Origin of the sequence: Kitasatospora sp. NPDC057015 (assembly GCF_042673745.1) — a bacterium.
Taxonomy (GTDB): domain Bacteria; phylum Actinomycetota; class Actinomycetes; order Streptomycetales; family Streptomycetaceae; genus Kitasatospora.
Genome location: NZ_JBHUSG010000003.1, coordinates 285,526 through 371,892, shown reverse-complemented (window position 1 = coordinate 371,892; position 86,367 = coordinate 285,526). Strand labels below are relative to the sequence as shown.

Annotated in this window: 65 protein-coding genes, 3 pseudogenes and 1 riboswitch (1 of these 69 only partly in view); of the genes and pseudogenes, 42 read left to right on the top strand and 26 right to left on the bottom strand. The window is 72.8% G+C overall.

Annotated features, from left to right (window positions below; genetic code table 11):
* The 3 genes and pseudogenes from ACFTWP_RS04855 to ACFTWP_RS04845 all read right to left on the bottom strand — a co-directional run.
* Positions 1-188, bottom strand: a pseudogene (locus ACFTWP_RS04855) (ABC transporter permease); the annotation flags it as partial.
* The gene (locus ACFTWP_RS04850; RefSeq protein ID WP_380262713.1) at positions 185-1,696 is read right to left on the bottom strand and encodes a sugar ABC transporter ATP-binding protein; all 1,512 of its coding nucleotides are present in this window, start codon (positions 1,694-1,696) and stop codon (positions 185-187) included. The gene ACFTWP_RS04850 and the pseudogene ACFTWP_RS04855, both read right to left, overlap by 4 nt.
* A 204-nt stretch (positions 1,697-1,900) precedes the next feature.
* Entirely contained in the window at positions 1,901-2,953 is a 1,053-nt protein-coding gene (locus ACFTWP_RS04845; protein WP_380262711.1) for a substrate-binding domain-containing protein, read from the bottom strand.
* A 621-nt stretch (positions 2,954-3,574) separates the two neighbouring features.
* Here ACFTWP_RS04845 and ACFTWP_RS04840 point away from each other — a divergent pair.
* Both ACFTWP_RS04840 and ACFTWP_RS04835 read left to right on the top strand, forming a co-directional pair.
* Positions 3,575-3,907: a hypothetical protein gene (locus ACFTWP_RS04840; RefSeq protein WP_380262709.1), complete on the top strand. Its 333-nt coding sequence runs from the start codon at positions 3,575-3,577 to the stop codon at positions 3,905-3,907.
* A gap of 125 nt (positions 3,908-4,032) precedes the next feature.
* Positions 4,033-4,698 (top strand): GntR family transcriptional regulator, encoded by a 666-nt coding sequence (locus ACFTWP_RS04835; RefSeq protein WP_380262707.1) that lies wholly within the window; start codon positions 4,033-4,035, stop codon positions 4,696-4,698.
* A 29-nt stretch (positions 4,699-4,727) separates the two neighbouring features.
* Here the strand turns inward: ACFTWP_RS04835 and ACFTWP_RS04830 are convergent, their stop codons facing one another.
* Positions 4,728-5,447, bottom strand: coding sequence for a FadR/GntR family transcriptional regulator (locus ACFTWP_RS04830; protein ID WP_380262704.1), 720 nt, complete (start codon positions 5,445-5,447; stop codon positions 4,728-4,730).
* A gap of 374 nt (positions 5,448-5,821) precedes the next feature.
* Here ACFTWP_RS04830 and ACFTWP_RS04825 point away from each other — a divergent pair, with 374 nt between their 5' ends.
* The 9 genes from ACFTWP_RS04825 to ACFTWP_RS04785 all read left to right on the top strand — a co-directional run bounded on the left by ACFTWP_RS04825 (position 5,822) and on the right by ACFTWP_RS04785 (position 16,538).
* Entirely contained in the window at positions 5,822-7,129 is a 1,308-nt protein-coding gene (locus ACFTWP_RS04825; protein ID WP_380262702.1) for an enolase C-terminal domain-like protein, read from the top strand.
* Between the two features lie 49 nt (positions 7,130-7,178).
* Complete coding sequence (locus tag ACFTWP_RS04820; protein ID WP_380262700.1) at positions 7,179-8,126, top strand: aldo/keto reductase; 948 nt, start codon at positions 7,179-7,181, stop codon at positions 8,124-8,126.
* The gene (locus ACFTWP_RS04815) at positions 8,123-8,977 is read left to right on the top strand and encodes an amidohydrolase family protein (protein WP_380262698.1); all 855 of its coding nucleotides are present in this window, start codon (positions 8,123-8,125) and stop codon (positions 8,975-8,977) included. Before ACFTWP_RS04820 ends, ACFTWP_RS04815 begins: the two co-directional genes overlap by 4 nt.
* A gap of 111 nt (positions 8,978-9,088) precedes the next feature.
* Positions 9,089-10,129, top strand: coding sequence for a zinc-binding dehydrogenase (locus ACFTWP_RS04810; protein WP_380262697.1), 1,041 nt, complete (start codon positions 9,089-9,091; stop codon positions 10,127-10,129).
* A 38-nt stretch (positions 10,130-10,167) separates the two neighbouring features.
* Complete coding sequence (locus ACFTWP_RS04805; protein WP_380262695.1) at positions 10,168-10,947, top strand: SDR family oxidoreductase; 780 nt, start codon at positions 10,168-10,170, stop codon at positions 10,945-10,947.
* 53 nt (positions 10,948-11,000) lie between these two features.
* The gene (locus ACFTWP_RS04800; RefSeq protein ID WP_380262693.1) at positions 11,001-13,265 is read left to right on the top strand and encodes a glycoside hydrolase family 95-like protein; all 2,265 of its coding nucleotides are present in this window, start codon (positions 11,001-11,003) and stop codon (positions 13,263-13,265) included.
* 167 nt (positions 13,266-13,432) lie between these two features.
* Positions 13,433-14,716, top strand: coding sequence for an ABC transporter substrate-binding protein (locus ACFTWP_RS04795; RefSeq protein ID WP_380262691.1), 1,284 nt, complete (start codon positions 13,433-13,435; stop codon positions 14,714-14,716).
* Positions 14,713-15,618 (top strand): carbohydrate ABC transporter permease, encoded by a 906-nt coding sequence (locus ACFTWP_RS04790; RefSeq protein WP_380262689.1) that lies wholly within the window; start codon positions 14,713-14,715, stop codon positions 15,616-15,618. Before ACFTWP_RS04795 ends, ACFTWP_RS04790 begins: the two co-directional genes overlap by 4 nt.
* 23 nt (positions 15,619-15,641) lie before the next feature.
* Entirely contained in the window at positions 15,642-16,538 is an 897-nt protein-coding gene (locus ACFTWP_RS04785; protein WP_380262688.1) for a carbohydrate ABC transporter permease, read from the top strand.
* 74 nt (positions 16,539-16,612) lie between these two features.
* Here ACFTWP_RS04785 and tatA read toward each other — a convergent pair whose 3' ends face one another.
* The 3 genes from tatA to ACFTWP_RS04770 all read right to left on the bottom strand — a co-directional run bounded on the left by tatA (position 16,613) and on the right by ACFTWP_RS04770 (position 21,764).
* Positions 16,613-16,876, bottom strand: coding sequence for a Sec-independent protein translocase subunit TatA (gene tatA, locus ACFTWP_RS04780; protein WP_380262685.1), 264 nt, complete (start codon positions 16,874-16,876; stop codon positions 16,613-16,615).
* A gap of 100 nt (positions 16,877-16,976) precedes the next feature.
* A complete protein-coding gene (locus ACFTWP_RS04775) occupies positions 16,977-18,497 on the bottom strand; it encodes a hypothetical protein (RefSeq protein WP_380262683.1) in 1,521 nt (506 codons plus the stop codon).
* Positions 18,498-18,884: 387 nt separating this feature from the next.
* A complete protein-coding gene (locus ACFTWP_RS04770; RefSeq protein ID WP_380262681.1) occupies positions 18,885-21,764 on the bottom strand; it encodes a glycoside hydrolase family 2 TIM barrel-domain containing protein in 2,880 nt (959 codons plus the stop codon).
* Between the two features lie 406 nt (positions 21,765-22,170).
* On the opposite strand from ACFTWP_RS04770, the gene ACFTWP_RS04765 reads away from it, so the two are divergent.
* Positions 22,171-24,636: an RICIN domain-containing protein gene (locus tag ACFTWP_RS04765; protein ID WP_380262679.1), complete on the top strand. Its 2,466-nt coding sequence runs from the start codon at positions 22,171-22,173 to the stop codon at positions 24,634-24,636.
* 123 nt (positions 24,637-24,759) lie between these two features.
* On the opposite strand, the gene ACFTWP_RS04760 is transcribed toward ACFTWP_RS04765, so the two are convergent.
* Positions 24,760-25,164 carry a nuclear transport factor 2 family protein gene (locus tag ACFTWP_RS04760; RefSeq protein WP_380262677.1) on the bottom strand — a complete coding sequence of 135 codons (405 nt, stop codon included), beginning with the start codon at positions 25,162-25,164 and terminating at the stop codon, positions 24,760-24,762.
* Between the two features lie 191 nt (positions 25,165-25,355).
* Positions 25,356-25,507: riboswitch (cobalamin riboswitch) on the top strand.
* A gap of 315 nt (positions 25,508-25,822) precedes the next feature.
* Here ACFTWP_RS04760 and ACFTWP_RS04755 point away from each other — a divergent pair.
* The 3 genes and pseudogenes from ACFTWP_RS04755 to ACFTWP_RS04745 all read left to right on the top strand — a co-directional run.
* Entirely contained in the window at positions 25,823-26,308 is a 486-nt protein-coding gene (locus ACFTWP_RS04755) for an acyl-CoA thioesterase (protein ID WP_380262675.1), read from the top strand.
* Between the two features lie 387 nt (positions 26,309-26,695).
* Positions 26,696-27,400, top strand: a pseudogene (locus tag ACFTWP_RS04750) (carbohydrate binding domain-containing protein); the annotation flags it as partial.
* A gap of 189 nt (positions 27,401-27,589) precedes the next feature.
* Positions 27,590-28,555: pseudogene (locus ACFTWP_RS04745) on the top strand (chitinase); the annotation flags it as partial.
* Positions 28,556-28,842: 287 nt separating this feature from the next.
* Here ACFTWP_RS04745 and ACFTWP_RS04740 read toward each other — a convergent pair.
* Positions 28,843-29,676: a PIG-L family deacetylase gene (locus ACFTWP_RS04740; protein ID WP_380262673.1), complete on the bottom strand. Its 834-nt coding sequence runs from the start codon at positions 29,674-29,676 to the stop codon at positions 28,843-28,845.
* 341 nt (positions 29,677-30,017) lie between these two features.
* Here ACFTWP_RS04740 and ACFTWP_RS04735 point away from each other — a divergent pair, with 341 nt between their 5' ends.
* A complete protein-coding gene (locus tag ACFTWP_RS04735; RefSeq protein ID WP_191293363.1) occupies positions 30,018-30,170 on the top strand; it encodes a hypothetical protein in 153 nt (50 codons plus the stop codon).
* A gap of 112 nt (positions 30,171-30,282) precedes the next feature.
* Here ACFTWP_RS04735 and ACFTWP_RS04730 read toward each other — a convergent pair whose 3' ends face one another.
* Both ACFTWP_RS04730 and ACFTWP_RS04725 read right to left on the bottom strand, forming a co-directional pair.
* Entirely contained in the window at positions 30,283-31,068 is a 786-nt protein-coding gene (locus tag ACFTWP_RS04730; protein ID WP_380262671.1) for a DUF1775 domain-containing protein, read from the bottom strand.
* A gap of 210 nt (positions 31,069-31,278) precedes the next feature.
* On the bottom strand, positions 31,279-32,181 hold the full coding sequence (locus tag ACFTWP_RS04725) for a LysR family transcriptional regulator (protein WP_380262669.1): 903 nt from the start codon (positions 32,179-32,181) through the stop codon (positions 31,279-31,281).
* Between the two features lie 798 nt (positions 32,182-32,979).
* Here ACFTWP_RS04725 and ACFTWP_RS04720 point away from each other — a divergent pair.
* From ACFTWP_RS04720 to dacB, 8 genes are all read left to right on the top strand, one after another.
* A complete protein-coding gene (locus tag ACFTWP_RS04720; protein ID WP_380262667.1) occupies positions 32,980-33,696 on the top strand; it encodes a DUF4142 domain-containing protein in 717 nt (238 codons plus the stop codon).
* Positions 33,697-33,764: 68 nt separating this feature from the next.
* Positions 33,765-35,156, top strand: coding sequence for a DUF1996 domain-containing protein (locus ACFTWP_RS04715; RefSeq protein ID WP_380262665.1), 1,392 nt, complete (start codon positions 33,765-33,767; stop codon positions 35,154-35,156).
* A gap of 296 nt (positions 35,157-35,452) precedes the next feature.
* Positions 35,453-36,103 (top strand): hypothetical protein, encoded by a 651-nt coding sequence (locus tag ACFTWP_RS04710; RefSeq protein ID WP_380262663.1) that lies wholly within the window; start codon positions 35,453-35,455, stop codon positions 36,101-36,103.
* The gene (locus ACFTWP_RS04705; RefSeq protein WP_380262661.1) at positions 36,100-37,536 is read left to right on the top strand and encodes an NADH-ubiquinone oxidoreductase-F iron-sulfur binding region domain-containing protein; all 1,437 of its coding nucleotides are present in this window, start codon (positions 36,100-36,102) and stop codon (positions 37,534-37,536) included. Before ACFTWP_RS04710 ends, ACFTWP_RS04705 begins: the two co-directional genes overlap by 4 nt.
* A 99-nt stretch (positions 37,537-37,635) precedes the next feature.
* Positions 37,636-38,658, top strand: coding sequence for an SCO0930 family lipoprotein (locus tag ACFTWP_RS04700; protein WP_380262659.1), 1,023 nt, complete (start codon positions 37,636-37,638; stop codon positions 38,656-38,658).
* Positions 38,655-39,122, top strand: coding sequence for a hypothetical protein (locus ACFTWP_RS04695; protein WP_380262657.1), 468 nt, complete (start codon positions 38,655-38,657; stop codon positions 39,120-39,122). Before ACFTWP_RS04700 ends, ACFTWP_RS04695 begins: the two co-directional genes overlap by 4 nt.
* Before the next feature lie 638 nt (positions 39,123-39,760).
* Positions 39,761-40,693: an RNA polymerase sigma factor gene (locus tag ACFTWP_RS04690; RefSeq protein ID WP_380262655.1), complete on the top strand. Its 933-nt coding sequence runs from the start codon at positions 39,761-39,763 to the stop codon at positions 40,691-40,693.
* Positions 40,694-40,905: 212 nt separating this feature from the next.
* Complete coding sequence (gene dacB / locus ACFTWP_RS04685) at positions 40,906-42,495, top strand: D-alanyl-D-alanine carboxypeptidase/D-alanyl-D-alanine-endopeptidase (protein ID WP_380262653.1); 1,590 nt, start codon at positions 40,906-40,908, stop codon at positions 42,493-42,495.
* Between the two features lie 244 nt (positions 42,496-42,739).
* On the opposite strand, the gene ACFTWP_RS04680 is transcribed toward dacB, so the two are convergent.
* Positions 42,740-43,738, bottom strand: coding sequence for a LacI family DNA-binding transcriptional regulator (locus tag ACFTWP_RS04680; protein WP_380262651.1), 999 nt, complete (start codon positions 43,736-43,738; stop codon positions 42,740-42,742).
* 172 nt (positions 43,739-43,910) lie between these two features.
* On the opposite strand from ACFTWP_RS04680, the gene ACFTWP_RS04675 reads away from it, so the two are divergent.
* The 10 genes from ACFTWP_RS04675 to ACFTWP_RS04630 all read left to right on the top strand — a co-directional run bounded on the left by ACFTWP_RS04675 (position 43,911) and on the right by ACFTWP_RS04630 (position 62,274).
* Positions 43,911-45,941 carry a discoidin domain-containing protein gene (locus ACFTWP_RS04675; protein WP_380262649.1) on the top strand — a complete coding sequence of 677 codons (2,031 nt, stop codon included), beginning with the start codon at positions 43,911-43,913 and terminating at the stop codon, positions 45,939-45,941.
* A 116-nt stretch (positions 45,942-46,057) separates the two neighbouring features.
* A complete protein-coding gene (locus tag ACFTWP_RS04670) occupies positions 46,058-48,004 on the top strand; it encodes an RICIN domain-containing protein (protein ID WP_380262647.1) in 1,947 nt (648 codons plus the stop codon).
* A gap of 177 nt (positions 48,005-48,181) precedes the next feature.
* Positions 48,182-49,918, top strand: coding sequence for a SulP family inorganic anion transporter (locus ACFTWP_RS04665; RefSeq protein ID WP_380262645.1), 1,737 nt, complete (start codon positions 48,182-48,184; stop codon positions 49,916-49,918).
* A gap of 221 nt (positions 49,919-50,139) precedes the next feature.
* Positions 50,140-51,081, top strand: coding sequence for a polyphosphate kinase 2 family protein (locus ACFTWP_RS04660; protein ID WP_380262643.1), 942 nt, complete (start codon positions 50,140-50,142; stop codon positions 51,079-51,081).
* A gap of 118 nt (positions 51,082-51,199) precedes the next feature.
* Positions 51,200-53,917, top strand: a complete 2,718-nt coding sequence (locus tag ACFTWP_RS04655; RefSeq protein ID WP_380262641.1) for a cation-translocating P-type ATPase — start codon at positions 51,200-51,202, stop codon at positions 53,915-53,917.
* 153 nt (positions 53,918-54,070) lie between these two features.
* On the top strand, positions 54,071-55,516 hold the full coding sequence (locus tag ACFTWP_RS04650) for a glyceraldehyde-3-phosphate dehydrogenase (protein ID WP_380262639.1): 1,446 nt from the start codon (positions 54,071-54,073) through the stop codon (positions 55,514-55,516).
* A 218-nt stretch (positions 55,517-55,734) separates the two neighbouring features.
* Positions 55,735-57,552 (top strand): glycoside hydrolase family 15 protein, encoded by a 1,818-nt coding sequence (locus tag ACFTWP_RS04645; protein ID WP_380262637.1) that lies wholly within the window; start codon positions 55,735-55,737, stop codon positions 57,550-57,552.
* Complete coding sequence (locus tag ACFTWP_RS04640) at positions 57,533-58,495, top strand: cyclase family protein (protein WP_380262636.1); 963 nt, start codon at positions 57,533-57,535, stop codon at positions 58,493-58,495. The genes ACFTWP_RS04645 and ACFTWP_RS04640 overlap by 20 nt, the downstream gene beginning before the upstream one ends.
* Before the next feature lie 131 nt (positions 58,496-58,626).
* A complete protein-coding gene (locus ACFTWP_RS04635) occupies positions 58,627-60,207 on the top strand; it encodes a GMC oxidoreductase (RefSeq protein WP_380262634.1) in 1,581 nt (526 codons plus the stop codon).
* 552 nt (positions 60,208-60,759) lie between these two features.
* Positions 60,760-62,274: an alkaline phosphatase family protein gene (locus ACFTWP_RS04630; protein ID WP_380262632.1), complete on the top strand. Its 1,515-nt coding sequence runs from the start codon at positions 60,760-60,762 to the stop codon at positions 62,272-62,274.
* 97 nt (positions 62,275-62,371) lie between these two features.
* Here ACFTWP_RS04630 and ACFTWP_RS04625 read toward each other — a convergent pair whose 3' ends face one another.
* From ACFTWP_RS04625 to ACFTWP_RS04580, 10 genes are all read right to left on the bottom strand, one after another.
* The gene (locus tag ACFTWP_RS04625; RefSeq protein ID WP_380262630.1) at positions 62,372-63,391 is read right to left on the bottom strand and encodes a cytochrome d ubiquinol oxidase subunit II; all 1,020 of its coding nucleotides are present in this window, start codon (positions 63,389-63,391) and stop codon (positions 62,372-62,374) included.
* Entirely contained in the window at positions 63,388-64,803 is a 1,416-nt protein-coding gene (locus tag ACFTWP_RS04620) for a cytochrome ubiquinol oxidase subunit I (protein ID WP_380262738.1), read from the bottom strand. Before ACFTWP_RS04620 ends, ACFTWP_RS04625 begins: the two co-directional genes overlap by 4 nt.
* Before the next feature lie 85 nt (positions 64,804-64,888).
* Positions 64,889-65,725: an SDR family oxidoreductase gene (locus ACFTWP_RS04615; RefSeq protein ID WP_380262628.1), complete on the bottom strand. Its 837-nt coding sequence runs from the start codon at positions 65,723-65,725 to the stop codon at positions 64,889-64,891.
* A gap of 154 nt (positions 65,726-65,879) precedes the next feature.
* Positions 65,880-66,833, bottom strand: a complete 954-nt coding sequence (locus ACFTWP_RS04610; protein WP_380262626.1) for a 2-hydroxyacid dehydrogenase — start codon at positions 66,831-66,833, stop codon at positions 65,880-65,882.
* Positions 66,834-67,045: 212 nt separating this feature from the next.
* On the bottom strand, positions 67,046-68,356 hold the full coding sequence (locus ACFTWP_RS04605) for a DUF2254 domain-containing protein (protein ID WP_380262624.1): 1,311 nt from the start codon (positions 68,354-68,356) through the stop codon (positions 67,046-67,048).
* A gap of 276 nt (positions 68,357-68,632) precedes the next feature.
* Positions 68,633-69,496, bottom strand: coding sequence for a dimethylargininase (gene ddaH, locus ACFTWP_RS04600; RefSeq protein ID WP_380262622.1), 864 nt, complete (start codon positions 69,494-69,496; stop codon positions 68,633-68,635).
* A 286-nt stretch (positions 69,497-69,782) separates the two neighbouring features.
* Entirely contained in the window at positions 69,783-70,007 is a 225-nt protein-coding gene (locus ACFTWP_RS04595) for an MbtH family protein (RefSeq protein ID WP_380262620.1), read from the bottom strand.
* Positions 70,008-70,187: 180 nt separating this feature from the next.
* Entirely contained in the window at positions 70,188-71,342 is a 1,155-nt protein-coding gene (gene zapE, locus ACFTWP_RS04590; protein ID WP_380262618.1) for a cell division protein ZapE, read from the bottom strand.
* 171 nt (positions 71,343-71,513) lie between these two features.
* Positions 71,514-72,281, bottom strand: a complete 768-nt coding sequence (locus ACFTWP_RS04585; RefSeq protein WP_380262616.1) for a polysaccharide deacetylase family protein — start codon at positions 72,279-72,281, stop codon at positions 71,514-71,516.
* Positions 72,282-72,594: 313 nt separating this feature from the next.
* Positions 72,595-73,626: a LacI family DNA-binding transcriptional regulator gene (locus ACFTWP_RS04580; protein WP_380262614.1), complete on the bottom strand. Its 1,032-nt coding sequence runs from the start codon at positions 73,624-73,626 to the stop codon at positions 72,595-72,597.
* 130 nt (positions 73,627-73,756) lie between these two features.
* Here ACFTWP_RS04580 and ACFTWP_RS04575 point away from each other — a divergent pair, with 130 nt between their 5' ends.
* From ACFTWP_RS04575 to ACFTWP_RS04560, 4 genes are all read left to right on the top strand, one after another.
* On the top strand, positions 73,757-75,076 hold the full coding sequence (locus ACFTWP_RS04575) for an ABC transporter substrate-binding protein (RefSeq protein ID WP_380262612.1): 1,320 nt from the start codon (positions 73,757-73,759) through the stop codon (positions 75,074-75,076).
* 16 nt (positions 75,077-75,092) lie between these two features.
* On the top strand, positions 75,093-76,028 hold the full coding sequence (locus ACFTWP_RS04570) for a carbohydrate ABC transporter permease (RefSeq protein ID WP_380262610.1): 936 nt from the start codon (positions 75,093-75,095) through the stop codon (positions 76,026-76,028).
* Positions 76,028-76,846 (top strand): carbohydrate ABC transporter permease, encoded by an 819-nt coding sequence (locus ACFTWP_RS04565; protein WP_380262608.1) that lies wholly within the window; start codon positions 76,028-76,030, stop codon positions 76,844-76,846. The genes ACFTWP_RS04570 and ACFTWP_RS04565 overlap by 1 nt, the downstream gene beginning before the upstream one ends.
* 194 nt (positions 76,847-77,040) lie before the next feature.
* On the top strand, positions 77,041-79,308 hold the full coding sequence (locus ACFTWP_RS04560) for a beta-glucosidase (RefSeq protein ID WP_380262736.1): 2,268 nt from the start codon (positions 77,041-77,043) through the stop codon (positions 79,306-79,308).
* A gap of 130 nt (positions 79,309-79,438) precedes the next feature.
* On the opposite strand, the gene ACFTWP_RS04555 is transcribed toward ACFTWP_RS04560, so the two are convergent.
* Complete coding sequence (locus ACFTWP_RS04555; RefSeq protein ID WP_380262606.1) at positions 79,439-79,738, bottom strand: hypothetical protein; 300 nt, start codon at positions 79,736-79,738, stop codon at positions 79,439-79,441.
* 595 nt (positions 79,739-80,333) lie between these two features.
* On the opposite strand from ACFTWP_RS04555, the gene ACFTWP_RS04550 reads away from it, so the two are divergent.
* Positions 80,334-81,689: a glycoside hydrolase family 125 protein gene (locus ACFTWP_RS04550; RefSeq protein ID WP_380262604.1), complete on the top strand. Its 1,356-nt coding sequence runs from the start codon at positions 80,334-80,336 to the stop codon at positions 81,687-81,689.
* 168 nt (positions 81,690-81,857) lie between these two features.
* Here ACFTWP_RS04550 and ACFTWP_RS04545 read toward each other — a convergent pair whose 3' ends face one another.
* Complete coding sequence (locus ACFTWP_RS04545; RefSeq protein WP_380262602.1) at positions 81,858-83,300, bottom strand: MFS transporter; 1,443 nt, start codon at positions 83,298-83,300, stop codon at positions 81,858-81,860.
* Between the two features lie 302 nt (positions 83,301-83,602).
* On the opposite strand from ACFTWP_RS04545, the gene ACFTWP_RS04540 reads away from it, so the two are divergent.
* Complete coding sequence (locus tag ACFTWP_RS04540; protein ID WP_380262600.1) at positions 83,603-84,181, top strand: TetR/AcrR family transcriptional regulator; 579 nt, start codon at positions 83,603-83,605, stop codon at positions 84,179-84,181.
* A gap of 125 nt (positions 84,182-84,306) precedes the next feature.
* Here ACFTWP_RS04540 and ACFTWP_RS04535 read toward each other — a convergent pair whose 3' ends face one another.
* Positions 84,307-84,672, bottom strand: coding sequence for a PRC-barrel domain-containing protein (locus ACFTWP_RS04535; protein WP_380262598.1), 366 nt, complete (start codon positions 84,670-84,672; stop codon positions 84,307-84,309).
* Between the two features lie 242 nt (positions 84,673-84,914).
* Between ACFTWP_RS04535 and ACFTWP_RS04530 the strand changes: the two genes are divergently transcribed.
* Positions 84,915-85,163: a hypothetical protein gene (locus ACFTWP_RS04530; protein ID WP_380262596.1), complete on the top strand. Its 249-nt coding sequence runs from the start codon at positions 84,915-84,917 to the stop codon at positions 85,161-85,163.
* A gap of 65 nt (positions 85,164-85,228) precedes the next feature.
* Here the strand turns inward: ACFTWP_RS04530 and ACFTWP_RS04525 are convergent, their stop codons facing one another.
* Positions 85,229-85,765: a metallophosphoesterase family protein gene (locus tag ACFTWP_RS04525; RefSeq protein ID WP_380262594.1), complete on the bottom strand. Its 537-nt coding sequence runs from the start codon at positions 85,763-85,765 to the stop codon at positions 85,229-85,231.
* Positions 85,766-86,047: 282 nt separating this feature from the next.
* Between ACFTWP_RS04525 and ACFTWP_RS04520 the strand changes: the two genes are divergently transcribed.
* On the top strand, positions 86,048-86,367 hold the 5' portion of the coding sequence (locus tag ACFTWP_RS04520; RefSeq protein ID WP_380262592.1) for an ATP-binding protein. Its footprint extends 139 nt past the window's final position; 320 of the gene's 459 nt are visible here — the first part of the coding sequence; it begins with the start codon at positions 86,048-86,050; its stop codon lies off the right edge, out of view.

Sequence of the window (86,367 nt, the reverse complement as noted above, 5' to 3'; positions counted from 1 at the left end):
ATGACCTGGAGGTTGGTGAGGCTGAGGTAGTTGTCGTTGAGGGTGCCGAACAGGGTGAGGACGAGGGCGAGGGCGCCGATCAGGCTGAGGTTCTGACCGCCGACGGAGGCGAGGACTCGCGGCGCGCGGGGGGCCTTGGTGGGAGGCTGTTCGGTGTTCTGGGCGGGCGGCTGGGTGGTGGTGGTCATCGGGTTGCTCCTGGGGCGGGTGCGGCCTGGGTGGCGAGGTCGTCGGCCATGGCGAGGTGGAGGATGGCCTCCTCGGTGGCGTCGGCCCGGGGGAGTTCGCCGGTGATGCGGCCGTTCTGCATGACGACGACGCGGTCGGCGAGGCCGAGGACCTCGGGCAGTTCGGAGGAGATCACCAGGAGGGCGACGCCGTCCTTCGCGAGGTCGGCGATGATCCGGTAGATCTCCGCCTTGGCGCCGACGTCGATGCCGCGGGTCGGCTCGTCGAGGATCAGCAGTGCCGGTCTGCGGGCCAGCCAGCGGGCGAGGACGACCTTCTGCTGGTTGCCGCCGGAGAGTTTGCGGACCTCGTGCTCGATCGAGGGCGTGCGCACCCGCAGCCGGTCGGTGAACTCCTGCGCCAGCGCGCGTTCCTGGCGACGGTGGACGAACCTCAGGCGGCGCAGCCGGTCGAGGACGACCAGTGAGGTGTTGTCGCGGATCGAGCGGTGCAGGAAGAGGGCCTGGGCTTTGCGCTCCTCGGGCGCGAGGCCGATGCCGGCGGCGATGGCGGCGCCGGGTCGGCCGGGGCGCAGGGTTCGGCCGTCCAGGGTGATGGTTCCGCTGTGGACGGGGTGGTCGCCGGCGAGGGCGAGGGCGAGTTCGGAGCGTCCGGCGCCGATGAGCCCGGCCAGGCCCACGACTTCGCCGGCCCGGACGGTGAGGTCGATGTCGTGGACGTGGTCGGTGGTGAGGCCCTGGACGTCGAGGACGACGTGGTCGGTGGCGACGCGTTCGCGGGTGAAGAGGGTGGTGAGGTCGCGGCCGACCATGAGGCGTACGAGGTCGCCTTCGGTGGTGGTGGCGGTGTCCTGGACGCCGGCGAGTTCGCCGTCGCGCAGGACGGCGATGCGGTCGGCGAGTTGGAAGATCTCCTTCATCCGGTGGGAGACGTAGACGACGGCGATCTGCTGGTCGCGCAGCCGGCGGATGAGGGCGAACAGCGCGTCGACCTCGTGTTCGGACAGGGAGGAGGTGGGCTCGTCGAAGGCGATGACCTTCGCCTCGCCGGTGAGCGCCCGGAGGATCTCGACGAGTTGGCGTTGGGCGGGGGCGAGTTGGGAGCCGAGCAGGTCGGGCTCCAGGACGTCGGAGAAGCCGAGCCGCTGCAGGTCGGCGGTGATCCGGCGGTTCAGTTCGGCGCGGTCGAGGCGGCGGCCGGCCGTGCGGGGGAGGGCGCCGGCGTAGACGTTCTCGGCGACGGAGACGTGCGGGATGATCTCGGGTTCCTGCGGGATGATCCGGATTCCGGCGGCGCGGGCCTGGGCGGGGGTGGCGAGGTCGATCCGGTGGCCGTCGAGGACGACGTGGCCGTCGGTGGGTCGATGGTCGCCGGTCAGGATCTTCAGCAGGGTGGACTTGCCGGCGCCGTTCTCCCCCATCAGCGCGGTGACCTGGCCGGCGGGGAAGTCCAGGGTGACCCCGCCGAGGGCCTGTACCGCGCCGAAGCGCTTGGTGACCTGCCGCACCCCCGCACCACCGGCACCCCGCACCCCCGCACCACCGGCACCGGTCGGACGGTCGGTCGGTGGGCGGCCGTCCGGATTCGAGCTGCGCGCTCGGCTCATCGTGCTTCACCTCTGGAAGGGTCGTTCGGGTGAGGGCTGGTGGGTGCGCTGCTCCGGCCCGCCGGGAGGAGTGCGGGGCCGGAGCGGGCGGTCGTGCGGCCGGGGTCAGTGGCAGGTGACGCCGGCGCTCTTCCAGGTGGCGGCGTCGACCATGGTGGTGGGGGCGAAGGCTTCGGCGGGGAAGTCCTTGCCGTTCTTGAGCTTGTCGAACATGGTCTGGACGGCGAGGGCGCCGACGTCCTTGCCGTTGATGAACAGGGCGGCCTTCATGCCGGAGGGCTTGGTGCCGCTCCAGTCCTTGCAGGCGAGGTAGGCGCCGAGGCCGACGCCGATGACGTTGTCCGCGCCGACGCCGGCGTTCTCCAGTGCGGTGACGCCGCCCTGGACGTTCTCGTCGTTGCAGCCCCAGACGACCCAGTGCTTGACGCCGGCGTTCGCGGTGATCGTGGCGGCGATCTTGTCCTGGGCGCCGGTGGGGGTGTTGTCGGTGGCCACGTCGATGTTCTGCACCTGCGTGCCCGCGCCGGCCGTGAACGCCTCCTTCGCGGCCTTGACCCGGTCCCCGCAGACGGTGACGTCCTGCTTCCAGGCGGAGAGGGTGCGGGTCTCGGCCGGGTTCCAGCCGGCCTTCCCGAACTCCTCGGCGGCGCGCTTGCCGACCTCCCCGCCCATCTGGGCGCCCGAGAAGCCGATCCGGGCGACGAGGGTGTCCTTGGCGCAGGCCGACGGGTCCGGGCCGGTCGCGCAGATCTGGTCGTCGGAGGTGAGCAGGGCGATCTTGGCGTCCTTCGCGGTCTGCACGATCTGCGGCCCGACCGCCGGGTCCGGCACCACGATGATGACACCGTTGGTCTTCTGCGCGATCGCCGACTGCACCTCGCTGACGGTCTTGTTGGCGTCGTTGCCCAGGTTCACGACCTTCAGGTCCACCCCCAGCTCCGCCGCCTTCGCCTTCGCCCCGGCCGCCTCACCGACGAAGTACTCCTGGTCACCCTGCTTCTGCAGGTACGTCATCGAGATCCTGCCGTCGACCTTGGCGACGTCACCTCCGCCGGTGCTCTCACGTCCGGTGGAACAGGCGGTGAGCGCGAGGGGGAGGAGCACGCCGGCCGCGGCGGCGGCGGAGAGTCGGCGGGTACGGCTGGGGGCGCTGGGCATGGGGATCCCTCGGGTGGGAGAAGGGTGGGAGGTCCGGCGGTCGGGCCGAGATCAGGTACTCGAGGCCCCGCCGGTGTGAGCACATTCAAACGAGATCGAACGTGATGCGCCATAGAGAACTAGCCAATCGCTCAAATGTCAACACTTAAGAACATGCTGACGGATCGACATGTCGCCACGGCCGGGTGATCCGGCGGTCCGGTGGTGGTGGGCCGACGCGTTCCGTGCCTGACGGCAGCTTCCGTGCGGTGTGCGGTCGGGCGCGAGTGCCGATTCGAGCACGGTCGCGCACCGATGGGATCAACGCGTAGGGGAACAGTAGGTAGTCGGGTGCGGGTCGGTCGGCCCGTGTGTCGGGGTCACGGTGCAGTGCCAGGAGGCGAGTTCGGTCGTTCCCCTGGCGCTGATGTCGTATATCGAATACGTTTCTGAGGCGTTGGCGGACCCGAGGACCGCTCTCCTGTCGAGGTCGACCGCCGACGCCCGGCGCATCCGCCGGCACCACCCCGGACGCGAGCCCGACGAAGGTGCCCGTGTCGCGCCGGGACCCGCCTCCGACGACCGCCGCGCCACCCGACCCCACCCCCACCCGACCCCACCCCCCATCCGGGAGGACCAGCAATGCACCGACCCGAACCGAGTCGCATCAGCCGCCGGACCAAGCTGCGCGTCGCCGCCATGGCGGGCGCCCCACGGTGCAACCCGTCCGCCGCGCGGGCGGCGGGCCTCGACTCGGACAGCTACACGATCCGCTTCGACGACGGGGCCCGGCAGACCGACCGCTCCTCCAGCCGGTCGTTCACCTACCCCGTGGACACCCGGACCGCCGCCTCGTTCCCGGGGCACCGGTTGGGCCCCACCACCACCAACCAGACGCTCGGCAGTCGGGCCGGGCCGGTGGTCACCCTGACCGTGCCCCCGCTCTCGGTCGAGTTCTGGGCCCGCAGCTCCTGAGGCGCCCCCTCGACGACCGGTGCGCGGCGCACCGCGCACCACCCGGCGGTCGTCCCGCCGTCCCGCCGTCAGGTCCGTCGCGCCCCGCTCTTCGCCAACGGGGGCATATCGCATACGATGAAGGGGTGACACAGGCGAACTGGGCGCGGCTGCCCGTGGTGAAGAGCAAGGCCGACCTCGTCTACGACAGCCTGCGGGCTGCCATTGCCGAGGGTGACCTCAAGCCGGGCGAGCGCATCAACATGGACGAGCTCGCCCGCAACCTCGGCGTGAGCAAGATCCCCATCCGCGAAGCCGTGAAGCGGCTGGAGGCGGACGGTCTGGTGGTGTCCCGGGTCCACTCCGGGGTGGCCGTCGCGGAGGTGGACGCGGCCGAGATGCGCGGGGTCTTCCTGGCCCGCGAGGCGATCGAGGGGCTGGTCGCCGGGCTCGCCGCGCAACGTGTCACCGATGCGCAGCTGGCCGAGCTGGAGGCGGTCCAGCAGCAGATGCGGGGGAGGCTGGGCACCCGCTCGCTGCAGAAGCTGCCGGAACTGAACTCGGAGTTCCACCGGATCCTGGCCGAGGCCGCGGGTTACCGGATCCTGGCCGAACTCACCGACCAACTGCTCCTCACCGTCCGCCGGCACCGGATCGCGTCGCCGGCCGACCCGGACAACTGGGCGCAGGTCATCGCCGAGCACGACGAGATCGTCGCCGCCCTGCGGCGCCGCGACCCGGATGCGGCGGCGCAGGCGGCCAAGGCCCACATCAACGCGCAGGCGGACCACGAGGTCGCGGACAAGGAGTGAGCCCTCGGGGCGGCCGGTGGGCCGGCGGCTCACTCCGGGGGGAGCCCGGTTCGGCCGTCGCCGACCGGTTCGGCCGGCATCTGCGCGCGCAGCCAGTTCTCGGTGGTGGTGACGTGCATCAGGGCGGCGGCCTGGGCGAGCGGCGCCTCCCGGGCCGACAGGGCGCGGAAGATCGCCTCGTGTTCGGCGATGGCCTGGTCCGCGGCGTCGCTGTCGACGAGCCCGCGCCAGACGCGGGCCCGCAGGGTGCGGTTGGAGATGCCCTCCAGCAGGGTGGTCAGGGTCTCGTTGCCGGTGGCGGCGATGACCGCGCGGTGGAAGGCGGCGTCGTGCAGGTTGAGGCGCTCGGGGTCCTGCCTGGCCTCGCGCATGGCGTCGAGGTGGCGTGCGACCTCGGCGAGGTCGGCGTCGCTGATCCTGCTCGCCGCGAGGCCGGTGGCCGCGGGTTCGAGGAGCCGGCGTGCCTCGGTGAGTTCCAGCAGGGTGTTCCCGCTCAACAGCTCCACCGCGGAGGAGAGGCCCTCCAGTAGCAGGCCCGGCGCCAGGCTGGTCACGTAGGTGCCGTCGCCGCGCCGGATTTCGAGGACCCGCGACACCACCAGGGTCTTGACGGCCTCGCGTACGAGGTTGCGCGAGAGGCCCAGCTCCACCGCCAGCTGCTGCTCGGGCGGCAGCTTGGCTCCGGGGGGCAGCTCACCGGATCTGACGAGTTCGCGGATCCGGGCGATGGCCTTGTCGGTCAGTGACATCCGTGAGCCCCTCGGCGGTCGGTGTGCTGCGGTCGGCCGGCGGTCGTCGGCCCCGGGAACACAGTGCCAGTGCGCGCTCCACCACCGTGCTGCCGTCCCGGCGGCCGAGCGCGGCCCAGCATAGCCAGACATCCCATCTCAATGGAACAGCGAACTCGAATCCCATGGGGAAGCTGCGAGATGTTTCGGCCTCCACCTGCGGAATTCAAAAATCCCTCGACGCGGGTCTGGACAGAACGGGGCTGACTCCCCGACAGTCATCCCATGTCTCGGCTGCAGGACGACGCCGATCGACCACTGCTCCCCGCATGCCTCGTGCCTGCCTTCCGCCTGCCGTTCGCAGGCCACCTCCCGCCTCGAAAGGGCACCTCCTGATGAACCGCATCATCGCGGTCGAAGCGCTGGACGTTCGCTTCCCCACCTCCCGCGGACTCGACGGCTCCGACGCGCTCAACCCCGAACCGGACTACTCGGCCGCCTACGTGATCGTCCGTACGAGCACGGGTGAGGAGGGCCACGGCCTGGCGTTCACGGTGGGCCGGGGCAACGACGTCCAGGTGGCCGCCGTCCGGGCCCTCGCCCCGCTGGTGGCCGGCCTGCCGGTCGACGCGACCCTGGCCGACCTCGGCGCCTTCTCCCGCCGGCTCACCGGTGACGGCCAACTACGTTGGCTGGGACCGGAGAAGGGCGCCATCCACATGGCCGCCGGCGCGATCGTCAACGCCATGTGGGACCTGTACGGCCGGCGTACCGGAAAGCCCGTCTGGCGCCTGCTCGCCGAGATGAGCCCGGAGCAGCTCGTCGCCCTCGTCGACTTCCGCTACCTGCGCGACGCGCTGACCCCGGAGGAGGCCCTGGAGATCCTGCGCCGGGCCGAGCCCGGACGCGCCGAGCGGCGGCGCCACCTACTGGAGCACGGCTACCCGGCGTACACCACCACCCCCGGCTGGCTCGGCTACGACGACGAGAAGCTCGTCCGGCTGTGCGAGGAGGCGGTCGCGGACGGCTTCACCCAGATCAAGCTCAAGGTGGGCGCCGACCCGGAGCGGGACCTCCACCGGCTGAGGCTGGCCCGGGCGACGGTCGGGCCGGACGTCCGGATCGCGATCGACGCCAACCAGGCCTGGGGAGTGGAGCAGGCCATCGACCTGATGGAGCCGCTCAAGGCGTGCGACCCCTACTGGATCGAGGAGCCGACCTCACCGGACGACATCCTCGGCCACGCCCGGATCCGCGCCGCCGTCGCACCGGTCAAGGTCGCCACCGGGGAGCACTGCCACAACCAGGTCATGTTCAAGCAACTCCTCCAGGCCGGCGCGATCGACGTCCTCCAACTCGACGCCAGCCGCGTCGCCGGGGTCACCGAGAACGTCGCCGTCCTGCTGCTCGCCGCGAAGTTCGGCGTGCCGGTCTGCCCGCACGCCGGCGGCGTCGGCCTCTGCGAGATGGTCCAGCACCTGGCGATGTTCGACTACGTGGCCGTCAGCGGCAGCACCGAGAACCGCGTCATCGAGTACGTCGACCACCTCCACGAGCACTTCACCGTCCCCGTCCGCATCGCGCGCGGGCACTACGTCGCCCCGACCGTCCCCGGCCTCGGCGCCCAGCTGCACCCCGGATCGGCCGCCGACCACCTGTACCCCGAGGGCCCGGTCTGGGCACCGCAGCCGACCCCCGTCTGACCGCCCCGGCCGGGACCCGCCCCGCCGACCCCACGGACCTGGACACCAGATGCGATACCGCCGACTGGGCACCACCGACCTGACCGTCTCCGAACTGGCCTTCGGCGCCTCACCACTGGGCTCCGTGTTCGGCCCCTTCGCCGAACAGGACGGCATCGACGCCGTCCGCACCGCCCTCGACCTGGGCGTCAACCTCTTCGACGTCGCCCCCTACTACGGGGACACCGCCGCCGAGTCCGTGCTCGGGCGCGCCCTGCGCGGCGTCGCCCGTGACGGCTACCTGCTGGCCACCAAGGTCGGCAGGTACGGCGCCGCCGACTTCGACTTCAGCGCCCGCCGGGTCACGCGCAGCGTCACCGAGAGCCTGCGCCGGCTGGGCACCGACCACCTCGACCTGATCCAGTGCCACGACATCGAGTTCGGCTCACCGGACCAGATCGTCGAGGAGACCCTCCCCGCACTGCGGCGCCTGCAGGAGCAGGGTCTCGTCCGCCACGTCGGCATCACCGGATACCCGCTGCCGCTGCTCGGCCGGGTCGCCGCGCGCACCCGGGTCGACACCGTGCTCTCCTACTGCCAGTACACGCTGCACGACCGCCGCCTGGCCACCTGGACGGCCCACTTCGCGGCCTGCGGAGCCGGGGTCGTCAACGCCTCGCCACTGGCGATGGGCGCACTCACCCGGCTCGGCGCACCCGACTGGCACCCCGGCTCCGCCGAGCTGCGCACCCGCTGCGCCGAGGCCGCCGACCTCTGCGAGGCCGCCGGCAGCGACCTCGCGAAGCTCGCCCTGCAGTTCTCCGCCCGCGCCCCGGGCGCCGCCACCACCGTCGTCGGCACCAGCAGCCCCGAGAAGGTCCGCCGCAACGTCGGCTGGTTGGCCGAACCGATCGACGAGGAGCTGCTCGCACGCGTCGAGGCCTGCCTCGCGCCGGTCCGCGACCAGGGCTGGACCAGCGGGCCGGCCCTCGACCACAGCCCGCGGGAGCGGCCGTGACACCGGGCATCGTCGACGCGCACGCGCACCTGTGGGACCCGGCCCGCTTCGACTACCCGTGGCTCACCGAACCCGCGCTGCGCCGGGCCTTCGGACCCGAGGACCTGGCCGCCGCGGCCGGCGAGCCGATCCGGGCCGTCGTCGTCGAGGCCGGGCGCCGGCCCGAGCAGGCCGCGGCCGAGCTCGACTGGGTGCGCGCCCGGGCCGAGCACCGCCCGGAGCTGCTCGGCATGGTCGTCCACCTCTCGCTGGAGGAGACCGAGGACCTGCCCGCGCGGATCCGCCGGCTGGCCGCCGACCCCTTCGTCGTCGGCGTGCGCCGCCTGCTCCAGGACGAGCCCGCCGGCTTCACCACCCGGGCCGCTCTGCGCGCCGGAGTGGCCCTGCTCGGCGACGCCGGCCTGCCCTTCGACGCCTGCGTGCGCGAGCACCAGCTCGGCGAACTGGACGACCTCGCGGCCGCCTGCCCGCAGACCGTCGTCGTCCTGGACCACCTCGGCAAACCCCGGCCGGGAGCGCCGGACGACGGGAGCTGGCACCGGGCGCTGCGCCGGCTCGCCGCCCGCCCCAACGTGGTCTGCAAACTCTCCGGACTGACCACCGAGGCGCTCCCCGGCCGGGCCACCCCCGACCTGCTGCGCCCCTACCTGCGGACGGCCCTCGACCTCTTCGGCCCCGACCGCTGCCTCTACGCCGGCGACTGGCCGGTGATGACCCTCGCCGGCCGCTACCGCGACTGGCTGGACCTCGTCCGGGCGGAGCTCTCAGGACTCCCGGCCACCGACACGCAGGCCGTCCTCGGCGGCAACGCGCTGCGCGTCTACCGGCCCGTCGGCACGCCGACCCGCTGATCCGCCGGCCCACCGGCACGTTGACCCGCCGACCGGCCGACCGGCCGGCCGACCTGAGCGAACGTCACCCTCCGACCCTCACCCACCCTCACCCACCCCTGGGAGACCCCGGTGCACCAGGCCACCTACACCGGCGACCGGACCGTGCGCGTCCGACGCCGGGAATCCGTACCACCCGACACCGGACACGTCCGGATCGACGTCGCCTTCACCGGCATCTGCGGCACCGACCTGCACATCCTGCACGGCGCCATGGACGCCCGCGTCCGGCTGCCCGCCGTCCTCGGGCACGAGATGTCCGGCCGGATCGCCGAGGTCGGGGCCGGCGTCACCGGCTGGCAGGCCGGCGACCCGGTCACCGTGATGCCCACCGCCTCCTGCGGCGCCTGCCCCGCCTGCGAGGACGGCCACACCCACCTCTGCCACCGCCTCGACTTCCTCGGCATCGACTCGGCCGGCGCCATGCAGAACAGCTGGACCGTCCCGGCCGACCTGCTGGTCCGACTCCCGGACGGGCTGCGCCTGGCGCACGCCGCGCTCGTCGAACCCACCGCCGTCGCCGTCCACGACGTGCGCCGCTCCGGCCTGGCGCCCGGCGAACAGGCCGTGGTCGTGGGCGGCGGCCCGGTCGGCGTGCTGATCGCCCTCGTCGCCCGCCGTCTCGGCGCGGACGTGCTGCTCGTCGAGCCCGACCCCTACCGGCGCTCGGTCGCCGGGACGCTCGGCCTGGCCTGCCTCGACCCGTCGAGCACCGACGTCGTCGCCGAGGTCGAGTCCCGGACCGGCGGCGCCGGCGCCGCGGTGGTCTTCGAGGTCTCCGGCAGCGCCCCCGGCATGGCCACCGCCGTCGGCAGCCTGCGCGTCCGGGGGCGGCTGGTCCTGGTGGGCATCCACCCGGTTCCCCGCGAAGTCGACCTGCACCGCTTCTTCTGGCGCGAACTGACCCTGCTGGGCGCCCGGCTCTACCGGCGCGAGGACTTCGAGGAGGCCGCCCGGCTGCTCGCCGCCGGGGACGTGCCCGCCGACGCCCTCATCTCCCGGATCGAGCCGCTCGCCCACGCGGACGCCGCGTTCGCCGCCCTCGACTCCGGCGCGGGCGTCATGAAGGTCCTGGTCGACTGCCGGCACACCGACGACGCGAGGACGGCATGACGACTCCACTGCCGGCACACCGACGACCCGAGGACGGCATGACGACTCCACGACACCGGCGGCTCTTCGACCTGACCGGCCGACTCGCCGTCGTCACGGGCGCGCGCCGCGGCCTCGGTCTGGCCATCGCCGAGGCGCTGGCCGCCGCCGGCGCGGACATCGTCGCCGTCAGCGCCACCCTGGAGACCTCGGGCAGCGAGGTCGCCGAGCGCGTGAGCGCCCTCGGCCGACAGTGCCGCACGCTGCGCGCGGACTTCGCCGACCGGGCCGCCGTGACCGCCCTCGCCGCGGAACTCGCGGGCCTGGAAAGGCCGGTGGACATCCTGGTCAACAACGCCGGCACCATCGCCCGGGCCCCGGCCGCCGAGCACGGCGACGAGGACTGGGACCACGTCCTGGCCGTCGACCTGAGCAGCCAGTTCGTCCTCACCCGCGAGGTCGGCCGGCGGATGCTGGCGCGCGGCTCCGGGAAGATCGTGTTCACCGCCTCGCTGCTCAGCTACCAGGGCGGGGTCACCGTGCCCGGCTACGCCGCCGCCAAGTCCGGCATCGCCGGCCTCACCCGCGCCCTCGCCAACGAGTGGGCGGCGGGCGGCGTCAACGTCAACGCGATCGTCCCCGGCTACGTCGCCACCGACAACACCCGGGCCCTGCGCGAGGATCCGGTCCGCAGCGCGGCGATCCTCGACCGCATCCCGGCCGGCCGCTGGGCCGTGCCCGAGGACGTCGCCGGCGCGGCGGTCTTCCTCGCCTCGCCCGCCTCCGACTACGTCCACGGCACCCTGCTGCCCGTCGACGGCGGGTGGTTGGGCCGATGACCACCGCCGGCGCCCACCGCGGCGGCGCACCCTCGAACCGAAACGGAGCAGCCTTGACCGGCACGGAACCACCCGGCCACCCGGCTCTCGACGACCGCATGGCCACCGACACCGGCTGGCACGAGTTCCTGAGCGGGCTCGACCCCGTCTGGCGCAGCATCCCCGCGGACTTCTACGACGGCCCGTTCCTCGGCAACGGAGGCCTGGCCGCCTCCGTCCGGCGCCCGGCGGGCGGGAGCCGCATCCGGATCGTCCTCGGCGACAGCCGGGTCCGCGACCACCAGGACGTCGGCGGCCCGCTCTGGGGCGGCACCCGGCTGCCGATCGGTCACCTCACCCTCCGGACGACCGGCGAGGTGACCGACGTGGACCTGCGGCTCTCGCTCTGGGACGCCGAACTCACCGGCACCGTCCGCACGACGCACGGGACGGTCGCCCTCACCGCGTTCGTCCACGCCGAACGCGACCTGCTCGTCGTACGCTGCCGCCCGCTCGACGGCGGCGAGCAGGTGTCCTGGACCTTCACCCCCGCACCGGCCACCGCCCCGCGGGAGGCGTTCTACCCCGAGCAGCGGCCGGCCGGGCTCAAGGACAATCCGCCGCCCGTGCTCACCGCGACCGCGGACGGCGGCACCTGCGTCCAGGACCTCGCCTGCGGCGGTCGCACCGAGACCCGCTGGCGCACCACCGCCGACGGCGGCGGCAGCACCCTGCTCTGCACGGTGGCCCACAGCGCCACCGATCCCACCGCGAGCCGCACCGCCGCCGAGACCCTGGCCGAGGCCGCCCGGGCGACCACCGACCTACTCACCGGGACCCACCGGGCCTGGTGGCACGCCTACTACCCGAGGAGCTTCCTCTCCGTCCCCGACGCCAGGCTGCAGGGCTTCTACTGGATCCAGCTCTACAAACTGGCCTGCGCCACCCGCGCCGACCGGCCCGTCCTGGCCACCCACGGCCCCTGGCTGGAGCACACCCCCTGGCCCGCCGCCTGGTGGAACCTCAACGTCCAGCTGGAGTACTGGCCGATCAACGCCTCCGGGCACCCGGAACTCGACTCGCTGCGCACGGCACTGGAGAACGGCGGGCCCGGCCTGCTGGCCTCCACCCCCGAGGCCTACCGCGCCGACTCCCTGGTGCTCGGCCGCTCCAGCCAGGACGACCTGCGCAGCGAGCCGGCCGGCGTCCCGGGGCAGGCCGAGCCGCTCCCCGAGGTCGGCAACCTCACCTGGGCCCTGCACACCGCGTGGCTCGCCTACCGGCACACCATGGACGAGGCGTACCTGCGGGACACCGTCCTCCCGCTCCTGCGCAGGTCCGTCACCTACTACCTGCACTTCCTCACCCAGGACGACGAGTGCGTGCTGCACCTGCCGGCCACCTACTCCCCGGAGTACGGGACCACCGCCGACTGCAACTACGACCTCGCGCTGCTGCACTGGGGCTGCCGCACCCTGCTCGACGCCACCGCCCGGCTCGGCGTCGACGACCCGCTCGCCGCCACCTGGCAGCACGTGCTCGACCACCTCACCCCGCCGCCGCAGGACCAGGACGAGGGCCTGTGGATCGGCCGGGACCTGCGCCTCACCAGCTCCCACCGGCACTACTCCCACCTGCTCTGGTTCCACCCCCTGCACCAGCTCGACCTCACCCGCCCGGCCGAGCGCGCCCTGCTCCGGCGGAGCATGGCGCACTGGCTCGGCCTGACCGGCGAACTCCAGGGCTACAGCTTCACCGGCTCCGCCTCGATGTACGCGCTGCTCGGCGACGGCGAGGCGGCCCTGCGTCAACTGCACGAGCTGCTCGACGCCTACGTCCGGCCGAACACCATGTACGCGGAGACCGGCCCGGTCGTCGAGACGCCGCTGTCCGGGGCGCAGAGCCTGCACGACATGCTGCTGCAGAGCTGGGGCGGGGTGCTGCGGGTCCTCCCGGCCGTCCCGGACGGCTGGGCCGACGTCACGGTGCACGACCTGGTCGCCGAGGGCGCCTTCAGGGTCAGCGCCGGCCGTCGCGGCGGCGCCACCCGCTGGATCCGCGTCCGCAGCGGGGCCGGGGAGCCGTGCCTGGTCGCCCCGGGCCGGCTGACCGGGCCCGCGGATGTCCGGCCGCTGGCCGGCCGGCCCGGCCCGACGCGCTGGCGGCTGCGCCCCGACGGCCTGCTGGAGATCACCCTGCCCGCCGGCGCCGAGTGTCTGATCACCGCCGTCGGGGACACCCCGGACCTCACGGTCGAGCCCGTCACCGCTGCGGGAGAGGCCTTCCGCTGGGGCCTGCCCGGTCTGCCCGGCCCGCCCCCGGCCCGCGACCCGACCTGAGCCCCGCCCGCCCACTCACCACCCGCTCCGCCCGCTCCACCCACCCACCACCTGCTCCACCCACCCACCACCTGCTCCACCCACCCACCACCTGCTCCACCCACCCACCACCTGCTCCACCCACCCACCACCTGCTCCACCACCCTCCACCGAAACGGGACCTCGCCATGAGCACGCACTCCCGCACCAGACGTCTCCTCCTCGCCGCCGCGGCCGCCGCCCTCACCTCGGGCGCGCTCAGCGGCTGCGGCGGCGCCGACCACGACGGCGACTCCTTCACCTACTGGTCGATGTGGAACCAGAACGAGCCGCAGGCGAAGGTCATCCAGGCGGCGGCCGAGTCGTTCACCAAGGACACCGGCGTCAAGGTGACCATCCAGTGGCAGGGCCGCCAGGTCATCCAGAAGATCACCCCCACCCTGAAGAGCGGCGCCGCGGCCGACCTCGTCGACAACTCGGTCAACGCGCTCGGCGCCCTGGTCGCCGCCGAGCAGAGCGCGGACCTGACCCCGGTCTACGCCGCGCAGATCCCCGGCGAGACCAGGACCGTCGGCGAGGTGATCCCGGACAAGTACAAGGCGTACCTGAACGACCGGAACGGCAAGCCGTTCATGGTGCCGTACTCGGTGGCCACCGAGGGCGTCTGGTTCAACGCCGCCGCGTACCCGGACCTCGCCGCCAACCCGCCCAAGACCTGGGAGGACCTGGTCAGGACGCTCGACGCGATCAAGGCCACCGGCGTCGCGCCGATCGGCCTGCCCAGCAACGACCCCTACTGGACCCTGCTCACGCTGCAGCGCCGGCTCGGCACCGACGGCGTCCGGGCGCTCGCGGCCGACCGCAGCGGCGCCGCCTGGGACGACCCCAAGGTCCGCGACGCCGTGGGCAGGGTCGAGCAGTTGCGGCAGAACTACTTCATCAAGGGCTACGAGTCCACCCAGGGCACCCAGGCGCAGACCAGCTGGGCCCAGGGCAAGGTCGCGTTCTACCTCAACGGCACCTGGGTGCCCGGCGAGAGCCGGCCCAACGTCCCGGCCGGCTTCACGTACGGGAACTTCCAGCTGCCCGCGATCGACGGCGGCAACACGGCGGTCGGCGTGAACTTCTTCGGGTTCGCGGTGCCCAGGAGCGCCAAGCACGCGGCCGAGGCGCAGCGGTTCGTCGCCTACTTCATGAACAAGGACCGCCTCGCGGGGATCGCCACCCAGGCCCTGAACATCACCCCGCGCACCGACATCCCGGCGCCCCGGGAACTCGCCGCCGTGGCGAAGGCCATCGACGGCAACGACGTCTACGCCGACCAGGCCCGGCTGTTCGTGGACTACGCGGCCTGGGCCACCAAGGCGTACACGCCGAACGTGGTCCGCTTCATCCAGGGCGTCACGACGGCGGACGAGTTCGTCGCGCAGACGAAGCAGGCCTCCGTCGACTTCTGGAAGGCCAACCCGTGAGCGCCACCGCCCACTCACCGTTGGAACGGCGCCGCGGACGGATCTTCGGGCCGTTCGTGGCGCCGGCGGTGGCCCTCTACACGGCGCTGTTCATCGGGCCGACCCTGTACGCGATGTACACCAGCCTCACCGACTGGGACGGCATCAACTCGCCGCGCTGGGCCGGTGTCCGCAACTACACCCAGCTGCTGCACGATCCGGCGTTCGAATCCGCCTTCGGCAACACCCTGAAGATCGTCTTCGGGGTCGGCGCGGTCGTCTTCGCGCTCAGCTTCGGCTTCCTGCTGATGCTGCGCGAGATGCGGGGCCGCCGGCTGATCCGCGGGGTGATCTTCCTGCCGCACATCGTGTCCTCGGTCGTCCTGGCGATCTTCTGGGGCTCGCTGCTGAGTCTCGACGGCCTGCTCAACCAGGCCCTCGGGCACCTGGGGATCGACGCGGTCCAGTGGCTCCGGCCCGGTTGGACGATGGGCGCCGTGCTGCTCGCGCTGATCTGGATCAACACCGGCTACTACGTGACCATCCTGATGGCCGGCGTCGACCGGATCCCCGAGTCGTACTACGAGGCCGCCCGGCTCGACGGCGCCAACGCCTGGCAGCGCTTCCGGCACGTCACGCTGCCGCTGTCCTGGGACGTGACCGGCGCCGCCGCGGTGCTGTGGGCCATCACCTCGGTGAAGATCTTCGAGTTCATCCTCGCCTTCGGCGGCAACCAGGGCGCCCTGCCCCCCACCTACCAGTGGAACAACGCGATGTTCGTCTACGGCGAGACCGTCGGCGGCATCACCCCGCTCAACCAGTTCGGCTACGCCGCGGCCTCCGCCGTGACCACGCTGGCGTTCGTCGCCGTCCTGGTGGTCGTGCTGCGGCGGCTGATGCGCCGTGAGGCGCTGCAGTTCTGAACCCACCGACGAAAGGTGCCGCGATGACCACCCTTGTGACCGATCCGGTCAGGCCGCGGGCGCTGACCCGGAGCACCCGCCGAAGGCGCGCCGCCGCCGTGCTCGGACGGCTGCCCGGGACGGCCGCCGTCTGGCTGTTCACCGGCTTCTGCCTGTTCGCCTTCGGCTACCTGCTGATCAGCTCGCTCAAGAGCAGCCGTGACGTGCTGGAACACCCCTGGTCCCTGCCCACCTCCCTGCACTTCGAGAACTGGTCGACGGCGTGGAACGACGGCGGCTTCGGGCCCGGCTTCGCCAACTCGGCCCTCCTGGTGGTCGCGGCCTCGACGGTGACCGTGGTCGTCGCCGGCCCGGCCGCGTACGTGCTCGGACGGCGGCCCGGCCGGGTGTCGAGCGGTCTCAGCCTGTACTTCGTGCTCGGTCTCGGGATACCCGTCCAGGTGATGGTGCTGCCGCTGTACGCGCTGATGAACCGGCTCGGGCTGATCGACAGCCTGTTCGGCCTGTTCGTGCTCTACGTCGTGACCTCGCTGCCGTTCACGGTCTTCCTGCTGACCTCGTTCTTCGCCTCGCTGCCGGCCGAGTTGGAGGAGGCCGCGGCCCTCGACGGAGTGTCGGCGGCGATGACCTTCTGGCGGATCATGCTGCCGCTGGCAGGCGGCGGCCTGGTGACGGCGACCCTGCTGAACGCGATGGCGATCTGGAACGAGACCCTGCTGGCGCTGATGTTCATCCAGACCAACGACCGGTTCACGCTGCCGCTGGCCCTGCTGAACTACTTCCAGCAGCAGCAGTTCACCGGCGCCGACTTCGGCGCGCTCTTCGCCGGGGTGTCGATCGCGATCCTGCCGATGGTCGGGCTCTACGCCTGGCTCGGCCGGCGCCTCACCGAAGGGCTCACCATGGGCGCCGGCAAGTGACCGGCAGGCCGAGGCCGAGGCGGGCCCCCGGTGGTTCCGGGGACCCGCCTCGGCCGTGTGGCGCCTGTGCGCCTTCAGTCGTCGACTCCGGCAGCCGCTGTGCCGACCTTCGTCGGCTCGACCACGGGAGTCGGACCCGGCTCGACGGCCGGGACCGGACCGGGCGCGCCGTCCGGTCCGGGGTCGTCCTCGTGCAGGGCCCGGGTCTCGGCCTTCAGGATGCGCATCGAACGGCCGAGGCCGCGGGCGACCTCGGGCAGTCTCCTGGAGCCGAACAGCAGGGCGATCGCTGCCACGACGATGACGACGTGCCAGGGTTCGAGAGCGTTCCGGAGCACTTTCGGCCACCGGTCCCTTCGTGGGTCGTCGCGGGGGACGGGGATCGGGCCGGCCGGCGCGTCGGTGGTGCTCCGGCACGCCGGCCGGCCGTGGGTCAGGTCAGGGGGTGCGGACCCAGAACTCGATGGACAGGGGCGGGACGGTGATCTCCAGGGTCGGCCCGGTCTTGGCGGCGAGGGTCTGGTCGGTGGTGGCGGGGCCGTAGCGGTGGCCCTGGAAGGCGGCGGAGGTCTGGGTGTCGACGGTGTAGGTGTAGGACTCGGTGGCGGAGCGGTTGGTGAGGGCGAACACCGGCTTGCCGGCCGTGGTGCGCCAGGCCATGATGCGGTGCTCGGAGTAGTAGGAGCCGTCGGTGTGCAGCGGCTCCTCGACGTGGTAGCGGACCGAGTCCCAGGGCAGGTACTTCACGAACCCGGAGACGGCGTTCCAGTTGCGCGGGTTGAACTGCCAGTGGCCGGCCTGGAGGTCGGGGTAGTGGCCGGCGCTGAAGTCGGTGTCGCCCGGGGGCCGCCACAGGCCCAGCGAGTAGCCCTCGGACTCCGAGTTGCCGATGGGCTTGAGGGCGTGCAGCCAGAACCAGGTCGGCGAGTTCTGGAAGGTCATCCAGTTCATGATCGACTGGGCGGTGTTGATGCAGCGCCAGTCCGTCATCGCACCGTTGAGGTACTCGAACTCGTTGTTGAACACCGGCCGGCCGGCCGCACCGGACGTGTAGTCGGTGGTGATCTGCACGGTGCTGTCCGTGCCGATCTTGTGGAAGGTCCAGTTGTCGACGTAGCTCATGGCCTGCGAGTCGGCCAGCAGCGCCTGTCCGTAGGCGCCCTTCCAGCCGTACTGGCTCTCCGCGTTGATGATCGCGTTCGGGTACTTGGCCCGGATCTTCGGCGCGACGGCCTTGAAGGTGTCCCGGTACTGCGCCGCGGTGTAGACGCAGGAGGAGTAGTCCTCGCCGTTGTCGGGCTCGTTCTGCAGGCCCCAGTAGCTGATCTTCAGGCCCTTGGCCGTGAGGTAGTCGAGGTCGGCGACCATCGCGTCGCCCAGCGCGTCGAGGTCCGCGGGGGCGAAGGAGACGAGCCCGTAGTTGGTCTTCCCGTCCGCGCTCTGGCCGACCAGGCTGTTGTTGCTCTTCCAACCGGGGGCCGGGGACCAGTACTCGGCCATCAGGCCCTCGACGCCGGCCTGGCTGACCATCTCGGCCAGCAGGTCGGTCTGCCCGGGGTAGCGGTCGACGAGGTGCTTGCCGTCGGCGCTCACGCCCCGGTGGTAGAGGCCCAGGGCGAGCCGGCAGAAGCGGAAGCCGCGGTCGGAGCGGCCGGCCTTGAGCATCTGCTGGTAGAAGCGGGTGCGCTCGCTCGCGGTCAGGTCGTAGGGGACGCCGCTGACCGTGCTCGGCAGGCCGCCGTTGCCGGACGCGATGGAGTCGGACTGGATCTCGAAGCCGAGGCCGAGGATGGTCTGCTTGGCGGCCTGGTCGAAGCGGATCCGGTAGCTGCCGGTGGTGATGCCCGCGGCCTGCGCACTGGCCAGGTTGATCGCGGGGGAGAAGGCCGCGGCGGCACCGGCGGCGAGCATGCCGCGCAGCACGGATCTGCGGTCGACGGGGTGGGACATTCCGGTCACGGAGGCCTCCATGGGTGGGGGAGGAGGGGTGTGGGGATGCCGTGCAGGCGGGCTCGTCGCGGGGCCCGGCACCGGCAGTGAGGAGAACGTATTCGATATACGAAAAATTGGCCAGCGTTTGGCCGAAGGCTTTCCTCGCCGGCGCGCCGACCGGCGGGTGTGCGGGCGTGACGGCGTCGTCCGCTCGGCGGCAGGCCACAACGGGCCGCGGCGGGTCCCCGCGGGTTGGCGGGGTACGCCGCGGGCGGTCGGGGGCCCCCGCGCGCGCCCCCCGGGGGGGGGGGGGGGGGGGGCCCGGGGGCCGGCCCGCGGGCGCCGCCCCCCCGGGGCCGGGGCGCCCCCCCGTTGGGGCGGGGCCCCCCCCCGCGGCGCTTCGGTGCCCGCGCCTCAGCCGCCCGTGGCGGAGAGGACGAACGTGAACTCCGCCGGCGCGGCGGTCAGTCGGTGCTCGGGCAGGACACCGGGCCCGCAGGACGCCGAGCCGATGCCGTGCTGAGCGTGGTCCAGGTGCACCCAGACGGTGTCCCCCGGCACGAGCTCCGGGCGGTGCCGGGCCGCGTCGAGCTGCTCGGTGGTCCAGCGGCGGGCGGCGAACCAGAAGAGCGGCTCGCCCTCGATCCGTACCGCCGCCGCGCCGTCGGTCAGTTCGGCCCACCGGACGTCGGCCCGGGAGCCGTTCTCCTGCGGGCGCACGTACGGGGTCTGCATCGCGTCGACGCTCATCGCGTACCGGCCCGGCAGGGAGGCCGCGCGGGTGTCCGGGTACGCCTCGCCCGGCCCGCCGCCGTACCACTGCGCGCCGCCGAATCCGCCCGGCAGGCCCAGCCGGACGCCCAGCCGGGGCAGCGGCACCGTCCACTCGCCCTCGGGCGTGACGGTGACGGTCAGCCGCAGCCGGCTCGCGTCGGCGGTCCAGCGGTACGCGGTGCGCAACCCGAGGGAGGTGGCGGCGGGTGCCACCCGGGTGCGTACCGTCAGGGCGTCCTCCGTCGGCTCGACCGCGTCGAGCCGACGGCGCATCCGGTGCAGGCCGAGCCGGCGCCACTGCCGGTCGAGCTGCGCCTCGGGCTGCCACTGCGGCCCCTGGTCGTTGTCGGTCGGAGCGCGCCACACCTCCAGCCGCGGCCCGACGACGGGCACGGGCCCGATCCGGGTCAGGGCGCCGCTGCGGGCGTCGAACACGCCGGGGCCGAGCCGGATCAGGCCGTCCGTGCTCCGGGGCGCGTGACCGTGGGCGGGCGGCAGGGCGCGCCGGCGGCCGAGCGGGATCCGGCCCCAGGCGACGGTGTGGCCCTTCGGCGCCCACGGGGCGTCCTCGGCGAGCACCGCGCGCACCGTCCAGCCGGACTCGCCGCCGCGGGCCGGGCCCGGCGGCGCCGGCAGCGTCAGCTCGACGGACTCGCTGGGGCCGAGCGCGGGCACGGCGAGGTCCCGTTCCTCCACCGGAGCGCCCTCGACGTCGTAGGAGCAGGTGAAGGCGAGCCGCGACAGGTCGGCGAAGTCGTGCAGGTTGGTCACCCGGACGGTGCGGGCGGCGGGCCCGGCCTCGATGCGGACCGGTTCGACCACCTTCTTGAACTCGGCCAGCGCCGGTGAGGGCGTACGGTCGGGGAAGACGAGGCCGTCGCAGACGAAGTTGCCGTCGTGCACCTCCTCGCCGAAGTCGCCGCCGTAGCCGAAGCCGTGCTCGGGGTGGACCAGCCCGTGGTCGATCCACTCCCAGACGAAGCCGCCCTGGCAGCGCTCGTACCTCTCGAACAGTCGCTGGTACTCCGCCAGCCCGCCCGGCCCGTTGCCCATCGCATGGGCGTACTCGCAGAGCACGAACGGGAGTTCGCGCCGCCGTTCGGGCCCCTCGTCCTCCCGTCGGCCGATCCGCTCGACCTCGGCGTGGTCGGCGTACATCCGGGAGTAGAGGTCGGTGTCCGCGCAGGACGGGTCCCCCTCGTAGTGCAGCAGCCGGGAGGGGTCGCGGTCGCGGATCCACCGTGCCATGGCGGTGAGGCCCCGGCCGGTGCCGGCCTCGTTGCCGAGGGACCAGACGAGGACGCAGGGGTGGTTCTTGTCCCGCTCGACCATGCGGGCGGCCCGGTCGAGCAGGGCCGGGATCCAGCGCTCGTCGTCGACGGGGTTGCCGCGCCAGCCGAGCGGTTCGAAGCCGTGGGTCTCCAGGTCGCACTCGTCGACGACCCAGAGCCCGAGCTCGTCGCAGAGGTCCAGGAAGGCGGGGTGCGGCGGATAGTGGCTGGTGCGGACGGCGTTGACGTTGTGCCGCTTCATCAGCAGCAGGTCCGTGCGCATGGTGTCGAGGTCCACCGTCCGCCCGGTGGCCGGGTGGAACTCGTGCCGGTTGACGCCCCGGAACAGGATGCGCCGGCCGTTCACCTTCAGCACCCCGCCCTCGACGGCGACCGTGCGGAAGCCGATCCGCAGCGGGACCCGCTCGCCCGCCGTGGTCAGCTCGGCGGCGTACAGCCGCGGGATCTCGGCGGTCCACGCCTCCACGGCGAGGGTGGCGCTCTCGCCGGTGGCGAGGTCGAGGCCGAGCTCGGGCACGGCGACCCGGCCCGGCACCTCGCTGTCGACGCACAGCGTGCCCGTCCCCGAGCGGTGGTCGTAGGAGGCGTGGACGAAGAAGTCGCCGACCGCGCCCTCGGGCCGGTGCAGCAGCGTCACCTCGCGGAAGACGCCGGGCAGCCACCACTGGTCCTGGTCCTCCAGGTAGCTCCCGGAGGACCACTGGTGCACACGGACGGCGAGCACGTTCCCGGCCGGGCGCAGCAGGCCGTCCACCGGAAGTTCGTGCGGCAGCCGGCTGCCCTTGAACTCGCCGAGCTCGCGCCCGTTGAGCCAGACCCGGGCGCAGGACTCGACGCCCTCGAAGCGCAGCACCGCGCCGCCGTCGGACGGCCAGTCGGCGGGCAGGTCGAAGTACCGCAGGTGGTCGCCGGTCGGGTTCTCGGTCGGTACCCGGGGCGGGTCCACCGGGAAGGGGTACCGCACGTTGGTGTACGCGGGAGCGCCGTACCCCTGCAGTACCCAGTGGCCGGGGACCGCGAGGTCGCCCCAGTCGGCGGCGTCGTAGCCGGGCTGCGCGAAGGACTCGTCGTGGGTGTCGGCCTCGGGGGAGAGGCGGAAGCGCCACCTGCCGTCCAGCGGGAGCCGGAGGGCATCGGACCGCGCGTACCAGGCGCGGGGCGGCAGGGTGCCCGAGCCGGAGGACGGGCTCTCGTGACGGGCGGGGCCGGGGTCCGGAGGTCGGTTCATGGTTCCTCTCGCTGGGTCGGTGGCCGGTGGCCGCGCAGGTCGAGGTGACCGGGGAGGGACCGAAGGACCGGCGAGCGGCCCCGGTCACTGCGGCCGGGGTCGTCCGGCGCAGCCATCTTGGGTAGCTCGGCGGATCGAAGTCAAGGCACATTGATCGAATGAGCCAAAGCGGTCTCGGATTGATGGAATGGTCGTTCGGCATTGACTCGATCACATGACCGACCTATCGTCCTGGCGGGACGTCACTCCTGCCCGACTCCCTACCTCCTTGCGGGGCACGCCAGTTGCTCCGCCATCGGCATGCCTTGACGCTCCGCCCACCCGGTCACGCCGCCACCCGATCCGGGTGACGCCCCTGCCCGCTCCACCGGAACCGGCCACCCCCCGCCAGGTTGGAGAACCCACCATGCACACCGCACCAAGGGCGCGCCGCACGGCCCGCTGGACCCCGGGCCTCGCCGTGCCGGCCCTCTGCCTCGCGCTGCTCCTCGCCTGGAGCGCCCCGCCGGCGGCCACCGCGGCTCCCGCCGCCACGGCCGCCACCACCACGGCGATCACCGTCGACGGGCAGAGCGCCGGACGGACCTTCGACGGCGTCGGCGCGATCAGCGGAGGGGGCGGCAACACCCGCCTCCTCCTCGACTACCCCGAGCCGCAGCGCGCCCAGATCCTCGACTCCCTCTTCACCCCGGGCCGCGGCGCCGCCCTGCAGCTGCTCAAGGTGGAGATCGGCGGCGACACCAACTCCACCGACGGCGCCGAGAGCAGCCACGAACACACCCGAGGGGCAGTCGACTGCCAGTCAGGGTACGAGTGGTGGGTGATGGAACAGGCCAGGCAGCGCAACCCCGCGATCAAACTGTACGGCCTGGCCTGGGGCGCTCCCGGCTGGATCGGCGACGGCCACTTCTGGTCCCAGGACATGATCGACTACCTGATGGACTGGCTCGGCTGCGCCCGGCAGCACAACCTGAGCGTCGACTACCTCGGCGGCTGGAACGAGCGCTCGTTCGACGCGGCCTGGTACAAGAACCTGCGCGCCACCCTCAACGCCAAGGGCTACGCCGCCGTCAAGGTGGTGGGCGCGGACGACAACTGGGACATCGCGACCGCCATGCGCCAGGACAGCGCCCTCGCCGACGCCGTGGACATCGTCGGGGCCCACTACCCCTGCCAGTACCGCTCGCCGATGACCACCTGCGCCAGCAGCGCCGACGCGCGCGCCACCGGCAAGCAGCTCTGGGCCGCCGAGAACGGCTCCGACGACGCCAACGCCGGTGCGCCCGCCATCGCCCGCGGCATCAACCGCGGCTACCTGGACGCCAAGATGACCGGCTTCCTCAACTGGCCGCTGGTCGCCTCGATCTACCAGAACCTCCAGTACAACACCATGGGCCTGGTCGTCGCCGACCAGCCCTGGTCCGGCGCGTACACCGTCGGGCGCAGCACCTGGGCCACCGCCCACACCACCCAGTTCACCCAGCCCGGCTGGAAGTACCTCGACACCTCCTCGGGCTACCTCGGCGGGAACCGCGCGAACGGCAGCCACGTCAGCTACCGCTCGCCCGACAAGTCGGCCTGGTCCACCGTCCTGGAGACCATGGACGCCACCGCCGCACAGACCGTGACCCTCAAGGTCGCCGGCGGGCTTCCGGGCGGCGCGCTGCACGTGTGGTCCACCGACCTGTCCGGGCCGGGCGCCGCCGGCCGCATGGTGCGCGGCGCCGACCTGACCGCGAACGCGGGAGCGTACACACTGACGCTCAAGCCCGGCCACGTCTACACCGTCACCACCACCGGTGGCCAGGGCGCGGCCACGGCGTCCGGCCCGGCCCGGTCCCTGCTCCCGCTGCCCTTCACCAGCAGTCTCGCCGGTACCGCCACCGGTCAGGAGGTGCGGTACTTCTCCACCATGAACGGTGCCTTCGAGACCGCGCCCTGCGCCGGCGGGCGGCCCGGGAACTGCCTGCGCCAGCAGGCCCCGGTGTCCCCGATCCGCTGGACCGACGAGGCCTCCAACCATCCGTACACCCTGATGGGCGGCCTCGACTGGTCCGACTACACGGTCAGCGCCGACGCCCTGCTGGAGCAGCCCGGAACCGTGGAGATCCTCGGTCGGGCCGGCACCCAGCGACGCAACAACAAGGGGCTGAACGCCTACCACCTGCGGCTGTCCGATGCCGGCGCCTGGTCGCTGACCAGGACCGACAGCAACTGGGCCGTCACCACCCTCGCCGAAGGCACCGTGCCGGCGCCCGGGACCGGCAGCTGGCACCGGCTCGCGCTGAGCTTCGAGGGCACCGCGATCACCGCGAAGATCGACGGGAAGGTCGTCGGGACCGCCCGCAGCGGCGACTACGGCGCCGGCCAGATCGGACTCGGCACCGCCGGCTACTACGGTGCGCAGTTCGCCGACCTCACCGTCGAACCGGGCGCCAGGACCGCCCTGGACGGGACGTACACCCTGGTCAACGCCGACAGCGGCAAGCTGCTCGACGCCTCCGGCCTCGGCACCGCCGACGGCACCCCCGTCATCCAGTGGGGCGCCAACGGCGGCACCAACCAGCAGTGGCGCCTGAAGTCCTCCGGAGACGGCTACCACACCGTCGTCGGGGTCGGCAGCGGGAAGGCACTGGCCGTCGCCGACGGTTCGGTCGTGCCCGGCGCGCAGCTCGTCCTCCGGACCGGTGACGGCGGTACCGGCCAGCAGTGGCTGGTGGCTCCGTCCGACGCCGGCGGCGTCATCCTGGAGAGCCGCTCGGACGGTCAACTCGCGGACAGCGGTGGGTCCAAGAGCAACGGTGCCAAGATGTTCCAGCAGCCGGCCAACGGCAAGGCCCAGCAGCGCTGGAAGCTCCTCCCCGTCGGCTGACGGCGGCGCCGCGCGGCCCGGCATCCGTCGGGGCGCGCGGGGGTGAACGACACGGGTGAGGCGTCCGCCGAGGGCGCCTCACCCGCCGTCGGGGGCTCCGGCGGTGCCGCGGTCCCCGGGCGGTCAGGAGCGGAAGGCCGCCTCCGTCTGGGCGGTGTCCTCGGTGCCGCGGTAGTGGACGATCTTCCCGTCGCGGAACGTGAACCTGTGGTGAAGGTCCATCAGCAGGGGTCTTCCGCTGGCCCGGTGCCGGGCCCGCATGCGCACCACGGTCAGGACGTCGGTGTCGTTGGCGGCGTAGGAGATCGGCGTGAACTCCTCGACGGCCACGGTCGAACCGAACTGCTCGAAGAAGTCGGCGACCTCGGCCTTGCCATGGCGGACGCCGTACCACGGTGCAGCCGCGGACGTGGTCTCCGAGGCCCAGTCGACGTCGTCGCCGAGCCTGGCCAGGATTCCCGCCACGTCGCCGCTGCCGAACGCCGCGTAGACCGATCTGATGGTCTCGATCATGCTCTGCTGGTTCACCGGACACCTCTCCCCGGTCGACGCAACCACTGCGATCCATGCTAGGAGCGGGGCGCCCCCGCCGCCTTCCGGTGCCGGTCGGCTCCGGCCCCGGGTGGGTATCGCGGCCGGCCGGTGCTTCTGGTCTGCGGCGACGACCGTAGAGTGGCCTGCGCAGCTGGTTCGCCCTGTCCGCCAGGCAGGCGCGTCGCAAGAGGGAACCCGGTGGGAATCCGGGACTGCCCCGCAGCGGTGAGCGGGAACGACCGCCGTCATACGCACTGGGCCCGTCGGGCCCGGGAAGCGACGGCCAGTAGGGGTCCACCCTTCACGAGGGTGGGCGCGCCCGCGAGTCCGAAGACCTGCCGCTGCCCGCGGACCGCAGCGGTCCGCGGTCTCACCGGACCCCGCGGGCGGGTCGGCGGCGAGGAGGGGCGCATGCGCGCACCTCCTGCTCCTTCGCGCGTCCGGGGTCTCCTGAACTCGCGAAGGAGAGTTCCGTGAAGCATTCCGACCGACCGGGTGTCCCGGGGGCGGCAACCCGCCGAGGCGTGGGCAGCAGGGCGGCGGTCCGCCGATCCACCGGCTCCGGGCCGTCCACGTGCTCCGGCCCGTCCACCGGCTCCGGCCGGTCCGGGCTCCGGCCGGGCGCTCCGACCACCGGCGGGGTGACGGCCCCGTGACGACGACCCCTGCCGTCTCCAGGACCCCGACGGACTCCGCGGTCACCCTGGCCCACATCATGAGCGAGCACGACACCAACCTCTACGGGACGGTGCACGGCGGGGTCGTGATGAAGCTGATCGACGACGCCGCAGCCGCTGCCGCCGGCCGGCACGCCGGCGTACCTGCGGTCACCGTGTCGGTGGAGGAGATGTCCTTCCTCGCGCCGGTGCGGGCCGGTGACCTCCTGACGGTCCGCGCCCGCGTCGATCACGCCGGGCGCAGCTCGATGGACGTCTCGGTGGTGGTGACGGCGGAACGGTGGAACCTCACCGGGCCGGTGACGAGGGTGGCGACCGCGCAGCTGGTCTTCGTCGCCGTCGACGCGGACGGGCAACCGCACCGCGTGCCGGCCCTCGTCCCGCAGGGCGCCGCCGAACAGCGCCGCGAGCGCCTCGCCCGTGACCGCCGCGCCCGGCGGGCGAAGGGCTCCGCGGGCTGACCCTGCGCCGCTCGCGGTGGCCGGCCTCCTGCCGGGCCGCGGCGAGCGGGCTGTCCAGCTCCGGGTACCGGGGCCCGCAGGAGGTCGAACTCCGGCGGGCCCCGGCACCCGGGCACCGGTCGGAGCCGGAGTCGAGGTCCGTGACCGGGACGGCGGGCCCGGTCTGCCGACGGCGGTGTGGCGGCCGAGGCCGCCGCCGTCGGCGGGCTCGTCCGGGGAGGGGCGGGCGCTGGTGCCCGGTTCCGCCGGACAGGGGCTCACCAGTGCTTCCGTGCGCGGAAGTTCCGTGGATCACCCTCGTCCGACGGTGCCACACCTGGACAATTGGTCCAGACCTATTGACGCGCCTTGCCGCCCCTCCTACGATCCGGTTCGGCACAGCCCCACATGTCCCCCCCACTTCACCCAGAGCCGGGCGTCACGCCCCCACGCGTCGGTCATGTCCATGACGCTCGGCGGAATAGGGAGCACAGCATGTTCCGTCGAAGGTCGCGTACTCCGCGCCAGCCGGGCGAGGTCCGGCCCCGTCCGGATGCCGCCCGCACCGAAGGCGACCAGGCCGGTGGCGAGCCGATCCGGGCCCACCGCCCGCAGCAGTCGCCCGTGGAACGCGCATCGCAGGTGAACCGGGCCGCCCGCGCCGTGCACGGTCCGACCGCCCTGCGGAGCACCGTCGCCGCGGTCAGCGCCGCCGCCGTCATCGGCGCCGGCCTCGCCCTGACCGGCTCCGTCACGGCGGGGGCCGCCACCACCAACCTGGTGGCCAACTCCGGCTTCGAGAGCGGACTCGCCGGCTGGGCCTGTACCGGAGGCTCCGGCACGGCCGTCAGCAGCCCGGTCCACTCCGGCGCCTCCGCGCTGAAGGCCGTGCCGACCGGCTCGGACACCGCCGAGTGCACCCAGACCGTCAGCGTGCAGCCCAACTCCCAGTACACGCTGAGCGCCTACGTCCAGGGCAGCTACGTCTACCTGGGCGCCACCGGCACCGGCCTCACCGGCACCACGTCCACCTGGACGCCGAGCAGCGCGGCGTACAGCCAGCTCAGCGTGAACTTCACCACCGGGGCGAGCACCACCTCGGTGACCGTCTACCTGCACGGCTGGTACGGGCAGCCCACGTACTACGCGGACGACGTGTCGCTCGCCGGCCCCGGCGGCAGCAGCCCCTCGCCCACCGTCACGCCGACCGTGACGCCCACGGTGACCCCGACCGTCACCCCGACCGTGACGCCCACGGTCACCCCGACCGTCACCCCGACGGTCACGCCCACCGCCACGCCGACGGGTGGCGAGACCTGCGCCACCAAGCCCAAGCCCGCGGGCAAGGTCCTGCAGGGCTACTGGGAGAACTGGGACGGCGCCTCCAACGGTGTCCACCCCGGCCTGGGCTGGGTGCCCATCACGGACAGCCGGATCGCCGCGCACGGCTACAACGTCATCAACGCCGCCTTCCCGGTGATCCTCTCCGACGGCACCGTCCTGTGGCAGGACGGCATGGACGCCGGCGTCAAGGTCTCGACCCCCGCCGAGATGTGCCAGGCCAAGGCCGCCGGGGCGACGCTCCTGATGTCGATCGGCGGCGCCGCCGCGGGCATCGACCTGAGCTCCAGCACCGTCGCCGACAAGTTCGTGGCGACCGTCGTCCCGATCCTCAAGAAGTACAACTTCGACGGCATCGACATCGACATCGAGACCGGCCTGTCCGGCAGCGGCACCATCAGCACGCTGTCCGCCTCGCAGTCCAACCTGATCCGGATCATCGACGGCGTCCTCGCCCAGATGCCGGCCGGCTTCGGCCTCACCATGGCCCCCGAGACCGCGTACGTCACCGGCGGCAGCGTCACCTACGGCTCCATCTGGGGCTCCTACCTGCCGATCATCAAGAAGTACGTCGACAACGGCCGCCTGTGGTGGCTGAACATGCAGTACTACAACGGCAGCATGTACGGCTGCTCCGGCGACTCCTACTCGGCCGGCACCGTCCAGGGCTTCACCGCGCAGACCACCTGCCTGAACAACGGTCTGGTCATCCAGGGCACCACCATCAAGGTGCCCTACGACAAGCAGGTGCCCGGCCTGCCGGCGCAGTCCGGCGCGGGCGGCGGCTACATGGCGCCGAGCCTCGTCAGCCAGGCCTACAACTCCTTCAGCGGCCAGCTGAAGGGCCTCATGACCTGGTCGATCAACTGGGACGGCTCGAAGGGCTGGACCTTCGGCGACAACGTCAAGTCCCTCCAGGGCCGTTGATCCGCCGGTGATCCCCCCGGCGGTCTCCTGCTGACCTCCCGCGCCCCGGTGCACCGCTTCCAGCCGGAACCGGTCGTCGACCGGAGCCCCGCCCGGCCGCGGGCCCGGGGCGCGGGTCGTCGAGCAGCGCCGTGCGCGCCCCCGCCCCCCCCCCGCCCCCCCCCGGGGCGGGCGGCGGGCGGGCGGGGCCCGCCCCGCGGACCGCGCCGCCCGCCCCCCCCCCCCCGCGCGCCCCGCGCCGGGGGGGGCGGGCGGACGGCAGTCCGGCGCCCCGGTGCGCAGGCGGATCAGCGCAGTCCGGCGAAGAGGTCGTTCTCCGGGACGGCGGCGCCGGTGGAGTCCTGGACCCGTACGAAGGTCTCCACCCCCATGAGCTCGGTGAACCTCTCCTTGCCCATCCGCAGGAAGAAGATGTTCTCGCCCTGGCTGGCGTGCGCGGCCAGCGCGTCGAACTTCTGGCCGCCGAACTCGGTGGTGTCCACCCAGGTGGTGATCTCCTCGTCGGGCAGTCCGATCTCGGCCATCGCGGCCGCCTCCGCCGGATCCGGCTCCCGCTGCTCCGTGTCGAACTCGCGCATGACCTCGCCGAACCGCTGCATCATCGAGCGCGGGGCCGTCGTCCAGTACACCTTCGGTGTCAGCCCGGTCAGCGCCAGCGCCGCCGTCGTGATGCGGTTCGCCTGGATGTGGTCGGGGTGGCCGTAGAACCCGTTCTCGTCGTAGGTCACCACCACGTCGGGCCGGTACCGCCGCAGGAGCTCGGCCAGGCGGGCGGCGCCCTCCTCCACGGGCGTCCGCCAGAAGGACCCGGGGGCGTCGTTGGCCTCCCAGCCCATCATTCCGGAGTCGGCGTACTCCAGCAGCTCCAGATGGCTGATCTTCAGCACCTCGCAGCTCGCCTTGAGTTCCTGCCGGCGCATCGCGGCGACGGCCGCCGGGTCGTGCCCCGGCTCGCCCGGCTTGACGCCTCCGGGTCCGTCGCCGCAACCGCCGTCGGTACACGTGACGAGGACCGTGCGGATGCCCTCCGCCGCGTACTTGGCGAGGACACCCCCCGTTCCGGTCGCCTCGTCGTCGGGGTGTGCGTGTACCGCCATCAGCGTCAAGGGCCTGTCGGTCATGGACTCGTCCTCACGTGTGAAAGGTGTTCGGTCCGAGTCTGCGGTACGCGGCGGGCGGCCGGGCCGATTATCGGGGGGTGACGGGACCGCGGACGGGTCCGGGTGTCCCGGTGGAGTCGTACGGGCGGCCGGTGCCGGCCGCCCGCGAGGCGCGGTCGGCCGCAGGCGCCTCATCAGGGCCAAGCCGGCACAGGGCCTTCGAATAACAGGAGATCGCATGGGGTGAGCGATAAATGGAAGCCACTGGGCGCATCCTGGTGTAGAATTCTAAACAGAGGGGGCCTCCGGGGCCGGCATCACCGGGATGCCGCGGACCATCCGTCACCACGGGGGAGAACACCATGACCTACCAGATCGAAGAGCTGCGAGCGACGATGGACGAGCGCCTGCGGGAGGCCAGGGAATACCGCCTCGCGCGCGCGATCCGGCTCAAGAACCGCGCCGAGCGCGCCAGTCTGCGCGCCCGCCGGGCCCTGACCAGCCTCGCCGCATGACCATCCAGCTGAAACGGGCCGTCACCTGCACTCGGTGACGGCCCGTTCCGTTTCCCCGCGGTCTCGCGGACAGCGCCCTGCTCGGGCCGGGAGCGTCCCGGGCGCGAGTCGGTCAGCGTCCGGAGTTCTGGCCGCGGCGGCGCCACCACCAGGTGCCGGCGCCGGCGAGGACGGCGGTCGCACCGACCGCGATGGCGATGGCCGCGGCCGGGGAGGAGCTCTTGCCGCTGTTCGTCGAGGCCACCGGGCTCGGGCCGGATGCGGCGGCTGCCGTCACGCTCGGCGAGCCGGCCGGGCCGGAGGTCGTGGCCGTGGGGGAGGGGCTGGCCGCCGTCGTCGGCGTCGCACTCGGGCCGGTCGAGGTGGCCGGGGTGGCCGGGGCGGCGGCGGTGGCGCCGGGTGCGGCCGCCGCGAGCTTGAGGGTGGGTGCGGGGTGTTCGGGTTCGGTGGTGCCCTTCGGCAACTCGATCCAGCGGTCGACGCGGCCGTCGCTGTAGGTCTCCAGGGTCTTGAAGCTGAGTTCCTTCGCGTCGGGCAGCTGCCGGACCGAGATCTTGTAGACGGCGTCCGCGCCGGGGGCGAGTGCCGCACCGCCGACGGTGTAGCCGTCGGCGGTGGCCTCCAGGGTCCAGCCACCGGGGCCGCTCACGAGCTTGACGTCCGCCGGGGTGATGCCGGCGGGCAGGACGACCTGGAACCGGGCGAGGCCGGCACTGGTCGACTCGGCCTCCGCGGTGAAGGTGATCGTGGCGTCGGTGGCCAGGGCCCGGGCGTTCTCCGCTTCGACCTCGATGTGGGCGAACGCCGCGCCGGCGGCCAGCACGACGACCCCGGCGGCGATGCCGGTGGTCGTGGCGGCGCGGGCCAGGGTGCGGACACGGGTGCGTCGACTGCGCATGGCGGACTCCCAGAGCTTGCTGCCGGTACCGCGCTCGGCCCGGCGGCGGGGCTGATGACGGCGCCCATCATGCACGAGTGCGCCGCGGGATTGGTTCAGATGCCGGTAAAGGAAGTCCGGTGAGCGGCGGAGCGGCCGGTCGGCCGCGCCCGCTCCGCCTCGCCTCCGGTCCGCCGCGCCCTCCGGCGGCCGTCGCAGCGGCGCCGGCCGTCACGTCCCCGTGGCTGCCCGGGCGACCTCCCGCACGAGGGGGAGCAGCAGTTGCTCGGAGGGCGTCAGTGGGCGCGCCAGGGTCCAACTGACCCTCACCTCCCGGCGTTCGGGTGCGGGGTGGACCGCCAGCTCGGCCAGTACGCCGTGCCGGAGTTCGAGCCGGACGGACCGGCGCGGCAGCAGCCCCACCCCCAGGCCGATCCGTACCGCCTCCTTGACGCCCTCCGTGCCCCAGAGGTCGATGGTCTCGGCGCCGGTCAGCTCCCAGCCGTGCAGGAGGTCGGTCAGCTGCTGGCGCGTCCGCGATCCGCACTCGCGCAACAGGAAGGTCTCGCCCGCCAGTTCGGCGGGGGTGATCGCCCGGCCGGCCAGGGGATGCCCGGGCGGGCAGACCAGCAGCATGTCCTCGTCGGCGATCCGTTCGGAGCGGTGCCGGCCGGGAGGAAGGGGGCCTCCGCTCAGTGCCACGCCGGTGCGGCCGTCCTCCAGTGCCTCGGCGAGCTGGTCGGCGGTACCGGTGGAGATCCTGAACTGCGCAGCCGGGTCCCGGCGCCGCAGCTCCCGCAGGACCGTCGGCAGGAGGTGTCCGCTGATGGTGCCGGTGCTGCCGATCACCAGGGGCTCCTGGCGCAGCAGCGCCGCCGTCCTGACGGCCTCCACGGCCTGGTCGGCCAGCGCGAGCACCTCCTTGCTCTGGGCCAGCAGGACCTCGCCGGCCAGGGTGGGGCGGATCTTCGGGCCGGAGCGGTCGACCAGCTGGGTCCGGAGGGATATCTCCAGGTTCTGCACCTGTTTCGACACCGACGACTGGCTCAGGAAGAGGACCTGGCCCGCTGCCGAGAACCCTCCGCATTCGATGACCTGCGCGAAGATCGCCAGTTGATTGAGGTTCAGTCGCATCGTGGCCTCGCTCGCGTCCGGAGGGTGTGGGACACAGGGGCGGCGCGGTGCCTCGCGGCCGGCCGGTAGGGCAATGTACCGTGCGCCGACGCTCGGCGCCCCGGCGCGGATCCGCGTGCGGTATGGACTGCCCCGGTGGCGGTCCGACGGCCATCCCCACCTGCCCTTGGGCGCGATGACGGATCGTCAGATAAGGCTCGACTGCCGGGTGTGGTCGTGGGGCCGGAGTGGGCCGAACGGCAAAGGATTCGCAAAGTATCGGGACGAAACCTCGGATCGGGCCTCTTCCCTTGGTGACCGGCCCACCTGTGGCCGGCAGTTCCGAGGGAGGTGTTCCGGTGCAGCCCTGCCCCAGTGGTCGACCGGCAGCGCATTCTCCGTCCGACGCTCGCACGCGACGGACGCCCGCTCCATCCGACCGCGACGCCGCCGTGGCGGTCGTCGCCGCCGAGACCGTCACCGCCGTCGCCCCCGAGCCGGCCGCAGCCGCAGCCGCGAAGCCCGTCACCCCGCGCCGGCGGACCGGCCCCGGGTCCGGGGTCCGGGCTCCCGCCGGCCGTCCGAGACGGCGTTCCGCGAGCCGCCGCCGGCTCTGATCGTCGCGGACGTCGACGGGGTTCGTCCGGGGCCCCGCGATCACCGGAATCCCACCCATCGCCGATGAGTGCCCCGACGGATGCCCCTGCGGTCCGTAGGCGGTCACCGCGTCGACCGGGCGGCGTCGGCCGGGCCGCCGCGGAGCGGGACTCCGACGGTGTCCGGTGCGATCGCCCACCCCGGCGTGTTCAGGAGAGGCCGATGTCAACTTCGAGGAAGAAGCGGGGAATCGGGAGGGCCGCCTACGGCATTCCCAAGGCGAGTCGCCTTCCGCGGTCGTTCGCCACCCTGCTCGTGATCGTGGCCATGATGTCCACGGTGACGGCTCTGGTGGTGCCGATCGTGCGCTCGGCCGGCTCGTACCGCGGGGAGCCGCGGGCGGACGAGACGCCGGGAACGGTGCAGACGCCCACCGGGCCGCTGACGCCGCTGGACCGGGACTTCGTCAAGCGGGTCCGGCTGGCCGGGCTGTGGGAGATTCCCGCGGGCCGGATGGCCGTCGCCAAGGGGGGCACTCCCGAGGTCATGGTCGCCGGTCAGCACCTGATCGACGGGCACACGGACCTCGACCGGGCGGTGCTGGAGACGGCCCGGACCCTGGGGCTGGACGTTCCCGGCGAGCCCTCCGCCCAGCAGAAGGCATGGCTGAAACAGCTCGACGAGGCCCAGGGACCCGAGTTCGACCGGTTGTTCGCGAACATCGTCCGCAACGCCCACGGCCAGGTGTTCGCGGTCGTCGCCCAAGTGCGGGCCGGCACCCAGAACTCCACGGTGCGGGAGCTCGCGACCACGGCCAACTCCACGGTGCTGGACCACATGTCGGTGCTGGAGGACACCCGACTGGTGCGGTTCGGCGAGCTCACCGGACCACCGGCCGCCACTGCCTCGCCGAGCTCCGGTTCGACGACACGGCGCTGACACATGCAGCACACCAAGGCTTTCCACGGCCTGTACGACAGGCCCGAACCCGTTTCGAGGGTGCGAACATGAGGATTCACAAACGTGGCGGGGCCAGGCGGCGACTGCTCGCCGTACTGCTGGCCGGGATACTGGCGGTCAGCGGCGCGTCGGTGCTCGCCGTGGCGGCGTTCGCCGGGCAGCGCCCTGGGTCGTCGCAGCAGTCCGCCGCCCAGGTGGGCACGGTCGCCTGCGGGGACGTCGGCGCGGGTCTGGCCTCGGTGCCGGAGGCGGCCCAGGCGGACGTCGACCGGGACCTCGCCGACCTCGACGTCCAGGTGGCGGACGCGTACCGCAGCCTCTCGGAGCCGGGCGCCGGTGGCGGCGAGAGCCGCGTCATGGGCGCACTGGCCGAGAAGCGGACCGCGACCCTGCGCAAGCTCGCCGACAGTGCGGGGCCCGGCTCCGGCCTGCCCGGGGACCTCTCCGGACTGGCGAACTGCTCGATCCGGCGCGACCTGGTGGTCGACGCCTCCGCCCGGGAGTACGCCCCCGAGCCCCAGAGCGCCGCCGCCGGACGGAGCAAGGGGCCCAAGGGCGGGAAGTCCGGTCTCGGGCGCGGATTCGTCGACATCAGGTCCGTCTCGCCGAACGTGCCCAGGCCCACCCGCACCGGGCCGGCCACCGGCACCTTCACCTCGCGCTGCGGACGCAACGAGAACCGGCATCTCAACCCCGACAACGTCATCGTGGCCCCCGGGGTGAGCAACGGCGCCCACCACATGCACGACTACGTCGGGAACCTGATCACCGACGCGTTCTCCGCCAACGGCCGGCTCGCCGGCGCCGGCACCACCTGCTCCAACGGGGACCAGTCGGCCTACTACTGGCCGGTGCTGCGGCTCCTGAACGGCGCCGACGAGAGCGATCTCAAGGCACCGGGCGGCGGGAAGGACCGCAACGTCGGGCGCATCCTGCAGCCCGCCGAGGTCGGGATCACGTACAGCTCCTCCACCGGCAACAAGGTCCAGCCGATGACCCGCTTCCTGCGGATCATCACCGGCGACGCCAAGGCCCTCACCAACGGGCCGGCCAACGCCCACGCCTCGTGGAGCTGCACCGGGTTCGAGGACCGCCAGCTCGCCGACAAGTACCCGGTCTGCCCGAACGGCAGTCGGGTCGTGCGGACCCTGAAGTTCCCGGACTGCTGGGACGGAAAGAACATCGACAGCGCCAACCACCGTACCCACACGGCCTTCTCGAAGGCGGACGGCAGCTGCCCGAAGAACTTCCGGGTGATCCCCCAGCTGGTGGAGCGGGTCGCCTACGACGTGCCGTCGGGTGTGCGCTTCGCCGTCGACAGCTTCCCCGAGCAGCTCCACAACCCGATCACCGACCACGGGGACTTCATCAACGTGATGAACCGGAACCTGCTGGACCAGATGGTGAGCTGCATCAACGAGGGCCGCCGATGCGGATGACGCCCACCGGCCGCCGCCGCGCCGCACCCGGTCGGCCCGGGCAGCTCGGGCAGCCCCTCCTCGCGCGGCCCGCCCGGGAGTTCGGGGTGCCCCATTCGATCGGAGCAGGGAAGGAGCCGGAGGGCTCAGCGATGGTGACAGGGCAAGGACGCCGATCCTGGCATTCCCGTACGGGGCCGGCGCGAACGGGCCGGGCCGGCCGCACCGAGCGGGCGCCGGACGGGTCCGCGGGAGACCCGTCCGAGGCCGCCGGCCGGGCCGCCCCCTCCGCGTGGTCGCTGCTTCCGCTGCTGGCGGTGGGGCTGGGCCTGATGGCCGTGGTGGTCAACGAGGCCTTGCAGGCGTTCCTCGGTGCGACCGCCGGGGTGCTCGCCCTGGTGTCCTTCTCCGCCGCCGTCCTCTGGGGGCTCGCGGCGACCGACCGGCTGCTGCTGTACCCGGTCCACCGGCTGGCGGCCCAGGCGATCCACCGGGCGATGAGCGTCGGGGGAGTGGTCTTCCTCGTCCTGCACGTGTGGATGAAGCTGATCCAGGGCCGGATCGGCGCGGTCTCGGCCTTCGTACCGTTCACGGACCCGGACCGGCCGGTCGTCCTGGGTCTGGGTGCGCTGGCCGGGTACCTGCTGCTGGTGGTGGCCGTCGCCGGGGCGGCTCGCGGGCTGCTGGCCCGTACCGGCGGGGCGCGCAGGTGGCGGATCGTCCACATCTGCGCCTACCCGGCCTGGGGCGGCGCGCTCGTCCACGGACTCAACGCGGGTCGGCTGCCCGCCCCCTGGGTGTCCGTCCTGTACAGCGTGGCCGTGCTGGGCGTGATCGTCGCGCTCGGGCTGCGGCTGGCCGTCCAGGACCGCGGCTCGCTGCGCCGGACGGCCGCCCCGGTCCGGCCCGAGCAGGCCCGCCGGCCGCCGGTCGGCGCCGGGTCCGGCCCACGGCGGCAGGACGGATGAACGGCGCACCGATCGCCTGGCTCGGCCGCCCGGTCCTGTTCGCGGGCCTGGAGCACGCCGAACGGCTGGACCACCGCGCACACCTGGTCGTGCACGGCCGGCCGCCGGCGATGTCGGCGGAGGAGCTGGCGGACCTGGCCGAGAACGTCGACCTGCGCGGCCGGGGCGGGGCCGGATTCCCGTTCGCCAGAAAGATCCGGGCCGTCGTCAAGGCGGCCGCCCGCCGCCGGAGCCGCCCGGTGGTGGTGGTCAACGGCACGGAAGGAGAACCGAGTTGTCTGAAGGACGCCGCACTTCTGCTGCGCACCCCGCACCTCGTGCTGGACGGCGCACTGCTGGCCGCCGACGCGCTGAACGCCGACCAGGTGGTGCTCGGAGTCACCCGGGCCGACACCGAGCAGTCGTTGCGCAGGGCGCTCACCGAGCGGCGGGTCACGCCGCTGCCGGTCTCCGTCGTCCGGCTGCCCGAACGGTTCGTCTCGGGGGAGGGGAGTGCGCTGGCCCGCGGCATCACCAGCGGGATCGCCCTGCCGCGCGGCGGCGGCGTGCGGACCAGCGAGAGCGGGGTCGGGGGCCTGCCGACGCTGCTGTCCAACACCGAGACGTACGCTCAACTCGCGGTCGCGGCCCGCCTGGGAGCCCTGCCCTACCGCGAGATCGGCATCGCGACGGAACCGGGGACGGTCCTGGTGACCCTGGCCGGCTCCCAGGTGGTGGAGACGCCCTCCGGCGTCCCGCTCGGCGAGCTGCTGTCGATGTTCGATCTGGACCTCGGGCAGGGCGTCCTGGTCGGCGGCTACCACGGCAAGTGGCTGACGTCCGAGGCCGCCGCCACCGCCCTGGTGTCCCGCCAGTCCCTCCGGAACCTCGGTGGTGCGCTGGGCGCCGGAGCGATCCTGCCGCTGCCGGACACGACCTGCCCGCTGGGCGAGGTGCTCAGGGTCGCCCGCTGGCTGGCGGACGAGACGGCCGGTCAGTGCGGGCCGTGCTACCTCGGACTGCCCGCCCTGGTCACCGCACTGGATGAGGTGGTGAAGGGCGGCGGCCGGGCCGCCCTGGACGTCGTCGAGACCCGGATGCGGGCGGTCACCGGCCGGGGTGCGTGCAGTCACCCCGACGCCGCCTCCCGCTTCGTGGCCTCGGCCCTGGAGGTCTTCGACGAGGACCTGCGACTGCACTCGTACCGCTACGGCTGCGGCCGGGCCGTACAGGACGTGCTCCCGATGCCGGTCGTGGAGAGCGCCGCGAGCATCGTCGTGGACTGGACGCTCTGCGAGGCCCACGGGCTCTGCACCAGCGTCCTGCCCGAGGTCATCAGCCTGGAGGCGGACGGCTTCCCCTCCGCCGGCGTCATGCCGGTACCACCCCAACTGCTCCAGCAGGCGGCCCGGGCCGTCGACCGGTGCCCCGCGCTGGCACTGCGCATCCGGTGAGTGCCGCCCGCTCCCGGCCGCCCGCTCCACCGATCACCCGACCCTGAGCCGCGCTCCCCCCGGAGTCCCGGCTCCACCGATGGAAAGGCAAGGAAGATCTTGACGACGAAACGATACGGCCTCGTGGCGATCTGTCTCCTGTTGGCCGGCCTCGTGCTGATGGCGGCCCTCGGGACGGCCAACAGCAGCGCCAGTCCCTCCTACGGGGCGTCCGACCCCACCCAGTTGGCCGGTGCGACGCCGTCCCCGGCCGGTGCCTACGGTGCCTACGGCGACGGCGGGGCCTCGACGGCGCCCGCCGGCGGCAAGCCCGCCGGGCAGCTCACCACCCGACTGGACGACCAGCTGGGGCCGGTCCTGACGGACGGTCAGGGATTCACCCTCTACCGCTTCGACAAGGACACCGCCAAGCCGCCGGCCTCCAACTGCTCCGGCGCCTGCGCCACCACCTGGCCCCCGGCGGTCAAGGACGGCAGCACCTCCGCGGGCACCGGAGTCGACTCGGCCAAGCTCGGCGAGATCACCCGGGCCGACGGCTCGCGCCAGCTGACGGTGGGCGGTTGGCCCGCCTACCGCTACGCCCAGGACGCCGCGCCCGGCGACACCAAGGGCCAGGGCGTGGGCGGCACCTGGTACGCCCTGGCACCGGACGGGACGAAGGCGGGTACCACCGCGGCCGGCGCTTCGGCGTCCGCATCCCCGGCGGCTCCGGCGTCCCCGGCCCCCACCGCGTCGCAGCCGTCCGACCAGCCCCCGGCCGGTGTGCAGATCTCCGTCTTCGTCCACCCCCAGCTCGGCCCGATCATGGTCGACGCGCACGGCCGGACCCTCTACCACTTCGGCAAGGACACCGCCTGGCCGATGCGTTCCAACTGCGAGGGGGACTGCCTCAAGACCTGGACGCCCGCGCCTCCGGTGGACCCCAAGAAGATCAAGGGAGTGGACCCGAAGCTGATCGGCAAGATGCAGCGCCCGGACGGCACCTGGCAGTTGAGCGTCAACTGCACGCCCGCCTACCTCTACACGGGCGACCAGGGCTACGGTGACGCCCTCGGCAACGGGATGGCCGGCAACCTGTGGACGGCCATCAACCCGCAGGGCAAGCCGGCGACCGGCGAGTGACCGCCCCGGGCACCGTCCCGGCGTCGACCGGAACCGGCCGCCCCGTCCTGCGCTGGGTACTGCTGTTCGTCCTGCTCCTCCTCGGAGTCCTCGAACTCCTCTTCGGGGCAGGCGGGTTGATCGGGTCCTCGCAGGCGGCGCAGCGCCCGGACCGGGAGTCCGTGGAGGAACTCTCCCGGCGGATCGGCTGCACGGCCGAGATCACCGCCGACGCCGCAGACCTCCGCCAGGGCCTGTGCACCTCGGGCGGGGAGGAGATCTGGATCGCCACCTTCCCGACCGCACGGGCGCAGGACGCCTGGACCACCGAGGCGAAGGCCTACGGGGGTTCGTACCTGGTGGGCGAGGGGTGGGTGGTGGTGCTCTCCGACACCACGCAGGACCTGCTGCACGGCCTGCTCGGTGGAGTGGTCGTCAGCGGGACGGACCACGACGGGGGCCATCCGCACACCGGTGGCGGGTGACGGGGGACGACAGCGACAGCAGGGCGAGGGTTTCCGCGGGCGTGGGCCGGCGGGGACCCTCGCCCTGCTGTCGCGCGTCCGCGTCCGGCGCAGCACGTCCGGCGCACCGCCCACCGCGCTCTGCACACCGCCCAGCGCGCCGGACACACCGCCCAGCGCGCTGGACACACCGCCCACCCGCGCACCGTTCTGAGGTCCGAGGAGCACGCGGCGAACTCGCACGGTGTCATGAAGTCACCCCGCAGGGACGTCCAACCATGCGATTGCCGTATGAACTCCCCTGATATTCACGGGCTGTTGCCCTTGACGCGGTCGCGCCACGGTGTCGGCGGGCGTCGCCGGCCGCGACCCGGGGCGGGCGCAGCACCCTCCGCGCGGCGCCGCGCCGCCCTGCACACGGATTCCCCCCATTCGGATCCGGAATCACCCGGCGCGCGAGCGCCCCGACAGCGGTTGCCCCGAAACCCGTGGGACTGGTGTGCTGTGCCCCTTCCTGCCACACCGTCCCGACGGCCCCGGCAGCAGAGCGCCGTCGACGCCCTTCACCCGGGCTGTTCCGGTCCGGTACGTGCCGTCGTCACGCCGGCCGGGCCCGCGAACTCCCCACCGTGAGATGGCCATAGCTGAGGAGGATCCAGGTGACCCTTCGGACCACCACCCGTGAATCGGCTCTGAGCACGCTGAGCGACACCGAACTCGTGGCGGCACTCGCCACCTCCACCGTGACCGGCGGCTCCCGCATCCGGGAGGTGATGGCCGAGGTGTTCACCCGCCACCACGGCGCGGTGCTCGCCTACGCCCGGCGCTACTGCCGGGACCCGCAGACCGCTCAGGACCTCGCCGCCGAGGCCTACGCCAGCACGTACCTGTCCGTCGCCCGCGGCCGCGGCCCGCGGCACGCCTGGCGCCCTTACCTGATGGCCTGCGTCCGCCGGACCGCCATGGAGTGGAGCGCCCAGATCACGGACCGCGTGCTGCTGGCGGAGGACTTCCACATCTGGGCCGAGCGCCTGGCGGACGAGGCGGAGACCGAGGGCGCGCTGCTCGCGGCCGAGGAGACGGCGCTGGTCGCCAGGGCCTACCGGGCGCTGCCCGAGCGGTGGCAGGTGCTGCTCTGGTTCTTCGTGGTGGAGGGCGAGTCGGCCGCCACCGTCGCCCAGCGGATGAGTCTCACGCCGAGCGGGGTGCGCTCCCTCGCGGCCCGCGCCCGTACGGGACTGCGCGAGGCGTACCTGCACGCGCACGTGGACGAGGGGACCGAACTGGAGTGCCACTACTTCGTGTCGCTGCTCACCGGTACGGCCCGCAGGCCGGGCCGGCGGCGGGGGCGGGAGCTCGCCCGGCACCTGGAGGAGTGCGCCGGCTGCGGGCGGGTGGCCGAGGAGTTCCGCCGGGTCAACCGGCCCGTCGCCGGCTCGTCGAAGGCCGCCGTCCCGCCCGCGGCGGTGCGGGCCCGGCTCGTCCCGCCGGGCGGCCGGGCCATCGGCGGGACGAGCCGCGCCGACCGCGCCCCGGCCGCACCCGGCCACGGACGTCAGGGGTCGGCGCCCCGCCCGCTGGGGGCCTGCTGAGCCGTGGCGACGGCGCCCCGAGCCGTCCCCGCCGGGCCCGGCCCACCCGGCCGTTCGGGAGCGCACCCCATGACCGCCGGTCGACTTCGGCCGACCGGATGACTCTCGCGGCGGTCCGCCCGCGAGGTGGCCGGGGCGCCGGAGGGCGCGTACCTACGATGCGGCCGTGAGTGCCGGGCTCAGCCGGCTTCCGACTCCAGAACGGCGAACGAATGAGATCGAAGACGCGTGGCCGGCTGCGGGCCTGGGCCGCGGCCGGCGCAGCGGTGATGGTCGCGGCCGGCACGGTCGCGGCGGCCCCCGCGAACCACCCGCACGACGACCTCGGGCCCGAGATCACCGCCATCATGGACAAGCCCGCCTACGCGCACGCGCAGTGGGGCGTGCTGGAGGTCGAACCCGACAGCGGGCGCGTCGTCCACTCGCAGTACCCGGACCAGTTCTTCATCCCGGGGTCGACCGCCAAGCTGCTCACGATCTCGTCCGCCTGGCACACCCTCGGGCCCGACCACCGGTTCAGTACGCCCGTCCACGCGATCGGACAGCGCAGCGGGTCGACGCTGAACGGGAATCTGGCACTCGTCGCGCAGGGCGACCTCACCATGGGCGGTCGCACCAAGCCCGACGGCTCGGTCGACTTCACCACCATCGACCACACCTACGCCAACGACCTGCCCGGGGCCACGCTCACTCCGGAGGACCCGCTCGCCGGGCTGGACGAGATCGCCCAGCAGGTGCGCGGCGCCGGCATCACCGAGGTGAACGGCGACGTCGTCGTCGACCCGCGGCTGTTCACGCCCCCGCCGCTGGAGCCCACGCCCGTCCCGCTCATCATCAACGACAACCTCATCGACCTGCTGAGCACCCCGACCGCGGTGGGGCAGACGGCCCAGCTGAGCTGGCGCCCGCAGGTGGCGCCGTACCAGGTCACCACCACCGTCAGGACGGTCGCGGCCGGCGGTCCGACCGACATCCAGGTATCGACCTCCCCCGACGGCATCCGGATCACCCTCTCCGGCACGATCGCCGCGGACTCCCAGCCCGCGCTCAAGATCTCCCACGTGCAGGACCCGAACGCCTTCGGACGCACCGCGCTGATCGAGGCCCTCGGCCGGGCCGGGGTCACCGTCTCCGCCGCCCCGACCGGCCCCAACCCGGAGGGCGAACTCCCGGCCTCCTACAGCGGCGATCCCCAGGTGGCCGCCTTCGTCTCACCGCCGTACCACGAGTACGCCAAGCTGATCCTCAAGGTCAGCCACAACCTCGGCGCCAATCTGGCCCTGTGCAACATGGCCGTGACCCGGGGCAGCAAGGACTGCTTCGACGGCTTCCCGATCATCAGGCACTTCCTGACCGACGTGGCGGACGTGGACCCGACGCAGTTCGAGCTCGCGGACGGCCGGGGCGGCGTCGGCGTCGACCGGGCCACTCCGGCCGGGCTCAACCAGGTGCTCAAGTACTGGCTGCACACTCCGGACGCGGACGCCTTCCGGCTCTCCCTCCCGATCCTGGGCGTGGACGGCACGCTGGCGCTGTCCTGCACCACCGACTGCCCCGCCAAGGGCAAGGTCTTCGCCAAGACCGGGACGGTGATCGCGGGCGACGAGCTCAACCAGCGGGTGGCGGTCAGCGCGCAGATCGTCGCCGGCTACCTGGAGGCGGGTGACGGCTGCCTCCACACCTTCTTCGTCGGCGTCAACGGGGCGACCGCCGCCGACATCGCGGGCTACTTCGACGTGAACGACGACGTCAACCAGATCGTCGCCCTGCTGCAGGAGCAGGCATCCGCCGGACGCCACTGACGAGGCGGCGGCCCCGGCACCTCCCGGCCCGTCCGGGCGCGCGCGGGTGCCGGGGCCGCTCTCCTGGGCTGATGATTCGACAAGTGAACTCAGCGTCCCGACTGGTGCATTGTCGCGTTCAAGTAGTGATTGAAAGGGGTGGGCCCGCGCCCGTCAAGGGGCCCGGCGGGATTCCTCGGTGGCGCAGGGGCGCGGGAACGACCGCCGAGCCGCCGGGCCGGTGGAGTGTCAGGCCGCCGGACGGTCAGGCCGCCGGTACGGGGCCCGTCGAGCCGCGGGTGATCAGTTCGGTGGCGAGTTCGACGTGCAGGGTCTCGACCGCGTGCCCCTCCATCAGGCGCATCAGCAGGCTGACGGCCATCCGGCCGAGCTCCCCCAGCGGCTGGCGGACGGTGGTGAGCATCGGGACGGTGCTGCTGCTCAGGTAGACGTCGTCGAAGCCGGCGATCGACAGGTCCTCGGGCACCCGCAGGCCCCGTTCGTACGCCGCTCGCAGGGCGCCGACCGCGGCCTTGTCGTTGAAGGCCACCAGGGCGGTGGGCCGGTCCGGCAGGTCGAGCAGCCGGGCCGCGGCGCCGTGGCCCCAGTCGGAGGTCGGCTCGATGCTGCGGTACAGCTCGGGCGAGGGCAGCACGCCCACCTCCGCGAGCGCGGAGGCGTGCCCGGCCAGCCGTGAGCGGCCGGCGAGCCAGTCCTCCGGACCGCCGATCATCCCGATCCGCCGGTGTCCGAGGGCCACCAGGTGCGCCGTGACGCTGCGGGCGCCGGCGAAGTGCGCGGCGGAGACGGCGGCGATGTCGCGCGGCAGCGGCGTCCGCGGGTCGATCACCACGAACGGGAAGTCCCGGCGGCTGAGGGCCTCCAGGTCGCCGGCCGGCTCCGGCGGCAGGATCAGGATCGCGCCCCCGAGCTGGGCGCGATCGGGCAGCCCCCCGAGGACCTCGGCGTCCCGGACGGAGTCCCCGGCGCTGAGGATCACCTGGCGGCCGTGCAGCTCCAGGGTCTCGGCGACCGCGGAGACGATGATGCCGAAGTAGTCCGTGAGCAGGTACGGGCAGCGCACGAACACGTCGCGGCCGGGCCGCCCGGCGGTGCGGGTGCGGGCCCGGGGGGCGCCGAGGCGCTCCATCGCGCCCTCGACGGCCTCCCGGGTCTCCGCGCTGACGGTCGCCTGGCCGTTCATCACCCGGGAAACGGTGGCGATCGAGACCCCCGCCGCGGCGGCGATGTCCCGCACGGTCACCTTCGATGACCTCGGCCTACCCATATGTTACATCCTTTTGTTTCATTCGTTGGGTGCTGCCGGTAGGGCAACGTCCGTTTGGCTTCCGCGTTCAAGAGCTTGACACTACGACAGCCAGGCCGTTTCCTATGACCCACCGAGAGAGTCAGTGGAAATTGTTACATTCTGTTTCATGAGGCTCGTCCCAGCCTCGCTCCTCGGCCCGGCCGTCAACGGCCGCCCCATCCGGCACTCCATCTTCGAGGAAGCCATGAACAGACGTGCCCTCGGCGCGGCGATCGCCTCCACCGTCGCCCTGAGCCTGGCCTGCTCCACCGGTGTCCAGGCCGCCACCGCAGCACCCGGCCACGGCTCCGGACACCAGGCCGGCCCCCGCGCCGACGTCTGGGTCACCACCGCCGACCGCTCCGAACTCCTGCACCGGCGCGAGTCGGTGGCCTTCCACAGCGGCGCGTCCGCGCAGACCACCATCACGGTCGACCCGGACCGCACCTTCCAGAGCATGGACGGCTTCGGCGCCGCACTCACCGACTCCTCCGCGGCCGTGCTCGCCGGCCTGCCCGCACGGGCCCGCAACGATGCCATGCGCAAGCTGTTCGACCCCGCCGAGGGCATCGGGGTCAGCTTCCTGCGCCAGCCCGTCGGATCGTCCGACTTCACCGCGGAGGCGGAGCACTACACCTACGACGACGTCCCGGCCGGGCAGAGCGACTTCCCGCTCGCCCACTTCTCGATCGCCCACGACGAGCAGCGGATCCTCCCGCTGCTGCGCCAGGCCAGGCGCCTCAACCCGGACCTCACGGTGATGGCCACGCCGTGGAGCCCGCCCGCCTGGATGAAGACCGGCGACTCGCTGGTCGGCGGCCGGCTCAAGGACGACCCCGCCGTCTACCAGGCCTACGCCCGCTACCTGGTGAAGTTCGTCCAGGCCTACGCCGCCGCCGGGGTGCCGATCGACTACCTCACCGTCCAGAACGAGCCGCAGAACCGCAAGCCCGGCGGCTACCCCGGCACCGACCTGACGGCCGGACAGGAGGCGAAGGTCATCGCGGCGCTCGGCCCGCTGCTGAAGAGGGCCAGCCCCCGCACCAGGATCCTCGCCTACGACCACAACTGGTCCACCCACCCCGACGACGTCGCCACCACCCCGCCCGGCGAGAGCCCCGAGACCGACTACCCGTACGAGATCCTGGACAGCGACGCCGCGAAGTGGGTCGCCGGCACCGCCTACCACTGCTACTCGGGTGACCCGAGCGCCCAGAGCGCCCTGCACGACGCCCACCCCGACAAGGGCGTCTGGTTCACCGAGTGCTCCGGCTCCCACGGCGCCACCGACACCCCCGAGCAGATCTTCCGCGGCACGCTCACCTGGCACGCCCGCACCATCACGGTGGGCACCACCCGCAACTGGGCCAAGTCCGTCGCCGACTGGAACATCGCCCTCGACTCCGCCGGCGGACCGCACAACGGCGGCTGCGGCACCTGCACCGGCCTGCTGACCGTCGGGGCGGACGGCAGCGTCTCCACCGAGGCCGAGTACTACACCATCGGCCACCTCTCGAAGTTCGTGAAGCCCGGCGCGGTGCGGGTGGCCAGCACCAACTTCGGCACCACCGGCTGGAACGGGCAGCTGACCGATGTCGCGTTCCGCAACCCGGACGGCTCCACCGCGCTCGTGGTGCACAACGAGAACGACAACCCGCGCACCTTCGCCGTCGCGGTCGGCGAGCAGACCTTCGAGTACACCCTGCCCGGCGGAGCCCTGGCGACGTTCAGCTGGCCGAAGTCCGGCGCCCTGAAGACCTCGAAGCGCGAGGTCCCGCTGACCGGCGCGACGGCCACCGCCCAGCCGGCCGGGGCCGACGCGGCCCTCGCCGTCGACGGCGACGCCGCCACCCGGTGGTCCAGCGGTCACGCGCAGGAGGCCGGGCAGTACCTCCAGATCGACCTCGGCCGCACCACCCGGTTCGACCAGGTGGCGCTCGACAGCGGCGACAACCTGGGTGACTACGCCCGCGGTTGGGAGCTCTCCGGCAGCGACGACGGCGTCACCTGGCACCAGCTGCGCAGCGGGGCGGGCGCCGGTCAGCTCACCGCCGTGGACGTTCCCGGCACCCGCGCCCGCTACCTGCGAGTGACCGGCACCGGCAGCGCCGGCGCCTGGTGGAGCCTCGCCGACGTCCGGCTCTACCGCTCGCGCTGAACCACCGGCGGGCCGGTCCGGCCGGCCCGCCGGTGCACCCCCACCCTCACGCCCACCACCGGCGCACCCTCACGCCGCGCCCGTCCCCATGCCCCCACCCCGTCAGGAGCCGCACCATGGACGGATCGCACCGCTCCCGCACCACCCGCCACAGGCTGACCGCCGTCGCGGCGGCCCTCGCCCTCGCCGGCGCCGGCCTCGCCACCGTCAGCACCGCGCACGCCGCCGACACCACCGCCCAGGTCTGGATCACCACCGCCGACGGGTCCAGCAGGCTCGCCCGGGTCGGCGACACCGCCTTCTCCTCCACCACCCCGCAGGCGACCGACATCGCGGTCGACGCCGGCGACGTGCAGCAGCCGCTGGTCGGCTTCGGAGCCTCGTTCACCGAGTCCGCCGCCCACCTGGTCGCGGGCTTGGACGCCGGCACTCGCGGCAACCTGATGCACGACCTGTTCGACACCGGCAGCGGCATCGGCCTGGACTACCTGCGCCAGCCGCTGGGCGCCTCCGACTTCGTCGCCAGGCAGCCGTTCTACTCCTACGAGGACACCCCGGGCTCGTTCAGCATCGCCCGCGACCAGCAGGAGATCCTGCCGGCGATCAACCAGGCGCGGGCCGTCAACCCCGGCATCCGGATCATGGGCACCCCCTGGTCCGCGCCCGCCTGGATGAAGGACGGCAACTCGCTCAACGGCGGCAGCCTCAAACCGGAGAACTACGGGGCCTTCGCGGACTACCTCGTCCGGGCGATCCAGGCGTACCAGAGCGCGGGCGCGCCGATCAACGACCTGACCGTCGCCAACGAGCCGGAGTTCCAGACGAGTTACCCGTCGATGGGGATGACCGCCACCCAGCAGGCGGACTTCGTGAAGGTCCTGGACGGCAGGCTGACCGCGGCCGGCCTGCCCACCGAGCTCTACGCCTACGACCACAACTGGGACCACCCGAACTACCCGCTCACGGTGCTCTCCCAGGCGAGCGGCGTCGGCCGCCTCAAGGGTGCGGCGTTCCACTGCTACGGCGGCCAGCCCGAGGCGGAGCAGCAGGTCGCGAGCACCGGCAAGGCGGTCATGTTCACCGAGTGCTCCGGCACCGACTCGGCGAACAAGGCCAACACCTTCGCCGACACCCTCAAGTGGCAGACCGAGAACCTGGTCATCCGCAACCTGCGCAGCGGCGGCCGGAGCGTCGTCCTGTGGAACCTCGCACTGGACGCCAACGGCGGCCCGCAGTACGGCGGTTGCGCCACCAACTGCAACGGCGTGGTGGAGATCTCGAACGGCGGCTACACCAAGAACGCGGAGTACTACCTGCTCGGCCACATCGCCAAGTTCGCCCAGCCCGGTGCGCACCGGATCGGCTCCACCAGCCAGGGCGGCGGCGGCCTGCAGAACGTCGCGTTCCTCAACCCCGACGGCTCGCGCGGTGACGTCGTCCTCAACGCCACCTCCTCCGCTCAGCACTTCTCCGTCAGTGAGAAAGGCCGCTCGCTGACCTACGACCTGCCCGCGGGCGCGGTCGCCACCTTCACCTGGCCCGGCGCACCCACCGGCACCACCAGCCCGGGCCCGAGCGCCAGCCCGAGCAGCAGCCCGAGCCCGAGCAGCAGCCCGACCGCGGGCGGCCCGATCAACACCGCCGCCTGGTACACTCTCGCCAACGGCAACTCCGCCAAGTGCGTGGACGACGCGGGCACCGTCAACGGCAGCGCCGTCCAGCAGTGGAGCTGCACCGCGGCCGCCAACCAGCAGTGGCAGTTCACCGCCACCGACGGCGGCTACTACCGCATCACCAACCGCCGGACGGCCGGCCAGGCCCTCGACGTCACCGACGTCTCCACGGCCAACGGCGCGAAGATCCAGACCTGGCAGTGGAGCGGCGGCCCCAACCAGCAGTTCAGGCCCGTCCTGCAGGCGAACGGCTCGTACACCCTGGTCAACCGCAACAGCGGCAAGTGCCTCGACGTGACCGACGTGTCCACCGCCGACGGCGCCCGTCTCCAGCAGTGGGACTGCACCGGCGGGCCCGCCCAGGCCTTCCGCCTCACCGCCGCCGGCTGATCCGGCCCCCGCTCCGCGCCCGGGGCACGGTGACCGGCACCGCGCCGTCACCGTGCCCCGGGCGTCGCCGCCTGCCCGCCCAAAGAGGCCCCCGGCGCGGACGCGCGGGGCGTCGGCTTCCCCCGGTGCCGCCCGCCGCGGGCGCATCATGGGCCGGGTGGACGGAAGGAGATCCTCATGCCGGAACCTGTCCCGCGCAGCGGCGGATGGCGCCCGAGCGTCCCGGCACTGCCCGGGCTCGCCGTGCTCAGGGGCTACCGGCGGCCCTGGCTCCGCGGTGACCTGCTGGCCGGCGGCACCGTCGCCGCGTACCTCGTACCGCAGGTCATGGCCTATGCCGGGGTCGCGGGTCTGCCGCCGGTCGCCGGCCTCTGGGCGATCCTGCCGGCGCTGGCCGTGTACGCCTTCGTCGGGTCGTCCCGGCTGCTGTCGGTGGGGCCGGAGTCGACGACGGCGCTGATGACCGCCACCGTGGTCGGGCCGCTGGCCGGCGGGGACACCGGCCGGTACGCGGTGCTCGCCGCCACGCTGGCCGTGGTGGTCGGTGCGCTGTTCGTGCTGGCGTGGGTGGCCCGGCTGGGATTCGTCGCCGACCTGCTCTCCCGGCCCGTCCTGATCGGCTACCTGGCCGGGGTGGCGTTGATCATGATGGTGGACCAGCTGTCCAAGCTGACCGGCGTCGAGGTGGAGGGCGAGGGGTTCGGCCCGCAGCTGAAGTACTTCGTGCAGCACCTCTCGGAGGCCGACACCGCCACGGTGGTCTTCAGTGCGGTGGCGCTGCTCTTCCTCTTCGTGCTCAACCGCTTCCTGCCGCGGCTCCCCGGCCCGCTGCTGGCGGTGGTCCTCGGCACGGCGGTGGTGGGGATGTTCGGTCTGCAGGACCACGGCATCGCGGTGATCGGCGAGATCCCGGCCGGACTGCCCAGCCCCTCGCTGCCGGACCTCAGCGAGGTCCGCCGCCTGCTGCTGCCCGCCCTCGGCGTGCTCCTCGTCGGCTACACCGACGTGATCCTCACCGCCCGGGCCTTCGAGTCCCGCGGCGAGGGCGAGCGGCTGGACGCCGACCAGGAGCTGCTCGCCCTGGGCGGGGCCAACCTCGGCGCCGGGTTCCTGCACGGGTTCCCGGTGAGCAGCAGCGCCAGCCGTACGGCGCTGGCCCAGTCGGCCGGCGCGCGCACCCAGGCGTACGCGCTGACGGCCGGTGTAGCGGTGCTCGCCGTGCTGCTGTTCCTGAGTCCGCTGCTGAAGTACACGCCGTCGGCCGTCCTGGGCGCGCTGGTCGTCTTCGCCGCGATCCGCATGATCGACCTGGCGGGGCTGCGCCGGCTCAAGGGGTTCCGCCGCCGGGAGTTCCTGCTCGCGATCGGCTGCCTGGTCGGCGTGCTGGCGCTGGACATCCTGTACGGGGTGCTGGTGGCGGTGGGCCTGTCGGTGGCGGAGCTGCTCAGCCGGGTGGCCCGCCCGCACGACGCCGTCCAGGGCATGGTGCCGGGTGTCGCCGGCATGCACGACATCGACGACTACCCGCAGGCCCGTACCGTCCCCGGGCTGGTCGTCTACCGCTACGACTCGCCGCTGTTCTTCGCCAACGCGGAGGACTTCCGGAGCCGGGCGCTGGCCGCGGTCGCCGAGGAGGCGACCCCGGTCCGCTGGTTCGTCCTCAACGCGGAGGCCAACGTGGAGGTCGACATCACCGCGCTGGACTCGGTGGAGGCGCTCCGGGCCGAACTGACCGACCGCGGCGTGGTGTTCGCGCTGGCCCGGGTCAAGCAGGACCTGCGGGGCGAGTTGGACGCGTACGGGCTGACCGAGTCCGTCGGCGCTGACCGGATCTTCCCCACCCTGCCCACCGCCGTGGCCGCCTACCGGGCCTGGGGCGGCGGCCCCGGGGGCGGGAGCGCCGACCCGGAGTGAGCCGGCCGGGCCACCCGGACGGCGGCGCCCCGTTTGACGCACCCTCCGGCCGGCCGGAGGGTGTCAGGTACCGACGTCCACCGGGCGGTGGGCCGGGTCGACGCGGCAGCCGGGAGCGGCCGGCTCGCACCGGGCACCGGCCACCGGCCGCGGCGGGTGCGACGGCAGGGGCCGGGCGGGTCAGCCGCAGCGGTCGCGGACCGAGAGGAGCGGTGTCGGCGATGGCGGACAAGCAGGCCAGACGGATCGCGAGATTCATCGAGCCGCTGCGCGTGGAACCCGGCTCGCGGGTGGACCTCGCCGAGGACTTCGACCCCCGCTACAAGGCCCGGGTGAGGAAGCGGGACGGCGCCGAGCTGCTGCGCACCGGTGTCGGCCTGCTCGCCGAGTACCAGGCGAAACTGGCCGCCCAGGACACCTATGGGGTGCTGCTCTGCCTCCAGGCGATCGACGCGGGCGGCAAGGACGGCACGATCCGGCACGTGATGAGCGGGGTCAACCCCCAGGGTGTCCACGTCAGCAGCTTCAAGGTGCCCTCCGCCGAGGAGCTCGACCACGACTACCTGTGGCGCTACGCCCGGCGCCTGCCGGCCCGCGGGGACATCGCGATCTTCAACCGCTCGCACTACGAGGAGGTCCTCGTGGTGCGGGTGCATCCCGAGAACCTCGACCGGCAGCGGCTGCCGGAGGAGGCCAGGGGGCCCGACGTCTGGGCGCGCCGCTACCGGGAGATCAACGACTGGGAGCGCTACCTCTGCGACAACGGGTTCCGGGTCGTGAAGATCTTCCTGAACCTCTCCGAGGAGGAGCAGCGCACCCGCTTCCTGAGGCGGATCGACCTGCCGGAGAAGAACTGGAAGTTCTCGGCGGCGGACCTCCGCGAGCGCGAGCACTGGGACGACTACCAGCGGGCCTTCTCCGAGATGCTCTCGGCCACCAGCACCCCGTGGGCGCCGTGGTACGTGGTGCCGGCCGACCGCAAGTGGTTCGCGCGGATCTGCGCGGCCGCGGTGCTGGTGCACACGCTGATGGAGATCGACCCCCGGTACCCGGTCGTCGGCAAGTCGGCCCGCAAGGAGCTGCGGACCGCCAAGCGGCTGCTGGAGCAGCAGGCCCCCGAGGGCGCGGCGCGCGACCCGTACGCGGCCGGGCACCGGGACTGAGCACCGGGACCGAGCACCGGGACCGAGCACGGGGACTGTGCGCCGGGACGGTGCGCCGGGACTGAGCGCCGCCGCGGCCGACCCGCCGCGGTGGACGGGACACATCGGAGGTAGCGGCATGGCGGCACAGACCGACCCGGCGGACGCGGGCCCGGCCCTACGGCCCTGGTACGCGACGCCGCCTCAGGAGGTCGCGGCGCGCCTCGGCGTGGACCCGGAGGTCGGGCTCTCCGCCGCCCGGGCGGCGGACCTGCTCGCCGCGAACGGCCCCAACGCGCTGCCGGAGGAGAAGACCCGGCCGGGGTGGCTGCGCTTCCTCGACCAGTACCGCAGCTACATGCAGATCATCCTGGTCGCCTCGGCCGTGGTCGCGCTGGCGATCAAGGAGTGGAGCACGGCGGTCCTGCTGCTCGTCCTGACCCTGTTCAACGCGGTCGTCGGCCTGCGGCAGGAGGGCAAGGCCGAGAGCGCGATGAACGCGCTGCGGTCGATGATGAAGACCACCGCCCGGGTCCGGCGGGACGGCGCCGAGGCGGAGATCCCGGCCGAGGAGCTGGTGGTCGGGGACGTCGTGCTCATCGCCGCCGGCAACACCGTCCCCGCGGACGGGCGGATCGTCCGGGCCAGCTCGCTGCAGATCGACGAGTCGGCGCTGACCGGCGAGAGCGTGCCGGCGGTGAAGGACGCGGGCACCCTGACCGGCGACCGGCTGGGCCCGGGCGACCAGTCCACGATGGCGTTCATGAACACCCCGGTCACCCACGGCAGCGGCGTGCTGATCATCACCGGCACCGGCGCCGGGACGGAACTGGGCAAGATCTCCGGGATGCTCAGCCAGACCGAGAAGGAGCAGACACCGCTCACCCGGGAGCTCAACACCCTGACGCTGTGGATCGCGGCGGCGGCCGGCCTGACCATGGTGGTGATGTTCGTCCTCGGACGCAGCCGCGACCAGGCCTGGGACGTGCTGTTCGTCAGCGCCGTCTCGCTGGCCATCGCCGCCATCCCCGAGGCGCTGCCCACCGTCACCCAGGTGATCCTCTCGGTCGGCAGCCTGAACCTCGCCAAGCGCAACGCCATCGTCAAGGAGCTCCCGTCCGTGGAGACCCTGGGCTTCACCTCGGCCATCAACTCCGACAAGACCGGCACCCTGACGATGAACCAGATGACCGTCGTCGAGGTCCTCAGCCCCACCGACCGCTACACCGTCTCCGGCAGCGGCTACGGCCTGGAGGGGCGGATCCACCACGCCGCCGGGTCCTCGGCGGGCATCGAGGAGGCCATCCTGCCGTACCTGGTCGCCAGCGACGCCAGGCTGGTGGACGGCACCGTGGTCGGCGACCCGACCGAGGGCGCGCTGCTCGTCCTCGGGCACAAGGCCGGCCTGGACATCGAGGCCACCCGGGAGCGCTACCCCCGGCTCGCCACCCTGCCGTTCGACCCCGAGTACAAGCTGATGGCCACCTTCAACTCCGCCGTGGACGCCACCGGCCGGCCGGTGGTGCGCTGCTTCGTCAAGGGCGCGGCGCCCGCCGTGACGGCCCGCGCCACCACCGCGCTCGCCGTCGGCGAGACGATCCCCTGGGACGCCGAGCTGCGGGGCCGCGCCGACGCCGCGTCGCTCCGGATGGGCGGCGAGGGCCACCGGGTGATGGCCGCCGCCGAGCGCGACCTGGACCCGGCCGAGTTCGACCCGGACGGCGACCTGCTCGCGCTCGTCACCGACCTGCGGATGACCAGCCTGGTCGGCATGGTCGACCCGCCCCGCGCCGAGTCCAAGGAGGCCGTGGCCAGCGCCCAGGCCGCGCACATCCGGGTCCGGATGGTGACCGGGGACGACGTCACCACCGGCGAGGCCATCGCGCGGCAGCTGGGGATCCCCGGCGGGGCGATCCTCGGAGCGGACTTCGCGGCCATGCCGGAGCACGAACGGCTGGCCCGGATCGACGGCATCGGGGTGGTCGGCCGCGTCGCCCCCGAGCACAAGGTCCTGCTCGCCGACACGCTCAAGAAGAAGGGCGAGGTCGTCGCGATGACCGGCGACGGGGTCAACGACGCACCCGCCATCAAGGCCGCCGACATCGGCATCGCCATGGGCAGCGGCACCGACGTGGCCAAGAACGCCAGCCGGATGATCCTCTCCGACGACAACTTCGCCACCATCGTGTACGCGGTCGAGGAGGGGCGCAAACTCTACGACAACCTCACCAAGTACATCCGGTTCGTGCTGATGCTCCTGGTCACCTTCGTGCTGACCTTCCTCGGCGCGACGGTCTTCAACATCGCCGCCGGCGAGCCGTTCACCCCGCCCCAGGTGCTCTGGATCCACTTCGTCGTCAACGCGCCCTTCGGCTTCGCCCTCGGCTTCGACCTGGCGAGCCCCGGCCTGATGCGGCGCACCCCGCGCCCGCGCGGCGAGTCGCTGCTCACCCGGTCCGTGATGCTCACCGTCGGCCTGAGCGGCCTGGCCGTCACGGTGGCGCTGCTGCTGCTGATCACCCTGGGCCAGCACCACTTCGGCAGCCTGCAGACCGGCAGCTCGATCGCCTTCACCGCCTTCGCGCTCTGCCTGATCGTGGCGGCCTACGAATGCCGCAGCGAGCGGGCCACCGTGCTGAGCACCAGCACCTTCGACAGCCGGCCGATGAACCTGGCGGCCCTGTCCGAGTTCGTCCTGGCGGTGCTGGTGACCCAGATGGACGCCTTCCGCCGGATGCTCGGCACCACCGAGATCACCCTCGCCCAGTTCGGCTGGGCCCTGCTGGCGCCGGTCGCCCTGCTGCTCCTGTGGGAGCTCGGCAAGCTGCTGGCCCGGCGGGGCTCGACGGCCGTCTGAACGCCCCCCGCCGCCGCGCCCGCGCGCGCCCGCGAGGTGGCCGGAACGCGGTGCCGGTACGGGGCGTCGTCGCAGATGCCGATCCGCCTGCTGGTCGAAAATGGCCTAAAGCTAGCATGTGTGTGCGCATCGCCTAGTTCGAGAGATGAATCTGTGACTGTCAACGAAGACGTGTTCACTAACTGGAAGAACCGCGAGGAGATCGCGGAGTCCATGATCCCGATCATCGGGAGACTGCACCGGGAGAGGGACGTCACCGTCCTGCTGCACAGCCGCTCCCTGGTGAACAAGTCGGTGGTGAGCATCCTGAAGACCCACCGCTTCGCCCGCCAGATAGCCGGCGAGGAGCTCTCGGTCACCGAGACCATGCCGTTCCTGAAGGCCCTCGCCGCACTGGATCTCGGCCCCTCCCAGATCGACATCGGCATGCTCGCCGCCACCTACGGCGCCGACGACCGCGGTCTCTCGGTCGAGGAGTTCACCGCGGAGGCCGTCGCCGGCGCCCTCGGCGACGACAAGCTGGAGCACCGCGGGTCGCGGGACGTCGTGCTGTACGGCTTCGGCCGGATCGGCCGGCTGCTGGCCCGCCTGCTGGTCGAGAAGACCGGCTCGGGCAACGGGCTGCGGCTGCGCGCCATCGTCGTGCGCAACAGCGGCGGCGAGGACCTCGTGAAGCGCGCCTCGCTGCTGCGGCGCGACTCGATCCACGGCCAGTTCCAGGGCACCATCACGGTCGACGAGGCGAACAGCCTGATCATCGCCAACGGCTGCGAGATCAAGGTGATCTACTCGAACGACCCGAGCTCGGTGGACTACACCGAGTACGGCATCGACGACGCCATCCTGATCGACAACACCGGCCGCTGGCGCGACCGCGAGGGGCTGTCCAAGCACCTGCGCCCCGGGATCGCGAAGGTCGTCCTGACCGCGCCGGGCAAGGGCGACATCCCCAACGTCGTGCACGGCGTCAACCACGACTCGATCAAGCCGGACGAGCAGATCCTCTCCTGCGCGTCCTGCACGACCAACGCGATCGTCCCGCCGCTGAAGGCGATGGCGGACGAGTACGGCGTGCTGCGCGGGCACGTCGAGACGGTTCACTCGTACACCAACGACCAGAACCTGCTCGACAACTACCACGACTCGGACCGCCGCGGCCGCTCGGCGGCCCTGAACATGGTGATCACCGAGACGGGCGCGGCCTCCGCCGTCGCCAAGGCGCTGCCGGACCTCCGGGCGACCATCACCGGCAGCTCGATCCGCGTCCCCGTGCCGGACGTCTCGATCGCGATCCTGAACCTGCAGCTCGCCCGCGAGACCACCCGCGAGGACGTCCTCGACTACCTCCGCAACGTGTCGCTGACCTCGCCGCTGAAGCGCCAGATCGACTTCATCAGCGCCCCCGACGCGGTCTCCAGCGACTTCATCGGATCGCGCCACGCCTCGATCGTCGATGCCGGCGCCACCAAGGTCGAGGGCGACAACGCCATCCTCTACCTCTGGTACGACAACGAGTTCGGCTACTCCTGCCAGGTGATCCGGGTCGTCCAGCACGTCTCCGGTGTGGAGTACCCGACCTACCCCGTCCCGGCGGTCTGAGGCACGGGAGGTCCGGCGGGCCCGGCCCCGGTGGGGCCGGGCCCGCTCCGCCGACCCGGCGCGGCCGTGAGGCGGCAGCGGGGCGATCGATCCGGATCGCCCCCGCTGCCGCCTCGCGGCGTTCCGGGGGCCCGCCGGCCCCCGCGGTCACGACAGGCGACCCGGCTCGGCGTGTCGGATAGTGGACCCGGTGGGGGACCTCCTCGGATTGGACGCGCATGGACCGCTATCCTCCGATCGCCGACCACGGCCTGGTGGGTGACCTGCAGACCGCCGCCCTGGTGTCCTCGCAGGGTGCGGTGAACTGGTTCTGTTCGCCGAGGTTCGACTCGCCGAGCGTCTTCGCCTCGCTCCTCGACCACGACCGCGGCGGATACTTCCTGCTGGCGCCGGAGCACGCGGACGTGTCCTGCAAACAGCTCTACTACCCGGACACCGGGGTGCTCGTCACCAGGTTCATGTCGCCGGCGGGCGTCGGCGAGGTCATCGACTGGATGCCCGCCAACACCACCCGCACGGCCACCGACCGGCACAGCATCAAACGCGTGATCCGGGCGGTTCGCGGCACCGTGCAGTTCGTCCTGGAGTGCCGCCCGCGGTTCGACTACGCCCGGGCCGAGCACGAGCTGGAGGTACGGCCGGAGGAGGCCGTGTTCCGCGCCCCCGGCATCACCGGCCACCTCCAGGCGAGCTTCCCGCTGGAGCGGGACGGCCGGGACGTCCGGGGCACCGTCACCCTTGAGAGCGGCGAGTCGGCCGCCGCCGTGTTCACCACCTACGCCGCCGACGGCGAGGATCCGCCCCCGCTCAGCGTGGAGGACGTCACCGCCCAGCTGTGGGAGGAGGTCGACTTCTGGCAGAAGTGGCTGCACACTTCGCACTACCGGGGTCGCTGGGCCGAGATGGTGAACCGCTCCGCCATCACCATCAAGCTCCTCACCTACCACCCCACCGGCGCGCCGGTGGCGGCCGCCACCATGGGCCTGCCCGAACAGGTCGGCGGCGAACGCAACTGGGACTACCGGTACTCGTGGGTGCGGGACGGCTCGCTCTCGGTGCGGGCGCTGCTCGACCTCGGGTTCGTCGAGGAGGCGACCGCGTTCACCAAGTGGCTGGGCAACCGGATGCGCGACCGGGCCGACCTCCCCGGCGAGCGCCTGCAGATCATGTACCGGGTGGACGGCGAACCGCACCTGACCGAGGAGATCCTGGAGCACCTGGAGGGCTACCGGGGCTCGCGTCCGGTGCGGGCCGGCAACGCCGCGGCCGACCAACTGCAGCTCGACATCTACGGCGAGTCCCTCTACGCCATGGCCGAGGGCCTGGACGTCGGCGTGGAGCTCGGCTACCACGGCTGGAAGGGCCTCGCCCGGACCCTGGACTGGCTGTGCGACAACTGGGACCGCCCCGACGAGGGCGTCTGGGAGACGCGCGGCGGCCGCAACGACTTCACGTTCAGCCGGGTGATGTGCTGGGTCGCCTTCGACCGGGGCATGCGCCTGGCGATCGAGCTCAGCCGGCCCGCCGACATCCCGCGCTGGCGCCAGGCCCGCGACGACATCCTGGAACAGGTGATGGACAAGGGCTGGAGCCACACCGAGCAGGCCCTGGTGCAGCACTACGGCGGTGACGTGCTGGACGCCTCCCTCCTGCTGATCCCGCGGGTGGGGTTCCTGGCCGCGAAGAGCCCGGGCTGGATCTCCACCCTGGACGCGATGGAGCGCAAGCTCGTCTCCGACAGCCTCGTCTACCGCTACGACCCGGCCGCGTCGCCGGACGGCCTGCGCGGCTCGGAGGGCACCTTCAGCCTCTGCACCTACCTCTACGTCGACGCGCTGGCGCGGGCCGGGCGGGTCCGGGCGGCGCGGTACACCTTCGAGAAGATGCACACCTACGCCAACCACGTCGGGCTGTTCGCCGAGGAGATCGGCCCGAGCGGCGAGCAACTCGGCAACTTCCCGCAGGCGTTCACGCACCTGTCGCTGATCATGGCGGCATCGACCCTGGACGAGGCCATTGACCGGGCGCGCGACTGAGACGGCGCCGGGCGCCGGGGGCGCGGGCCCCCGGCCGCAGAGCCGGCGGGAGTTCGAGGCGCTGTACGCGCGGCTGCGGGCGTCCGCCGCCCCCGGCGGCCGCGGGGCGCTGGCGACCATCACCCCCGAGACGGTCCGGGCCGCCGCGGCCGAGGTCCGCGCCGGCCGGACGGTCACCCTGGCCTCGCCGACCGAGACCGCCCCCGCGCCCGACAACCCGCACCCGGCCGGCCACCGGCTCACCAGCCCGCCCGAGGCCGAGGCCGAGCGCACCGGACTGCACTTCGCCACCGACCACTTCGGGATGGACGTGCACGGCGACGCGCAGAGCCACCTGGACGCGCTGTGCCACGTCGTCTACGACGGCACCCTCCACGGGGGGATCCCGGCGACCACCGTCACCGCCGACGGTGCCTCCGCGCTCTCGGTGGACCTCGCGCGGGACGGCATCGTCGGCCGCGGCGTCCTGCTGGACGTCCCGCGGCTGCGCGGGGTGCCGTGGCTGGAGCCGGGCGACCACGTCACCGCCGACGACCTCCGGGCCGCCGAGGAGGCCCAGCGGGTGCGGGTCGGCGCGGGGGACATCCTGCTCGTCCGGGTCGGGCACCGCCGCAGGCGGGTCGAGAAGGGGCCGTGGGACGCGGCCCGCAGCCGGGCCGGACTGCACCCCGCGGCGGTGGAGTTCCTCGCCGAGCGCCGGATCGCCGCCCTCGGCGGCGACGGCAACAACGACACCGCCCCGAGCCCCACCGAGGGGGTGGACTTCCCCGTGCACGTGCTCGCCGTCCACGCCCTCGGCCTCCACCTCATGGACTACCTGCAGTTCGAGGACCTGGCGCCGCTCTGCGAGCAGGAGCGCCGCTGGTCGTTCCTCTGCGTCGTCGCGCCCCTGCGGCTGCCCGCGGCGACCGGCTCGCCGGTGAACCCCATCGCGATCCTCTGACCGGGCGGACACCGAACGGTCCGTCACCGACCCCCGCCACCACCCCCCCCGTAACCCACCGCCCCCGTAACTCAGTACCCCTGGCCCCCCGGCACGGGCCCCGCACCGACCCACGATCCGAGGCGACCACCATGGCAGGCACCGAGCACTACGACGTCATCGTCATCGGCACCGGAGCCGGCGGCGGCACCCTGGCCCACCGGCTCGCGCCCAGCGGCAAGCGCGTCCTGATCCTGGAACGCGGCGACTACCTGCCCCGCGAGCGGGACAACTGGGATTCGACCGCGGTCTTCGTCAAGGGCAAGTACCGCGCGCCCGAGTTCTGGTACGACAGGCACGGCGACCGGTTCCCACCCGAGGTCAACTACTACGTGGGCGGGAACACCAAGTTCTACGGCGCCGCGCTGTTCCGCCTGCGGCCCGAGGACTTCGGGGAGGTGCGCCACCACGGCGGCCTCTCCCCGGCCTGGCCGATCCGCTACGAGGACCTGGAGCCGTACTACACCCAGGCCGAGCACCTCTACCTCGTCCACGGCCGGCACGGCGAGGACCCGGGGGAGGGGCCGGTCAGCGCCCAGTACGCGTACCCGCCGGTGCGCCACGAGCCGCGGATCCAGCAGCTCAGCGACGACCTGGAGAAGCAGGGGCTGCACCCCTTCCACCTGCCGATCGGGGTCAACCTGACCCAGGACGGCGCGGGCGCGGCGACGCACACCAGCGTCTGCATCCGCTGCAACCGGGTCGACGGCTTCCCCTGCCTGGTCCGCGGCAAGGCCGACGCGCAGGTGATCTGCGTGGACCCGGCCCTGGAGCACCGGAACGTCACCATGGTCACCGGCGCGAACGTCCGCCGGCTCGAAACCGGGCCGACCGGGCGCAGCGTGGACCGGGTGGTCGCCGAACTCGCGGACGGGACGCGGGTGGAGTACTCCGCCGACATCGTGGTGGTGGCCTGCGGCGCCGTGAACTCCGCCGCCCTGCTGCTGCGTTCGGCCGACGACCGGCACCCGAACGGGCTGGCCAACAGTTCGGACGTGGTGGGCCGGCACTACATGCGGCACAACAACCGCGCCCTGATGGCGGTCTCCAAGGAGCCCAACGACACGCAGTTCCAGAAGACCCTCGCCCTCAACGACTGGTACCTGGGCTCCGACGACTGGGAGTTCCCGCTCGGCGGGATCCAGATGCTCGGCAAGTCGGACTCCGACCAGATCCGCGGCGAGGCCCCCCGCTGGGCCGGACTCGCCTCCCCGGACCTGCCGTTCGAGGTGTTGGCCCATCACGCGGTGGACTTCTGGCTGTGCGGCGAGGACCTCCCGCACCCGGACAACCGCGTCACCCTGGACAGCGCCGGCGACATCCACCTCGCCCTGGACGAGCGGAACAACATCGAAGGGCTGAACCGCCTCCAGCACAAGCTCCAGAAGATGCTGGGCCACCTGGGCATGCACCCGCACCACCTGCTGCCGCACAGCCTCTACCTGCACAAGGGGATGCCGATCGGCGCCACCGCCCACCAGGCCGGGACGGTACGGTTCGGCACCGACCCGCGGACCTCGGCGCTCGACGTCGACTGCAGGGCCCACGACCTCGACAACCTCTACGTGGTGGACACCGGCTTCTTCCCGAGCATCGGGGCGGTGAACCCCTCCCTGACGGCCATCGCCAACGCGCTGCGGGTCGGCGACCGCATCCTGGAGCGCCTCGGCTGAGCCCCAACGCCGTCGAGGTCGGCGGTCGGTCGGGGGCGGGAGCGAGGTGATCCGCTCCCGCCCCCGGCCGAGGCCGCATCGGGGCACGGACCCGCGTACCTGATCGACGACACCGCGCCGCCCCTCGGCGACCGACCCTCGGCGGCCGACCGTCCACGAGACCGACCGTCCGCGCGACCGAACCGAGCCCTGACGGGCCGACGCACCGGGCCACCCCGGTGCGTCGGCCCGTCGCCGTGCTGAGCCCGAGTGCCCGGTGCCCGGTGCCCGGCGGTCGTCCGGGGGCGCGGCCGTGGACGGGAGCCCCCGGGAGGAAACGGCCGGTCGTCCACGATCGATCGGTTCGAGGGCGATCGATGGTCGTCGAATGATCACGGACAGGTAACTGGTCTGAACCTAAATTTGGGAGTTGTTCATACACCTGTGCCCTGCGCGAGGTTCGGGGATCGCCGTGCGGCTCCAAGCTCTTCAGCGGCGGCCGACGGGAGCGTGCTTCATTCCGGGCCGCCCGTCCTGCACCTCCCTCCGACTCCCCTGGGAGTTCCTGTGCGCATGTCCCGTCTGTCCCGTCCCGTTCGGGCCGGCCTCGCCACCGCCGCGCTCACCGCGACGCTGATTCCGCTCACCGGTGTCCAGGCCTCGGCGGCCACCGGTCCGTACAAGGGCCTGCCGAACGGCACCAAGACGGCCAAGACGCTGGTGATCGGCGTCGACGGCACTCGCTACGACAAGCTGCTGACCGCCGACGCGCCGAACATCAAGGCGCTGATGGCCTCGGGCCTGACCGCCACCAGCAACCTCTACGCCAACCCGCTGGCCCCGACGCTCTCCGGCCCGGGCTGGTCGTCCATCGCCACCGGCGTCTGGCCCGACAAGCACGGCGTGAAGGACAACACCTTCGCCGGCTCGCAGTTCGCCCAGTACCCGGACTTCGCCACCCGGCTGGAGACGGCGGCGCCGAGCGCCTCCACCCTGGTCGTCGCCTCCTGGAACCCGATCGCCGACAACGTCTTCCACGGCACGCCGGACCTGCGGATCGACGAGAGCGAGAACGACAACAAGACCGCCTCGGACGCCGTCGACTACCTCACCAACGGCAACCCCGACACCACCATGCTGCACTTCGACGAGGTCGACGAGGCCGGTCACGGCTACGGCGGCGCCAGCACCCAGTACGCCGCCGCCATCCACTCGGTGGACGCGCTGGTCGGGCAGGTCGTCCAGGCGGTGCGCAACCGCGCGACGTACGCCGCCGAGGACTGGCTGATCATCGTCACCACCGACCACGGGCACACCGACGCGGGCGGCCACGGCGGGAACAGCGCCCTGGAGCGGCAGACCTTCCAGGTCGTCAACGGGGCCGGGTACGCGGCCGGTTCGACCCGCTACGACGTCAAGCCGGTCGACATCGCCCCCACCGTGCTCAAGCACGAGGGCGTCACCGTCAACCCGGCCTGGCAGCTCGACGGCAAGCCGATCGGCGAGATCGTCCCCGACGCCTTCGACGCGCTCCGCCCGAGCCTGCAGACCCGGGTGGACGAGACCGGCATCCCCGCCACCACCAAGGGCTTCACCCGCACCCCGCCGGCCGGCTGGACCATCGACAACTCCCGGATGCCGAGCGGCGGCGTCACCGAGTGGCGCGGCTGGGCCTTCGCCACCGACGAGTTCTGGACCGCCGCCCAGCTCGGCCAGTCGCGCGAGACCAACGTCCGCGCCCGCAACGTGTTCGCGGTCGCCGACTCCGACGAGTGGGACGACAAGACGCACGGCACCGGCCAGTTCGACTCCACGCTGGTCAGCCCCGCCTTCCCGGTCAGCGGCACCCAGGCCACCATCTCCTTCGCCAACAACTACAAGGTGGACGGCCCGCAGACCGGCGACCTGTACGTCGTCTTCGGGACCGGCGCCCCGCAGCTGGTGAAGTCCTACCGCAGCGACCTCAACTCCTTCGAGAAGCTCACGGTCGCCGTCCCGGCCGGGGCCACCACCGCGCAGCTCCAGTTCCGCTACACCGGCACCAACAGCGCGTTCTGGACGGTGGACCAGGTCTCCGTCACGTCCTGACGCACCGGTGGGCCGGGCCGCGGCGGGCGGGAGCGAGCTGATCCGCTCCGCCACCGTGGTCCGGCAGGGCCCGGGCAGGCGTCGTCGCCTGCCCGGGCTACTTCGCGACGTCCTCGTCGGTGAGGGGCTCCAGGACGCCCCGGGTGTCGAGGCGGTAGAGCACGGTCACGGCCGGGCCGATGAGGACGAGCGCGACGAGGGCGACGATCAGCATCCACTGCAGGGTGGCGCTCGCGCCGGCCGCGTCCCGGACGGTCAGCGAGGTGGGCACCAGGTACGGGCGCTGGGCCACGCCCCACGCACCCACCGCCAGGGCCACCGCCGCGACCGCGCTCCAGCGCGCCCAGCCGAGCGCCGGGCCGGCGACCAGCACGGCCGTGACCGCGCCGGCGGCCGCCGAGAGCAGGACGAGCAGCAGTCCCCAGCCGTGGGTGAGCCCGTGGTGGACGTACGAGGCGTCGTCGGCGGTCACGACCAGGCCGACCACGCCCACCACCAGCACGGCGGCGACGGCCGCCCAGGCGCGCAGCCGGAAGTAGCCGACCAGCTCGTCGGCCCCGAACCGGCGGGCGTCAGCGGTGAGGAAGACCGCACCGAGCACGGCGCTCGCGCCCACGGCGAGCAGCCCCGCCACCACCGACGTCGGATTGGCCCAGGCGTCGGCCGAGGCGGTGGTGCCGGGCGTGACCCGGCCGGAGGCCACGCTGCCGATCACCGCGCCCAGGAAGAACGGGGTGAGCAGCGAGGAGACGGCGAAGGCCGCGCCGTACACCCGGCGCGCCGCGAGGCGGCGGGTGGGCTTGCGCAGCGCGAAGCCGGCGCCGCGCAGGACCATGCCGACGGCGGCGAGCGCCAGCGGGAGCCAGAGCGCGGTGAACACGGTCTGGAAGAAGTCCGGGAAGCCCGTCCACATCAGCACCAGCACGAAGACCAGCCAGACGTTGTTGACCTCCCAGACCGGGGCCATCGCGTGGTCGATCAGCCGGCGCGGCCGCTCTCCTCGCCGGGTGCCCCCGGCGAGGAGGTCCCAGAAGCCGGCGCCGTAGTCGACGCCGCCGCCGCAGGCGTAGGCGGCGATCGCCAGCAGCAGGACCCAGGACAGGACGTCGGCGGTCACTCGGGGTCTCCCGGTGCCCGGCCCGGGCCGTCGGCCGGCGGTGGCGACTGCGGTGCGGTGGCGGCGAGTTCGGGGCGCGGTCCGTAGGGGGTGTCGGTCTCCGGGCTCTCCGCGGCCACCGTGCCGCCGCCGGCCAGGCGCCAGCGGGTGCGCATCTTGAGCAGCACGGTGAGGAACGCCCCGAAGATGAGGACGTAGACCACGGCCACGACCCCGAACATCGTCCACAGCGAGGCCGCGCCGGTCGGGGTGACGGCCTCCGAGACCCGCATGTTCTGGTAGACGATCCACGGCTGGCGCCCCACCTCGGTGGTGATCCAGCCGCACTCCACGGTGAGCAGGCTGGCGGCTCCGGCCACGGCCGCGCAGCGGAAGAACCAGCGCGAGCGCGGCAGGTCGCGGCGCCGCCACCAGCACCAGGCGTACCAGAGGACGAGTGGGATCAGCAGGCTGCCGACGGTCGCCATGATGTCGAACGCCCAGTGCACGATGGTGGCCTGGGTGGCGGTGGGACGGTCGGCGGCGGGCACCGAGCTCAGGCCGGTCACCTGCGTGTCGGGGCTGAACCCGGCCAGGACGGAGTCGAGTTGGGGGATCTTCAGGCCGCCCTTGACGGTGCCGTCCTCCTGGAGCCGGCCGAAGAGGTACTCGGGCACGTGCGTGTCGGTGTCCCAGACCAGTTCGGTCGCGGCGAACTTGATCGGCTGCTTCTGGTAGACCTGCCGCGCGATGTTGTCGCCGAGGAAGAACTGCACAGGGGTGAGGATCGCGGCGACGGTGAACGGCACGGTGAAGCCGAGGCGGTGGTAGCGGTCCCGGCGGCCGCGCAGCCAGCCGACCGCGTAGACCCCGGCGACGACGTACCCGGCGGTGAGGAACATGGCGACCACGAAGTGCCAGTACTCCGGCCCGAACATCGGGGTGAAGACCGCCTGCCGGACGTCGACGTCCACGGGGTTGCCGGCCGGGTCGAGCTGGAATCCCTGCGGGGTGTTCATCCAGGAGTTGGCGGCGATGATGCCGAACGCCCCCATCAGCGCCGTCAGCGGCAGCGGGACGCCCAGCCAGAAGTGCGTCCACGGCTTCAGCCGGCGCCAGCCGTAGAGGTAGATCGCGATGAGGATCGCCTCCAGGAAGAACGCCCACGCCTCGACGCCGAACCCGAGGCCGAAGACGTCGCCCCAGCGGCCCATCATGCCCGGCCACAGCAGCCCGAACTCGAAGGACAGCACGGTGCCGGTGACGATGCCGACGGCGAACTGGACGGCCATCACCGCCGACCACCGCCGGGCCAGCAGCAGCGCGGTCGGGTCGCCCCGGCGCAGGCCCCGGTGGTGCATCAGCAGCGTGACGAACGGCAGGGCCACCCCGAACGGCACCAGCATGATGTGCGAGGCGAGGGTGAACGCCATGAGCTCGCGGGCCGGCAGCAGCTGCGCCGGGGTGCTCGCGAGGAGCCGGGTCGCGAGGAACTGGGTCGCGGTCTCCACCTGCGGCTCAGCCCCCGGTGGCGAAGCCGGGGAAGAGCGTCATGCCGCCGTCGACGTACAGCGTGGCGCCGACCACGTAGTCCATCAGGTCCGAGGCCAGCACGGCCACCGCGCGGGCGATGTCCTCCGGGTCGCCGACCCGGCGGTACGGGATCAGCCGCAGCAGGTCGGTCTCCGCCTCGGGGGTGTCCCAGGCGGACTTGTTGATGGGCGTGCGGATGGCGCCGGGCGCGACGGCGTTGACCCGGATCCCCTGCGGTGCCAGCTCCTGCGCCAGGGTCTGCATCATCATCAGGACGCCGCCCTTGGAGGCCGCGTAGTTCACGTGGCCCGCCCAGGGGATGATCTGGTGGACGGAGCTCATGCACACGATCTTGCCGGCCGAGCGGGAGACCTCCGGGACGACGCCGCGGCGGACGAACTCCTTCGCGGCCTCGCGCGCGCACAGGAACTGGCCGGTGAGGTTGACCTCCAGGACCTTGTTCCACTGGTCGAGCGTCATCTCGGTGCTGGCGGCGTCGCGTTGCAGCCCGGCGTTGGCCACCAGGACGTCGATGGTGCCGAACTGCTCGACCATCCGCCCGACCATGCCGACCACCTGGCCCTCGTCGGAGACGTCCGCCTCGTGCGCGTACGCCTGCACGCCGAAGGACCTGATCTCCTCGACCACCTCCTCCGCCGCCTCGCGGCCGAAGACGTAGTTGACCACCACGTCGGCGCCGGCGCGGCCCAGACCGATCGCCGTCGCCTTGCCGATCCCCGAGTTCGCTCCGGTGACCAGGGCCTTCTGACCCCGGAGGATGGGCGGCAGCTCCGGGCTCGGCTGGTCGGCGGATGAAGCCATGGTCGTCTCCCGTTCGTGGTCTCCCGTTCGGTACGGCGCCACGCTGCCGCCGCCGCCCGCGGCTCGGGAGACGGCCCGCCGGTCGTTGGGCCATCGGGCCCAGCGGCGTCCCTCGCACGGGCTACCGTCCGGCCGACGGCCCTCGCGGTCGCCGTCAGTTGCCGGGCCCGGTGACCACGTTGTCCAGCGGCTCGCCCGCGAGGAAGCGCTCCAGCTGGCCGCGGATCAGGCGCAGCGCGCGCGGCAGAAAGGCCGAGCTGTTGCCGCCCACGTGCGGGCTGATCAGGGTGCGGGGCGCGCGCCAGAGCGGATGGCCGGGGGGAAGCGGCTCCGGGTCGGTGACGTCCAGCGCCGCGGCGAGCCGGCCGCGGCCCAGCTCCGCGAGCAGGGCGGCGGTGTCCACCACGGCGCCCCTGGCCACGTTGACCAGCAGGGCGTCGTCCTTCATCGCGGCCAGGAACCGGGCGTCGACCAGCCCCCTGGTCTGCGCGGTCAGCGGCAGGGTCAGCACCACCACGTCGGCGCGGGGCACCAGGGCCGTCAGCTCGGTCAGCGGCCGGACCGGGCCGCGGGGCGCGGCGCGGGCGGTGCGGGCCACCCGCAGGACCTCGCACTCGAAGGGGACGAGGCGCTCCTCGACGGCCGCGCCGATGGACCCGTACCCGACCAGCAGGACGGTGCGGTCGGCGAGCGCGGTGGCGGAGCCGCCCTCCCACACCTCGCGGTCCTGCGCCCGGACGAAGCCCGGCACGCCCCGCAGCGCGGCGAGCAGGAGCGTCAGGGCGAGCTCGGCGGTACTCGCGTCGTGGACGCCGCGGGCATTGCACAGCGTCACCCCGGGGGGCAGGAAGGGCAGCAGGTCGTCGACGCCGGCCGACAGGCTCTGCAGCACCCGCAGCCGGGGCATCCGCTCCAGCAGCGGCAGCGCGGCGGCGCCCCGGGTGTACGGGACGACGAAGAACTCCACCGCGCGGAGCACCGGTTCGGGAGGCGCGGCGCCCCGGCCGTCCCACACGGCCACCGCCAGGTCGGCCGCGCCCACCTGCTCGGGCGGGTACGGGAGGAGGACGGCCGGTGGCCCGGCTGGTGCGGTGGACGGGCGGCTCATGGGGTGATCCCAACAGCTGCCGGGCCCGGCCGCAATCAACGGGGCCGCCGCACCGCCCGTCCTCCCCCCTTCGGCGGCTCCGGCGGGTCCGGTCCCGGGGCCGTCCGGGTGCACCGGGCGGCCCGGCCGGCGGTATGCCCGGCGGTCAGCACGTGCGTACGGGCCCGAGCCCTACCTGCCGGGACCGCCGCCCGGTCTGCGCGGCCCGACCGCTACCCGCCGGCGCCGGGCCGGGGCGGCGCCGTCGGGCGGTGGCGGCCACCGATGCCCTGCGAGTCGGCCGTCCGTGCCGTGTCCCGCCGGGGAGCGTCCGCGAAGGCGCGCTCGACCGAGGCCGTGAGGAGGTCGAGTTCGGTGCGGACGGCCGGCAGGCACTCGGCGGGCAGGGCGTCCAGGAGGCCCTCGAACAGGGACTGCAGCCGCCTGCACACCTGGAGCGAGGTCGCGCCGTACTCGCGGATCTCGCTGACGGCGAGCTGGAGGTACTCCTCCCAGGTCCGCCCCGGCACCACGAGGCGCGGACGCCCCCGCTCGTCGGCGATCACGTACCGGCTGCCCAGTCCGATCCGGCCGGCTGCATAGAGGAAGGCCTCGATGTGGTTCAGCACCTGCGCGGACGTGGTGGGGTCGTTGACGGCGGGTGACAGTGCCCGGATGGCGATGTCGACGAGGATGCGCAGGGCGAAGGCCGGATCCTGCTCGATGGTGCGCTCCGAGCCGAGCGCGAGGAGTCCGGCCACCCGGCGCGGGTCGGGCGGCACGGATCCGTCGTGGTGGACCTCGACGAGGGCGGCCCCGGGCGGCACGAAGTCCCCGACCGAGTGGTTCATCACCAGGACCCAGTCGTGCCGGGTCGCCAGCGCGACCATCCGGGAGGCGTTGACCGCCTGGATCACGCCACCGCGCCCGGCCCGGACCAGCGTCACCGTACCGGTCGGCGCCGGTGTCCAGGCAGCGGTCGCGGCGGACCCGCGGATCCGGGTCGCCCCTGCGTCGAGGACCTTCTCGCCCATGCGCCCCACGATGTCGGCGATCGCCACCGGCCGCAGGTTGTGGGTGAACCGGTTGAGGTAGACCAGCAGGAGCAGCAGGCTGACCGAGACGGCGACACCGGCCAGCGTCACCCCCAGGTCGGGGACGGAGTTCTCCTCGATGCTCCGCAGCAGGGCGTAGGCGAACGCGAAGGTGCCGGTGAACGTGGCCAGTACGGCCTCCTGCAGCCGGTCGCGGTACCAGAGCCTCATGTAGCGCGGCGACAGCGTGCCGGTGGCCTGCTGGATGACCAGGACACCGATGGTCACGACGAACCCAAGCAGCGCGATCATGGAGCCGATCACGGAGCTGAGGACGGAACTCGCGGTCGTCGCGGAGTAGTGCCAGTCGTGCCGCAGCCAGGCCGCCCCGTCCGCGGCCAGGGCGGCCTCGGCGAGGGCGACCCCGAGCACCAGCCCGAGCAGCGGCACGATCCACAGGCTGGCCTTGGTGTACTGCCGCAGGCGGAACCGGGCGGCCCAGGACGTCATCGCGCGCACCCGGGAGCGGAGCACCCTCCGTGCGCCGGCGCGGGACTCGACACGATGGGCCCCTCCCTTTCGGCTCCGGACGGCGAAGAGGCCTCCACCTTCGCCCCCGCCCTCCCCGCCGCCGTGGCCGACACAGGGGGACGGCCGAGACCCGCGCCGCGACTCACCCGATCGGCGCACGGTGGACGCCCCGCCGCCGTGGTCGGGGCGCGCGAGCGCTGCCGGGAGCACCGGGGCGGTGCCCGGGGACCGTCCGGGCACCGCCTGGTCCGCGCCTCAGCTCGGGCGCAGCTCCAGGGTGCAGCACTTCACGCTGCCACCGGCCTTGAGGAGTTCGGTCAGATCGACGCCGACCGGTTCGAAGCCGCGCTCCCGCAGCCGCTCCTTGAGCTGGACCGCGGCCTCGGGCAGCAGCACGTGCCGGCCGTCGGAGAGCGCGTTGAGGCCGAACACGGCCGCGTCCTCGGCGGTGGCCAGGATCGCGTCCGGGTAGAGCTCGCGGAGCACCGCGCGGCTGCCCGGGCTGAACGCCTCCGGGTAGTACATGACCTCGGTCTCGGAGAGGACGGCCAGCGCGGTGTCCAGGTGGTAGAACTCGGGGTCGACCAGGGTGAGTCCGACCACCGGGAGGCCGAAGAACTCCTGGGCCTCGGCGTGCGAGCGCGGGTCGGTCCGGAACCCCGTCCCGGCGAGCAGCGTGCGGCCGACGACCAGGTAGTCGCCCTCGCCCTCGTTGATGTGCTCGGGCCAGTGGACGTCGGTGTAGCCGTGCTCGGTGAACCAGGAGAGGTACGCCGGCCCCTCCGCCGTCCGCTCCACGTGCCGGAACCGCGCACCGAGGACGCGGCCGTCGACGACGGTGGCGCCGTTGGCGGCGAACACCATGTCGGGCAGGCCCGGCACGGGCTCGATCACCTCGACCGTGTGCCCCAGCTCCTCGTAGAGGTTCTTCAACCCCGTCCACTGCGCCAGGGCCAGCGCGGTGTCGACCGGCTTGGCCGGGTCCATCCACGGGTTGATCGAGTAGCGGACGTCGAAGTGCTGCGGCGGGCACATCAGGAACCGCCGCGGACGCGCCACCCGCCGGGGCCGGGCGGGCGCGGTCGGCCGGTGGGCGGGGATGTCGTCGGTCGAGGGCATGGGACTCTCCGGGAGGGACGGGAGGCGGACGCAGGATCGCTGCGCCGCACTCGGAGAAGGAGCGCACCGGGGGCCCTGTCGGCGGCCGGATCCGGTCGCGGACGGGGGGGGTCTGGTGCGGCGGAGGGGTTCGCCGCGGGAGTCGTGGTGACGGTGCGTCAGATGACGGCGATGTGCGCGGCAAGTCTGACCCGGGTCCGTGTCGCGGATGCGAACGGGGCCGGAACTCCCGGTCGGCGGTGGCGGGCGAGTACGGGCGGTGCGGTGGTACCGCCTCCGGGGTCGGTCAGGTGGTGGTGGCCGCGGTGCGGGCGATGAGGGAGGCGGGGCGCATGTCCGTCCAGTGGGTGTCCACGTAGTCGGTGCAGGCCTGGCGGCTGTCCTCGCCGTGGACGACGGTCCAGCCGGCCGGTACCTCGGCGAAGGCGGGCCACAGCGAGTGCTGGTTCTCGGCGTTCACCAGCACGAAGTAGCGGGCGTCGTCGTCCTCGAACGGGTTGGTGGTGCTCATGTCGTCGTCCCTCGCGGAGATCGGTCCGGTCACGGGTGGGCTGGTCGGCACGATTCCTCGGGCCGCCCACTACCAAGGTAAGGCTTGCCTAACCTTTCCTGTCCGATACGATTCGGTCAAATATCCTTCGTGTACAGGGCATTCGATCGCGGATCCGGGCCCGGTGCGGGGCGTCGAGCGTCACCGACCGTTGGAGGGTTCGGGCTCGCCCCGGCGCTCGACGGGCGCTCGGTAGGCGCCCTCCTCCTCCGGCGCCGGCCCGCGCAGGAGGGCGAGACGGCTGGCGGTGCGGTCGAGGTCGCGCATGAGGTCGGATCCGGTCGGGAGCCCGGCCAGCGGGTCCGCGCCGATCAGGACCAGGGGCACGTCGCGGTCGCAGCAGACGTCGACCAGGTTGGCGAAGCGCCGGCGGCCGTCGGGGGAGGCCTCGCCGAGCGGCGGGACACCGTCGAGGACGAGCAGGGGGAAGCGCTCGGTGAGGGCGAGGTAGTCCTGCACGGCGGTGCGGCCCTCGCAGAGCTCCTCGAAGCCGAACCAGACCAGGTCGGCCCGGGCCGCCCGGGCCGGCAGCTCGCGGTGGTGGGCGACCACCGGCCCGGCCTCCTCCGGGCGCGGTGCGTCGAGGCCGGCCGCGGCCTCCCGGCCGGGGCGCAGGCTCGCGCCGAGGGCGAACCCCCGAGGCCCGCCCGGCCGCGGCCGACGGCGGAAGTCGACCGGCCCGGCGACGTCGAGCACGTCCATCCGCTCCTCGATCAGCCGGATCGTCGGCTCGAAGAGGTGGTGGTAGAGCGGGTCCGGCATCAGGCCGGCGGGCGGGTAGTTGGAGGTGGTGACGAGGGTGATCCGCCGGTCCAGCAGGGTGCGGAAGAGGCGGGCCACCAGCATCGCGTCGCCCGCGTCATGGGCGTGGAACTCGTCGAAGACGAGGATCCGGCAGTCGCCGAGCAGCTCGTCCACGGCCCGGTCCACGGCCGCGCCGTCCGTGCCCGGGTGCGCGCTTCGCTGTGCGTTCCGGTGCGCGTTCTGATGTGCGACGCCCTCGTGCAGCCGCCGGAAGAAGTCGTGGAAGTGCAGCCGCCGCTTGTGCGGAGTCGCCAGGCCGTCGAGGAAGGTGTCCACCAGCCAGCTCTTGCCGCGGCCGACCGGGCCCCAGAGGTACAGGTGGCGCGGCGGGCGGCGCAGCCGCCGGGCCGGCCGGGCCAGCTCGCCGGCCAGCCGGCTGAGCCGCTCGGCCGGCGCCTCCTGGGCCGGATCGAGGCTGAACCCGGCTCGCTCGGCGGCGCGGTGGAAGTGGTCGCGCATCTCCTCGTACTGCCGCTGCTCCCTGTTCGTCACGGATCCGGACCCTAGCAGGACGTCAGAACACGAAGGATCGGCGGGAGTTGACAGGCTCGCGCGGTGGTGGGGTCGCAGGGGGCCGGTGGTTCCGGGATCGGCTCGGCACCTGCCCGCCCCGGGCGGAGGCCTACGGCCCCGGGCGGAGGCTTACGACCCCGGGCGTGACCGCTACGGTGCGACGGCCACCGCGTGGGGGGTCTGGCCCGCGCCGGTCCCCGGGTTCGGGCTCCAGACGATGCGGCCGGGGCACAGACCGCGGGCGGCCAGACCGGCCAGGATCCGCGGCACGGCCGCGACGGTGCTCCGGTAGCCGCCGTCGTGCATCAGGATGATGCCGCCCGGGCCGAGGGTGGCGGCGGCCTGGACGATCTGCTCGGTGGTGGCGCCGTTCCAGTCCTGCGAGTCGACGCCCCAGAGCACCTCGGCCAGGCCGAGTCGGGCCGCGTCCGCCCTGACCCGGGCGTTGGTGTCGCCGTACGGCGGCCTGAAGAGCGTGGGAGTGGTGCCGGTGATCCGCTGGATCGTCCGCTGGGTGCTGCCGATCTCCTGGTGGACGGCCGGCTCCGCGAGCGTGGTGAGGCGGGGGTGGGTGGTGGTGTGGTTGCCCAGCCACATCCCGGCGTTCTGCTCGGACTCCAGCAGCGCGGGGTACTGCTCGGCGTGCTGGCCCCAGATGAAGAAGGTGGCACGGGCGCCGCCGGCCCGCAGGGCGTTCAGCAGGGGCGTGGTGGACTCGGGGTTGGGCCCGTCGTCGTAGGTGAGGCCCACGTAGCCGTTGCGGCAGTCGGTCCAGGCCGCGGGGTGCGGGGCGGCCGCGGCGGGCAGCCAGACGCCGCCGGCGGCGGGCAGGCAGGCGGTCGCGGCGGCCGCCAGTACCGGCAGTGCCCTCCTGAGGCGGGTGCGGTCCTTGCGTCGGGTGCGGTCCTTGGCGAGCACGGGGTCTCCTGGGGCCGGGACGGGTGGGGGCGACTCTCGTCTGAAACCTTTCGGAGTATGGACCGGATGTTTTCGGGATCGCAAGGGGCGCGACCCGAACCGTTCGCCCCGGTCAGCCGCTCAGCCGGTCAGCCGGTCGGGGCCGGCCGACCGCTCGGGAGGTCGTCCGGCCGCGCGCAGCACCGCGTGTCTGGCCAGGCGCCGGGCCGGGCGCTGGGAGACGCGCCGGGCCGGGCGTGGCGGCAGCTCCGCGCTGGCCCGACCCGACGTCCGCGCTGGCCCGACCCGACGTCCGCGCTGGTCCGGCCAGGTGTCAGGCCTCGGCCGGTGGGGCGGTGCTGGCACGAACGACCAGGCTGGTGGCGAGTTCGAGCCGGGTGGCGGTGTTCTCGTCGGCCCGCAGTCGCCACAGCATCTGCGCGGCCTCCTCCGCCATCCGGCGTAGCGGCTGGTGCACGGTGGTCAGTGCCGGGCTCATCCACTGGGCGATCGACACGTCGTCGTACCCGACCACCGAGAGGTCCCGCGGGACCTGCAGTCCGTGGATCCGGGCGGCCTCCAGGACGCCGAGGGCCTGCAGGTCGCTCCCGGCGAAGACGGCGGTGGGCCGGTCCGGCCGGCCGAGCAGCTCCATCGCGCGCCGGTAGCCGCCCTCGACGTGGAAGTCGCCGAAGGTGACCAGTTCGGGGTCGACCTCCAGTCCGGCCATGGTCATCGCCGAGCGGAACCCGTCCAGCCGGGCCACCGAGCAGAGCATGTCGCGGGGGCCGCTGATGATCGCGATCCGCCGGTGCCCGCACTCGATCAGGTGGCGGGTGGCGGCGAGCCCGCCGGACCAGTTCGCCGAGCCCACCGAGGGGACGTCGGGCTCCGGGTCGCCGGCCGGATCGATGATCACGAACGGGATCGCCCGTGACCTGAGCTGCTGTTTGAACTCCGCGGGCAGGGTGGAGAAGACCAGTACCACGCCGAGCGGGCGGCGCCGGAGCACGCCCTCGATCCAGTCCGCGCCGGGGGAGTGGCGGGTGCCGCTCTCGGTCAGCACCACGCTCGCGCCGTGCTCCTTGGCGACGTTCTCCACGCCCCGGATCAGCTCCATCGCCCAGATGCTGTCCAGCTCGTGGAAGACCAGTTCGATCAGGGGGGCCTCTCCCGCGGACTTGGCCGACCGCCGGTAGCCGTGGATCTCCAGCAGCTGTTCCACCCGGGTGCGGGTCGGGCGGGCGACGTCCTGCCGGCCGTTGAGAACTTTCGAAACCGTGGAGATCGAAACTCCGGCCTCTTCCGCCACCTGGGCCAGCGTCACGCGGCCCGTCTCCTCGTCATCCTGCATGGCGTGCAGCATAGACCGCCCCGTCAGGTCACGCTTTGGTAACCCTGGTTCGAGCGGTTGACCAGGTCTCCCCGGGGTCCTAGCGTCGCAGCCCACAGAGAGTTTCGGGAATCGGCTCGAAACATTTCGAAAGGCCTCCTCGATGAAGAGACACGCCAGGCTCCCCCGTGCCGTCGCCGGCGGTGCCGCCGTCCTGCTCGGCCTGACCCTGACGGCCTGTGGAAGCAGCGGATCGGCGTCCGGGGACGGCGACACGATCCACGTCCTGGTCTACGGGGACGCCACCAACAAGGTCGAGAAGCAGCTCGCCGAGACCTTCAACAAGACCTCCAAGGTCAAGGTGGTGCTGGACACCATCCCGGGCGCCGACTACCAGCAGAAGCTGCAGACGATCATCAGCACCAAGCAGGCGCCGGACGTCTTCTTCAACTGGGGTGGAGGCTCCATCAAGCCCTTCGTCCAGGCGGGCCTGCTGCTGCCGCTGGACGACATGATCGCCAAGGACCCGGGCCTGAAGGCCAACTTCCTCCCGTCGGTCTTCAACACCGCGGTGGTCGACGGCAAGCCGTACGGCGTCCCGATGCGCGGCACCCAGCCCGTGCTGCTGTTCAACAACAAGAAGGTCCTCGCCGAGGCCGGCCTCACCGAGCCGAAGACCTGGGACGACCTGCTGGGCGCGGTCGGCGTCCTGAAGGCCAAGGGCATCACCCCGATCGCCCTCGGCGGCGGCGACCAGTGGCCGACCCAGATGTGGTTCGAGTACCTCTACGACCGCGTCGCGGGCCCCGGCAGTGCCACCGGAGCCGGCCTGTTCCAGAAGGCCCTGGGCGGCGACAAGGGCGCCTGGGCCAACGAGGACTCCAAGCGGGCGCTCGGCATGCTCAAGCAGCTGGTCGACGCGGGTGCGTTCGGCACCGCCTTCGACTCGGTGAAGTTCACCGACGGCGGCTCGCCGGCGCTGCTGGCCACCGGCAAGGCCGCCTTCGAGCTGATGGGCTCCTGGGAGTACTCCACCCTGCAGGACGCCAACCCGGACTTCACCAAGAGCGACCTCGGCTACGGCGCCTTCCCGACCGTCCCCGGCGGCAAGGGCGACCCGAAGAACGTCGTCGGCAACACCAACAACTTCTACTCCGTGCTGAAGAAGACCAAGCACCCCGAGGCGGTGGCCGAGTTCCTCAAGCTCCAGTACTCGGACGAGTTCGTCCAGGCCCAGCTCGGCATCGGCAACCTGCCGACCACCGGAAACACGCAGTCCTTCCTCGCCTCCGCGGCCAACCCCGCGTACTCCACCTACCAGTACAACCTGGTCAAGGACGCACCGGCCTTCGAGCTCTCCTGGGACCAGGCGTACCCGCCGTCCGCCAGCACGCCCATCCACCAGGCCGTCCAGCAGTTCCTCAACGGCCAGATCGACCAGAACGGCTTCATCAAGGCCATGCAGGCCCTGCCGACGAGCTGAGAGTGCTCCCTCACCCATGACCAGCGACACCATCGCCACCACGGTTCGGGGCCGGTCCGCCGGCCCGCGCCGGGCCGGCGCCGCGGTGAGCCGCCCGGGCTTCGTCTGGGCGGTCCCCGCCACCGTCTTCTTCCTCCTCTTCGCCATCGTCCCGCTGCTGCTGGTCGCCGTCCTGTCGTTCATGCGGTGGAACGGCCTGGCCGCACCCGAGTTCGCGGGCCTCGACAACTGGACCGCGCTGCTGCACGACCCCGTGATGCTCAAGAGCCTGTGGCTGAGCCTGCTGCTCACCCTGCTCGGCGTGGCCGTCCAGACCCCGGTCTCCCTGCTGCTCGGGGTCTGGGCGGCCGGCCCGCAGCGCAACCGCGCCGTACTGTCGGCGATCTTCTTCGTCCCGCTGCTGCTCTCCGCCACCGCCGTGTCCGTGCTGTGGCGGGCCCTGCTCGACCCCAACTTCGGCGTCCCCGCCCAGGCCCGCTGGCTGTTCGGCGACGGCAACCTGTTCGGCTCGCAGGCCGGCGCGATCGGCGTCCTGGTGCTCGTCGGGACGTGGCAGTTCACGCCGTTCCACACGCTGATCTACCAGGGCGCCGCCCGCGCCGTCCCCCGGGTGCTCTACCAGGCCGCGGCGATCGACGGGGCGGGCCGGATCCGGCAGTTCGTCCACATCACCCTGCCGCAGCTGCGGAACGCGATGGTCACCTCGGTGATCCTGATGATCGTCGGCGGCCTCACCACCTTCGACACCGTGCTGATCCTCACCCAGGGCGGACCGGGCACCGACACCACCATCAGCGCCTACTACATGTACCAGAAGGCCTTCAAGGGCTTCGACTTCGGCGCCGGCTCGGCCGTCGCGCTGCTGCTCGTCCTGGCGGCCACCGCCATCTCGCTCCTGGTCGTACGCCTCTCCGGGTACGACAAGATGCGCAGCACAACGGAGGGCCTGTGATGAGGCGCCGTCCCAACGTCCTCGCCGGACTCGGCTCGCTGGGCTGGCTGGCCGTCGTCGGCCTGCCGCTGTACGTGCTGCTCGCGGCCACCCTGCAGACCCGCGCCGACTACGCCAAGAGCGGCCCGCTGGGGCTGCCGGTGCACCTGACCCTGCGCAACTACCTCGACGACTTCTCGGGCGGCTTCGGCCGGTACTTCCTCAACACGGTGATCGTCACGGCGAGCGTGGTCGCCATCGTGCTGCTGGTGGTGCCCCCGCTGTCGTACGCCATCGTGCGCAGCCGGGGTCTGACAACCACCCTGGTCTTCCGGCTGTTCCTGCTGGGCCTGGCGATTCCCGCGCAGGCGGTGATCGTCCCGATGTTCTACGTGATCAGCAAAGCCGGCCTGTACGACAACCTGATCGGGGTGATCCTCCCGACCGCCGCGTTCTCCCTACCGGTCTGCGCGCTGATCCTCACCGGGGTGATGCGCGACATCACCCCGGACCTGTACGAGGCCATGGCCATGGACGGCGCCCCGCCCTGGCGGGTCTTCCTCCAACTGGTGCTCCCGCTGTCCAAGGGAGGACTGTCGACCATCACCGTCTTCTCCGCCCTCCAGGCCTGGAACGGCTTCCTCTTCCCCCTGGTCCTCACCCAGTCCGACGAGACCAAGGTGATCACCCTCGGGCTCTACGACTTCCAGACCCAGTACGGCGTCGACGTGCCCGGCCTGCTCGCCGCCGTGGTCCTGTCGATGCTGCCCATCCTGCTCGTCTACCTGTTCGCCCGCCGCGCCCTGGTCCAGGGGCTGATGGGCGTCGGAGGGAAATGAACCACCACGTGTCCCCGCCCGCCGCCGCACCCGCCACGACCACTCCGCCCCTGCCCGAGCCCGTCCCCGTCGCGGCGGCCCCCGCCCTGCCCGGCCCGTCCCGTCTGCCCGTCCTGCCCGGCTCCGCCGTCCCGCCCGCCTGGCAGGACCCCGAACTCGGCCCGGGCGAGCGCGCCGACGCCCTGATCGCCGTGATGACGCTGCGGGAGAAGATCGCCCAGCTGTTCGGCGTCTGGGTCGGTGCCTCCGACGAGGGCGGCGAAGTCGCCCCCTACCAGCACGAGATGGAGGAACCGCCCGCCCTGGACGACCTCCTGCCGTACGGGCTCGGGCAGCTCACCCGGCCGTTCGGCACCGCTCCGGTCGACCCGGCGACCGGCGCGCTCTCCCTGCTGCGCACCCAGCGCCGGATCGTCGCCGGCAACCGCTTCGGCATCCCCGCGCTGGCCCACGAGGAGTGCCTCGCCGGATTCGCCGCCTGGCGGGCGACCGCCTACCCCGTGCCGCTCTCCTGGGGCGCCGCCTTCAACCCGGACCTGGTCCGCCGGATGGCCGCCGCGATCGGCCGCGACATGCGCGCGGTGGGCGTCCACCAGGGCCTGGCACCCGTCCTCGACGTGGTCCGCGACGCCCGCTGGGGGCGCGTCGAGGAGACCATCGGCGAGGACCCGTACCTGGTCGGCACCGTCGGAACCGCGTACGTCCAGGGCCTGGAGTCCGCCGGGATCGTGGCCACCCTCAAGCACTTCGCCGGCTACTCGGCCTCCCGCGCCGGCCGCAACCTCGCGCCGGTCGGCATGGGCACCCGCGAACGCGCCGACGTGATCCTGCCGCCCTTCGAGATGGCGGTCCGCGAGGGCGGGGTGCGGTCGGTGATGCACGCCTACACCGACACGGACGGCGTGCCGTCGGCCGCCGACGACCGGCTGCTCACCGAACTCCTCAGGGACACCTGGGGGTTCACCGGCACCGTGGTCGCCGACTACTTCGGCATCGCCTTCCTCCGGACCCTGCACGGCGTCGCCGGCGACTGGGCCGAAGCCGCCGGGGCCGCCCTCGCCGCCGGCGTCGACGTCGAACTGCCCACCGTCAAGACCTTCGGCGAGCCGCTGGTCGAGGCCGTCACCTCCGGCCGCGTCCCCGAAGGGCTGATCGACCGGGCGCTGCGCCGCGTCCTGGCCCAGAAGGCCGAACTCGGCCTGCTGGACCGGGACTGGAGCCCCGTCCCGGCCGCCCTCGCCGGCGCCGACCTCACGGACCCGGAAGCCCTGCGCGGCACCGTCGACCTCGACCCGGCCGGCAACCGCGCGCTCGCCCGGGAGATCGCGGAGCAGGCCGTCGTCCTGCTCCGCAACGACGGCACCCTCCCGCTCGCCCGCCCCGCCCGGATCGCCCTGGTGGGCCCCAACGCGGACGAGCCGACCGCCGTACTCGGCTGCTACGCCTTCCCCGTGCACGTCGGACCACAGCATCCCGACATCCCACTGGGGGTCCGACTGCCTACCCTTCGGGAGGCGTTGGCCGCCGAGTTCCCCGACAGCGAGATCGTCACGGCGCCCGGTGCGGGCATTGACACCCCCGCCACCGACGGCTTCGCGGAGGCGGTCGCCCTGGCCCGCGGCGCCGACGTCGTGGTGCTCGCGCTGGGTGACCGGGCCGGACTGTTCGGCCGCGGCACCAGTGGCGAGGGATGCGACGCCGAGTCACTGGAACTACCCGGCGTCCAGGCCCAGTTGCTCGACACGCTGCTCGACGTCGGGACCCCGGTGGTGGTCACCCTGCTGGCGGGCCGACCGTACGCGCTCGGGCGGGCGGTCACCGAGGCGGCCGCGATCGTCCAGACCTTCTTCCCCGGGGAGGAGGGCACCGGCGCCGTCGCCCGCGTGCTGAGCGGACGGGTGAACCCGTCCGGCCGACTCCCGGTGAGCGTCCCGCGCCGCCCCGGCGTCCAGCCGTCCACCTACCTCGCGGCCCGGCTGGCCGAGGCCACCGACGTCTCCAGCACCGACCCCACCCCGGCGTACGGCTTCGGGCACGGCCTGTCCTACACCGCCTTCGCCTGGTCCGACCTGGTGGTGATGAACGAACAGGCCGACACCTCGGGCGAGTTCCAACTCTCGCTGACCGTCCGCAACACCGGTGAACGGGAGGGAACCGAGATCGTCCAGCTGTACCTGCACGACCCGGTGGCCAGCGTGGTGCAGCCGGTCCAGCGCCTGATCGGCTACCTGCGCCTCACCCTCGCCGCCGGCCAGGCCCGCCGCATCCCGGTGACCGTCCCCGCCGACCTGGCCTCCTTCACCGGACGCGACGGACGGCGGGTCGTCGAACCCGGCGCACTGGAACTGCGCTTCGCCGCCTCCAGCACCGACCCCCGCCTCACCGCCCGGGTCACCCTCACCGGCCCGCCCCGAACGGTGGACCACACCCGCCGCCTGCACGCGGACTTCCACGTGAAGTAGGGCGGACCTGAACCGCCCGCCCTGCGGGGGCACTCGGCTCGTGCGGCGGGCCACGTGGTGGCCCGCCGCACTCTGCGGGGGAGAGCTCCCGCCCGAACGGCGGGAGCTCTCCGTGAGCCGTACCCGGGTGCTAGTCGTCGTCGCCGAGCACGTACGCGCCGACGGTTTTGGCGAGTGCCTCGGCAGCCTCCTCGGTCTTGTCGGTGTAATAGCCCTTGATGTCGATCCTTCCGCGCCACCATGCGAACACGGCGGTCTCACCCGGAACATTGAAGGTTCTTTCCAGGCCCAGATCCTCTGACTCCCACGGAGCACCCTCCTCGATCAGCCGACAGTGGGTCGCCGCCTCCTCCCACTCGTCGATGTCGATGGGGGTGTTCGGACTTCGGGTCCAGTCCTGCGTTCGCGTGATGTGGAAGTCGTAGCCCACGTCGTACCTTTCGGTCAGCCCGTCGAACCAACGAACAGCAGCACGACACCATTCCTGTGTGCGTGATCCTCCGCGCGCTGTCCGACCACCACTCCGGCTGTAGATCGTGATCACCGTGGCCGCAGGGCGGTTTGTCGCCGGAAGCGGCAGGCACGGGCGCGTGCTCGGCGTCGGCGGCCCCGTACAACCCACGGTGAACAACCCTGGCCGTCCCCGTCGGCGGACCGGTCTTGCCTGGCGAGAGCAAGACCTACGGGGAGTGCCGGAACGTCCTTCGGGGTTCCCCGACCTGCGCCGATCCCTCGTGGCAGGCAGGAAGAAGCAGGAATATGGACGACCGTGCGCAGGAGGCGTGGACGGGTGTCGCCGGTGCTCGACCGCGGGCTACGGTGCTCCGGTTGCTCCGTCGTACCTTCCGGGCAAGGAGGACTGCCCGGTCGGGGAGCGTGGTGTCGCCGTGCGGCACCGCCCCGTGCTTTGACCGCGTACTCGATCGCCAATGTGACACCGTGCCGGAGCCGACCCGGTCGCCGAGTTCTCCCGGTGGGCTGCCGGCAGTTCCGGGCGACTGGAAGGACTGATGATGTCGTTCCCCGTGAGCGTTGCCGACAACCCGGTCGTCAGGGAGGCGATCCGCCGCCTGGACGCGTTCGGCGATGCGGCCTACGGCCGAATGCTGCTGCGTTGCCTCGATGACACCCTCGCCCGCACGATCCGCACGATGCCCGACGGCACCGTGTTCGTGGTGACCGGGGACATTCCGGCGATGTGGCTGCGCGACTCGACCACCCAACTCATGCCGTTCCTGGCGATCATGCGCGACGACCGGTCGCTGCAGGATCTCGTCATCGCGGTGCTCCGGCGTCAGTTCTGGCAGATCCAGCGCGATCCGTACGCCAACGCCTTCAACTCCGGACCCTCCGGGCGAGCCCACGATCCCGACGACCTGTGCGACGACCCGTGGGTCTGGGAGAGGAAGTACGAAGTCGACTCCCTCGCCTTTCCGCTTCTGCTCGCCCACCGCCTGTGGTGCGCGACGGGCCGCACCGACCACCTGGCCGAGGCGGTGCGGACGGCGCGTACCGTGATCCGGCTGTGGCGGGTCGAACAGGACCACGAGAGCCTGTCCCCCTACCGCTTCGTACGCCACAGCGGCCCGCCGAGCGACACCCTGGGCGGGGCCGGCCGCGGAACACCAGTTGCACGCACCGGAATGACATGGAGCGGATTCCGGCCGAGCGACGACGCCTGCGCCTTCGGCTACAACGTGCCGGCGAATCTGTGTGCCTCCGCCGCACTGACCGCGGTGACCCGGATGGCCCGCAGCCTCGGCGACGCCGTCCTGGAGCAGGAGGCCGCAGCCCTTGCCGCCGAACTGCGAGCCGCAACCGAGCGGCACGGAGTCGTCACCCACCCCGAGTTCGGGCAGATCTACGCCTATGAGGTGGACGGGCTTGGCAACGCCCTCCTCATCGACGACGCCAACATGCCCAGCCTTCTGTCGCTGCCGATCACGGCCGGGGTACCGGTCGACGATCCGCTCTACGCCGCGACGCGAGCCTTCGTCCGCTCGCCCGCCAATCCCACCTGGTACCGGGGATCGGCCGCCGAGGGCGTCGGCAGCCCGCACACCCCACCGGACCACATCTGGCCCATCGCCATCGCCGTCGACGGTCTGACCAGCGATGATCCCGCCCATGCGCGCCGGAATCTGCGGATGCTGCTCGACACGGACGCGGGCACCGGCGCGATGCACGAGTCGTTCCACAAGGACGACCCCGGGAAGTTCACCCGGCCCTGGTTCTCCTGGGCCAACGCGATGTACGCCGAACTCGCCCTGGACACCGTCGGGCTCGGCACGCGGCCGCTGTGGGCCGCCCGAGCCCCGAGCAGCCGAGCGCACCTGCCGGATCCCGGACGAGGTGGCAGCGTACCTGTGCCGCAGTGCTGAGCAGCGGACCGCAAGCGCTACGTCCGCTGAACCGTCCCCGCCCGTCCACGACGGGTCGGGCGGGGGACTGCCTGTCGACGAAGGCTCCGGCGCCGCTGTTCCTGCCGGTGGCGGCGGAGGAGTAGGCCCGCGCTGCTGCCGCCGGCGGTACCGGCGGCAGCAGCCGCGTCAGCCGCGGACGGCCTGCGGCGTGGGCGCCGCCTCGGCGACCGGCGCCGGCCCCGCGACCGGGCCCGACAGGGTCCGGCGGGCCGCCGGGACGAGCAGGGCGGCGAAGGCGGCCGCCAGGCAGAACACCGCGAGCAGGACGAAGCCGTGGGTGTAGCCGGACTCGTAGGGGCGGCCGGAGGGCTGGAGGTGGCCGGTCACCAGGCCGGTCATCAGGGCGGCCCCGATCGAGCCGCCGATGGTGCGGATGTTCGCGTTCATCCCGGTGGCGGCGCCGGTCTGGGCGGCCGGCACGCTCTGGACGATGAGGTTGCTCATCGAGGCGAAGGCCAGGCCGATGCCGAGCCCGAACACCGCGGCGGCCAGGGCGACCTGCCACGGCTGACCGTGCCAGGCCGCGAGGATCGCGCAGGCGATCGCGCCGAGGACGGCGCCTGAGGTGAGCTGCGCCTTGGCGGGGAACCGTCCGGCCAGCCGGCCGCTGACCACGCCGGAGGCGAACATCGCCACCACCATCGGCAGCATCAGCAGGCCGGCGCCGGTGACGCCCGCCCCGAAGCCGTACCCCGCCGAGGACGGGGTCTGGGTGAAGCCGGGCAGGAACGCCCAGACCGCGTACATGCCGCCGCCGAACAGCAGCGCGGCGGTGTTGGTCGTCCAGACCGCCGGGAGGCGCATGATCCGCAGGTCGATCAGCGGGTTGCGGGATCGGGCCTCGGTGCGGGCCCAGGCGGCGAAGAGCAGCACGGCCGCCGCGAGCAGGGTGATGACGCCGGGCGAGCCCCAACCCCACTTCGAGGCCTGGCTGATGGGCAGCAGCAGGGCCACCAGCCAGCCGGAAAGCAGCACTGAGGCAAGCCAGTTGACGGTTCCTTCGGTGCGGTTCGGCGATTCGGGGATGTAGCGGTGGGCGATCGCCGCCGTGATCGCGACGATGATCACGGGGAACCAGAAGAGCCAGCGGTAGTCGAGGGCGCCGACGATCGGCCCGGCCAGCACCATGCCCAGGCCGCTGCCGACCGCGATGACGGCGGACAGGTTGCTGATGCCGGTGGGCACCCGCGCGGCGGGGAACTCGTCGCGGATGATGCCGAAGGACAGCGGGAACAGCGCCCCGGCGATGCCCTGGATGACCCGGGCGACGATCAGCACGGTGATGTTGGGGGCCAGCGCGGCGACCAGGCACCCGATCAGGAGCGCGAGGAGCGCCCCGACGAGCGTGCGCTTCTTGCCGACCAGGTCGCCGACCCGGCCCAGGATCGGCGTGAAGACCGAGGCGGAGAGCAGGTAGGCGGTCATCAGCCAGGTGACGGTGGACTGCGAGGTGTGCATGGCGTGCTGGACGGTCGGCAGCGCGGGCGTGATCAGCGACTGGAGCAGCGCGTACACGCCGGCGCCGGTCGCGAGGACGGCGAAGGTGAGGCGATTGGACTGGCGGTTCATCGGACCCTCTCGGGACGCGGGACGGCGGCAGGCGGCACGGGCCGGTGAGGGCCGGTACCGGTGTGGCGATGGGGCGGCGACGGGCGGACGCGGGTCCGGCGACGGCTCGGGGGCGGTGGCGCCACCGCGGGTGGGTGGCGCTGCCGGGAGACGGTGCGGCAGGGGGAGACGGCGGAGCCGACAGGTGGCGGCGCCGGTCCGTGGCCGTGCAGAGGTGGAGCCCCACTGGTAAAGTCGAGGCATGCCTCCAGATTATCGGAGGCACCCCTCCGGTTCAACCCGGCGTCCGAAACGAGGTCCCCGTGCCGGAATCCGTCGCCGTCGGCGACCTGATCGCCGCCCAGCGCCCGCGCCGCGCCGACGCCGCGCGGAACTTCGACGCGCTGCTCGCCGCCGCCCGTGAGGCCTTCGCCGAGCACGGGGCCGATGCCTCACTGGAGGACATCGCCCGCCGCGCCGGGGTGGGCATCGGCACCCTGTACCGCAACTTCCCGACCCGCCGGCACCTCTTCGAGGCCGTCTACGCGAACGAGGTCAACGATCTGGCCCGCACGGCACAGGAGCTCTCCGGCGAGCCGCCCTGGGAGGCGCTGGCGGGCTGGCTCCGCCGCTTCGTCGCCTACACCGTGACCAAGCGCGCGATCCGGGAGGCACTTGAGGGCGAGGAGACGGACGTCTTCACGGCCTGCCGGCAATCGATGTACGACTCGGTCGAGCCGCTCTTCGCGCGGGCGCAGGAAGCCGGCGAGGTGCGTAAGGACATGAGCGTGGAGGATCTCCTGCGCCTGGTCGCCGGCATCAACTCGATCGTCTTCGCCGACGACGAGCAGCGTGAACGCGTCCTGGGCATCGCCCTCGACGGAGTGCGCGCCGGGCGGTGAACCCGGCCTGCGGGCGGGCGGGGCGGGGCCGGGATCAGTCGCTCTCCCGTACTGCAGAACGCAGCGGCGCGGGCGGGTCACCACCTGACCGAGGTGGTGACCCGCCCGCGCCCGCGTGAACCGGTTCAGACGATCGGGCCGCCGTAGAACGGGCCGTAGTAGGAGCCGTACTGCTCCCGGTAGCCGCCGTCGCCGTCCTGGGTGTCCGGCTCGAACTCGGGGCTGTTCTTGATCTCGTCCTTGGTCCGGTCGAGGTAGACCTTCTTCTCCTCCTCGTCCACGCGCACCACGGTGCCGGCCGGGAGCAGGACGTACTTGCCGAAGATCCACGGACCGGTGTCCACCACCAGGTGGGCGGAGTCGACCTCCTCGGAGTGCCGGTCGACCTTGCCGATGTGGCCGTCGGTGGCCTCGACGTGGAACCCGATCAGGTCGGTGCCGGAGACATGGCCGGACGTCGTGCGGAATGCCCAGATCTCGATGCCGCTCACTGCGTCTCCTCTCGTCACGGCGCCGCATCTGACCGATGTGCGGGTGCGGCGCCTCCTCGCTCCGGCGGCTGCCCCGGCTGTTCCGGATCATGCGGGTGGGATCGGCCGGGATTTCCGGCCGCCGGGGCGCGCCCGCCGGTGCGCTCGGTGCGCTCGGAACAGCCGTGCTTGGTCACGGCCGAGCCGGGTATGCGCGTGTGGCCGTCCAGAGCGAAGATCCACACCGTGGGGGAGAACACACCATGAGCAGCACGCAGGGAGCGGGCCTGACCGACCGCTTCATCCCGGGCAGCACGGGCAGTACGGGCAGTACGGGTGGCACGGGCCGCCGAACCGAAGTGTCCGGTCGGCTCGCGTCGGTGGCGGGAGTGGCGGGAGTACCGGCTCCGCGTCCGCTGCCCGAGCAGGTCGCGGCGCGGACCCGCTGCCTGGCGTACCGGGCCCGCCGGTTCGCGTACGAGATGCAGGGACGGCTCGCGGGCCAGGCCTGATCCGGTCCGCTCGGGGAGCCGGCTCGGGTGGTGCGCGTTCCGGTGGAGTCCCGCTGCAAAGCGGGTCAGCCCCGCTCGGGCTCGTTCGGCCGGGTGCTCGTGGCGGGCGCCGGAAGGCGGTGCAGGGTCACGTCCGTGAGCTGTCCGTCCACCGCCTCGACCGTCATGTAGGTGTGGAACGGCTGGCGCCGGCGGTCCGTCGGCGACCCCGGGTTGAGCAGGCGCAGTCCACCGGGCGCCGTGGTGTCCCAGGGGATGTGGCTGTGGCCGAAGACCAGCACGTCCACCTCCGGGAAGAGCTCCGCGCACCGGCGCTCACGGCCCGCCGACGGGCCGGTCTCGTGCACCACGGCGAACCGCACGCCGCCGAACTCGACCGTGGCCACCAGGGGGAGCCGCTCCCGCAGGTCCGGCCCGTCGTTGTTGCCGTACACGGCGACCAGCCGACGGGCGCGGGCCTCCAGCAGGTCCAGGGTCGCGACGTCGACCCAGTCGCCCGCGTGCACCACCGCGTCGGCGGCCCCGATCGCCGTCAGCAGTGGCTCCGGGAGCCGGCGAGCCCGGGCCGGCACATGGGTGTCGGAGGTCAGCAGGATGCGCACAGCCCACTGTCGCGCGCGGATCGACCCGCCCGGCGGCCGACACGCCGCCGGGCGCCGCCCGCCGTTCGCTGCCGCTGCCGTTGCCGCCGCGGTCGAACCTGCCGGGCGGCGGAGTGCTGGATGGCCGCGTCGGGGGTAGACGCTGCGTCGGCGGAGCGACGAACGGCGGAGCGACGAGCCACGGAGCCACGGAGCGACGAACGACCGGGCGACGAGCCGCCGACCGGCACGCGACGGAGCGACATCGGCAGGAGCGGAGGTACGACGATGGGTGACGCGGCGATGAGGGCCACGGGATGGGCGCGATCGTTCCCCGTCGCGGGGGGTGTCCGGGCCGGGCGGCACTGGACGAGGAAGCACCTGGAGTCCCTCGGGTGGACGGGCGCGGCGTCCGAGGTCGTGGACGCGGTGCTGCTGACCGTCTCCGAGCTGGTGACCAACGCCCACATCCACGGGCACAGCACCGCCGAGCTGGTCCTGGTCTGGGACGGCAGGTGCCTGCACGTGAGCGTGCACGACTCCAGTGACCGGCTGCCGGTGCCCCGTACCGCCGACGGCGAGGCGTCCGACGGACGCGGGATGGCACTGGTCGAGGCGCTCGC

Coding starts and splice junctions, on each gene's coding strand:
- ACFTWP_RS04845 (WP_380262711.1), bottom strand. CDS start 2,953: ATGCCCAGCGCCCCCAGCCGTACCCGCCGACTCTCCGCCGCCGCCGCG.
- ACFTWP_RS04840 (WP_380262709.1), top strand. CDS start 3,575: ATGCACCGACCCGAACCGAGTCGCATCAGCCGCCGGACCAAGCTGCGC.
- ACFTWP_RS04830 (WP_380262704.1), bottom strand. CDS start 5,447: ATGTCACTGACCGACAAGGCCATCGCCCGGATCCGCGAACTCGTCAGA.
- ACFTWP_RS04825 (WP_380262702.1), top strand. CDS start 5,822: ATGAACCGCATCATCGCGGTCGAAGCGCTGGACGTTCGCTTCCCCACC.
- ACFTWP_RS04820 (WP_380262700.1), top strand. CDS start 7,179: ATGCGATACCGCCGACTGGGCACCACCGACCTGACCGTCTCCGAACTG.
- ACFTWP_RS04805 (WP_380262695.1), top strand. CDS start 10,168: ATGACGACTCCACGACACCGGCGGCTCTTCGACCTGACCGGCCGACTC.
- ACFTWP_RS04795 (WP_380262691.1), top strand. CDS start 13,433: ATGAGCACGCACTCCCGCACCAGACGTCTCCTCCTCGCCGCCGCGGCC.
- ACFTWP_RS04785 (WP_380262688.1), top strand. CDS start 15,642: ATGACCACCCTTGTGACCGATCCGGTCAGGCCGCGGGCGCTGACCCGG.
- ACFTWP_RS04770 (WP_380262681.1), bottom strand. CDS start 21,764: ATGAACCGACCTCCGGACCCCGGCCCCGCCCGTCACGAGAGCCCGTCC.
- ACFTWP_RS04765 (WP_380262679.1), top strand. CDS start 22,171: ATGCACACCGCACCAAGGGCGCGCCGCACGGCCCGCTGGACCCCGGGC.
- ACFTWP_RS04740 (WP_380262673.1), bottom strand. CDS start 29,676: ATGACCGACAGGCCCTTGACGCTGATGGCGGTACACGCACACCCCGAC.
- ACFTWP_RS04735 (WP_191293363.1), top strand. CDS start 30,018: ATGACCTACCAGATCGAAGAGCTGCGAGCGACGATGGACGAGCGCCTG.
- ACFTWP_RS04730 (WP_380262671.1), bottom strand. CDS start 31,068: ATGCGCAGTCGACGCACCCGTGTCCGCACCCTGGCCCGCGCCGCCACG.
- ACFTWP_RS04725 (WP_380262669.1), bottom strand. CDS start 32,181: ATGCGACTGAACCTCAATCAACTGGCGATCTTCGCGCAGGTCATCGAA.
- ACFTWP_RS04720 (WP_380262667.1), top strand. CDS start 32,980: ATGTCAACTTCGAGGAAGAAGCGGGGAATCGGGAGGGCCGCCTACGGC.
- ACFTWP_RS04715 (WP_380262665.1), top strand. CDS start 33,765: ATGAGGATTCACAAACGTGGCGGGGCCAGGCGGCGACTGCTCGCCGTA.
- ACFTWP_RS04705 (WP_380262661.1), top strand. CDS start 36,100: ATGAACGGCGCACCGATCGCCTGGCTCGGCCGCCCGGTCCTGTTCGCG.
- dacB (WP_380262653.1), top strand. CDS start 40,906: ATGAGATCGAAGACGCGTGGCCGGCTGCGGGCCTGGGCCGCGGCCGGC.
- ACFTWP_RS04675 (WP_380262649.1), top strand. CDS start 43,911: ATGAGGCTCGTCCCAGCCTCGCTCCTCGGCCCGGCCGTCAACGGCCGC.
- ACFTWP_RS04670 (WP_380262647.1), top strand. CDS start 46,058: ATGGACGGATCGCACCGCTCCCGCACCACCCGCCACAGGCTGACCGCC.
- ACFTWP_RS04665 (WP_380262645.1), top strand. CDS start 48,182: ATGCCGGAACCTGTCCCGCGCAGCGGCGGATGGCGCCCGAGCGTCCCG.
- ACFTWP_RS04660 (WP_380262643.1), top strand. CDS start 50,140: ATGGCGGACAAGCAGGCCAGACGGATCGCGAGATTCATCGAGCCGCTG.
- ACFTWP_RS04655 (WP_380262641.1), top strand. CDS start 51,200: ATGGCGGCACAGACCGACCCGGCGGACGCGGGCCCGGCCCTACGGCCC.
- ACFTWP_RS04645 (WP_380262637.1), top strand. CDS start 55,735: ATGGACCGCTATCCTCCGATCGCCGACCACGGCCTGGTGGGTGACCTG.
- ACFTWP_RS04635 (WP_380262634.1), top strand. CDS start 58,627: ATGGCAGGCACCGAGCACTACGACGTCATCGTCATCGGCACCGGAGCC.
- ACFTWP_RS04630 (WP_380262632.1), top strand. CDS start 60,760: ATGTCCCGTCTGTCCCGTCCCGTTCGGGCCGGCCTCGCCACCGCCGCG.
- ACFTWP_RS04620 (WP_380262738.1), bottom strand. CDS start 64,803: ATGGCGTTCACCCTCGCCTCGCACATCATGCTGGTGCCGTTCGGGGTG.
- ACFTWP_RS04615 (WP_380262628.1), bottom strand. CDS start 65,725: ATGGCTTCATCCGCCGACCAGCCGAGCCCGGAGCTGCCGCCCATCCTC.
- ACFTWP_RS04610 (WP_380262626.1), bottom strand. CDS start 66,833: ATGAGCCGCCCGTCCACCGCACCAGCCGGGCCACCGGCCGTCCTCCTC.
- ACFTWP_RS04605 (WP_380262624.1), bottom strand. CDS start 68,356: ATGACGTCCTGGGCCGCCCGGTTCCGCCTGCGGCAGTACACCAAGGCC.
- ddaH (WP_380262622.1), bottom strand. CDS start 69,496: ATGCCCTCGACCGACGACATCCCCGCCCACCGGCCGACCGCGCCCGCC.
- ACFTWP_RS04595 (WP_380262620.1), bottom strand. CDS start 70,007: ATGAGCACCACCAACCCGTTCGAGGACGACGACGCCCGCTACTTCGTG.
- ACFTWP_RS04580 (WP_380262614.1), bottom strand. CDS start 73,626: ATGCTGCACGCCATGCAGGATGACGAGGAGACGGGCCGCGTGACGCTG.
- ACFTWP_RS04575 (WP_380262612.1), top strand. CDS start 73,757: ATGAAGAGACACGCCAGGCTCCCCCGTGCCGTCGCCGGCGGTGCCGCC.
- ACFTWP_RS04570 (WP_380262610.1), top strand. CDS start 75,093: ATGACCAGCGACACCATCGCCACCACGGTTCGGGGCCGGTCCGCCGGC.
- ACFTWP_RS04565 (WP_380262608.1), top strand. CDS start 76,028: ATGAGGCGCCGTCCCAACGTCCTCGCCGGACTCGGCTCGCTGGGCTGG.
- ACFTWP_RS04560 (WP_380262736.1), top strand. CDS start 77,041: ATGACGCTGCGGGAGAAGATCGCCCAGCTGTTCGGCGTCTGGGTCGGT.
- ACFTWP_RS04545 (WP_380262602.1), bottom strand. CDS start 83,300: ATGAACCGCCAGTCCAATCGCCTCACCTTCGCCGTCCTCGCGACCGGC.
- ACFTWP_RS04530 (WP_380262596.1), top strand. CDS start 84,915: ATGAGCAGCACGCAGGGAGCGGGCCTGACCGACCGCTTCATCCCGGGC.